This window comes from Duganella sp. Dugasp56 (assembly GCF_047304105.1).
Classification (GTDB): domain Bacteria; phylum Pseudomonadota; class Gammaproteobacteria; order Burkholderiales; family Burkholderiaceae_D; genus Rugamonas; species Rugamonas hordei.
The window spans coordinates 57,084-170,291 of sequence record NZ_JBGLYQ010000011.1; the positions used below are offsets into that span (position 1 = coordinate 57,084).

93 protein-coding genes (1 of these 93 cut by a window edge) are annotated in these 113,208 nt (G+C 65.3%); 50 read left to right on the forward strand and 43 right to left on the reverse strand.

From position 1 onward, the window contains the following. The 5 genes in view from ACCD07_RS09740 to ACCD07_RS09760 are tightly spaced (at most 45 nt apart) and all read left to right on the forward strand, a layout consistent with a single transcriptional unit that may run on beyond the window. On the forward strand, positions 1-3,048 hold the 3' portion of the coding sequence (locus ACCD07_RS09740) for an efflux RND transporter permease subunit (protein WP_413447218.1). Its footprint begins 42 nt before the window's first position; only the last 3,048 of its 3,090 coding nucleotides appear in the window; the start codon falls outside the window, past its left edge; it ends in the stop codon at positions 3,046-3,048. 45 nt (positions 3,049-3,093) lie between these two features. Beyond that, positions 3,094-3,912 carry an alpha/beta hydrolase gene (locus ACCD07_RS09745; protein WP_413447219.1) on the forward strand — a complete coding sequence of 273 codons (819 nt, stop codon included), beginning with the start codon at positions 3,094-3,096 and terminating at the stop codon, positions 3,910-3,912. Positions 3,913-3,944: 32 nt separating this feature from the next. Continuing rightward, positions 3,945-4,190, forward strand: a complete 246-nt coding sequence (locus ACCD07_RS09750; RefSeq protein WP_353403481.1) for an acyl carrier protein — start codon at positions 3,945-3,947, stop codon at positions 4,188-4,190. Beyond that, positions 4,187-5,422, forward strand: coding sequence for a beta-ketoacyl-[acyl-carrier-protein] synthase family protein (locus ACCD07_RS09755; RefSeq protein ID WP_413447220.1), 1,236 nt, complete (start codon positions 4,187-4,189; stop codon positions 5,420-5,422). Before ACCD07_RS09750 ends, ACCD07_RS09755 begins: the two co-directional genes overlap by 4 nt. 26 nt (positions 5,423-5,448) lie before the next feature. After that, positions 5,449-6,117 (forward strand): MipA/OmpV family protein, encoded by a 669-nt coding sequence (locus ACCD07_RS09760; protein ID WP_353403483.1) that lies wholly within the window; start codon positions 5,449-5,451, stop codon positions 6,115-6,117. 578 nt (positions 6,118-6,695) lie between these two features. Here the strand turns inward: ACCD07_RS09760 and ACCD07_RS09765 are convergent. Genes ACCD07_RS09765 through ACCD07_RS09775 form a run of 3 tightly spaced genes read right to left on the reverse strand, consistent with a single transcriptional unit; the run spans position 6,696 to position 7,918 of the window. Next, complete coding sequence (locus ACCD07_RS09765) at positions 6,696-6,818, reverse strand: hypothetical protein (RefSeq protein ID WP_353403484.1); 123 nt, start codon at positions 6,816-6,818, stop codon at positions 6,696-6,698. A 22-nt stretch (positions 6,819-6,840) separates the two neighbouring features. Further along, positions 6,841-7,353 (reverse strand): glycine zipper 2TM domain-containing protein, encoded by a 513-nt coding sequence (locus ACCD07_RS09770; RefSeq protein WP_413447221.1) that lies wholly within the window; start codon positions 7,351-7,353, stop codon positions 6,841-6,843. Between the two features lie 37 nt (positions 7,354-7,390). Beyond that, positions 7,391-7,918, reverse strand: coding sequence for a glycine zipper 2TM domain-containing protein (locus ACCD07_RS09775; RefSeq protein ID WP_353403486.1), 528 nt, complete (start codon positions 7,916-7,918; stop codon positions 7,391-7,393). Positions 7,919-8,076: 158 nt separating this feature from the next. On the opposite strand from ACCD07_RS09775, the gene ACCD07_RS09780 reads away from it, so the two are divergent. Then, a complete protein-coding gene (locus ACCD07_RS09780; RefSeq protein WP_413447222.1) occupies positions 8,077-8,445 on the forward strand; it encodes a LysR substrate-binding domain-containing protein in 369 nt (122 codons plus the stop codon). Positions 8,446-9,418: 973 nt separating this feature from the next. Here ACCD07_RS09780 and ACCD07_RS09785 read toward each other — a convergent pair. Then, a complete protein-coding gene (locus tag ACCD07_RS09785) occupies positions 9,419-10,771 on the reverse strand; it encodes an MFS transporter (RefSeq protein ID WP_176650956.1) in 1,353 nt (450 codons plus the stop codon). A 144-nt stretch (positions 10,772-10,915) separates the two neighbouring features. Here ACCD07_RS09785 and cyoA point away from each other — a divergent pair, with 144 nt between their 5' ends. Genes cyoA through ACCD07_RS09820 form a run of 7 tightly spaced genes read left to right on the forward strand, consistent with a single transcriptional unit; the run spans position 10,916 to position 17,616 of the window. Then, positions 10,916-11,911 (forward strand): ubiquinol oxidase subunit II, encoded by a 996-nt coding sequence (cyoA, locus tag ACCD07_RS09790; protein WP_413447223.1) that lies wholly within the window; start codon positions 10,916-10,918, stop codon positions 11,909-11,911. A gap of 2 nt (positions 11,912-11,913) precedes the next feature. Continuing rightward, a complete protein-coding gene (gene cyoB / locus ACCD07_RS09795) occupies positions 11,914-13,914 on the forward strand; it encodes a cytochrome o ubiquinol oxidase subunit I (RefSeq protein ID WP_176650954.1) in 2,001 nt (666 codons plus the stop codon). Next, positions 13,907-14,536, forward strand: a complete 630-nt coding sequence (gene cyoC / locus ACCD07_RS09800) for a cytochrome o ubiquinol oxidase subunit III (protein ID WP_176650953.1) — start codon at positions 13,907-13,909, stop codon at positions 14,534-14,536. Before cyoB ends, cyoC begins: the two co-directional genes overlap by 8 nt. Further along, positions 14,533-14,934, forward strand: a complete 402-nt coding sequence (cyoD, locus tag ACCD07_RS09805) for a cytochrome o ubiquinol oxidase subunit IV (RefSeq protein WP_353398535.1) — start codon at positions 14,533-14,535, stop codon at positions 14,932-14,934. The genes cyoC and cyoD overlap by 4 nt, the downstream gene beginning before the upstream one ends. Beyond that, positions 14,931-15,707, forward strand: a complete 777-nt coding sequence (locus tag ACCD07_RS09810) for an SURF1 family protein (protein ID WP_413447224.1) — start codon at positions 14,931-14,933, stop codon at positions 15,705-15,707. The genes cyoD and ACCD07_RS09810 overlap by 4 nt, the downstream gene beginning before the upstream one ends. Next, a complete protein-coding gene (locus ACCD07_RS09815) occupies positions 15,708-17,084 on the forward strand; it encodes an ATP-binding protein (protein WP_176650950.1) in 1,377 nt (458 codons plus the stop codon). Next, complete coding sequence (locus tag ACCD07_RS09820; protein WP_176650949.1) at positions 17,074-17,616, forward strand: response regulator transcription factor; 543 nt, start codon at positions 17,074-17,076, stop codon at positions 17,614-17,616. The genes ACCD07_RS09815 and ACCD07_RS09820 overlap by 11 nt, the downstream gene beginning before the upstream one ends. Here the strand turns inward: ACCD07_RS09820 and ACCD07_RS09825 are convergent, their stop codons facing one another. Beyond that, entirely contained in the window at positions 17,617-18,834 is a 1,218-nt protein-coding gene (locus ACCD07_RS09825) for a M56 family metallopeptidase (protein WP_413447225.1), read from the reverse strand. Continuing rightward, positions 18,821-19,201, reverse strand: coding sequence for a BlaI/MecI/CopY family transcriptional regulator (locus tag ACCD07_RS09830; protein ID WP_176650947.1), 381 nt, complete (start codon positions 19,199-19,201; stop codon positions 18,821-18,823). Before ACCD07_RS09830 ends, ACCD07_RS09825 begins: the two co-directional genes overlap by 14 nt. A 76-nt stretch (positions 19,202-19,277) precedes the next feature. Between ACCD07_RS09830 and ACCD07_RS09835 the strand changes: the two genes are divergently transcribed. After that, positions 19,278-19,868 (forward strand): 2'-5' RNA ligase family protein, encoded by a 591-nt coding sequence (locus ACCD07_RS09835; RefSeq protein ID WP_176650946.1) that lies wholly within the window; start codon positions 19,278-19,280, stop codon positions 19,866-19,868. A 52-nt stretch (positions 19,869-19,920) separates the two neighbouring features. Beyond that, complete coding sequence (locus ACCD07_RS09840) at positions 19,921-21,078, forward strand: putative peptide maturation dehydrogenase (RefSeq protein WP_413447226.1); 1,158 nt, start codon at positions 19,921-19,923, stop codon at positions 21,076-21,078. Positions 21,079-21,109: 31 nt separating this feature from the next. Here the strand turns inward: ACCD07_RS09840 and ACCD07_RS09845 are convergent, their stop codons facing one another. Together ACCD07_RS09845 and ACCD07_RS09850 are read right to left on the reverse strand one after the other, a co-directional pair. Then, positions 21,110-21,364, reverse strand: coding sequence for an NHLP-related RiPP peptide (locus ACCD07_RS09845; RefSeq protein ID WP_176650944.1), 255 nt, complete (start codon positions 21,362-21,364; stop codon positions 21,110-21,112). A gap of 106 nt (positions 21,365-21,470) precedes the next feature. After that, positions 21,471-26,537 (reverse strand): response regulator, encoded by a 5,067-nt coding sequence (locus ACCD07_RS09850; RefSeq protein WP_413447227.1) that lies wholly within the window; start codon positions 26,535-26,537, stop codon positions 21,471-21,473. A gap of 118 nt (positions 26,538-26,655) precedes the next feature. On the opposite strand from ACCD07_RS09850, the gene ACCD07_RS09855 reads away from it, so the two are divergent. Continuing rightward, a complete protein-coding gene (locus ACCD07_RS09855; protein WP_176650942.1) occupies positions 26,656-27,606 on the forward strand; it encodes a 2-hydroxyacid dehydrogenase in 951 nt (316 codons plus the stop codon). On the opposite strand, the gene ACCD07_RS09860 is transcribed toward ACCD07_RS09855, so the two are convergent. Genes ACCD07_RS09860 through ACCD07_RS09875 form a run of 4 tightly spaced genes read right to left on the reverse strand, consistent with a single transcriptional unit; the run spans position 27,590 to position 30,547 of the window. Then, positions 27,590-28,348, reverse strand: coding sequence for a GGDEF domain-containing protein (locus ACCD07_RS09860; protein ID WP_176650941.1), 759 nt, complete (start codon positions 28,346-28,348; stop codon positions 27,590-27,592). The genes ACCD07_RS09855 and ACCD07_RS09860 overlap by 17 nt on opposite strands. Beyond that, positions 28,348-28,734 (reverse strand): DUF1987 domain-containing protein, encoded by a 387-nt coding sequence (locus ACCD07_RS09865; RefSeq protein WP_176650940.1) that lies wholly within the window; start codon positions 28,732-28,734, stop codon positions 28,348-28,350. The genes ACCD07_RS09860 and ACCD07_RS09865 overlap by 1 nt, the downstream gene beginning before the upstream one ends. A gap of 17 nt (positions 28,735-28,751) precedes the next feature. Continuing rightward, positions 28,752-29,309: a SiaB family protein kinase gene (locus tag ACCD07_RS09870; RefSeq protein ID WP_176650939.1), complete on the reverse strand. Its 558-nt coding sequence runs from the start codon at positions 29,307-29,309 to the stop codon at positions 28,752-28,754. Positions 29,310-29,326: 17 nt separating this feature from the next. Further along, the gene (locus ACCD07_RS09875; protein ID WP_413447228.1) at positions 29,327-30,547 is read right to left on the reverse strand and encodes a SpoIIE family protein phosphatase; all 1,221 of its coding nucleotides are present in this window, start codon (positions 30,545-30,547) and stop codon (positions 29,327-29,329) included. Between the two features lie 196 nt (positions 30,548-30,743). Here ACCD07_RS09875 and ACCD07_RS09880 point away from each other — a divergent pair, with 196 nt between their 5' ends. The 3 genes from ACCD07_RS09880 to ACCD07_RS09890 all read left to right on the forward strand — a co-directional run bounded on the left by ACCD07_RS09880 (position 30,744) and on the right by ACCD07_RS09890 (position 34,788). After that, positions 30,744-32,390, forward strand: coding sequence for a methyl-accepting chemotaxis protein (locus ACCD07_RS09880; RefSeq protein ID WP_413447229.1), 1,647 nt, complete (start codon positions 30,744-30,746; stop codon positions 32,388-32,390). Between the two features lie 84 nt (positions 32,391-32,474). Then, entirely contained in the window at positions 32,475-33,893 is a 1,419-nt protein-coding gene (locus ACCD07_RS09885; RefSeq protein ID WP_413447230.1) for a hypothetical protein, read from the forward strand. A gap of 28 nt (positions 33,894-33,921) precedes the next feature. Next, positions 33,922-34,788 carry a type 1 glutamine amidotransferase domain-containing protein gene (locus tag ACCD07_RS09890; protein ID WP_413447231.1) on the forward strand — a complete coding sequence of 289 codons (867 nt, stop codon included), beginning with the start codon at positions 33,922-33,924 and terminating at the stop codon, positions 34,786-34,788. Positions 34,789-34,799: 11 nt separating this feature from the next. On the opposite strand, the gene ACCD07_RS09895 is transcribed toward ACCD07_RS09890, so the two are convergent. From ACCD07_RS09895 to ACCD07_RS09925, 7 genes are all read right to left on the reverse strand, one after another. Further along, entirely contained in the window at positions 34,800-36,911 is a 2,112-nt protein-coding gene (locus tag ACCD07_RS09895) for a TonB-dependent receptor plug domain-containing protein (RefSeq protein WP_353398572.1), read from the reverse strand. Between the two features lie 88 nt (positions 36,912-36,999). After that, positions 37,000-37,827, reverse strand: coding sequence for a hypothetical protein (locus tag ACCD07_RS09900; RefSeq protein ID WP_413447232.1), 828 nt, complete (start codon positions 37,825-37,827; stop codon positions 37,000-37,002). Then, the gene (locus ACCD07_RS09905) at positions 37,824-38,648 is read right to left on the reverse strand and encodes a citryl-CoA lyase (protein ID WP_413447233.1); all 825 of its coding nucleotides are present in this window, start codon (positions 38,646-38,648) and stop codon (positions 37,824-37,826) included. Before ACCD07_RS09905 ends, ACCD07_RS09900 begins: the two co-directional genes overlap by 4 nt. 10 nt (positions 38,649-38,658) lie before the next feature. Further along, a complete protein-coding gene (locus tag ACCD07_RS09910; RefSeq protein WP_413447234.1) occupies positions 38,659-40,578 on the reverse strand; it encodes a thiamine pyrophosphate-binding protein in 1,920 nt (639 codons plus the stop codon). A gap of 302 nt (positions 40,579-40,880) precedes the next feature. Continuing rightward, a complete protein-coding gene (locus ACCD07_RS09915) occupies positions 40,881-44,972 on the reverse strand; it encodes an EAL domain-containing protein (protein ID WP_413447235.1) in 4,092 nt (1,363 codons plus the stop codon). Further along, entirely contained in the window at positions 44,972-46,114 is a 1,143-nt protein-coding gene (locus tag ACCD07_RS09920; RefSeq protein ID WP_176650929.1) for an ABC transporter substrate binding protein, read from the reverse strand. Before ACCD07_RS09920 ends, ACCD07_RS09915 begins: the two co-directional genes overlap by 1 nt. Before the next feature lie 115 nt (positions 46,115-46,229). Beyond that, the gene (locus tag ACCD07_RS09925; RefSeq protein WP_413447236.1) at positions 46,230-47,159 is read right to left on the reverse strand and encodes an ABC transporter substrate binding protein; all 930 of its coding nucleotides are present in this window, start codon (positions 47,157-47,159) and stop codon (positions 46,230-46,232) included. 144 nt (positions 47,160-47,303) lie between these two features. On the opposite strand from ACCD07_RS09925, the gene ACCD07_RS09930 reads away from it, so the two are divergent. Then, entirely contained in the window at positions 47,304-48,686 is a 1,383-nt protein-coding gene (locus ACCD07_RS09930; protein ID WP_413447237.1) for an MATE family efflux transporter, read from the forward strand. On the opposite strand, the gene ACCD07_RS09935 is transcribed toward ACCD07_RS09930, so the two are convergent. Continuing rightward, entirely contained in the window at positions 48,667-49,569 is a 903-nt protein-coding gene (locus ACCD07_RS09935) for a LysR substrate-binding domain-containing protein (protein ID WP_413447238.1), read from the reverse strand. The two genes, ACCD07_RS09930 and ACCD07_RS09935, sit on opposite strands and share 20 nt — an antisense overlap. Positions 49,570-49,687: 118 nt before the next feature. Between ACCD07_RS09935 and ACCD07_RS09940 the strand changes: the two genes are divergently transcribed. Then, complete coding sequence (locus tag ACCD07_RS09940) at positions 49,688-50,431, forward strand: SDR family NAD(P)-dependent oxidoreductase (protein WP_413447239.1); 744 nt, start codon at positions 49,688-49,690, stop codon at positions 50,429-50,431. 33 nt (positions 50,432-50,464) lie between these two features. Here the strand turns inward: ACCD07_RS09940 and ACCD07_RS09945 are convergent, their stop codons facing one another. The 4 genes from ACCD07_RS09945 to ACCD07_RS09960 all read right to left on the reverse strand — a co-directional run bounded on the left by ACCD07_RS09945 (position 50,465) and on the right by ACCD07_RS09960 (position 56,561). Then, positions 50,465-50,875, reverse strand: coding sequence for a hypothetical protein (locus ACCD07_RS09945; RefSeq protein ID WP_176650756.1), 411 nt, complete (start codon positions 50,873-50,875; stop codon positions 50,465-50,467). An 11-nt stretch (positions 50,876-50,886) separates the two neighbouring features. Continuing rightward, a complete protein-coding gene (locus ACCD07_RS09950) occupies positions 50,887-52,089 on the reverse strand; it encodes a hypothetical protein (protein ID WP_413447240.1) in 1,203 nt (400 codons plus the stop codon). A gap of 247 nt (positions 52,090-52,336) precedes the next feature. Then, complete coding sequence (locus tag ACCD07_RS09955) at positions 52,337-52,777, reverse strand: carboxymuconolactone decarboxylase family protein (protein WP_353398598.1); 441 nt, start codon at positions 52,775-52,777, stop codon at positions 52,337-52,339. Positions 52,778-52,889: 112 nt separating this feature from the next. Next, positions 52,890-56,561 (reverse strand): CHASE domain-containing protein, encoded by a 3,672-nt coding sequence (locus tag ACCD07_RS09960; protein WP_413447241.1) that lies wholly within the window; start codon positions 56,559-56,561, stop codon positions 52,890-52,892. Between the two features lie 172 nt (positions 56,562-56,733). Here ACCD07_RS09960 and ACCD07_RS09965 point away from each other — a divergent pair, with 172 nt between their 5' ends. From ACCD07_RS09965 to ACCD07_RS09985, 5 genes are all read left to right on the forward strand, one after another. Continuing rightward, a complete protein-coding gene (locus ACCD07_RS09965; RefSeq protein WP_413447242.1) occupies positions 56,734-59,403 on the forward strand; it encodes an ATP-binding protein in 2,670 nt (889 codons plus the stop codon). A gap of 149 nt (positions 59,404-59,552) precedes the next feature. After that, positions 59,553-59,969 carry a DUF2141 domain-containing protein gene (locus ACCD07_RS09970; RefSeq protein WP_413447243.1) on the forward strand — a complete coding sequence of 139 codons (417 nt, stop codon included), beginning with the start codon at positions 59,553-59,555 and terminating at the stop codon, positions 59,967-59,969. A gap of 11 nt (positions 59,970-59,980) precedes the next feature. Continuing rightward, positions 59,981-61,477, forward strand: coding sequence for a carotenoid oxygenase family protein (locus tag ACCD07_RS09975; RefSeq protein WP_413447244.1), 1,497 nt, complete (start codon positions 59,981-59,983; stop codon positions 61,475-61,477). A gap of 17 nt (positions 61,478-61,494) precedes the next feature. Continuing rightward, complete coding sequence (locus tag ACCD07_RS09980; protein ID WP_413447245.1) at positions 61,495-62,658, forward strand: sensor histidine kinase; 1,164 nt, start codon at positions 61,495-61,497, stop codon at positions 62,656-62,658. A gap of 20 nt (positions 62,659-62,678) precedes the next feature. Continuing rightward, positions 62,679-63,437 (forward strand): LytR/AlgR family response regulator transcription factor, encoded by a 759-nt coding sequence (locus ACCD07_RS09985; RefSeq protein ID WP_413447277.1) that lies wholly within the window; start codon positions 62,679-62,681, stop codon positions 63,435-63,437. Positions 63,438-63,440: 3 nt separating this feature from the next. Here ACCD07_RS09985 and ACCD07_RS09990 read toward each other — a convergent pair whose 3' ends face one another. Genes ACCD07_RS09990 through ACCD07_RS10000 form a run of 3 tightly spaced genes read right to left on the reverse strand, consistent with a single transcriptional unit; the run spans position 63,441 to position 66,164 of the window. After that, complete coding sequence (locus ACCD07_RS09990) at positions 63,441-64,208, reverse strand: substrate-binding periplasmic protein (protein WP_413447246.1); 768 nt, start codon at positions 64,206-64,208, stop codon at positions 63,441-63,443. Positions 64,209-64,227: 19 nt separating this feature from the next. Continuing rightward, a complete protein-coding gene (purT, locus tag ACCD07_RS09995; RefSeq protein ID WP_413447247.1) occupies positions 64,228-65,439 on the reverse strand; it encodes a formate-dependent phosphoribosylglycinamide formyltransferase in 1,212 nt (403 codons plus the stop codon). 17 nt (positions 65,440-65,456) lie between these two features. After that, complete coding sequence (locus ACCD07_RS10000) at positions 65,457-66,164, reverse strand: YdiY family protein (RefSeq protein WP_413447248.1); 708 nt, start codon at positions 66,162-66,164, stop codon at positions 65,457-65,459. A gap of 161 nt (positions 66,165-66,325) precedes the next feature. Between ACCD07_RS10000 and ACCD07_RS10005 the strand changes: the two genes are divergently transcribed. Both ACCD07_RS10005 and ACCD07_RS10010 read left to right on the forward strand, forming a co-directional pair. Next, positions 66,326-66,730 (forward strand): DUF4124 domain-containing protein, encoded by a 405-nt coding sequence (locus tag ACCD07_RS10005; protein ID WP_413447249.1) that lies wholly within the window; start codon positions 66,326-66,328, stop codon positions 66,728-66,730. Positions 66,731-66,741: 11 nt separating this feature from the next. Continuing rightward, positions 66,742-67,356: a PEP-CTERM sorting domain-containing protein gene (locus ACCD07_RS10010; RefSeq protein ID WP_413447250.1), complete on the forward strand. Its 615-nt coding sequence runs from the start codon at positions 66,742-66,744 to the stop codon at positions 67,354-67,356. A 4-nt stretch (positions 67,357-67,360) separates the two neighbouring features. Here the strand turns inward: ACCD07_RS10010 and ACCD07_RS10015 are convergent, their stop codons facing one another. Next, positions 67,361-68,269: a LysR family transcriptional regulator gene (locus ACCD07_RS10015; RefSeq protein ID WP_413447251.1), complete on the reverse strand. Its 909-nt coding sequence runs from the start codon at positions 68,267-68,269 to the stop codon at positions 67,361-67,363. A gap of 131 nt (positions 68,270-68,400) precedes the next feature. On the opposite strand from ACCD07_RS10015, the gene gcl reads away from it, so the two are divergent. Genes gcl through ACCD07_RS10045 form a run of 6 tightly spaced genes read left to right on the forward strand, consistent with a single transcriptional unit; the run spans position 68,401 to position 75,484 of the window. Then, complete coding sequence (gcl, locus tag ACCD07_RS10020) at positions 68,401-70,176, forward strand: glyoxylate carboligase (RefSeq protein WP_176650770.1); 1,776 nt, start codon at positions 68,401-68,403, stop codon at positions 70,174-70,176. An 11-nt stretch (positions 70,177-70,187) separates the two neighbouring features. Continuing rightward, positions 70,188-70,967: a hydroxypyruvate isomerase gene (gene hyi, locus ACCD07_RS10025; RefSeq protein ID WP_413447252.1), complete on the forward strand. Its 780-nt coding sequence runs from the start codon at positions 70,188-70,190 to the stop codon at positions 70,965-70,967. Positions 70,968-71,005: 38 nt separating this feature from the next. After that, positions 71,006-71,893 carry a 2-hydroxy-3-oxopropionate reductase gene (locus ACCD07_RS10030; protein WP_176650772.1) on the forward strand — a complete coding sequence of 296 codons (888 nt, stop codon included), beginning with the start codon at positions 71,006-71,008 and terminating at the stop codon, positions 71,891-71,893. Then, positions 71,893-73,161 carry a glycerate kinase gene (locus ACCD07_RS10035; protein WP_176650773.1) on the forward strand — a complete coding sequence of 423 codons (1,269 nt, stop codon included), beginning with the start codon at positions 71,893-71,895 and terminating at the stop codon, positions 73,159-73,161. The genes ACCD07_RS10030 and ACCD07_RS10035 overlap by 1 nt, the downstream gene beginning before the upstream one ends. 14 nt (positions 73,162-73,175) lie before the next feature. Continuing rightward, complete coding sequence (gene pyk / locus ACCD07_RS10040; protein WP_176650774.1) at positions 73,176-74,618, forward strand: pyruvate kinase; 1,443 nt, start codon at positions 73,176-73,178, stop codon at positions 74,616-74,618. A gap of 32 nt (positions 74,619-74,650) precedes the next feature. After that, positions 74,651-75,484, forward strand: coding sequence for an urea transporter (locus ACCD07_RS10045; RefSeq protein ID WP_413447253.1), 834 nt, complete (start codon positions 74,651-74,653; stop codon positions 75,482-75,484). Here the strand turns inward: ACCD07_RS10045 and ACCD07_RS10050 are convergent. Beyond that, positions 75,471-76,364, reverse strand: coding sequence for a LysR family transcriptional regulator (locus ACCD07_RS10050; RefSeq protein WP_413447254.1), 894 nt, complete (start codon positions 76,362-76,364; stop codon positions 75,471-75,473). The genes ACCD07_RS10045 and ACCD07_RS10050 overlap by 14 nt on opposite strands. 95 nt (positions 76,365-76,459) lie before the next feature. Here ACCD07_RS10050 and ACCD07_RS10055 point away from each other — a divergent pair, with 95 nt between their 5' ends. Further along, positions 76,460-77,410: an SDR family oxidoreductase gene (locus ACCD07_RS10055; RefSeq protein ID WP_413447255.1), complete on the forward strand. Its 951-nt coding sequence runs from the start codon at positions 76,460-76,462 to the stop codon at positions 77,408-77,410. A gap of 3 nt (positions 77,411-77,413) precedes the next feature. Here the strand turns inward: ACCD07_RS10055 and ACCD07_RS10060 are convergent, their stop codons facing one another. The 9 genes from ACCD07_RS10060 to ACCD07_RS10100 form a co-directional block, all read right to left on the reverse strand. Beyond that, positions 77,414-78,151 carry a substrate-binding periplasmic protein gene (locus ACCD07_RS10060; protein WP_413447256.1) on the reverse strand — a complete coding sequence of 246 codons (738 nt, stop codon included), beginning with the start codon at positions 78,149-78,151 and terminating at the stop codon, positions 77,414-77,416. 19 nt (positions 78,152-78,170) lie between these two features. Further along, positions 78,171-78,359 carry a 4-oxalocrotonate tautomerase gene (locus ACCD07_RS10065; RefSeq protein WP_413447257.1) on the reverse strand — a complete coding sequence of 63 codons (189 nt, stop codon included), beginning with the start codon at positions 78,357-78,359 and terminating at the stop codon, positions 78,171-78,173. Positions 78,360-78,370: 11 nt separating this feature from the next. Further along, positions 78,371-79,099 carry a class II aldolase/adducin family protein gene (locus ACCD07_RS10070; RefSeq protein WP_413447258.1) on the reverse strand — a complete coding sequence of 243 codons (729 nt, stop codon included), beginning with the start codon at positions 79,097-79,099 and terminating at the stop codon, positions 78,371-78,373. Positions 79,100-79,103: 4 nt separating this feature from the next. Continuing rightward, on the reverse strand, positions 79,104-80,426 hold the full coding sequence (gene guaD / locus ACCD07_RS10075; RefSeq protein ID WP_413447259.1) for a guanine deaminase: 1,323 nt from the start codon (positions 80,424-80,426) through the stop codon (positions 79,104-79,106). A gap of 237 nt (positions 80,427-80,663) precedes the next feature. Then, complete coding sequence (xdhC, locus tag ACCD07_RS10080; RefSeq protein WP_413447260.1) at positions 80,664-81,758, reverse strand: xanthine dehydrogenase accessory protein XdhC; 1,095 nt, start codon at positions 81,756-81,758, stop codon at positions 80,664-80,666. A gap of 1 nt (position 81,759) precedes the next feature. Beyond that, positions 81,760-84,117 carry a xanthine dehydrogenase molybdopterin binding subunit gene (gene xdhB, locus ACCD07_RS10085; RefSeq protein ID WP_413447261.1) on the reverse strand — a complete coding sequence of 786 codons (2,358 nt, stop codon included), beginning with the start codon at positions 84,115-84,117 and terminating at the stop codon, positions 81,760-81,762. Next, positions 84,114-85,604 (reverse strand): xanthine dehydrogenase small subunit, encoded by a 1,491-nt coding sequence (xdhA, locus tag ACCD07_RS10090; RefSeq protein ID WP_413447262.1) that lies wholly within the window; start codon positions 85,602-85,604, stop codon positions 84,114-84,116. Before xdhA ends, xdhB begins: the two co-directional genes overlap by 4 nt. 13 nt (positions 85,605-85,617) lie before the next feature. Further along, positions 85,618-87,372, reverse strand: coding sequence for an allantoate amidohydrolase (locus ACCD07_RS10095; protein WP_413447263.1), 1,755 nt, complete (start codon positions 87,370-87,372; stop codon positions 85,618-85,620). Positions 87,373-87,505: 133 nt separating this feature from the next. Further along, positions 87,506-88,444 carry a LysR family transcriptional regulator gene (locus ACCD07_RS10100; RefSeq protein WP_413447264.1) on the reverse strand — a complete coding sequence of 313 codons (939 nt, stop codon included), beginning with the start codon at positions 88,442-88,444 and terminating at the stop codon, positions 87,506-87,508. 222 nt (positions 88,445-88,666) lie between these two features. On the opposite strand from ACCD07_RS10100, the gene ACCD07_RS10105 reads away from it, so the two are divergent. From ACCD07_RS10105 to ACCD07_RS10120, 4 genes are all read left to right on the forward strand, one after another. Continuing rightward, positions 88,667-89,914, forward strand: a complete 1,248-nt coding sequence (locus tag ACCD07_RS10105; RefSeq protein ID WP_413447265.1) for a urate hydroxylase PuuD — start codon at positions 88,667-88,669, stop codon at positions 89,912-89,914. Positions 89,915-89,928: 14 nt separating this feature from the next. Next, positions 89,929-91,554 (forward strand): HAL/PAL/TAL family ammonia-lyase, encoded by a 1,626-nt coding sequence (locus tag ACCD07_RS10110; protein ID WP_413447266.1) that lies wholly within the window; start codon positions 89,929-89,931, stop codon positions 91,552-91,554. 210 nt (positions 91,555-91,764) lie between these two features. Beyond that, on the forward strand, positions 91,765-93,066 hold the full coding sequence (locus ACCD07_RS10115) for an NCS2 family permease (protein ID WP_413447267.1): 1,302 nt from the start codon (positions 91,765-91,767) through the stop codon (positions 93,064-93,066). Between the two features lie 92 nt (positions 93,067-93,158). Beyond that, entirely contained in the window at positions 93,159-94,022 is an 864-nt protein-coding gene (locus ACCD07_RS10120) for an outer envelope protein (RefSeq protein ID WP_413447268.1), read from the forward strand. A gap of 6 nt (positions 94,023-94,028) precedes the next feature. Here the strand turns inward: ACCD07_RS10120 and ACCD07_RS10125 are convergent, their stop codons facing one another. Next, positions 94,029-94,841, reverse strand: a complete 813-nt coding sequence (locus ACCD07_RS10125) for a beta/gamma crystallin-related protein (RefSeq protein WP_413447269.1) — start codon at positions 94,839-94,841, stop codon at positions 94,029-94,031. Between the two features lie 160 nt (positions 94,842-95,001). Here ACCD07_RS10125 and ACCD07_RS10130 point away from each other — a divergent pair, with 160 nt between their 5' ends. Next, positions 95,002-96,504, forward strand: coding sequence for a DUF1566 domain-containing protein (locus tag ACCD07_RS10130; protein ID WP_413447270.1), 1,503 nt, complete (start codon positions 95,002-95,004; stop codon positions 96,502-96,504). 111 nt (positions 96,505-96,615) lie between these two features. After that, positions 96,616-97,458, forward strand: coding sequence for a transposase (locus ACCD07_RS10135; RefSeq protein WP_413447271.1), 843 nt, complete (start codon positions 96,616-96,618; stop codon positions 97,456-97,458). Between the two features lie 47 nt (positions 97,459-97,505). Here the strand turns inward: ACCD07_RS10135 and ACCD07_RS10140 are convergent, their stop codons facing one another. Next, entirely contained in the window at positions 97,506-97,964 is a 459-nt protein-coding gene (locus tag ACCD07_RS10140; protein WP_176650792.1) for an Lrp/AsnC family transcriptional regulator, read from the reverse strand. 126 nt (positions 97,965-98,090) lie between these two features. Here ACCD07_RS10140 and ACCD07_RS10145 point away from each other — a divergent pair, with 126 nt between their 5' ends. Next, positions 98,091-98,375 (forward strand): hypothetical protein, encoded by a 285-nt coding sequence (locus tag ACCD07_RS10145; RefSeq protein ID WP_176650793.1) that lies wholly within the window; start codon positions 98,091-98,093, stop codon positions 98,373-98,375. Here the strand turns inward: ACCD07_RS10145 and ACCD07_RS10150 are convergent. Beyond that, on the reverse strand, positions 98,365-99,663 hold the full coding sequence (locus tag ACCD07_RS10150) for an NCS2 family permease (RefSeq protein ID WP_176650794.1): 1,299 nt from the start codon (positions 99,661-99,663) through the stop codon (positions 98,365-98,367). The two genes, ACCD07_RS10145 and ACCD07_RS10150, sit on opposite strands and share 11 nt — an antisense overlap. 123 nt (positions 99,664-99,786) lie before the next feature. Between ACCD07_RS10150 and ACCD07_RS10155 the strand changes: the two genes are divergently transcribed. The 3 genes from ACCD07_RS10155 to ACCD07_RS10165 are packed head-to-tail and all read left to right on the forward strand — an operon-like array spanning position 99,787 to position 103,240. Continuing rightward, positions 99,787-100,140, forward strand: coding sequence for an STAS domain-containing protein (locus tag ACCD07_RS10155; protein ID WP_176650795.1), 354 nt, complete (start codon positions 99,787-99,789; stop codon positions 100,138-100,140). Continuing rightward, a complete protein-coding gene (locus ACCD07_RS10160) occupies positions 100,137-101,105 on the forward strand; it encodes an MBL fold metallo-hydrolase (RefSeq protein WP_176650796.1) in 969 nt (322 codons plus the stop codon). Before ACCD07_RS10155 ends, ACCD07_RS10160 begins: the two co-directional genes overlap by 4 nt. A gap of 8 nt (positions 101,106-101,113) precedes the next feature. Further along, the gene (locus ACCD07_RS10165; protein WP_413447272.1) at positions 101,114-103,240 is read left to right on the forward strand and encodes a CHASE2 domain-containing protein; all 2,127 of its coding nucleotides are present in this window, start codon (positions 101,114-101,116) and stop codon (positions 103,238-103,240) included. Here the strand turns inward: ACCD07_RS10165 and ACCD07_RS10170 are convergent. After that, complete coding sequence (locus ACCD07_RS10170) at positions 103,237-103,824, reverse strand: OmpA family protein (RefSeq protein ID WP_176650798.1); 588 nt, start codon at positions 103,822-103,824, stop codon at positions 103,237-103,239. The genes ACCD07_RS10165 and ACCD07_RS10170 overlap by 4 nt on opposite strands. A gap of 3 nt (positions 103,825-103,827) precedes the next feature. Further along, positions 103,828-104,265, reverse strand: coding sequence for a FecR domain-containing protein (locus ACCD07_RS10175; protein WP_176650799.1), 438 nt, complete (start codon positions 104,263-104,265; stop codon positions 103,828-103,830). Between the two features lie 40 nt (positions 104,266-104,305). Here ACCD07_RS10175 and ACCD07_RS10180 point away from each other — a divergent pair, with 40 nt between their 5' ends. The 5 genes from ACCD07_RS10180 to ACCD07_RS10200 form a co-directional block, all read left to right on the forward strand. Continuing rightward, complete coding sequence (locus ACCD07_RS10180; RefSeq protein ID WP_176650800.1) at positions 104,306-104,725, forward strand: ATP-binding protein; 420 nt, start codon at positions 104,306-104,308, stop codon at positions 104,723-104,725. 27 nt (positions 104,726-104,752) lie between these two features. Beyond that, positions 104,753-105,394, forward strand: coding sequence for an FABP family protein (locus ACCD07_RS10185; RefSeq protein WP_413447273.1), 642 nt, complete (start codon positions 104,753-104,755; stop codon positions 105,392-105,394). A 5-nt stretch (positions 105,395-105,399) separates the two neighbouring features. Beyond that, positions 105,400-106,056 (forward strand): HAD family hydrolase, encoded by a 657-nt coding sequence (locus ACCD07_RS10190; RefSeq protein WP_413447278.1) that lies wholly within the window; start codon positions 105,400-105,402, stop codon positions 106,054-106,056. Between the two features lie 3 nt (positions 106,057-106,059). Then, positions 106,060-107,271: a glycosyltransferase gene (locus ACCD07_RS10195; RefSeq protein ID WP_413447274.1), complete on the forward strand. Its 1,212-nt coding sequence runs from the start codon at positions 106,060-106,062 to the stop codon at positions 107,269-107,271. A gap of 105 nt (positions 107,272-107,376) precedes the next feature. Continuing rightward, positions 107,377-113,208 (forward strand): filamentous hemagglutinin N-terminal domain-containing protein (locus ACCD07_RS10200; RefSeq protein WP_413447275.1); only part of this gene is annotated, 5,832 nt, incomplete at its 3' end.

Sequence of the window (113,208 nt, forward strand, 5' to 3'; positions counted from 1 at the left end):
TTCGTGCTGATCCTGACGTTGGCCTTGCTCGGCTTCGGCTACCGCGCGTTCAGCAACCTGCCGATCGAAGCCTTCCCCGACGTTCAGGACGTGCAGGTGCAGATCGTGACCCAGTATCCGGGCCAGGCACCGGAGGAGGTCGAGCGTGCCGTTACGCTGCCGATCGAGCGCGAGATGAGCGGCGTGCCGCAGCAGACGCAGCTGCGCTCGGTGACCATCGGCGCGCTGTCGGTGGTCACGCTGACCTTTGCCGACGGCACCGACGACCACTTCGCCCGTCAGCAGGTGCTGGAAAAGCTCGGCAACGTCACGCTGCCGCCGGGGGTGCAGCCATCGCTGGCGCCGCTGACCACGGCGGTCGGTGAAATCTACCGCTACATCGTCGAGGCGCCGCCCGGCATGCCGATGAACGAAGTGCGCGCGCTGCAGGATTGGATCATCCGTCCCAGGCTGCGCATCGTCTCCGGCGTGGCCGACGTGGTCAGCTTCGGCGGCACCGTCAAGCAGTACCAGGTGCTGGTCGAGCCGGCAGCGCTGCAGCGCTACGGCGTGACAATCGACCAGGTCAGCGCGGCGTTGGCGGCCAACAGCGCCAACGTCGGCGGCGGTACCGTGCGTCGCGGCGACGAGGGCTTGAGCGTGCGCGGGATAGGCATAGTCACCAGCCTCGATGAGATCGGCCGCATCATGGTCAGCGCCCGCGGCGGCAAGACGGTGCTGGTCTCGGACCTGGGCACGGTGCAGACCGGCTCGCAACCGCGCTCGGGTGTGGTGGCCTACAACGGCAACGACAATGTGGTCGAGGGCATAGTCCAGATGAGCAAGGGGAGCAACGCCGCCAAGGTGGTCGGCGACCTCAAGCTGGAGGTCGCGCGGATCAATCAGTCGCTGCCGAAAGGCGTGCGGCTGACCATGATCTACGACCGCACCGAACTGATCGATCACACCGTGCGCACCGTTGGCGAAAATCTGCTGATTGGCGCCGCGCTGGTGATCGCCATCCTGATCGTCTTCCTCGGCAACTGGCGCGCGGCGCTGATCGTCGCCACAGTGATACCGCTGTCGCTGCTGTGCGCCTTCATCATGCTCGACATGCGCGGCATTCCGGCCAACCTGATCTCGCTCGGCGCGGTAGACTTCGGCATCATCATCGACAGCGCGGTGGTGCTGGTGGAAGCGCTGATGGTGCGCCTGGCCCTGCACGACCAGCAGGCCGCCAGCGGCCTGGCCCCGGCCGCCTGGCGCAAGCGTACGCTGAAGCAGACCGTGGTCGATCTGGGGCATCCTATCCTGTTCGCCAAGGCCATCATCATCGTCGCCTTCATTCCGATCTACACCTTCCAGCGGGTCGAAGGCAAGATTTTTTCGCCGGTGGCGTTTACGCTCAGCTTTGCGATGCTGGGCGCGATCGTGCTGACCATGACGCTGGTGCCGGCCCTGCTGGCCTGGACCATCCGCCGCCATCCGATGGAGGAGCGCCACAGCGCCTGGATGCAGCGCGCCACCGAGCGGTATCGCCAGCTACTGACGGCGCTCCAGCGCCACCAAGGCGTAACCATGGCCGCTTCCGCAGCGCTGCTGCTGGCCACGCTGGCGCTGGCGCCGTTGCTGGGCAGCGAGTTCCTGCCCAAGCTGGACGAGGGGAACATCTGGCTGACCATCAGCCTGCCCACCTCGGCCGCGCTGGAAAAGACCGAACAGGTCGAGCGCCAGGTGCGCGCCATTCTGCGCAGCTATCCGGAAGTGGGCAACGTGATCTCGCATGTGGGGCGTCCGGACGATGGTACCGATCCGAAAGGACCGAACAACATGGAAATCCTGGCCGACCTGAACCCGCGCGCGCATTGGCGCTTTGCCGACAAGGACAGCCTGATCGCCGACATTTCCGCCCACATCCGCCGCTTGCCGGGCGTGCCGACCAATTTCTCGCAGGTGATCGAGGACAACGTCGAGGAGGCGCTGTCCGGCGTCAAGGGGGAGATCGCCATCAAGATCGCCGGGCCCGACCTGGACGTGCTGACGCAGAAGAGCGAGCAGATCGCGGCCATCCTGGGCCGCATACCGGGCGCGGCCGACGTGGCGGCCGTGCGCATCGGCGGCCAAAGCGAGCTCGACGTCGTGATCGACCGCGAGCGCATCGCCCGGCTGGGCATCAACATCGCCGACGTCAACACCGCGCTGCAGGCGGCGCTGGCTGGTAATGCCGTCAACACCTTCTTTGAAGGCGACCGCCGGTTTGACATCGTCGTCGGCCTCAAACCGGAATATCGCGCCGCGGTGGACGACATCGCGGCATTGCCTGTGCCGCTGCCGGGCGGGGCCGGGACGGTGCCGCTGGGGGCGGTTGCGCATATCGGGGTGCGCCAGGGAGCCGCGCGCATCAGCCGCGAGGGCGGCTCGCGCAACGCCTCGGTCAAGGCCAACCTGCTGGGGCGCGACCAGGGAAGCTTCGTGGCCGAGGCGCAGCAACTGGTGGCGCAGCAGGTTCACCTGCCGCCCGGTTACAGCATCACATGGGGCGGGCAGTTTGAAAACCAGCAGCGGGCGGTCAAACGGCTGGCGGTGATCGTGCCGATCACAGTGCTGCTGATCTTCTCGCTGCTGTTCTGGGCCTTCCGCTCGGTGCGCCGCGCGATGCTGGTGCTGGCCATCGTACCGTTCGCGCTGATCGGCGGTATTGCCGGGTTGGCGTTGGCGGGATTGCATTTTTCGGTCTCGGCAGCGGTCGGGTTTATCGCCGTCGCTGGAATTTCCGTGCAAAACGGAGTTATCATGGTCGAGCAAATCGTCGAGATCGCGCGCAGCAATGGCTCACCGAGCCAGAGTGCGGTACTGGGCGCCCTGGCACGCCTTCGCCCGATCCTGATGACGGCGCTGATGGCGGGGTTAGGCCTGCTGCCCGCCGCTTTGTCGCACGGGATCGGTTCGGAAACCCAGCGTCCATTTGCCGTGGTGATCGTAGGTGGTATCGTATCAGCGACATTTTTCACGTTGCTGCTGCTGCCGCTGGCATTTCCGTATTTTAGCGATCGGGGCGACACCGATTGACAACCATTGCGCTGCCGGCACCGAGCGTTGTTTGAACAGGGTAGTATGAAGACTATAGAATTGGCAGGCGGTCCGCATGCCGCGCTTGCGCTGCACGGACTACTGGGCAACCCGCTGGAAATGCTGTATGTGGGCAAGCGCCTGCAGCGCGCAGGATACTCCGTGGTCATTCCGCTGATACCGGGCTACGGTTACGCGTCCGGCCAGGCGGACTCCTATGGCACGACGCGGAGCGAACGCTGGTATGAGGAAGTTGTGCGGCTGTTCGACCAACTCAGGCAAACCCACGCCAGCGTGTCGGTGGTGGGCCTGTGCATCGGCGCCGTGCTGGCGTTGCGTCTGGCCATCGAGCGCGGCGACCAGATCGCCGCGCTCGGCCTGCTGGCCACCACCTTGTCGTACGATGGCTGGAGCCTGCCCAGGTACCGTTTCCTGCTGCCGCTGGCCTACTACACGCCGGCGCGGTATTGGTATTCGTACCAGGAGCGCTATCCGTACGGTCTGAAAAATGAAAACCTGCGGCGCTGGATCGCCCGCGAAATGCAGGTGAGCGATTCGTCAGCGGCGGGCGCCTCGCGCCTGTCCGCGGAGGGCATTTTCCAGGCCCACCGTCTCATCAAACTGGTGCGCGGCCAGCTGTCCAAGGTGTGCGCGCCGGCGTTGATCATCCATGCGGAGGAGGACGACGTGGCCAGCACCAAGAGTGCCGACCTGGTCGAGCGCAGCATCAGCTCGCCGAGCCGGCGCAAGATCATTCTGCACGACAGCTACCACATCATCACATTGGATAACGAGAAGGAGCGCGTTGCCGATGAAACCGTCGCGTTCTTCAACCAGCACCTTCCGCCGAACATGTCCTGCTGAGCCGACCTTAATCTGTTATTTCGGAGACTATCATGAGCTCATTCCCCGCTGTTGCCAGACTGCTGGCCAAAAGCCTCGATGTACCGGAGAGTACCATCGAGCCGCAAACCGAACTTGAAGCGCTGGGCGCCGATTCGTTGACCGTGATCGAACTTATCTTCGACCTGGAGGAGGAATTCGGCATCCAGGTAGGCGACGAACGTCCCAAGCTGCACGTGGTGCAGGACATCGCCGACCAGATCGATCGCTACCTGGCCAACAAGGCGGCCAGCGCATGAACCCGCAACGCGTGGTGATCACCGGCCTGGGGGCCGTTTCGGCGCTGGGCGTTGGCGCCGACCATAATTTCGAGCAGGCGCTGGCGGGCCATAGCGGCATTGGCCTGTTGCGGCTGGCGGGCGAGCGCCAGCGGCCCGGAACGCCGGCGGCGCAGATACGCGACCCGTTGCCCGAGCTGGTCAAGCCGTCGGAGCTGCCGATCTTCGATCGCTTCTCGTTGCTGGGCTGGGCCGCCGCCAGCGAAGCGCTGGCGCATTCGGGTTTGGACGCCGGCGTGGAACCTGAGCGCAGCGGAGTGTTTTGGGGCAGCGGCATGGGTGGCGCGCTCACCGTGGAGTCAGGCTATGTCGACCTGTTCATCGAAGGCAAAAGCCGGGTGCGGCCCATGTCCGTCGTGGCCGGCATGACCAATGCGGCGGCGGCGCAAATCGCGCTGCATTGCGGCTTTCAGGGGAGCGTCAACAACTACAGCAGCGCGTGCGTATCGTCGGCGCAAGCCATCGGCGAAGCGTATCGCCATATCCGCCACGGCTACGCCGACCGCGTGCTGGCGGGCGGTTCGGAGGCCTTGTTGAGCTATGGCGTGGTCAGTGCCTGGGATGCCCTGCGTGTGCTGGCGCCGCTCGATGCCGACCATCCCGAACGCTCGTGCCGGCCATTCTCTGCCGGACGCGGTGGGCTGGTGCTGGGAGAGGCCGGCGCCGCCGTCATGCTGGAATCGCTGGCCTCCGCGCAGGCGCGCGGCGCCGTCATTCTTGCCGAACTGGTCGCCTACGGCACGAGCAACGATGCCACCCACATCACCAGGCCTGATGCCGAGGGCCAGGCGCGGGCCATGCGGCAGGCCTTGGCGCAGTCGGGCTTGCCGCCGTCGGCGATAGGCTACATCAATGCCCATGGTGCCGGTACCGCCGCTGGCGACTTGGCCGAGACCGCATCGATCAAGCATGTCTTTGGCCCGCTGGCGCGCAAGCTGTTGGTCAGCTCGACAAAGTCCATGCACGGCCACACGCTGGGCGCCGCCGGCGCCCTGGAATTCGTGTTGACCGCGCAGGCCGTATGCCATGGCATGGTGCCGCCGACAGCCTTCCTCGACCAGCCCGATGTCGAATGCGATCTCGACTTCGTGCCTCGCGAATGCCGGCGTGGACTGGATCTGCAGGCGGCCATGTCGAATTCGTTTGCCTTCGGTGGCAGCAACGTCGCGCTCATCGTCGGAGCCTTTCGGTGACGCTGTTTCCCGTACGATGGAGCGCGATGGCGCTGCTGTACGCGAGCTGCGCGCAGGCGCAGGAAACGCCCCCCCATGTAGTGGGCGATCTCGGGCTGGGGGTGAGCGTTGCACCTGTTGCGGTCCCGGCGCAGTCGCGCAGGGGCAGCGCTGTTCCGTACGCCAATTTCGATTACGCGCAGTTTTTCGCGCGCATCGACACCTTCGGCGTCAAACTGGCGCCGGCAGGCTATGGAAGTTTGGAGCTGTTAACCCGGGTATTGGAGGACGGCTATAGCGGCGGCACGATGCCGCTGGCGCACCGAAACTCCTCGCTGCCGTTGGGATTGGGAACCTTGCAGGTGACGCCGGTGGGCGCCCTGATGGTCAACCTTTACCGCGACCTCGGCAAATCGCGGGGCACCATGCTCGACCTGATGTATGCGGCGGAAATCGAGCTTGACCGCTTCGCTTTGTATCCGCAGGCTGGCGTCGAATATCGCTCGGACAACTACGTCCGCTACTACGACGGTGTGCCCCGTTCGGCCACCAATCCGTATGCCGCGCTGCTGATAGAAACCCACTTGAGCGGACGCTGGTATGCGATTGCCAACCTGCGCCGTACCTGGCTGGACGACGCCATTCGCAGCAATCCGTTGGTGCGACGGCGTACGCTCGACGCCGGGCTGCTTGCGCTCAGCTACCGATTCGATTGAACCCTTGTTGGTGGGTGATAGCATCGATGCAGGAAGTTGGGGGGCGAGCTGTGACGGGAAATAGACCGGACACGAGGACTACGAATCCAAGAATCGACAACGCCCACTTGCATAAGTGGGCGTTGCGTGAAGTATGTTCTTGGCGGCCCGGGGCGGAATCGAACCACCAACACAAGGATTTTCAGAACAATCCTGCGAGCAGAAACGCATCGTGCGAATCTTGGGCAGGAAACGAAAGAGCATGTGGGGCGCGCCGCTACTTCGGACCTGCTTCTCGCAGTCCTAGTTGCTAGGCCTAATAGATTCGACGTACGAGGCCAAGGAAGCAAAGTCGTCGTTGGTATCCTCGTCACTCTTGGAACGGTGTTGCGTGGCTTCGCAGGCGGGGCAAAACCGATGGCTCAGTTTAGCTTGTAAACGCACATGCCATGGAATAACCGGGATACGGCCTGTTCGCAGCTGGAGGGCATTTCATTCCGCTTGCAAGCCACTGAGCGATGTGCAGGGGCGATGAGCACCGCGCCCTGAGAACCACTCTCAGGGCATACCTACATAAATGTAGCCAGGGATGCTACTGGCTATCGTTCCCAATGGCCGCGTGACCATTCCCATTCGTTATGGTGCCAGCTCCAATGGCCCGGAATCCAATAATGCGCTGGGCTTGGTGCGACTGTAATCTGTTCAATTATTACCGCAGGCATTGGGCGCGCGGAGCCATGTCATTTAGTCGTCACGCTCGCGGTAACGATGGTCTTCGTCACGTTCATGTCGCCGTTCGTGCCACTCGTGGTCCCGGTGTTCCCGATATTCGCGGTCGACTGGACGGACGTAATAGTATTCGGCGCGTGGTACGTACACCGGCTGCTCTTCGACCCACACCTGCGCTGGTTCGTCTTCGACAGGTACTTGAACATGGTCAATGACGGTGCTGCAGCGTTGCACATTCTGAGTGTAGTAGCCCGACGGGGATGACATACGCTCGCCGACCATCGCACCTGTGATTGCACCGACGGCCGTTGCTGCTGTACGGCCGTTCCCATGTCCGACCTGGTAGCCAAGCAAGCCGCCAGCAATACCTCCGATGATTGCGCCACCGGCGTCGTCGCCGCGCTGCTGCGCCTGAACCGGCTCGTTCCAGCATTCCTGGCGAGGTCGGTCGACGGTCTGATATTCGGCGGCAAAAGCTGCAGCTGGTAGGGCGAGGGCTAACAGTGCCCATCTGGTCCTGATTTTCATGATGCTTCCTCCCGTATTTTCTGAAGTCGGGCCGGCGTTATTGCTGGCCGAAGGACTGGTTGTGCTTGGCGATTTCGTTACCGACGTAGCCGCCACCAACGGCGCCGGCAATTGCCGCCAGAGTGCGGCCGTTGCCGCCACCCACATGGCTGCCCACCAAACCGCCTACCAGAGCGCCGATACCGATGCCAAGCGGACTGTTCTGGGCAACCTGGGCTGGCTGCTGATAAGTAGATGCTGGTCGATATTCGCGAGCAGGCTCAGCTTGTGCCAGTGGGGTGCGGTCGCTGTCATAGGCGGTGTCACGGCGACGAGGATATTCATGATGTACTACGGTTCTGTATCGAACAACTTCCCGCACGATGGGTGTTGGTGCCGACTGCTGTGCCAGCGCAGAAGTGCCATTGTTCATCACTTCCATTGCCGGGCTGGTCACAACCGCGCCATGGGAGTTAGGTAAAAGCCCAGCCATCGCCGCAGCGCCGACCAAGCTGACTAAGGTCAGCGAAACAGCGGCTGCGGCCATCAGTGGGTGGATGCGATTCGAGGTAGCGGTGGTTTCCATTTTGGTTCTCCGGTATGGCGCTGACGTCGCGCCGTTATACCAATAACGGCTGAAGTCGGGAAAGGGATGTACGGAAGTCGTTTCCTGGGTAAGCATGTGTAACAGTGTTGAGTTATTGAGATGGATCCGACACCACCGATCGGATCACTAGCAGACTCGTGGCGATTCACAATACCGCTCTACGGGAGCCGTTGCGATGGAATTTCTCATTCAATGAGATTGAACGTCGCTCGGTCAGTACTTCAGCGTCCATCTTTCTGGATACCACCTTGGCTGTGCGCGAAGCCGTACGAGAGGGAGGAGGCGTGTCGGTGCTGCCCGATTATGCGATCGGGGACGATCTTGAAACGGGGTGTCTGATTCATGTTCTGCCGCAGTGGCGCCTGCCCGTTGGGGGTATCCAAGTGGTGTTTCCATCGGCACGCTTTCGGCCGGTGAAGGTACGGACTTTTGTCGAGGTCCTAGCGAACGTAGAGAAGGAACGATCCGCTACAAAACATCCGATGTCATCGCGGGACGCGGACTGAGCTAGAGCCTGTTACCCAACATGGGTTGAACATGCGGTAGAGGAGTTACGGCGGGCTGGATAGCGCTACTGAGCGTCAACCGCGACCGGTAAGTTGCTTACAGTCGAGCGGATACAGATCAGTCTGTCATATCGCTATACGTTCTGAACCAGGCGGGATCGGCGCATTTCGGCCCATTCAATCAGCGCCTTCTTTGCGAGGGTTTTTTGATCCCCCGCAGCTTTGGATTTGCATCGCCATATGACCCGCGCTGCTAAGAAAAACACTGTTCTCGTCGTATCCCGCTGGCGATGGAGCCGCCATGCGCGAGATGGAGTAACGTGATCATTGGGAGTGCAGCCGGCGATTCGTAGTGTCGAGACACCACCGACTCATCTGCTGTCCTGCCGATTTCCTTTGATGGTATCGCTGATGGTACGTCAAAATGTAGGCGCCGGAAAACCTTTGAATAGTCAGTAGCTTACAGGGCCAATTGATAATCGAGTGGGAATGACTCCGTAGCTGGTAACTGCTGGCGTTGGCTGGCAAACGGATGAGACCAAGCTCCTGATTGTCAGGGGCTTTTTTATTTCTGCGAGCATCTTCTGGCGGGCTCGGGCAGGGCCGAGCACTGATATTGATGATACTCATGAGGGTAGTGGGTTTTCAGAGAGGGGATTTTTAAACCTATGGGTGTGTGCCGAGCTTTACGAATCTGCGCGTCCTGTTTTCCTGTTCATCTCTATAGGAAGTATTTCATCTGTCCAAATTGTGCATACCAAAATACCGTCCGGTGTAAATCCGTTCCACGGAGTATCAATTCATATTGCAATAATTTTTTAGTGAGCTTTGTTGCTTAAAAAATACCACCAATTGTCGCATCTCCGGAGCCTGCTTCAGCTAGGAACATATGGTTGAAACGTGGGAGAAAAAGACGCAAGAGAGGATGCTCGGCGGACAGCGCCGCCGGGCCGGTGCTACATTGGTGGCAAATTTAGTTACGAATGTCCAGCGCGCGGTTCAGGCTCAGCGCCGCCAGCGAGCAGACCGCGCCCGACAGCAGGTACAGGCCGACATACGCCAGGCCGAACTGCGACGACACGCCCAGCGCCACCAGCGGCGCGAAGCCCGCGCCCACCAGCCACGCCAGGTCGGACGTGAAGGCCGCGCCGGTGTAGCGGTACTGCGCCGGGAAGTTGGCGGTCACCGCGCCGGCGGCCTGGCCGTACGACAAGCCCAGCAAGGCGAAGCCCAGCATGATGAAGGTGTCCTGCGCAGCCTCGCCGCCGTTGAGCAGCATCGGCACGAAGCCGCTGAACACCGCGATCAGGATGGCCAGCGAGCCCAGCGTGCGGCGGCGGCCGATGCGGTCGGCGATCAGGCCGGAGGCGACCACGCCCACCGCCATCAGCACCACGCCCACCATCTGCGTGCCGAGGAAGCCGGTGATCGAACGCGGCGAGTAGATCGTGATCCACGACAGCGGGAACACCGTCACCAGGTGGAACAGCGCATAGCTGGCCAGGGCGGCGAGGGCGCCGATGATCAAGTTGCGGCCCTGCGAGCTGGCCATCTCGACCACGCTGGTCGGCTGCAGCTCGCGCTCTTCCAGCAGCTTCGCGTATTCGCTGGTGGAGGTCAGGCGCAGGCGGGCGAACAGCGCCACCACGTTGATGGCGAAGGCCACGTAGAACGGATAGCGCCAGCCCCAGTCCATGAAGTCCAGGTCGTTCAGGTTGCCGATCAGGTACCAGAACAGGCCGGCGGCGATGAAGAAGCCGGTCGGCGCGCCCAGCTGGCCCAGCATCGCGTACCAGCCGCGCTTGTTTTCAGGCGCGTTCAGCGCCAGCAGCGACGGCAGGCCGTCCCACGAGCCGCCCAGCGCCAGGCCCTGGCCGATGCGCAACGCCGACAGGATAATGATGGAGTTGAAGCCGTTGTCGGCATATGATGGCAGGAAAGCAATCCCGGCCGTGGTCGACCCCAGCAGCAGCAACGCTCCGGTCAGCTTGGCTTCGCGCCCGTAGCGGCGCTGCACGGCCATCGAAATGACGGTGCCGATGGGCCTTGCAATAAAGGCAAATGAAAAGATGGTGAACGCGTACAAAGTGCCTTCCAGCCGCCCGTCGAACGGGAACAGCAGCGAAGGGAACACCAGTACGGAAGCAATTGCGTAGACAAAGAAATCGAAATACTCGGAAGCGCGGCCGATGACCACGCCTACCGCTATTTCGCCGGGAGAAATATGTTCGTCGTCCCGGGTATTGATGTTGCGTGCATCGTTACCGGCCTGAGATGGTTCTTGGGCGCCAACATGGACGCCGTTTGGTGTAGTCGTAGTGGCCATAATCTCTGTCTCTGTGTCTCTGTTGCGTTGATATTGTTATCACGGTCATGCCCTGGCCACCCTAGGACAAAGTGTCCAATGGCAAGAACATTCCGTGATTGGTACAGTACCATGTTATCCATATTCTGTAACGTACATTACCGCATGATTCCTCCTATCGCTCGTCGTGGACTGTTCCTCGCACCGCTGTTGTGGCTTGCCGGCTGCAATACGGTCGTGCTGAACCCGTCCGGGGATATCGCAGCCCAGCAGGCGCACCTTGTTGTTGTGTCAACCCTGCTGATGCTGTTGATTATCGTTCCCGTTATGTTCTTGATCTGTTTGTTCGCCTGGCGCTACCGCAAGTCCAATACCGCCGCCGAATACAAACCGAACTGGGATCACTCGACCAAGCTCGAACTGCTGATCTGGGGCGCGCCGCTGCTGATCGTCATCGTGCTGGGCCTGATCACCTGGATCTACACCCACCTGCTGGACCCGTACCGTCCGCTGAGCCGCATCGACGAGAACCGTCCCGTGGCCGCCGGCGTCAAGCCGCTGGAAGTGCAGGTCGTGGCGATGGACTGGAAATGGATGTTCATCTACCCGGAGCAGGGCATCGCCACCGTCAACGAGCTGGTGACCCCGATCGACGTGCCGGTGCGCTTCCACATGACGTCGTCGTCGGTGATGAACGCGTTCTACATCCCTGCGCTGGCCGGCATGGTCTACACCATGCCAGGCATGGAAACGCAGCTGAACGCGGTGATGAACAAGGTCGGCGTGTATGACGGCTTCTCGTCGAACTACAGCGGCGCCGGCTTCTCGGACATGAAGTTCAAGTACCACGGCGTCAGCCAGGCCGACTTCGACAGCTGGGTCGAGAAGACCCGCGCCGGCGGCGCGCTGACCCGCGCCGGGTTCGCGGCGCTGGACAAGCCGACCATCAAGCATCCGATCATGCACTTCGGCAGCGTCGACAAGGGCCTGTACGACCTGGTGCTGAACCGCTGCGTGGCCGAAGGCTCGGTCTGCATCAACGCGCAGATGGAGCAGGACGCCATGCGCATGCAGGCCGCCGCCGCCGCGAAAGAATTGCCGAAAGACGTGTGCACGCCGAACGTCGCCGCCGCCACGCCCCAACCACTCCGTAAAGAATGACCATGTCTGATCTCAACCTGACCAAACTGATCTTTGGGCGGCTGTCGCTGGAAGCAATTCCATACCACGAGCCCATCCTGATCGGCACCTTCGCCATGGTGGCGATCGGCGGCCTCGCGCTGCTGGCCGCCATGTTCAAATTCCGCCTGTGGGGCCCGCTGTGGCGCGACTGGATCACCTCCATCGACCACAAGAAGATCGGCATCATGTACATGGTGCTGGCCATCGTCATGCTGCTGCGCGGCTTCGCCGACGCGCTGATGATGCGCATGCAGCAGGCCATCGCCTTCGGCGACAACGCCGGCGTGCTGCCGCCGCACCACTACGACCAGATCTTCACGGCCCACGGCACGATCATGATCTTCTTCGTGGCGATGCCGCTGGTGACCGGCCTGATGAACTACGTGGTGCCGCTGCAGATCGGCGCGCGCGACGTGTCGTTCCCGTTCCTGAACAACTTCTCGTTCTGGATGACCACCTTCGGCGCGATGCTGACCATGGTGTCGCTGTTCGTCGGCGAATTCGGCCGCACCGGCTGGCTGGCGTTCCCGCCGCTGTCGGGCATCGCCGCCTCGCCGGACGTCGGGGTCGACTACTACATCTGGTCATTGCAGGTGGCCGGGGTGGGGACCACGCTATCGGGCGTCAACCTGATCGCCACCATCGTCAAGATGCGCGCGCCAGGCATGAGCATGATGAAAATGCCGGTCTTCACCTGGACCGCGCTGTGCACCAACGCGCTGATCGTCGCCACCTTCCCGATCCTGACCATCACGCTGGCGATGCTGTCGCTGGACCGCATGGTCGGCACCAACTTCTTCACCAACGACCTCGGCGGCAACCCGATGTTGTACGTCAACCTGATCTGGATCTGGGGCCACCCCGAGGTCTACATCCTGGTGCTGCCGGTGTTCGGCGTGTTCTCGGAGATCGTCTCGACGTTCTCGTCCAAGCGGCTGTTCGGCTACACCTCGATGGTGTACGCCACCATCGTGATCACCATCCTGTCCTACCTGGTCTGGCTGCACCACTTCTTCACCATGGGCTCGGGCGCGTCGGTGAACTCGTTCTTCGGCATCACGACGATGATCATCTCGATCCCGACCGGCGCCAAGATCTTCAACTGGCTGTTCACCATGTACAAGGGCCGCGTGCGTTTCGACGTGCCCATGCTGTGGACCGTCGGCTTCATGCTGACCTTCACCATCGGCGGCATGACCGGCGTGATGCTGGCAGTTCCACCGGCCGACTTCGTGCTGCACAATTCGCTGTTCCTGATCGCCCACTTCCACAACGTCATCATCGGCGGCGTGGTGTTCGGCTGCTTCGCCGGCTTGAACTACTGGTTCCCCAAGGCCTTCGGCTTCAAGCTCGACGAGTTCTGGGGCAAGGTCTCGTTCTGGTGCTGGCTGGTGGGCTTCTGGGTCGCCTTCACGCCGCTGTACGTGATGGGCTTCATGGGCGTGACCCGCCGCATGAACCACTTCGACGATCCGTCGCTGCAAAAATGGTTCGTCATCGCCGCCATCGGCGCGCTGATCATCGCCGCCGGCATCGGCGCCATGCTGGTGCAGTTCTACGTCAGCTGGAAGAACCGCGAGAAGCTGCGCGACGTCACCGGCGACCCATGGGGCGGCCGCACGCTGGAGTGGGCCACCTCGTCGCCACCGCCGGACTACAACTTCGCCTTCACGCCCGTGGTGCACGAGAGCGATACCTGGGCCGACATGAAAGCCAACCACTATCAGCGTCCGACCAGCGGCTTCGTGTCCATCCACATGCCGAAGAACACCGCCGCCGGCTTCATCATCTCGGCGCTGTCGTTCGCGCTGGGCTTCTGCATGATCTGGCAGATGTGGATCCCGGCCGGCCTGTCGTTCATCGCCATGATGGCCGCCATCATCACGCACACCTTTAACTACAAGCGCGATTACTACATCCCTGCGGAAGAAGTCGTCCGCACCGAAGAAGCGCATACTCGTTTGCTGGAAGCCCATGTCTGAAACTATCGCTAACGGCGCCGTGAGCGCCGACCCGAGCGCACGCTACTACGTGCGCGAACACCACCCGGAGAACGGCACGCTGCTGGGCTTCTGGCTCTACCTGATGAGCGACTGCCTGCTGTTCGCCGGCCTGTTCGCCGCCTACGCGGTCCTGGGCCGCAACTACGCCGGCGGCCCGACCGGCGCCGAGCTGTTCGACCTGCCGACCGTGGCGATCAACACCGGCTTCCTGCTGATGTCGTCGATCACCTACGGCTTCGCGATGATCGCCTCGCAGCGCAAGAACGTGAAGGCGACCATCGGCTGGCTGCTGGTCACCGGCCTGTTCGGCCTGGCCTTCCTGTACCTGGAGCTGGACGAATTCGTCCATCTGATCCACGAAGGCGCCGGTCCGCAGCGCAGCGCGTTCCTAACCTCGTTCTTCGCGCTGGTCGGCACCCACGGCCTGCACGTGACCTTCGGTTCGATCTGGCTGGTCACGCTGGTGTGCCAGCTGGCCAAGCACGGCCTGACGCCTGAAAACAACCGCCGCCTGATGTGCCTGTCGATGTTCTGGCACTTCCTGGACGTGATCTGGATCGGCGTGTTTACCTTTGTCTACCTGATGGGAGTCCTGCCATGAGCGCACACAATCACGACCACCACGGCCACGACGACCATGGCCATGGCCACGAACAAGGCGCCCACGGCAGCCTGAAGGACTACGCGATCGGCTTCGTGCTGTCGGTGATCCTGACCGCGATTCCGTTCTGGCTGGTGATGCACAAGGTGTTCGACAAGTCGAGCACCACCGCCGCCGTCATCCTCGGCTTCGCCGCGGTTCAAGTAGTGGTGCACATGGTGTACTTCCTGCACATGAACGGCAAGATCGAAGGCGGCTGGTCGCTGCTGGCGACGATGTTCACGCTGGTGCTGCTGGTCATCGTGCTGGCCGGTTCGATCTGGGTCATGTACCACATGAACGTCAACATGATGCCGTCCATGGGTACGGACGTGCACAACATGCGCGACATGCAATGACGGCAGGCGCACAGCGCCCACGTTCCCGCGCCCTGCGCGTCAGCCTGGCCTTTGCGGCCGGGTTGATGTTTGCAGGGTTTTTTGCTTTGGGGACGTGGCAGTTGTTCCGGCTGCAGTGGAAGCTGGCGTTGATCGAGCGCGTCGAACAGCGCGTGCACGCGGCGCCGGTGGAGGCGCCCGGCGCGGCGCTATGGCCGCAGCTGAGCGCCGAGGCGGACGATTATCGCCGCGTTAAGCTCAGCGGTTTCTACCTGCGCGGCTCGGACACGCAGGTGCTGGCGTCGCTGGACCGCGGCATCGGCTACTGGGTGCTGACGCCTTTGTGCCGCGACGACGGCGCCATCGTCATGGTCAACCGCGGCTTTATCCGCGCCGGCTCCGGCGGCTGGGCGCCGCAGCCCGCGCCGCCGGCCGCCGCGGCCAATCCGTGCGCCGCCGGCGGCGATCCCGTCACCGTCACCGGCTTGATGCGCCTGAACGAAGTCTCCGGCCGCCTGCGCCAGAACGAGCCGGCCCGCAACTACTGGTACACCCGCGACGTGCAGGCCATCGCCCGCGCGCGCGGACTGCCGGCCGTGGCGCCGTACTTCGTCGACGCCGATGCGGGTGCGGCCGCCGCCGAGGGCGGGCCGCTGGGCGGCCTGACCGTGGTTTCCTTCCCCAACAACCATTTGGTTTATGCTGTCACCTGGTACGCGCTGGCGCTGATGATCGCCGGCGCCGCCGCATGGGTCGTCCGCGACGGACGCCGATCACAGACAGCTGAAGCGTAAATGGCCAGGAAAAACGACAATCCGTACGACCGGGGGCGGCCCAACGCGCCGGTCATCGAGCCGCTGGCGGCGGTGAATGCCCACGCCAACACCATCTCCCACGCGGCCGGCCACAAGAACATGCAGCAACTGATCCAGCTGCGCTGGATCGCGGTGGTCGGCCAGATCACCACCATCTTCGCCGTGACGATGATCTTCGACGTGCGGCTGCCGCTGCCCGCCATGCTCGACGTGCTGGCCTGCCTGATCGCCTTCAACATCGCCAGCACGCTGCGCTGGCAGGAAAACCAGGTGGTCTCCAACAGCGAGTTGCTGCTGGCGCTGACGGTGGATGTCGCCAGCCTGACGGCGCAGCTGTACCTGAGCGGCGGCGCCAGCAATCCCTTTGTATTCTTATACCTGCTGCATGTGATCCTGGGTGCGGTGCTGCTGGAGGCATGGTCGACCTGGACCATCGTCGGCGTCACCGGCACCTGCATCGCCGGGCTGGCGCTGTTCTCGGAACCGCTGCCGCTGCCGCTGGACCATTCGCGCGGCATCTTCAGCCTGTACGTGCAGGGGATGCTGATCTGCTTCGTGCTTGATGCGGCGCTGCTGGTCATCTTCATCACCCGCATCACGCGCAATATGCGGGTGACGGCGACCAAGCTGGCCGATCTGCGCCAGCGCGCCGCCGAGGAGGACCACATCGTCCGTATGGGATTGCTGGCGTCGGGCGCGGCGCACGAACTGGGCACGCCGCTGGCCACGCTGGCGGTGATCCTGGGCGACTGGCAGCACATGCCTGAGTTCAAAGGCAACCCGGTGCTGCTGGAGGAGATCGGCGAGATGCAGACGCAGCTCAAGCGCTGCAAATCCATCGTCAGCGGCATTTTGCTGTCGGCCGGCGAGACGCGGGGCGAATCGTCGGCCGCCACCACCGTCAACACCTTCCTGGCCGACCTGGTGGCGGAATGGCGCGTCGGCCGGCCGGTGGTGGAATTCGAATTCGAGAACCGCATCGCGCCGGATCATCCGGTGGTATCCGATTCGACGCTGAAACAGATGATCTGCAATGTGCTCGACAACGCGTTGGAGGCGTCGCCGCACTGGCTGCGCATGGAGGCCGGCGTGGAAGAGGGCGCGCTGGTGCTGCAGGTGACGGACGCCGGTCCCGGCTTCGCGCCGGACATCCTGGCGCAGCTGGGCAAGCCATACAACTCAAGCAAGGGCCGGCCGGGCGGGGGATTGGGCCTGTTCCTGGTCGTGAACGTCGCGCGCACGCTGGGCGGCGCGGTCACGGCGTCGAACCGGCCGCAGGGCGGGGCGCAGGTGCGCCTGACGCTGCCGCTGTCCGAGATCGAAATCAAACCGGAATCGAATCAATATGACTACTGAAGAAGAACGCGTGTTGCTGCTGGTCGAGGACGACGCCGCCTTCGCGCGCACCTTGAGCCGCTCGTTCGAGCGGCGCGGCTACAGGGTGCTGCTGGCCGAGAACGTGGACGAAGCCAGCGCACTGCTGGTCGACAATGCGCCGGGCTACGCGGTGGTGGACCTGAAACTGAAGGGCAATTCCTCCGGACTGGCCTGCGTGCAGATGCTGCACCAGCACGATGCCGAGATGCTGATCGTGGTGCTGACCGGTTTCGCCAGCATCAACACGGCGGTGGAAGCGATCAAGCTGGGCGCCTGCCAGTACCTGGCCAAGCCGTCGAACACCGACGACATCGAAGCCGCCTTCGAGCACGTGGCCGGCGCGGCCGGCCTCGAGCTGAGCAACCGCACCACGTCGGTCAAGACGCTGGAGTGGGAGCACATCCACGCGGTGCTGGCCGAGACCGATTTCAACATCTCCGAAGCCGCGCGCCGCCTCGGCATGCACCGCCGCACGCTTGCGCGCAAGCTGGAAAAGCAGCGCGTCAAATAACTACTTGGCCGGTGCCTCGGTGACGACGATTTTCATCTCCAGCGCACCACCGTTGTCGGTGGCGACCTTGATCCCGGCCTGATCGCCAAGTGCGACGAGCAAGTCATGCTGGCCGACCTGTTCCCCGCCGTGGACGGTGGTTGTGGCGACGTACACCGTGCCCGGCTTCTGCGCGGTGACCAGAAAACTCGCTTTCCATTGTTGCGCGCCCTCGCCGACGGCGAGCGCCGCCTTCTCGCCTGCATGGACGAGCAGGCGGGGCGAAATGTCCAATCCGTCGGCATTCAGTTTCAGCGCGATGTTATAGAGCTGGCTTGCGGACGCTTGTTGCTGCGCGGCCCATGACGCGTAGCTGGCGCCTATCATGACGGCGGCGAGCAGAATGCGGCCAGTTGCGCGAGCGGCGAAGGTGGTGCGGCGATTCAGGTTCATGACTCTCTCTTTCAGTGGATGGTTGGACTGCCATTGACATGCCAGCGGAAAGCTGTCCGCCGCCAGCTGTGACTTCATCATCGCGCCGGCGTAGGCGCGGCGGGAGCGGGGATGGCTGCGCATTACGTCGGCATCGCACGCCAGCTCCTGGTCGATGCGCATGAGGCGTGCCCCCAGGTGTATCAGCGGATTGAACCACCAAAGGCATTGCAGCACCGCGCATGCGGCGTTGGCCAGCGGGTCGTGCCTTCGCGCGTGGGCACGCTCGTGCGCCAGGATTAATTCCCGCTCCGTCGCCGAATAGCGGTGGTCGAAATCGGCCGGCACCACCACCAGCGGGCGCAGTATGCCGACCAGCGCCGGCCCGGTGCAGCCTTGACCGGTATAGGCGCCGTCGCCGCGTAGACTCAGGCGGCCGATCCCGCGCGCAAAGCGGCGCTGCAGGCTGGCCTGGCGCATGGCGGCGGCAATGGCGCCGGATAGCCAGAGGAACAGTGTCGCCGTGCCGGCAAACGGCCGCGCGCCGGCAGCAATGACCGGCCCGGCCGCCTGGCGCAGCGCCGGCAGGATGGACACTGGCGCGTACACGGCGTCGACGGCTGGCGCCGGCATCAGCGTGGCCAGCGCGCACAAGGGCACGGCCAGCCAGAGCGCATAGGCGGCGCCGGCGCCTGTCAGACTGCGCAAAGGCCGTCGCATCGCCATGACGACAATCACGGCCAGGCTGGCCGCAACGGTGGAGCGGCCCAGCGCGGCGAGCAGCGGCGACAACTCATTTGTCGTCATCAAGCTCTCCAATCAGCCGCTTGAGTTCCGCGATATCGGCCTTGCTCAGCTTGCGATGGCGGCTGAAATGCGCAACCAGCGGCGCGACCCGCCCGTCGAACAGCCTGTCGAGGAAGCCCTTGCTTTCGCTGTGCAGCCATTGCTCGCGGGTGATGGCCGCCGAATACAGGTAACGCCGCCCGTCCTTCACAACCTTGACGGCGTGTTTGCGCAGCAGCCGGTTCAACAAGGTCTTGATGGTCGATTCCTGCCACGCGCGGTCCGGGCCGATGGCGGCCGCGACCTCGTCGGCGCCGCGTGGACTATGCGACCATAGCGCCTCCATCACGACCGATTCTGCCTCGCTGATGTGCGGTAGAGCTTTCATTGTTATTCGTTTACAGTTGTAATCGCTTAAATGATTACATGTGTAATCGATGCCGTCAAGCGTTATACTAGACCCCATGACACAACAGACTTTACTGCCGGGTTTTGAGCCGGAACCGCAGCTGACCGACCGGATCTTTTTCGCGGCGTTGCCGGATGCCGGCGCCGTCGCGCGGATCAAGACGCTGACGGCTGAGCTGACGCAGCAGCACGGCCTGCGCGGCAAGCCGATTGCCGATGGCAAGCTGCATGCCACGCTGTGCAATCTCGGCGACTTTCCGCACATGCCCGATGCGCTGGTTGCGCGGGCGGGGCAGGCCGCCGCCTCGGTGGCGTCGGCCACCGCGCCGTTCACCGTCCGCTTCGACATGGTGCAAACCTTCGTCAACCGCAGCCGCCACCGGCCGTTCGTGCTGGGCGGCGTCGACGGCGTGGTCGGCCTGGGGGCGCTGTACAAGCAGCTGGCGCAGGCGCTGCTGAAGGCCGGCCTGCCGGGCAACCCGCCCGGCTATACGGCCCACATCACGCTGCTGTACGACGATGTGACTGTCAAGCCGCAAGCGGTTGCGCCGGTCGAATGGACGGTGCGCGAACTGGTGCTGGTGCACAGCCAGATAGGCCAAAACCTTCCCTACACCACACTGGCGCGCTGGACGCTCGAAGGCTGAGGTTTTTTGTGATACTTTAACCTTGTCGATATCCACAAGGTGAGTGTCCATCATGCTGATCAGACGTTGCGCTGTGTTGTTCCTGGAGCCCCGCGAGGATCTCGATATCGACTGGACCTCGCTGTTCGCCGGCGAGGGCGCGCTGGGCGCGACGATGCGCTGGGTCGCGCTGGCGCCGCACCTGGGCGAGGAGGTCGAGGTGACCTTGCCGGAGATGGCCGCGCTGGGCGGCATCGGCTTCACGCTGTGGCAGGATCGCGCCGGCTGCGAAGAGCGCCACGGCGCGGATAACGTCGCGCGGCTGTTGCAGGCCGGCCTGCTGATCGGCGACGACGCGGACGACGCCACCGGCGCGGCCTTCCGCGAACGCGACGAGACGCTGCGCTCGCAGCACTGGCGCCCCTTGTCCGCCGCCGCCCATATGTTCAGCCGCTGGGGCGACATGCGGGTCGACAAGGGCATGCAATTCCCCAGCTTCGAAGAACTCGTGGTGTCATATGGCACGCCGCCCGGTCCGGCGATCGAGCGCTGCGCCGACGGCCAGGCCATCATGCTGCCGCCGCCCGAACGCGCGCGGCTGGACGACACGCTGTTCCAGCGCTACACCGGCCGCAATTTCGACGGCGCCGCCGTGCTGCCCATGGCCACCGCCTCGCGCCTGCTGCAGCGCGCCTTCGGCTCGCAGGGCGAACGCGAAATGGCGCCCGACGCCTTCGTGCTGAAAAAACTCAGTCCCTCGGCCGGCGGCCTGCATCCGACCGAAGTCTATGTGATGGCGCAGCGCGTCGAGGGCGTGGCGCCGGGCCTGTATCACTATCATCCGGTACGTCACGCGCTGGAGCCGCTGACGGCGATGGATACCGCGCAAACGGCGGAACTGGCGATGCGCATGGTGGCCGACCAGGACTGGTTTGTCGATGCGCCGATGATGATCGTGCTGGCCGCGCGCGTGGAGCGCAATTTCTGGAAGTACCGCAATCACGCCAAGGCCTATCGCGCCTTGCTGCTGGATGCGGGTCATCTGTCGCAGACCTTTTATCTGCTGGCGACCGAAGCGGGGATGCCGGCCTTTGTGACGGCGGCGGTGAACGAGGTGGATATCGAGCGGGCGTTTGGGCTCGATCCCCTGAAGGACATGGTGGTCGCCGTCTGCGGCTGCGGAATGGCGTCCGGGGCGCAGGATACGGTGGAGATGCGTTACGAGCCTTGACCCCGCGCTACCATGCGGGGCCGATGGCCGTTCAACGCTGACCGGACAGGAAGAAGGGAATCGCGCCGGCGGCGTTTTCCAGCTTGCCCTTGATGGCGTGGCGGCTGGCGGCGAACACTTCTTTCGACGGCAGGCTGCGCAGCGATGGAATGCTGGCGGCGTCGAGCTGGATGCCCAGCGTGCCCAGCGCCATTTGCGGATCGTTCAGGAAGCTCATTCGGAAGCCGTCGTCGCCGGACAGTTTGGAGAGCAGCAGATCGAGATCTTGCGGGGAATGCGTGGCCATGTCTAACCTTTCGTGTGGTAGTGGTTGGATACGTCGCGTTCAAAACGCAAGTTCATCGTAGGCCAAAGATTGCCGAAGCTCAAGTCTTATTGCACCTATCGTCTTGCTAGGGACTCTGCACCAATTCGGCCGCCGCCGATTCTTGTTCGGCCAGATCGATGCGCGCGCTTTCCATAACGACATCAAAAGCTTGCATGAAAGCAGCCAGTAAATCGGGATGGGCGGATGGCTGCTCTCTGAGGCAGGTCTCCAGCGTGCTTGACGCTTCGAACAACTCCGTTGCCGAAATATTACCGGCCGCGCCGCGGATTTTATGCACCAAATCGGCCGCCGCCGCAAAGTCGCCGGAGTGGATTGCATGTTGAATCTGTTGCAAACCGGTGCCGGCGTCGTGGGCGAACTGGATCAGCAGGCGTGACAACAGCATGTCGTTGCCGCCCAGCCGCGCCAATGCCGCGTCGACGTCGATGCCGGCGCGCAGCCTGGCCGGTTCTGTCGCCTCGGGCGGCGGCTGCAGCTGCGGCTCCGGCGGCGCGCGCTCGGCGTGCGGCTCGACCCAGGTGGCCAGCACCGCGTACAGGGTGTCGGGATCGATAGGCTTGGTGACGTAGTCGTTCATCCCCATCGCCAGGCAGCGTTCGCGATAGCCGGCCACCGCATGCGCGGTCATCGCGATGATCGGCAGCCGGGCATGGGCTTCGTCTTCGCGTATCAGGGCGGTGGCCTGGTAGCCGTCCATGTCCGGCATCTGGATATCCATCAGCACCGCGTCGTAGGCGCCGGCGGCGGTCATGCGCACCGCCTCGGCGCCGCTGCCGGCCAGCTCGACGCGCACGCCGGCGCGCTGCAGCACCTCGCTGGCGACCTGCTGGTTGATCGAATTGTCGTCCACCACCAGCACCAGCGAACCGCGGATGCGCTGCACCGCCAGCGACGGCGCCGCCGGTATCTTGACGGCCGGCTGGCCGGCATCGAGCCCCAGCGCGGACAGCAGCGCGGTGCGCAGCAGATAGGGATTGGCCGGCTTGTCGAGGAAGGGCATGACGCGGCTTTGTTCGGCGGCCTGCGCGTTGTGCTCGCGCGCATAGGCGGTCACCATCAGCACCGCCGGCGGTGGCTGTCCGCCGTTCTGCTCACTGTCCTGTGCGATGCGGCGCAGCGTTTCGATGCCGTCCATGTCCGGCATGTCGGCGTCCATCATCAGCAGGTCGTACTGATCGAGCTGCAGCGCCGCCAGCGCCGCCGCGCCCGACGCCACGGTGCGCGCCCTCAGTCCCAGGCTGGCCAGCTGGATCCGCATCATGTGGCGGGCCGCTTCGCTGTCGTCCACCACCAGCACGCGCTTGCCGTGCACGGCGGACGGCAGCGAGGGCAGGCGCGGACTCTGGTCTGCGGCGGGCTGCAGCCGCACGGTGAAGCTGAAGCTGCTGCCGACGCCGGGTTCGCTGTCGACCTGGATCACGCTGCCCATCTTGCGCACCAGTTGCTGCGAGATCGCCAGTCCGAGGCCGGTGCCGCCGTACAGCCGCGTGGTGCTGGCGTCGGCCTGGGCGAAGGCCTGGAACAGGCGCTCCTGCTGCTCCTGGCTGATACCGAGGCCGCTGTCCTCGACGGTGAAGCGCACGCCGATCTGGCCGTCGCCGCCGTCGATCAGGCCGAGGCCGTCGGCGTTGTCCAGCTCCACGCGCAGCTCGATGTGGCCGCGCGCGGTGAACTTGAGCGCGTTGCCGACCAGGTTGACCAGGATCTGGCTCAGGCGCAGCGGATCACCCAGCAGGTTGGACGGCACGTCCGGCGCGGCCCAGATCACCAGCTCCAGTCCGCGCTCGGCGGCGCGCCACGAGAACAGGTCGGCCAGCTGGTTGAGCGTGTCGGGCAGGTCGAAGGGCAGCGCCTCCAGTTCCAGCTTGCCCGACTCGATCTTGGAGAAGTCCAGCACGTCGTTGATGATCTCCAGCAGGCTCTGGCCGGCGCGGCCGATCTTGCGGAAGTAGTCCAGCGGCTGCGGCGGCAGGTCGAGATGGGTGCCGAGGCCGGCGAAGCCGAGGATGGCGTTCATCGGAGTGCGGATCTCGTGGCTGATATTGGCCAGGAACTCGCTCTTGGCGCGGGTGGCCGCTTCGGCGTTGGCGCGTGCCTGCTCGATCATGCGCAGCGCGCGCGCCTTCTGGTAGGCCGAGACGAAGGGTTCCTTCAGCGCCTTCAGCAGATCGAGATCGCTGGCCTCGAAGCTGGCCTGGTATTGGTAGTTTTCGAAAATCAGATAGCCTTCGACCTGGCCGTCGATCACCACGCGCACCGCCAGCAGCGCGCACACGTCTCCCGGCAGCGATTGCTTGTGATGGACTTCGAAGATGTCGGGCGCGATCATGCAGTCGGGCGGAGCGTAGCTCTGCTCGGCCTGGCGCAGGGAGATGCGGTAAGTATCAGCAGCGGATGCGGCGTCGATGCGGCCCCAGGCCGCGCGCAGGCTCAGGGTTTCGGTGCCGGCCTCGCGCACCAGCGCCAGCGCCGTATCGACGCCCTTGATGACGGTCGATTCGTGCAGGATGGTGTGCAGCAGCGCGTCGAAATCGAGCTGCTCGTTGATCGACTTGACGATGGCGTTGAGTTTTTCCAGGTGCTGCGTGCGCGAATACACCAGCGCCTGCAATGCGATGCCGGTGCGGTGCAGCTGCCGCACGCGCCAGCGCACCAGCGCCCAGGTCAGCGCGCAGGCGGCCAGGAAGTAGCCGGCATAGGCCCACCAGGTCTGGTGCCATGCCGGCAGCACCACCACCCGCAGCGACAGCTCGGCGGCGTTCCACAAGCCCTCGCGGTTGCTGCCGCGCAGGCGCAGCAGGTAGCTGCCCGGCGGCAGACGGTTGTAGCTGGCGATCCGGCGGCTGGCGTCGGTCTCCACCCATTGGCTGTCGTAGCCTTCCAGCATATAGGCGTAGCGGTTGCGCTGCGGCGCCGAGTAGTCCAGCGCCGCCAGCTCCACCTCGAAGCTCTGGTTGTGCGGATGCAGCGTCAGCGTCGGTCCCTGCTGGTTGTCCAGCTGGTCCGGCGTGAGCACGTGCTGGTCCAGCCGCACCGCGCTGATGACCAGCGGGGGACGGTAGCCCCAGTCGTTCAGGCGGCCGGGATAGACCACCGCCATGCCGGAGGTGGCGCCGAACACCAGGTCGCGTTCCGCCGTGACGGTGCTGGCGCCGATGAAGAAGGTGCGGAAGGCCAGGCCGTCGGCGCGGGTCAGCGCGCGGGCCTTGAGCGTGCCGGCGTCGATCACGGCGATGCTGTCCGAGGTGGCGGCCCAGATCCGGCCAACCGGGTCCGCCTGCAGCGACATGATGGTGCCGGCGGTCAGCCCGTCGGCCATGCCGATGCGTTCGAACTGCGGCACGCCGCGCGGATCGCGCCCCGTCATCACGCAGATGCCGCCGCCGTAGGTGCCGACCCACAGCCGGCCGCGCGTATCGAGCACCAGGGAACTGATCACCGGCTCCGACAGCGCGCCGGGCAGGCCGGGATTGGCGCGGATCTGTTCGACCTTGCCGGTGTCCGGATCGAGCCGGTTCAAGCCGTTGCGGGTGGCCACCCACAGCGTGCCGTCGGCGTCGGTGATGACGGCGTGGATGCGATTGTCGGTCAGGCCGCCGCTTTCGGCGGGGCCCTGGACGTAGCGCTGAATGGTGCCGGCGGCAGGATCGTAGCGCAGCAGCCCTTCGAAAGTGCCCAGCCACAGCTCGCCCTTGCGCAGCAGGATGGTGCCGATGCGCGGATACGGGTTGTTGGCCTGCGGCAGAGCCACGCGCCTGACGCTGTGCGCCTTGCCGGAAGTGCGGTAGAGACCAAGCTGGGTGCCGATCCACGCCTCGCCGGGGTCGGCTTCGGCCAGCGCCAGCACCATGCGGTTCGGCAGCGCCCTTTCCGGCTGGGAGGGGTCGGGCCGCAGCGCGGCGCGGCGGCTGCCGTCGGGGAGCACGATGTCGATGCCCTGGTCGGCCAGCGCGATCCAGACCTGGCCGTGCTGGTCGTTCATCAACGCGCTGACGGCCGACTCCTGCGCGCCTTCGCCGCCAAAAACGGAATCGATGCTCTCGCTGTGCGGATCGTAGATGTCGACGCCGCGCTCCGTGGTCACCCACACCATGCCGCTGCGGTCGCGCAGCAGGGCGGCGGTGCGGTCGTTACTGAGGCTGAACGACACCGCCGGCTGGTGCAGGATGCGGCCGCCCTGGCCGCTGGCGGGGATATATTCGACCACGCCGCCGCCGTAGGTGGTGGCCCACCAGGTGCCTGGCACGGTCTCCGTCACGGCCAGCACCATGTTGGCCTGGGGATCCCTGACGCCCTTGATGCCGACGATGCGGCCGCTGTCGGCATCGGCGTCGACCACGCCGATGCCGCTTTTCAGCGTGCCGAAGGCGATCTGGCCGCGGCTGTTTTCACCCAGCGACATCACGGTGTCGCTCCAGCCGCCATGACCCTCGGCGGCGATGGCGATGGTGGCGATGGTGGGGGAGAGCGGCTCGGCGCCGGCCTTCAGGCGTGACAGGCCGGTGCCGGAGCCTATCCACAGATTGCCGGCGCGGTCCATCAGCAGCGCGCGGATCTGGTTGTCGGGCAGTCCCGGAAATTCCTCGTGGGTGTAGCGCCGTACCGTGCCCTGGATCGCGTCGTAGTATTTGAGGCCGGACGACGTGCCCACCCACAGGTTGCCCCTGGCGTCGCTGGCGATCGCGCTGACGGCGCCCCGGCTCAACTCATCGTTGACGCGGACGAAGTGCTCGTTGTGCCGGTCGAACATGGCCAGGCCGGAAGCGGCGGTGCCTATCCACAGGCGGCCGCGCGCGTCGGCGTGCAGGGCCTGGATGAAATCGCCGGGGAGCGAGGTGGAGACGCCGGCATCGTGGCGGAAGCTGCGCATATGGTAACCGTCCCAGCGCGCCAGGCCGGCCTGGGTGCCGATCCAGATAAAGCCGTCGCCGTCCTGCGCCAGCGCCATGCCGACGGGATTGGGCAGGCCCTGTTCCAGGCCCAGGTGCTCGAACAGCGGCGTGGCCAGCTTGCCCCAGCGTTCCGGACTGGCGGCGGCATAACCGCAAGCGAGCAGCCAGCACGCCAGCGCGGCCGCCAGCCAGCGCCGGGCGCTTGTACAGACATGCGGTGTGAGGGCGTGAATGTTCAAATCGGGGCGCACTCCGGAAGGTAGCTTCCAGCATACGGAATCGGCGACAGAAAGTCCATGCAAAGCAACGGGATCGCCGTGGTGCTTGTACAATCGACAAATGGATAAAGATATCAATATGAAACCAGAATTGCTGGTGCTGGCGGCCAGCCCGTCGGCCGACGTCATGGCCCAGCTGGAGCGGCATTTTCACTGCCATCATCTGTGGCGCCAGCCCTGCGAGGCCCAGCCGGACTGGCTTGCCGGCGTGGCGCCCGGGGTGCGCGGGGTGCTGACCACCGGCGTGATCGGCATCGGCCCGGCGCTGCTGGAGCAGTTGCCGCGGCTGGAAATCGTCGCCGTCAACGGCATCGGCGTCGACGCGGTGGCGCTGGACGTGACCCGCGCGCGTGGTATTTTTGTTACCAATACTCCCGGTGTGCTGACCGAGGATGTGGCGGATCTGGCACTGACGCTGCTGCTGGCGGCGGCGCGGCGGCTGCCGGCGCTGGACCGCCATGTGCGCAGCGGCGCGTGGGAACGCGGCATGCCGCTGGCGCCGACGCGGGCACTGCGCGGCAAGGTATGCGGCGTGTTCGGCTTCGGCCGCATCGGGCAGGCGGTGGCGGCGCGGGCATCCGCGTTCGGCATGCGGACCATGTATTTCCAGCCGCGCGCGATCGAAGGTGCGGCGGTGGAGCGTTGCGCTTCGTTGCTGGAGCTGGCGCAGGCCAGCGACTACCTGGTGGTGTGCGCACCGGGCGGCGCGGCCACCCGGCATGCGGTGAACGCCGAAGTGCTGGCGGCGCTGGGACCGGAGGGAACGCTGGTGAACATCGCGCGTGGCTCCCTGGTCGACCAGGCGGCGCTGATCACGGCGCTGGAGGAGGGCACGCTGGGCATGGCGGCGCTGGACGTGTTCGACAACGAGCCGCATGTGCCGGCGGCGCTGCGTGAACTGGACAACACGGTGCTGGCACCGCACGTCGGCAGCCTGACCGTGGAGACGCGCCACGCGATGGGACAACTGGTGGTGGACAACCTGCGCGCCTATTTCAGCGGCCAGCCGCCGCTTACGCCGGTTCCTTAGCCGGGGCGCACGCCGGCGGCAGCTGGCAGTGCAGTTTCACGCAATTGCGGCCGGCGCGCTTGGCGGCGTACAGCGCTTCGTCGGCGCGGCCGTAGGCCAGTTCGAAGCTGGTGCCGGCGGGGTTCCAGCTGACGCCGACGCTGGCGGTGATCTGGCGGTTGATCGGGGGCGCGAACACCTGGTCGGCGATGGCGTCGCAGACCGATGCCGCCACGGCCTTCGCCTCGTCGGCGGAGCTGGTCGGCCATACCACCGAGAATTCCTCGCCGCCGACGCGGCCTATCGCCACCTCGGGACCGAGCAGCGCCTGCAGGCAGGAGACCACCGTCTGGATCACGGCGTCGCCGGCCGGGTGGCCGAAGTCGTCGTTGACCCACTTGAAATGGTCGATGTCGAGCACGATCAGCGCCATGTCGCCGCGCTGCAGGCAGCCGGTGGCCTGCTCGATGACGGCGGCGCGGTTCAGCGCGCCGGTCAGCGGATCGTGGGTGGCGCGGTATTCCAGCTGCTGCGCCAGTTCGTGCAGCTGGCGGTTCATCTGGTTCATATCCAGTTCGGCGCGGTCGCTGCGGCGTATCAGGCGGCGGCTCTCGCGCATCAGGCGCTCGTAGTGGACGATCATCTCGGACAGCGCCGCGCGCGCGTCGGCTTGCGGATCGGCGTGGGCCGCCCTGGCGTTGGCCAAGGCCGCGCTTTCCAGCGCGAACAGGTCGGCTTCTTCGCGGCCCGGGATGGTCATCATCAGTTGCTCACAGCATGATCGTGGAAATCGAGGGCGTCGAAATCGTCCCGCAGTTCCTGGCCGAATTCGAGGATGGTGTCGTCGTCCTCGTCGTGGTACCAGTTCAGCCGCACGTGGTTGCCGGCGATGGCGGCCTTGTTCAACGCATCGAAGAAGGCGAACAGCATCTTGGTGCTGGAGCTGTTGAAGTAGGCCAGCGAGACGTTGACGGTGATGCTGCTGTCCTTGCAGCCGTCCAGGAAGGCCTGCACGCGGGCGATCAGCGGGCCATAGAAGGCGGCGGCGTTTTCCGGATAGGATTCGCCCTTGATCGACAGCGTGTGCTGGTCGAAGCGGAAGTCGATTTCCGGCGAGGTTGGCGAGGCGCCGATGAATAGTGGTTCCATAACTGTTCCAGTACTTTCTAGATTATCGCTTTGATGCAGAACACCGTGGTGCCGGGGTTGTGCGCTTCCTGGACGAACTCGAACTCCAGCGGTTCGCTGGCGTCGCGCGCCATGGTCAGGAAGCCCAGGCCGGCGCCCTTGCTGTCGGCCGGCGTTTCGTCGCGCAGCGCTTTTTTATAGGCGGACTTGATCTCGTCCATGGTCATCGTGTGCAGCGGTTCGAGGCGGTCGCGGATCAGCCCCACGTTGGCGCTGGCGACCGGATTGGCGCACAGCAGGAAGAAGCTGTCGTCCTTCATGCCGATGCAGAACGAGCCGCGGCGCATCTGGTTGTCGCTCTGCTTATGCGGCGTCAAGGTGTCCGACGAGTAGTGCATGATGTTCTGCGACATTTCGACGAAGGAAGAGAAGATGCGGCGGCGCGTCGGCCCGGCCGCGCCGGCCGTGTCCAGGCGCGCCTTGATGGTTTCGGAAATGGCCGCCACCACGTGCTGCGAAAAATAGCCCACGTAGAAAAAGATGATGTGGCGCTTGCGGGCCACGTCCCAGAAATCGTTGAATTCTTCGTACAGCAAATCGTGCTCCTGATGGACTAAGGGCGGAAACAGAAAAAGGTCAGGTCGTCGCGGCGCGGCTGCTCGCCCTGCCAGGCCTGGTAGTCGTCCAGCATGGCCTGGCTGACGTGGCGTGCGCACTGGGTGCGCTGGGCCAGCAGCACGTCGCGCATGCGGCGCTTGCCGTAGGCGATCTCCTTGCTGCCGCCGATCTGGTCGATCAGGCCGTCCGTGGTCAGGAACAGCAGGCTGCCTTCGGCGATGGCGATGGTGTTGTTGGTCCAGCTGTGATCCAGCGGCGTGTCGACGTAGCCGACGCCCATGCGCTCGCCGTCCACCGTCTGCACCGCCTGCTGGTCGGGATCGAGCTGGTACAGCGCCAGTTTGGCGCCGGCGAAATGCAGCCGGCGGCTGGCGTTGTCGAACCACAGGAAGGCGGCGTCCATGCCGTCGTTGGATTCGGCGGCGCCGCTTTCGATCTGGCCCAGCATGCTCTTGACGCCGCGATTGACTTCGCCGATCAGCGCGGCCGGATCGCGGGGCCCCAGCTGTTGCAAGGCCTGCGCCAGGGTCGACGATGAAATCAGGGTCATGAAGGCGCCCGGCACGCCGTGGCCGGTGCAGTCGGCGATGGCGGCGAACCAGCCGTCCGGATAGCGGGCGAAGTGATAGAAATCGCCGCCGACGACGTCGCGCGGCTGCCATTCCAGGTGGGCGTCGTCCAGCGCCTCGTTCAGCGCCAGGTCGGAGGGGCGCAGCAGCGAGCGCTGGATCACGCTGGCGTAGTCGATGCTGTGCATGATCTGGCGGTTCTTCTCGGCCTGCATATTGGCCACCACGTTCATCAGCTGCAGGCCGAAGCCGACGCCGGCCAGGCTGCCTTCGCGGGTGACGATGAAGCCGTCGGCCAGCGCCTTCTCGCCCGATTCGACGGCGCGGAAGGTCAGCTGCTCGATGCTCATGGCGGCGTCGACGATCAGCGGTTCCTTGTCCATGAAGGCGATGCAGCTCTTCTTGCCGTACAGCTCGTGATAGAAGGGCTTGGACATCTGCGACATGAAGATGTTGCGGCTGATCAGGCCGATCGGCCGCTCGCCATCGATCACGGGCAGGCTCATCAGATCACGGCGCTCGGTGAACAATTCCAGCACCATGAAATTGCTGGTGTCGGACGGCACCGACACCGTTTCCACGCACAGGTCGGCGGCGATGGAGAGGCGGAATCGGGGCAGGTGCAAACGCGAGGCATTGAACTCCATGACCTGTAACCTTTGGATGACAACAATGCGGGCAATGCTACCGGGAAATTATTACCGCCTGATTACAGCTTAACCAAAAGAAAAGAATGTTATCAGTCTGTGCACATTTAGTTTCCGTACGGTAATGGCCCCGTAACAATTGGTGAGTATATTGAGCCTCATCTTGTGTTGTGTGCACCTCTCTTATATGAATGCCATGAAAATTCCCAATCTGAATACCGGCGCCCGCGTGGTGGCGTCGTTTGCCATCCTGCTGTTGGTGATGGCCTGCATGTCCGGCGTGTCGCTGTGGAGCCTGCAGTCGGCCAACGACACGGCGTCCAACCTGGTCAACGACAAGCTGGCCAGGCAGCAGCTGACCTCCGACCTGCTGGGCATGACCGAGCTGAACGGCTTGCGGGCGATTTCAATCGCCCGCAGCGACAGCCTGGAGGTGGCCGACATCTTCCAGGCGCAGCTGGCCGCCGGCGAGAAAGCCGCCGCGGCGATGGAAACCAGGCTGCTGGCGATGCCGGCCGACGCCGACGAGGCCGCATTGCTGCGCGCGGTGACCGGCAAGAAGTCGGCCTACCTGGGCCTGCGCGCCGAACTGTTCAAGATGAAGGACAGCGGCCGCGTGCAGGAAGTGGGCGAGCTGCTGGACAACAAGATGCCGGCCGTGTTCCAGGGCTATACCGGCGCGCTGGGCAAGCTGCTGTCCTACCAGAGCCAGGAAGCGAAGGCGCTGGCGCAGCAGTCGGCCAGCCAGTTCCAGCGCAGCCGCGCGCTGCTGATCGGCCTCGGCCTGGCGACCCTGGGACTGGGCGCGGTGCTGGCGCTGCTGCTGACGCGCAGCATCGTGCGGCCGTTGACGCAGGCGGTGACCTTGGCCGAGCAGGTGGCGGCGGGCGAATTGCACGTGGCGATCCAGCACGGCCGCAGCGACGAGATCGGCCAGCTGTTCGATGCGCTCAGCCATATGACCAGCCGCCTGGCCGACACCGTGGGCCGGGTGCGCGACGGCGCGGTGGCCATCGATTCGGCATCGCGCGAGATCGCCATCGGCAATATGGACTTGTCGCGCCGCACCGAGCACCAGGCCGGCGCGCTGGAGGAAACCGCATCGGCGATGGTGGAACTGACGTCGGCGGTGCGGCAGAACAGCGGCAACGCGCGCCAGGCCAACCAGCTGGCGCTGTCGGCCTCGGCGGTGGCGGGCAAGGGCGGCAAGGTGGTGTCGGAGGTGGTGGCGACCATGGACAGCATCAATGACTACGCGCACAAGATCGTCGACATCATCGCGGTCATCGACGGCATCGCCTTCCAGACCAATATCCTGGCGCTGAACGCGGCGGTCGAAGCGGCCCGGGCCGGCGAGCAGGGGCGCGGTTTCGCGGTGGTGGCGTCCGAGGTGCGCAACCTGGCCCAGCGCTCGGCCGGCGCGGCCAAGGAAATCAAGAAGCTGATCAACGATTCGGCCGAGCGCATCGCCAGCGGCAGCGAACTGGCGCAGGCGGCCGGCGCGACGATGGACGAGATCGTGTCCAGCGTGGAAAAGGTGACCACCATCATGTCGGCGATCAGCACGGCCAGCGCCGAGCAGGAGCACGGCATCGAGCTGGTCAACGCGGCCATCGGCGACATGGACGACGTCACCCAGCAAAACGCCGCGCTGGTGGAGGAGGCCGCCGCCGCGGCCGACGCCATGCAGGAGCAGGCCAGGGAGCTGGCCGAGCTGGTCGGTTCGTTCAAGATCGACGCCGACCAGTGGGACAGCCGCGCCAGCGTCAGCCGCTTGCCCGCCGGCCGGCAACGCCCCGCGCGGCCGGCGCTGCAACTCCAGTCGCTGCCGCGCGCAGCCTGACCCCGTCGCGCCTTGCGCCGCCGCAAGGGCGGCGCCGACCTCCTTTGATCTAATGAACGATGCGTTCAACCAAAGGAGGCCGTTATGAAAACGCCGAAATCGTTCCTCTGCGGGGCGGCCGTGATTGCGGCCGCCATCGCGATCGCGTCGTTGCCGCCGGTGCAGGCCCAGGTGGCGCAGCCGCTGCCGCCGGGCCATCCGACCAGCTACGCCAAGGTCGACATCACCGAGGACTTCGCCGTGACGATGGCGCGCATGCGGGCGGCGCGCGCGGCCATCATGCAGCGCCAGCTCGACCTGCTGGCGGCCCGCTACGACCTGGCCAACCGGCCGGCGCCGGGCGTGACCATGTTTCGCGGCAAACCGGTGCAGGAGGGCGTGCGGGTGCGCCTGCCCAGGGGCTTGAGCTGGGAGCAGCTGGCCGCGCTGAGTCCGAACGAGATCCGCGAGCGCAACCTGTTCCCGGCCGGCTTCCTGCCGCTGCCGCATCCCAACCAGGCCGAAGGCGGCATGCTGTTTCCGCAGTTCGAGATCGACGAGATCCAGCGCCAGGAGGCGCGCACCCTGAAGCGCTTCGACCTTGATTTCGACCTGCCGGACCATTTCCTGCCCGAGTTCCCGGCGCCGATCTTCCTGACCACGCATCCGGAAATGGGCGACGTCTCGCAAGGCAAGCTGCTGACCATCGACAACTTCCACCAGATGTTCAACGGCGTGCTCAATCCCAAGCAGCTGGAAGGCCTGCGCCTGCTGCTGACGCCGTTCCCTCAGCAGCAGTTCAACCAGACCGAGGACCGGCGCACCGAGCGGCCCAGCCGGGGCGTGACCTGTTTCGATTGCCACGCGAACGGCCACAGCAACGGCGCCACGCACCTGGCCGGCGATGCCAGGCCGCAGGAATTGCGCCACCGCATCGATACGCCCAGCCTGCGCGGCGTGAACGTGCAGCGGCTGTTCGGCTCGCAGCGGGCGCTGAAGACGGTGGAGGATTTCACCGAGTTCGAGCAACGCGCGGCGTATTTCGACGGCGATCCGGTGATCGCCACCAAGAAGGGCGTCAATCCGCTGGAGCGCGGCAGCCAGGTGCACTTCATGGCGGAATTCCAGGAGCTGCTGGATTTCCCGCCGGCGCCCAAGCTGACGGTGACCGGCAAGCTCGACCCCAGGCTGGCCACGGCGGCCGAGCTGCGCGGGCAGGCCGTCTTCAACGGCAAGGGGCAATGCGTCAGCTGCCATGCGCCGCCGTATTTTTCGGATAACCTGATGCACAATCTGAGGATCGAGCGCTTCTTCAAGCCGCAGACCATCAACGGCATCAAGGCGGTCGGCGACGGCCCGATCAAGACCCTCCAGCTACGCGGCATCAAGGAATCGCCGCCCTATCTGCACGACGGCAGGCTGCTGACCCTGGAGGACACGGTGGAATTCTTCAACCTGGTGCTGGAAACGCACCTGAATACGCAGGAGAAGTCCGACCTGGTGGCCTTCCTGCGCACACTGTGACGGTTGTGTCGTTGCTAGAATGGGGGCTATGAATAAATCCTCCCGCATCCTGATTCCGATTCCACTGCATGACTTTGATCCGACCGAGGTCGCGCTCAGTTGGCGCATTTTGCGCGATGCCGGCCACCGGATCGAGTTCGCCACCGTCGACGGCACGCGCGGCCATGCCGATCCGAGGATGATCAGCGGCGTGGGCCTGGATCCGTGGGGTTGGCTGCCCGGCCTGCGCAAGCTGCGCCTGATCGGCCTGATGCTGCGGGCCAACCGCGACGGCCGCCAGGCCTATGCTGCGCTGGAACAGGATGCGGAGTTCCTGCGGCCGAAGCGGTTCCGGGACGTCGGCGTGGCCGACTACGACGCGCTGCTGCTGCCGGGCGGCCATGCCAGGGGCATGCGGCCCTATCTGGAAGACCTGACTTTGCAAGCGCTGGTTGCCGGATTTTTCGACAGCGGCAAGCCGGTGGCGGCGGTTTGCCACGGAGTGCTGCTGGCGGCGCGTTCGGTGTCGCCGCTGACCCGGCGCTCGGTGCTGTACGGCCGCAAGACCACCGCGCTGACGTGGAAACTGGAGCGCAGCGCGTGGAATGTCACGCGCTTCCTGGCCCGCTTCTGGGACCCCGGCTATTACCGCACTTACGGCGAGGACAAGGGCGAGCCCGCAGGCTACTGGAGTGTTGAGCAGGAGGTGCGGCGCGCGCTGGCGTCCGCCGATGACTTCGTCGACGTCCCGCCGGGCACGCCGCATTATTTGCTGAAGACCTCCGGCATGGCGCGCGACACCCCTGGCGACGACCGCGCGTCCTGGGTGGTCCGCGACGGCAACTACCTGTCGGCGCGCTGGCCGGGCGACGTGCATGCGTTCGCCCGCCAGTTTGCGCAGCTGCTGGCGGAGTAGCGCCGCCGCGCTTACATCTTGTACGAGGCCTGGATCGAGAGCGAGCGCGGCGCCATCGGCAGGTCGTACGGCAGTTGCAGGCCTGGCGCCGGACTCGGCTCGCGCACGTCGGCGTTGAAAACGTTGCGCAGCGCGGCCGAGAAATTCCATTGGTTGCGGCCGTTGCGGGTGGCCAGCGTCAGGTCCAGCGTGGTGTAGTCGGCGATCGGCGTGCGCAGGTCGCCGAAGGCGCGCCGGCGTCCCGCCACCCAGTTCAGCTGCGAGCCTGCCTGGTAGCCGCTGGCGAACACCCAATCGGCGCGGCCGTACAGATGGTGGTGCGGCGCGTAGCCCGCATCGGCGTGGGTGGTCTGGTCAGTCGAGCGCTGCCAGGCGTAGTTGCCCGACAGGCGCAGGTCGCGCGTGACCGTCCAGTTCGATTCCAGTTCAAGGCCGTGGCCGCTCTGATTGCCGGTGTTGGCGTAGGTGCCGCCGGTGCCCGGCGTGGCGTTCGGCACCACGCGGATGATGTTCTTCATATCGTAGTGATAGAAGGTCAGGTTGACGGTGGCGTCGGTGCGCGCCTGCCAGGCGAAGGCCAGCTCGGTGGTCGCGTTGCGTTCCGGCTTCAGGTTGGGATTGCCCAGCGCGACCGGATTGGTGATGCCGTAGCTTTCCGAGAACGATGGCGCGCGGAAGGCGCGGCCATACAGCAGCTTGGCGGTCAGGTCGAAGCTGGCGTCCCACACCAGCGCCAGGCGCGGATTGGTGGTGCCGCCGAAGTCTGAATAGTGGTCGTGGCGCACGCCGGCCGTCAGGTTCCAGTCCTGGGCCAGATTCCATTCATCCTGTAGATACAGGTAATCGATTCTGCGCCGCTGCGGCCGCAGGAATGGCGTGGTGTAGGTGGTCTCTATCACCGCCGGCAGCGGAATCGGCGTGCCGTTGGCCGCGTAGTTGAAGTTGCGGTATTCGCGGGTGCGGTACAGGTCGATGTCGTCATGGCCGACGCCGATGCGCACATGATGATCGTGCAGGCCGCTGTAGTCCGCATAGCCGGACAGCCGGTAGGTGCGCTCCCAGGTTTCCGGCGCGCCGATCATGCCGTTGGGGAAGGTCCCGGTCGGGAAGGCGGCGCCGGGCGGCAGCAGCTGGTACAACACCGGCACTTCCTGCGCATACTGTTGGGTGCTGAAGCTGGCCCCCATGCCCCAGTCGCGCGTGACCAGCGGTTCGGTCCAGCTCAGGTTGCTGGTGACGCGTTCGCTGCGCTGGCGGCCGACCGGATCGAGCGCCACGGCGATGCCGGCGCCGGTGCCCATGTCGTAGCGCTTCTTGTAGCCGAAGCGGGCGCGCCACTGGCCGTAGACCAGGTCGAGGTTGCCGTCGATGGATTTGACCTGGTTGTTCAGGCCGCCGGGCGCCAGGCTGGCGTGGGTCTTGAACAGCGTATCGTTGCGGGTCTGGGCGTCGGCGCCGATTTCGCTGGAGAAACCGTCGGTCTGGCCCATGCGCACATAGGCCTCGACCTCGACCGGGCCCAGCTTGCCGCCGTGCTGCAGCCAGCCGTCGTAGGTGTGGAAGGAGCCGGCGCGCGCACCCACTTCGGTGCCCTGCGCCTCGGCCGAACCCTTGGTGATGATGTTGATGACGCCGGAGAAGGCGTCCGAACCGTACAGCGCCGAACCGGGGCCACGGATGATTTCGATGCGCGAGATATGCTCGACCGGATAGCCGCCCCAGATGTTGCCCTTGTTGCCGATGAAGGCGGTGGTGATGGGAACCCCGTTTTGCAGCATCAGCACCTGCGGCGTGTAGGAACTGACGATGCCGCGCACCACATACAAGGGGTTGTTGCCGTTCGGGCCGTGGTTGACATGGATGCCAGGCACGCTTTCCAGCACCTGGTCGAGGTCGGTGGCGCCCATGGCCGCGATATCGGCCGCCGTGATGACCGAGGCCACCGCCGGCGCGCGCCGCAAGGCCAACAAATTGCCGGTGGCGATGCTGACGCTGTCGCTGTTGCCGTAGACAAGGTTCAGTTCGTCTTCTTCGGTGGTGGGCTGGCCGGCCAGGGCCTGTACTGAAGGCAAGGCCAGCGCGGCAGCCAGGAATACATGGGACGCATAGGAAGACTTCAACATCCATTCTCCAAGGGGCTATTTTTTTTCCATTGTATCCGCAGGAAACACAGTATTGGGCAAAAATGCCACGCAAGTTGCTTGCGTGTTGCTATCTGCGCATCCAGGGCCGGGCGGCCGGGCCGTTGTAGGCCACCGCCTCGCATGGCGTGGGGAACAATGTGCCCTCGGGCTTTTCCATCGCCTCGGCCACGCAGGGAGCCATGCCGGCCAGGAAAACCGGCACCCGCAGCAGCTGGTATTCGCGCAGGGACAAGCCCATGTCGGCCACCAGCGCCGCATGCGGCGCCGCGAAATTCATGCGCAATTGCGGGTAGCGTGTCAACAACACTTTCTCGATCTCGAAGGCCAGCGTCAGGTGCGGGCCATGGCGCATGCCCAGCCGTTCGGCGACGGCCATGACCACCGGGATGCGCTCGTCGATCGAGCTGATGGGGCGGCCGTAGCCATAGATACGGCGCTGCGCCGCCTCGGCCCAGACGATATCTTCCAGCGTTTCGCCGGCCCGCACCCGTGCCAGCGTGGTTTGCAGGAAGCGCATCGAACGCAGCGCGGCGTTGCCGCCGTAGACGGTGGCCTCGGACACGGCCGCGCCGGCGATCATGCCGAGGTTGGCGCTGCTGCGGGCGTTGCCGGCCAGCGCCGCCACGCGGTTGTTCCACAGCCGCGCGTCCGGATAGCTGGTGCTGACCCACAGCGCCTGCACCATCTCCACCTGTTCCGGCGGCAGCTGGCGGCCGGTCACGCCGTAGGCGTACAGCGCCACCCATTCCAGCTGCTGCAGGTCGCGGTGCAGGTTATGGCCGCGGAACACAGCGTGGCTGCCGGGGAAGGCGCCGCCCACGCTGGTGCGCAGCACGCCGGTGTGCCGGCGCAGCGATTCCGGTCCGCTCATCGTGTCGTTCATCGTCTCTCTCATGCCGGCTCCCCCGGCGTGGCGGCGGGATCGAGTTCCAGCCGGTAGAACGGAAAGTGCTTGAAGCCGACGGCCTGTTGCTCCAGCGCGTGGGCTGCCGCGCCGGGCAGGCGCAGCAGCAGGGTCAGCATCTCGCCCTGGTCGGGGCTGAAGCCCAGGTCGTGCAGCACGCAGGCGGTCACGCCGCTGATGGACAGCGGCAGGCCGATGGACTCGGCGGCCTGGTCCAGGTTGGCATGCAGCCAGCTGGTGCCGGGGCCCGCGCCCAAGCCCGCCAGCGTGGCCGCCAGCTGGCGCACCGGCAGGGGCGTGCCGGCGCCGTGCGGGTCGAAACCCGGCACGTGGGCGCGCTCGGGGAAGATTTCCACCGGATCGTCGGCGCTGGCGGCCAGATAACCTTGCCAGGCGGCCAAGTCGGGGCCGCAGCGGCGCCACATGGTCATGGCGTCGTGCACTTCGCGCGCGCCGCCGTTGCGGCCGGCGCCGACGGCCAGCGCGGCGATCAGCGCGGACGCGGCGGGCGAGCCGCCGACGCCGGCGCACATGGCGGCATGCACCGACGGGTCGCGCGGGCCGGGATTGGCCAGCGCCACGGCCAGCGCTTCGAGCACGTCCAATGCCGCGCCGTCCGGCAGCTCGGGCCGCATCAGCAGCCACAGCATGTCCACCCAGCGCGCCCGGCCGACCATCTCGCCGTGCACGTCGTAGCCGCGGCAGCGCGCGGTGCGGGCGGCGTAGGGATTGTCGGCTTCCGGCGTTTCCTGCCAGATGCCGGTGTGGATCAAGTCCTTGGGCGAGGGCGCGGGGGCTGCGTGCGTGGACATGCCGGCCTCCTTATTCGCCGCCGTTGAGCAGCACCTTGAGGCGGCTGCCCATCGGCGGAATGGCGTCCGGATCGATCTGCACGTCCAGCAGCGTCGGGCCCGGGTAGTTGCAGATGGCCTTGATGTCGAGCGCCTGCAGGTCGGCCGCCGAGCGGATGGTGTGGCCGCGGCCGCCCAGCGCGCGCGCCAGCCCGGCGAAGTCGGTCTGCGGCAGCGCGAAGGCGATCTGCTCGCCGCCGCCGAGGCGCTGGCCGTGCTTGACCATGCCCAGCGCGGCGTCGTTCAGGATGACGAAGATCACGCACTGCTGCTCGGCCACCGCCACCGACAACTCCTGGCCGCTCATCAGCATGCTGCCGTCGCCGGTGATGCAGACCACCGGCGCGGTCGGATTGCCGGCCGCCGTGCCGACGGCCGCGCCGATGGCCCAGCCCATCGGCGCGAAGTGCGACGTCAGGCGCAGCCAGCCGCCGGTGCTCTGGCGCTTGCCCAGTTCGCGCGGACGGTCGCCGCAGCCGGTGCGGCGTTCGCCCAGGCGGCGGTCGCGAGGCTGCAGGTAGTGGATGGCCCAGGCCGCGCTGCTGCCGGCGTCGGCCAGGAAGCGGGTGCCGTGCGGGAACAGGCTGCCCAGCTCCTTCATCAGGCGCTGCGGCTTGATCGGCACGGCGTCGCTGTCGAAGGCCGTTTCGTCGGCCATGATCGACACCGGATTCCACTGCACGTTGCTTTGCTCGCGCTTGGCGATGCGGCGGGCGCGGGCGTAGCAAGCCTTGCCCAGCGTGGCGGCGTGATCCGGCGTCATCGCGGCCAGCGCCTGCTCGTCGCCGACGATGCCGTCGACCAGGCGGTTGAACACGGCCGCCAGCGCGCCGCGCACATGCAGGCCGGCCATCGGCGTGCGCGCCAGGTGTTCCTCGGTGTTGCCGATGTGGACCAGGCGGTTGTTGAGCAGGCTGTCGCTCCAGCCGCCGGTGTCCCATTCGCCCATGCTGCAGCCGGCCGCCAGGATCAGGTCGACCGATGGATCGCGCAACGCGGCGTCGGCCGTGGCGTGGCCGCCGAAGCCGAAGGTGCCGCGATACAGCGGATGGCGCGGATTGACCAGGCCCTTGCCGTCGGTGGTGGCGATGAAGGTGGCGCCTTCGAGGTCGGCGAACTGCAGGATGGAATGGATGGAATCGCCGCAACCGCCGCCGATCAGCATCACCACGTTGCGCGCCTTGGCCAGCAGCGCGCGCAGCTTGTCGATCGCCGCGTGGTCGATCAGGCCGGCCGGGCTTTGCAGCGCCGCCAGGTCGTAGCTCGGCGTGCGCTGCTTGCTCGGCGCGCGGAACACGTCCGACGGCACGCTCAGGTGGACCGGCCCCGGCGTGTTGTGGCTGGCGTGCTGCAGGGCGGTGACCAGCTTCCATTCCAGCTGGTCCGGGTGCGACACCAAGGTGTTGTAGCGGGTGCAGTGGCTGAACATGGCCAGCACGTCGACGCCGGTGCACGACGATTCCTGCAGGCCGGTCTTGCCGAACGAGGGCAGGTTGGGCTGGGCCGTGATGACCAGCACCGGGATGCCGTTGGCGTGCGAGGTGGCGACCGCGGTCAGCATATTGGTGGCGCCGGGGCCGGAGGTGGACATGCACACGCCGAGCTTGCCGGTTTCGCGCGCATAGCCGTCGGCCATGAAGGCGGCGCCGGCTTCGTTGCGGGCAACGATCTGGCTCAGGTTGCCGCCGTTGCGCTGGTTGCGGGCGATGGCGTTGTACAGCGGCTCGATGGCGCCGCCGGGCACGCCGAAGATGTAGTCCACCCCCAGCTGTTCGAGGTAGGCGACCAGCAGGTCGGCCATGTCCATGGCGATGTTAGCGTTAGCGGCGGCGGCGGTGGCAACTACAGGACGTGACTGCTCCTGTCGGTCAAATTCGACATTATCAAACATTACGGTTCCTAAAATGGGCAACGCGGCTTGTGGGCTAAGCCGATATTTTAACTAGCAGGCTGGCAACACACATTGTGATTAAACAATAATTGTTGCAGTGCGAGATCATAGCTTAAAAATATGGCAAAGTGTTATATTTGGTGAGAATTTATGAAAATATTCTGTCGGCTTTACAACGGACGAAAAAAGGCCGGAAGCGCTTGCTTCCGGCCTGGGCCCGGGGGAATGGGGAAAATTGCGCGGGAAATTGCGTAGTAAATTGACCGGAAAACGACCGGAAGCGCCGCCGCCGGCGCGGCGCCTCAGGCGCGCAGGCGGGCGGTCTCGTGCCGGCTGACCAGGGCGGCGAACTGCTCGGCAGGGACCGCCGGGCTCAGGTGGTAGCCCTGCATCAGGTCGCACTGGCGCCCGCGCAGGAAGTTCAGCTGGGCCTCGGTTTCCACGCCCTCGGCCACCACCTCCAGCCGCAGGCTGTGCGCCAGCGCGATGATAGCGCTGACAATGGCGGCATCGTCGGCGTCCTGCGGCACGTCGCGCACGAAGGAGCGGTCGATCTTGATGATGTCGACCGGGAAGCGCTTCAGGTAGGACAGCGAGGAATAGCCGGTGCCGAAGTCGTCGATCGACAGCCGCACGCCCAGCGAGTGCAGGCGGTGCAGCGCGGCCAGCGTGTCCTGCGCGTTTTCCATCAGCGTGCTCTCGGTGATCTCCAGCTCTAGCAGGTCCGGCGCCAGGCCGGTGTCGGCCAGCACCGCCTCGACCGAGGCGGCGAAGTCCTTCTGCAGCAGCTGGCGCACCGACAGGTTGACCGCCACCCGCAGCGGCGGCAGGCCGGCGCGGACGAACTGCTGCAGCTGGGCGCAGGCGGTGCGCAGCACCCAGTCGCCGAGCGGATTGATCAGGCCGGTTTCCTCGGCCAGCGGGATGAAGTCCACCGGCGCGATCATGCCGCGGGTCGGGTGGCGCCAGCGCACCAGCGCCTCCATGCCGATGATGCGGCCGGTGGTCAGGCAGGCCTGCGGCTGGTAGTGCACTTCCAGCTGGTGCTGCTGTTCCAGCGCGCGGCGCAGGTCGCTCTCCAGCCGCACGTGCTCGGAAATCGAGTGCTCCATCGACGACTCGTAGAACTGGAAGCCGGTGTTGGTGCGCTTGGCGCGGTACATGGCGCTGTCGGCGTGCTTGACCAGCGTGGCGACGTCGCCGCCGTCGTGCGGGTACATGGCGATGCCGACGCTGGCGGTGACGAAGATGTCGTGGCCGTCGATCGGGAACGGCGCCGACAAGGTGCGCACGATGTTGTGGGCCGCGGTGGCCGCCGAGGCCGGGTTGTCCAGCTCGTTGAGCACGACGGTGAATTCGTCGCCGCCGAGGCGGGCCACGGTGTCGTCGCCGCGCACGGCGGTGCGCACGCGCTTGGCGACCGCCTGCAGCAGGCGGTCGCCGACGTGGTGGCCGAGGTTGTCGTTGACGTACTTGAAACGGTCCAGGTCCATGAACAGCACGGCGACCTGGCGGCCGTCATGGCCGGCCTGCTCGATGCTCTTGCCCAGCAGCTCGAAGAACAGGGTGCGGTTGGGCAGGTTGGTCAGCACGTCGTTGTAGGCCAGGTGGCGGATGCGCTTTTCCGCCCGGTTGGCTTCGATGATGCGGCGCACCCGCTGCGACAGCACGGCGTAGTGGATAGGTTTCGGGATGTAGTCGCTGGCGCCGGCGGCGAAGGCGCGCTCGACCGACGAGTTGTCCTGCAGCGCGGTGATCATCAGCACCGGGATGTCGGCGGCGTTCGGCAGTTCCTGCATGCGGGCGCAGGCGGTGAAGCCGTCCATCACCGGCATCATCGCGTCCATCAGGATCACGTCCGGCTGGAAGCGCGCCAGCATCGCCAGCGCCTGCGCGCCGTCGGCCGCCTCCTCGACGCGGAAGCCGTCGCGCTGCAGGGTGTGGCGCAGGGTGCTGCGGGTGCTGCGGTCGTCGTCGACCACCAGCACCTGCGGGGTGTCGTCGCCGACGGCCGGCGTCTCGGGGTGGACGCCGCTGATTTCGCCGTACAGGAAGGCGGCCAGCGTGTCGTAGTGGGCGCGCAAAGGCGCCAGCAGCGGCACGATCTGCGCCGGCTCGCGCGCGGCGGCGAACTGTTCGGCCTGGAACGCCAGGCCGGCCAGCGTGTCGGCGCCGAAGTTGCTCGACGAGCCTTTCAGCGCGTGGGCGCGCATGCGCGCGGTGTCCATGTCGTTGGCGTGGACCGCGTGTTCCAGCTCGTCCAGGCAGGCCGGCGTGTCTTCCAGGTAGGGCGTGATGGCGTGGGGCAGGGTGTCGCCCAGCACCTCGCGCAGCTTGTCGAACACGGCCTGGTCGACCGGACCCGGACCGGCCGACGTTGGCGACGGGGGCGACACGGGCGCCGGCGGCAGGACCGGCGCCGGCATGGCCGCGGCGTGGCCGGGCGTGGCCAGCAGGCCGGTGTGCGGCAGCCATTTCTCCAGCTTGCGGCGCAGCTCGACCAGCGTGATCGGCTTGGCCAGGTAATCGTCCATGCCGGCGGCCAGGCATTTCTCGGCGTCGCCGACCTGGGTGTTGGCGGTCATCGCCACCAGCGGCGTGCGCCGGCCCAGCGCCAGTTCGGCCAGGCGGATGTGGGCGGTGGCTTCGTAGCCGTCCATTTCCGGCATGCTGCAATCCATCAGGATCAGGTCGAAGCGCTCGCGCTGCGCTGCGCGCACGGCCTCGACGCCGTCGGCGGCGAATTCGCAGACGCAGCCGTTCATCGCCAGCATGCCGGCGGCCACCATCTGGTTGGTGCGGTTGTCCTCGGCCACCAGCACGCGGAACTGGCGCTCCGGCAGCGAGGCCGGCGCCGGCGCCGGCAGTGCGGCCGGCGCGCCGTCCTGCTCGGGCGCCGGACGGCAGCAGATCGAGAAGGTGAAGGTGGTGCCGCTGCCCAGCACGCTGTGCACGCCGATCTGGCCGCCCAGCAGCTCGGCCAGCTGTTTGCAGATCGCCAGGCCGAGGCCGGTGCCGCCGTAGCGGCGCGTGGTGGTCGGATCCGGCTGCACATAGGCTTCGAACAGGTGGCGGCGCACTTCCTCGCTCATGCCGATGCCGGTGTCGCGCACTTCGAACGACAGGCCGAATTCCGTGTCGCCGACCGGCGCCAGCGCGACGCTGACCGCCACCTCGCCGTGCTCGGTGAACTTGACGGCGTTGCCCAGCAGGTTGATCAGGATCTGGCGCAGCCGCAGCGAGTCGCCGCAGATGCGCTCGGGCACGTCCGGCGCGATGGTCCAGCCTATGCCCACGCCTTTTTGCTGGGCCGGGCGGGCCACCAGTTCCATCACTTCGGCCATCAGCGTGCCGAGGTGGAACTCGGTTTCCTCCAGCTTCAGCTTGCCCGCTTCCATCTTGGAAAAGTCGAGGATGTTGTTGATCAGCGCGATCAGCGTGCGCGACGAGTTCCAGGCGACGTCGACGAACTCCTGCTGGCGCTGGTTCAAGCGGGTTTCCTTCAGCATGTCCAGCATGCCGACCACGCCGTTGAGCGGCGTACGCACCTCGTGGCTGACGGTGGCGGCAAACTGCGCCTTCATCTGCGCCATGTTGACGGCGGCGTCGCGCGATTCCTTCAGCTCGGCCTCGCGCTGTTCCAGCACGTTCATCATCTGGTTGAAGGCGTGCGCCATCTCGATCAGGTCGCGCGGGCCGGCGGGCGCGGCGCGCATGCCCGATTCGCCGGATTCGGCGCGGCGCATCAAGGTCGACAGCGCGTTGAGCGGATTGATCATGTGGCGCGTCAGCAAGCGGCCCAGCACCAGCAGCACCACGGCAAACGACAGCGTCAGCGCCAGGTTGCCCAGCAACAGCGACCAGGTCAGCTGCTTCAGCGTGTCCTTGCCGATCTGCACGTGCACATAGCCGAGCAGTTGCTGCTGATGCTCCTGCAACTCAAACGGCGACGCCTCGCTCTGGCCGCCGTACACCGGCGCGGCAAACATCCAGCCGTCGGCGTTCTCGCCGACCAGGCCGGCGTGCGCCGGCACCGCGATCGCCAGCGCGGCGTCGTTGAGGCGGGCGCCGTCCTGCACCTTCGACAGCAGCACCGTGCGCCTGGCGTCCATGATCTGCAGGCCGGCCACGTCGGGGAAGGACAGCGTCGAATTGACCACGTCGCGGGCGTTTTCGGACGAGTGGAACAGCAGCGCGAGCGTGCTCTGGCGCGCCAGGTTGTCGGCGATGCGCTGGCCCTGGCCGATGAAGTAGTCGCGCATGCGGGCGTTGGCTTCCCACGAGTTCATCAATGCGGAGAACACCGCCAGGCCCAGGATGGCGGCCGACACGATCATCGTCAGCTGTCGTTGGAAACCGGTACGGCGCAGGAAGTTGCGGAACATTTTCATCATCAGGGCTGCGGATAAACGAAGTCAAAGCTGCGCTGCTGCAGCGCGCCCAGGTTGAGGCCGATGTGGCTGGCCGTCCGTAAATTAATTGCCGTCTGCAGCTCGCGCAACGGCACCAGCGCGCGGCGGCGGACGTCGCCGGCGATCACGCCCATCGCCGAGCTGGCCAGCGTGCGGCCCAGCTCGACGTTGTCGGGCGCCATCGCGAACAGCGCGCCTTTCTTGACGTGCAAGGCATTGCTGGAGAACAGCGGCACGCCGCTGTTCCAGGATTCGCGCAGCACCAGCGGCAGGATCGTGCTTTCCTCGACGGTGGTGCTGTCGTGCGGCAGCCAGACGGCGTCGTGGCGGTTGTCGGCGGCGGCGATCAGCTGCGGATACAGCTGGGCCGCGCGCGACAGGTCGCCGGCCACGTGGGCCTGCAGTTCCAGTCCCTGCGCCTTGGCCGCCTCGCGCGCCAGCTTGATCAGCCATTCGGATTTCTGCGGGTTGTAGACCACGATCACGCGCTTGAGCTCGGGCAGCAGCGCGCGCAGCTTGGAAAACAGCATGGCCGGATCGGGCGTCATGCTGATGCCCATCACGTTCTCGGCCTCGGACAGCAGCAGCACGCCGCCGGCCAGCACGGCGATTTCGCGGTCCAGCCCGGCCGTGGCGTTCAAGCCCTGGCGGCCCAGCGCGATGACGACCTTGGTGCCGTTGCGCTTAAGCGTGGCGTTCAGTTCGGCGGTATCGACGCGCGGATCGACCGGATAGCTGCGCACCTTGAGCTTGGTGCGTTCCTCGATGCCCTGGATCATGGCGATGAAGGCGGAGCGGAACGGCTCCTCCGCATTCGGATAGACGACGGCGATCGTGCCCTTGCCGATCGAGGCCTGCACTTCCGGACGGCGCAACTGGTCTTCCAGCTGGGCCAGGGTGACCGTGCGCACGTCGGCCCGCGGCGCCGCCGCAAAGGCGGGGGCGGCCGCAATGGCCGGGCCTGCCGGTTCGAACAGCATGCCGCCGGCAGCCGCGCCGGCGCCAAACACGGCAACGCTGGAGGGAAGCGCCGTACCCGACGCCCACGCCGGTCCGGCCAGTGTCAAGCAGAACAGGGCGCCCGCCGATCGCAAGCGCCCGCCAAGAAATATTGTTTTTTTCATCAGACTCTTTACTGCTACTACCGCGGCGCCAAAGAAGGGCGTTGTTAAGATGCCTTCACAGTATAAGCGGAGTCTTTCCCTGAGAGAAAGAAAATTGGGTATTGCAGAGATTGCTTTACGGTTCCGGGAATATAGCATCGAAGCTTCGTTGCTGAGCAGATACAAGATTGAGCCCGAGGTGGCTGGCGGTACGCGAGTTGAGCGCGGTGCGCACCGCCCGCAGCGGCACCAGGCCGCGCCGGGTGGCGTCGCCGTTTTGCATGGCCAGCGCCAGCGCGGCCAGGTCGCGGCCCAGCTGGACATTGTTCGGGTACAGGCCGAACAGCACGCCTTTCCTGACGTGCAGCACGCTGCTGGAAAACACGGGCAGGCTGCGGCCCCACGATTCCTTCAGCACCAGCGGCAGGATGGTGGTTTCCTCGACGGTGGTGGCGTCCTGCGGCAGCCACAGCGCGTCGCGGCGGCCGTCGGCCGAGGCCAGCAGGCTTTCGTAGGCGCGCGCGGCGCCGGCCAGGTCGGTGGCCTCGATCGCCGTCAACTCCAGGCCGAGGCCGCGCGCCGCCTCGCGCGCCAGCCGTATCAGCGCGTCGTTGGCCTGCGGGTTGTAGACCACGATCACGCGGCGCACGCCCGGCAGCAGGTTCTTCAGCAGGCCGAACAGCAGGGTCGGGTCCGGCGTCAGGCTGATACCGTGCAGGCGCTCGGCGTCGGGCGCGGCGCCGCCGCCGGCCACGCCGCCGACCACCACGCCCAGCGACGGATCCAGCGTGCCGGCCGCCTTCATGCCTTGGCGCCCCAGCGCGATCACCACCTTGCCGTTCTTGAGCGTGTTGCGCAGGTCGACCAGGTCGCTGTTGGCGGCCAGCGGTATGCCGCGCGCCTTGGCCTTCGATTGCTCCTCGATGCCCTGGATGATCTCGGCGAACACCGTGCGGTAGGGATCGGCGAGCTCCGGATACAGCACCGTCAGCGCCTGGGCGAGCGCCGGCCTGCCCAGCAACAGGGCGCAGACGCAGGCTACGGTTCGGACGGTCGATCTCACCATGGCAGTGGCGGCAAAATTGGAACAGCCGCAGTGTATCCTTTGCTAACGATTCTACTGCGATAGTAAATTTCAATGATAGTGCTGAAAGCGCTTCCACATGTTATAAACTCGGGTAAACAGGCAACACTTACTTTCCATCATCCCATGCCCGCCACCAAAACGCCGATCCGCACCCCGCCCATGTTCAACCTGGCCTGGCCCCTGCTCGTCGAATTGGGGCTGGCGATCGCCTCCAGCGTCATCGGCACGGCGCTGGCCTCGCGCATCTCCGACGAGGCCGGCGGCGCGTTCGCCATCGCCAGCCAGGTGTCGGCCACGCTGTTCATCCTGTTCCGCATCATCGGCGCCGGCGTCAGCGTGGTGGTCACGCAGAACCTGGGCGGCAACCAGCGCGACGCCGCCAACCGGGTCGCCTGCGCGGTGGTCGGCGCCAGCACCTGGCTGGGCGCTGTCACCGGCCTGATGGCGCTGCTGGGCGCCCACGGCCTGCTGCATCTGCTCAACGCGCCGGCCGAGGTGCTGCCGCTGGCGGCGCCGCTGCTGCAGGCGCTGGCGCCGGCCATGCTGCTCGACGCCTGGAACGCATCGATGGCGGGCGTGATGCGCGCGCACCTGCGCACCCGCGACACGCTGGTGGTGCTGGTGATCATGCACGTCAGCCACCTGGCGCTGGCGATCCCGATGATGCACGGCTGGGGCCCGATCCCGGCCATGGGCCTGCCCGGCTACGCGGTCGCGCTGGCGATCAGCCGCGCCATCGGCCTGGCGCTGCACCTGCTGATGTGGCGCGTCCACCTCGGCATCCGCGTGGCGCGCGACGACTGGTGGCGCCTGCCGCGGCGCGAGCTGGCGGCGGTGCTGCATATCGGCCTGCCCGGCGCGGCGGAAAATATCGCCTGGCGCCTGGCCTTCATGGTCAGCGTGGCGACGGCGGCGGAGCTGGGCGCCAGGTCGCTGGCCACGCAGGCTTACGTGCTGCAGCTGATGGGCGGCGTCATGATGTTCAGCATCGCCACCGGGCTGGCGGTGGAAATCGTGGTCGGCTACCTGATCGGCGCCGGCCGGCTGCGCGAGGCGCACGGCGTGGTGCGGCGCGCGCTGGCGCGCGGGCTGGTGGTGTGCGTGCTGATCGCCGCCTGCGCCGCGCTGCTGGGGCGCTGGCTGCTGGGCTGGTTCACGCAGGACCAGGAGATCATCGCCGCCGGCGCCACGCTGCTGTGGATCACGGTGCTGCTGGAGCCGGGCCGCACCTTCAACCTGGTGGTTATCAACGCGCTGCGCGCGGCGGGCGACGCGCGCTTTCCGGTGATGGCCGGCGCCTTCTCGATGCTGTTCGTGCTGGCCGGCGGCAGCTGGCTGCTGGGCGTGGTGCTGGGCTGGGGCTTGCCCGGCGTGTGGATCGCCTACGCGGCCGACGAATGGATACGCGGCCTGATCATGTGGCGGCGCTGGCAGACCCACGCCTGGGTGCCGCACGCGCGCGCCTCGCGCAAGCGGCTGCGGCCCGTCATCGTGGTTGAAGGCTGAAGCGTTCCGCGATCCAGTCGATGAACACCCGCACGCGGTTGCTCAGGTGCCGGTTGGGCGGAAACACCACGTAAAACGGGTAGGGCGCCGGCTGCCAGGTCTTCAGTACCGGCACCAGCGCGCCGCTGTCGATGTGCGCGCGGGCGAGGTAGTCGAAGGTCTGGATAATGCCCAGTCCCGCCAGCCCCGCCTCGAAGTGCGCATTGCTCTCGTTGACGCCGACCGCGTGGCGCACCCGGATTTCCAGCTTCTCGCCGCCCCGCGAGAAATGCATGGCCATCGCGCGCCCGGTGCTGGCCGACAGATAGCTCACCACCCGGTGGTCGCCTTCCAGTTCCGACGGATGTCTCGGCGTGCCGTGCCGCGCGAGATAACCGGGCGTGGCGCAGGTGATCCAGGCCGCCTTGCCGACCTGGCGCGCCACCATCGACAGGTCCGTCACCGGGCCGCCGCGTATCACGCAATCGACGTTGTCGCTGATCAGGTTCACATGGCGGTCGCTGACACCCAGGTCCAGCTGGATGCCGGGATAGCGGGCCAGGAACTCCGGCAGCGCCGGCACGATGATGCGGGTCGCCAACGACGAACCCATGTCCACCCGCAGATGGCCGCGTGGCGAGCCGTGCGCGGCGCCGAAGCTGCTGTCGATGTCGCCCAGGTCCTTCAGCAGCCGCGTGGCCTTCTCGTAGTAGGAAGCGCCGTCCGCGGTGACCGATACGTGGCGCGTGGTGCGCTGCAGGAGCTTGACGCCGAGATGCGTCTCCAGCGACTGCACCAGCTTGGTCACGCTGGCCTTGGGCATCTGCAGCGAATCGGCGGCCTTGGTGAAGGTGCCCGCTTCCACCACGCGGGCAAAGGTGCGCATTGCGAGTAGCTGGTCCATGGTTTCTCCTGTGTTCTTAATTATACACACAGGGGAATAAAGTATTCATTTGTAGCTACTTTATCGAATAATCTGCCGGGCTTACAGTGGATGCACTCAACCACTGAAGGAGCACATCATGAAACTCGAAGGCAAAGTAGCGCTGGTCACCGGCGGCACCACCGGCATCGGCCTGGCGACCGCACTGGAATTCGCCAAACAGGGCGCCAAGGTGTACATCACCGGCCGCCGCCAGCAGGAGCTGGATGCGGCGGCGGAGGCCATCGGCCACGGCGCGGTCGGCGTGCGCGCGGATTCGGCCATGCTGGAGGATCTGGATCGGGTGTATGCGGAAATCGGCAAGCGCTCCGGCCAGCTCGACATCCTGTTCGCCAACGCCGGTGGCGGCGACATGCAGCCGTTGGGCGCGATCACCGAAGAACACTTCGACCGCGTCTTCGGCACCAACGTGCGCGGCACGCTGTTCACTGTGCAGAAGGCCCTGCCGCTGCTGAAGGACGGCGCCTCGGTCATCCTGACCGGTTCGACCACCTCGGTGCAGGGCACGGAGAATTTCAGCGTGTACAGCGCCAGCAAGGCGGCGGTGCGCAACTTCGCCCGTTCCTGGCTGCTGGACCTGAAGCCGCGCCGCATCCGCGTCAACGTCATCAGCCCCGGTCCGGTGGGCACGCCGGGCCTGGCGGGACTGGTGCCGGCCGAGCACAAGGACGGCCTGTTCGGCCATCTGGCCAGCCTGGTGCCGATGGGCCGCCTGGCCGAGCCGGACGAGATTGCCAAGGGCGTGCTGTTCCTGGCATCGGACGACAGCAGCTTTGTCAACGGCATCGAGCTGTTTGTCGACGGCGGCATCGCGCAGATTTAAAACTGAGAAGGCGCCTTGCGGCGCCTTCTTTTTCTATTGCACGGTGAGGATCACCTTGACGGTGTCATCGACCGCCGACTTTTCTATGTAGCCGATGGCGCTGACGTCGGCCGCCACCGCCTTCTTCACCTCGGCGCTGGAGCCCAGTTCCTTGGGTGCCGAGGCCTTGCCGGTAAATACCAGCTTGGACCAGATCGCCTTTACCTGCGTGCTGTCCTTGTCCAGCACCTTTTTATAGAACTCGTTGCGCAGCGGCCCGTCGGTGTGCTCGATGGGCGTGAACAGGGTCGATTTCCCGAGGAAGAACTGGCCGGCCTGTTCGCTGAACATGCGCGTGGCCGGATTCTTCGGGTTGACGATGACCACGATTTCCGTCGCGAACACGGGCGCGACGGCCAGCCAGGTGCCTGCCGCAAGCAGCAATTTACCGATAGTCGTTTTCATAATGGTTCTCCTCAGAAGACGAAATCGATGGCTGCTGCGTAGACGTTGACGGTGCTGCCCGCGAAACCCGGCTTCGGATTCAGGAAGTAGCCGGCGCCGTCGCGGGTCTTGACGCGGTCCATCTGCACTTTGAACGCGGCCGATTTGTAGAAGTCCCAGCGCACGCCGATCGCGGTGGACGATTGCAGGCCCGATTTGATGGCGCCATTGGCGCCGGCGCTCAGCGCGGCCAGCGGGCCGGTGGTCGGCAGCGTGCTGAAGCTGCGGATGCTGTCCTGCTTGACGTCGCCATACGAGGCGTACGGCACGAATTTTCCGTAGCGGTAGCCCATCATGACGTACCAGGAGCTGGTGTCCGGCACCAGCCGCGTATCCGTCTTGCGCTTGGCGTATTCGGCCTGGCCGATGATGTTGTTGTAGTCCATCGCGATGCCGGCCGAGGTGAACGTGCCCTTGACATCGGTCAGCGGCACCTGGTTGGCGACGGCGGTCAGGCCGAACTGCTTCAACGCGCCCACCAGGCCGGTCAGGCTGGGGTTGTTGTAGATGCCGAAGGTGGCTTGCGAGCGGCCCAGGCGATAGGTGAACGGACCGTTCTCCACCACCAGCTGGGTCGAGACCACCGGCTTGAATTCGACGTAGTAATTGCCGGGCGCGCGCACCTTGGAGCGGCCCACCGCCGCCTGCGCCGTCACGGTGGTGTCGCCGAAGCTGTGCTGGTACACCACGTCGCCGCCGTCCGCATTGTCGACGGTGACTTGGCGGTACACTTCATTCGGCGGCCGCAGCATGGTGTTGGCGTAGCCGACGTTGCGCACGTCGGAAATCATGTACACCGGCAGGCCGATACGCCCCAGGCGCACGGAGAAATCGTCATTCAGCTTGATCTTGGCGAAGGCCCACGCCAGCTCGGCGCCGAACTGGTCGTTGGAGCCGTTCTTGCGCACCAGCCCTTGCGCGGTAAAGGAAATCGTATCGCTCCATTTCGCCGTGGCCTGGATGCCGAAGTTCGAATCGACCCCGGCGCGCGCGTCCTTGCCGACGCCGGCGGCCTGGTTGACCCGGTTGAACTCTGCTTGATCGGAATTGGTCATGGTCAGGGCGCCGGTACCGAAGCCGCTGATGGTGATCGGCATGCCGTCCTGCGCGTGGGCGGTGGCGGCGAAGGCGCTGAGGATTGCTAAGGCTGATATCGCAAGCTTGGGTTGTTTCATCGTGTACCCTCCAGAGGTTAATGGCGTCGTCTTGTATGTGTTTTGCGCCTTATTTAGTGTGGACCGGGGAGGCGTACTTGTGTGTGTTTTATACCGGAATGTCACAATTCCGTTGTGCAGTGGCAACGATCGCGGCGCTGGAAGCGCTATCACGTGATGCAAACGGCAAGCTTGTCTAAAGGATGTCTGCCGTTTCTTGATCTGGCGCAGCCTGGCCGCGATGTCACACTTTATGCGCGACGCGCGCCTACAGCGCCGGCATTTTGCGGAAGCCGACGCCCAGCCGGTTCCAGCCGTTGATGGTGTTGATGGCCAGCGTCAGGTCGACCTGCTCCTTCGGCGAGAACTGGGCCTGCAGCAGTTCGTAGTCGGCGTCCGGCGCGTGGGTGGTGGCGAGCGAGGTCAGGGCCTCGGTCCAGGCCAACGCCGCCTGTTCGCGCGGGGTGAAGAACGGCGTCTCGCGCCAGACGCTGACGCCATGCAGGCGGCGATCCGTTTCGCCGGCCTTGCGCGCATCGGTGGTGTGCATGTCGACGCAGAAGGCGCAGCCGTTGATCTGCGAGGAGCGCAGCTTCACCAGTTCCAGCAGCGACGGCTCCAGTCCCAGTTTGCTGACCGCCACTTCCAGCGCGACCATCGCTTTCATGGCGTCGGGAGAGGCGGTGTAGAAGTCGGTACGTGCATGCATGATCTTTTCCTTCAAGGTGGTTGGTTGGTGCAACCATTTTAGGAGGCCAATCATTGACTGCGGGTGGCCAATCCGGCCTAAAACGGGTAGACCACTGATGGCGATGGAGTGCTCAGCGCCCGGCGGCGGCGCGCTGGGCGGCGGGCAGGTTGCGGGCGATGGCGCGCAGCATCTGCTCGACGTCGATCGGCTTGGCGATGAAATCGTTCATGCCGGAGGCGATGCACTGCTCGCGCTCGGACAGCATGACGCCGGCCGTCATGGCCAGCACCGGCAGCTCCAGCTTCAACTCATGGCGGATCCTGGCGGTCGCTTCGAAGCCGTCCATTTCCGGCATCTGCACATCCATCAGCACCAGGTCGTAGCGGTGCCCGTCGCTGCGCAGCCGGTCCAGCGCGGCGCGGCCGTTGTCGACGGCGTCGATGGAGGCGCCGGCGTGCGACAGCATGGCCTGGGCCACCAGCTGGTTGATCGGATTGTCCTCGACCAGCAGGATGCGTACGCCGTCGATGCGCAGGCCTGCCGGCGGGCCGCCGTCCGCCGCCGGCGCCGCGACGGCCGCTGCATCCCCGGCGCCGGCGCTGGCGGCGCGGTCGCGCGCATAGTCCAGCGCCTGCAGCACCGTTTCGCCCAGCCGCGCCGTGGTGACGGGCTTCAGCAGCACCGCGTCGGCGGCCTGCGCGCCGTTCGTGTGCAGCAGCTTGCCCTGGCCGAAGGCGCTGACCATCAGCACCACGGCCGGCCCCTCGTCCGGCATGGCGGCGCGGATCGCCTGCATGGTTTCCAGGCCGTTCAGGCCGGGCATGTTCCAGTCGACCAGCACCGCGTCGTAGCGCGCGGCGCCGCGCAGCAGCGACAGCGCCAGTTCGCCGGATCCGGCGCGGTCGGCGCTCCAGCCCCGCGCGCGGACGGTGCGGCACAGGTAGTCGGCGCTGACCTCGTCGTCGTCGACCACCAGCAGATGGCGGACGGTGGCGACGGCGCCCGGCTGCGCCGCTTCGCCGGCGCGCTGCAGCGGCACCGTCAGCGTGAAGACGCTGCCGCTGCCCGGCGTGCTTTGGACCTCGATGGCGCCGCCCATCAGCGCCGCCAGCCGGCGCGAGATCGTCAGACCGAGGCCGGTGCCGCCGAAGCGCCGCGTCATCGACGCATCGCCCTGCGAGAACGGCGCGAACAACAGCGCCAACTGGTCCGCCGGCACGCCAATGCCGCTGTCGCGCACCGTGAAGCGCAGGGTCGCTTCGCCGGTGGGCGTGGCGCCGGCCAGCTCCACCAGCACGAAGACCGAGCCCTTCTCGGTGAACTTGATGGCGTTGCCGACCAGGTTGATCAGGATCTGCTGCAGGCGGTGGCCGTCGCCGAGCAGCGACTGCGGCACGTCCGGTTCCACGCCGATCGCCAGCTCCAGGTCCTTCTCGCCCGAATTGACGGTCATGATGGTGGCGATCGCCTCCAGCACGGCGCTCAGCTGGAACGGCGCCGGCGCCAGCTCCATGCGGCCGGCCTCGATCTTGGAGAAGTCCAGCACGTCGTTGAGTATGCTGAGCAGCGAATTGCCGGACGACCGTATCATCTCCAGGTACTTCTGCTGGTCCGGCGACAGCGTGGTATTGCCCAGCAGGTGAGTCATGCCCAGCACCGCGTTGAGCGGCGTGCGGATCTCGTGGCTCATGTTGGCGACGAATTCCGACTTGGCGCGGCTGGCCGCTTCGGCCAGGTCGCGGGCGACGATCAGCGAGCTTTCCGACTCGCGCAGCGCGGCGGTCTTTTCCTCGGCCAGCGCGCTGGCATAGGCCTGGCGCGCCGTCAGCGCGCGCACCACGCCGAAGAACAGCAGGCTGATAATGGCCCCGGCCAGCAGCACGATGTGTGATTTCTGGCGGTCGATCGAGTTTTCAAACGCCGGCAGCGACGTGAAGCGCAGCGTCCAGCCGTGCTGCAGCAGCGTCAGCGGCGCCGTCTGCCGGTAGGGATTGGGGTACTTCTGCAAGTCGTCGGCGCCGCGGCGGGCGCTGGTGTACAGATGGTCGGCGGGCGCGGTGCCGGCGCCGTCGAAGATCTCCAGCCGCACCTTGCTGTCGGCGTTGCCGAGCAGGCCGGTCATCAGGTCGTCGGCGCGGATCGGGCTGTAGGCGAAGCCCTGCAGCGCCGCCATGCGCTGTTCCATGCCGGCGCTGTCCGGCAAGCGCGCCTGCGTGCGATAGACCGGGACGTACAGCAGGAAGCCGGGCTGGCCGAGCTCGGGCGCGTCCTGCACCAGCACCACCTTGGACGACAGCACCGGCGCGCCGGTGCGCGCCGCCTCCAGCAGCGCGGCGCGGCGTATCGGCTCGGACATCATGTCGTAGCCGAAGGCGCGCCGGTTGCGTCCCAGCGACGGTTCCAGATACAGCACCACGGCCGACATCGAGCGATCGTAGGGTGAGCCCGGGGCGGCCCAGATATGAAATCCGGCCCAGTTGTCCAGGCGGCGGACGCGCTCCTCCAGCGCCTCGTGCTGGCCGGTCCGCAGCCAGGCGGCGTAGCCCAGGCCCAGCACGCCGGGGAAGTTGCGCGGCAAATCCAGTGCGTCGGCGAAAGCGCGGAACTGGGCGCGGCTGGGCTCCGGCTCGGCCTTGAACAGCGCCTGCGCGCCGCGCAGTCCCGCTTCGTACAAGTCCATGCGGCGCTCGATGCGTTCGGTGATCTCGGCGCATTCGGCGTCGAACTGTTCGCGCGCGCGGCGCTCGGTGCTCAGCGCGACGAGGTGCCAGACCGCCACCGTCAGGCCGAAGCCGACCAGCAGCGTGGCCCATTGCGCGGCGCTGTGATCGCGGACGCTGGCGTTCATGCGCCGGCGCTCGCTGGCGTCGGCGCACAGCACCATGCCGATCAGGCTGCACAGCACGACGAAGCTCTCGAGCGCGATGAGGGAGTCGTTCAGCGTGCCGACGGCGAACGGACCGAGGCCGCTGACGCTGCCCAGCACCGCGCCGCCGGCCGTCAGCAGGCACGCCAGGCTGGCACCGCGCAGGCCGAAGCGGTACGAGGCCTGGGCCACGCACAGCATGAACACATAGGGCAGCCATCCGAGGCCGTCGCCGGCCGAATAGCGGCGGCCGAACACCAGCGCGATCAAGGCCGACAGCGCGGCCAGCGACAGCAAGGCCTCCGCCCAGCGCTGCCGCGGCGACTGCTGCACATCACGGGCGCCGGCGCCGGGGCGGAGCCAGGCCAGGATCGCCGGCGCCACCACCAGCACGCCGGCGGTGTCGCCGACCCACCAGGTCAGCACCACGGTGGTGTAGGCGGAAGCGGGCACCAGGCCGCCGACGACCAGCGTGATGCTGCCGATGCCGGCGCTGACCACGCACATGGCCATCGCGATCAGCGCGAATTTGTAGACGTCCTGCAGTTGGCTCAGCGGCTGCGCGGTGTCGGTGTGGCGGCGCATCAGCCAGGCGCCGGCCAGCGCCTCCAGCGTATTGCCGGTCGCGATCAGCAGCGAGGCGGTCACCAGCCCGGCGCTGAACGGCACGCCGTTGGCGGTGAAGGTGGCGAGGTTGGCGGCCAGTGCGCCCAGCAGGATGGCGGGCCAGGCGCGGTAGCCCATCGCCACCACGGCGGCGAAGGCGATGCCCGACGGCGGCCAGACCGGCGTGGCGTTGGAGGTGGCAAAGGCCAGCAGCAGGCTGGCGCGCGCGATCAGGAAGTAGCAAGCCGTCAGCAGCACCAGTGCCAGCGGAGCGGGGCCTCGGCCCGGGTGGGAGGCCGCCGTGGTAACCGGATCGTAAGCTGCGCGCATGGCAGATGATGGGGTTGTCTCGTAAGCAACCACTATACCCCGAAAACAGACCTGGGAATGTGTGTGCGGCGCCACAGCCGCATTTGTCGGGTTTATAGTGAGCGGACGTAGCCAAACAGGCCTGCGACATGTAATACTTTGATATCATCTTTCTAGCGAGTGCGCGCTGCCCATGGCGTTCAAAAAGTTTTTGCCGTCCACTCTCAGGTTCCGGCTCAGTAGCCTGGTCATGCTGCTGGTGCTGGGCGCCACCGTCACGGTGACTGTGGTGGCGCTGATGTTGGCCGAGCGCGACATGAAAGAGGTGATCGGCAGCCAGCAATACGCGCTGCTGTCCGGGGCCGCCGCCCACATCGACGAGCACCTGGCCGGCAAGAAGGCGGTGCTGGCGGCGCTGGCCGAATCGCTGCCGGCGGCGACGCTGCGCGATCCGGCGGCGCTGCGGGCCTACCTGCTGGCGCGGCCGACGGCGCGCGGCCAGTTCTCCTATCTGGAAATCTATGACGGCCAGGGCGTGCTGACCAGCGCCATGGAAGAGGCCATGCCCGAGCAGCAGTACAGCGCCGCCGGCGCCGACTGGTTCGTGCAGACGCTGAAACGGCGGCGCGGCCAGGTGTCGGCGCCATTCGCCAGCAAGCTGGCCGGCGCGCCGACGGTGCTGATCTCGGCGCCGGTCTTCGACGCCGACGGCCGCGTCGTGCTGGTGCTGGCCGGCGGCATCAACCTGCTGCACTACGCGCCGTTCGAGGCGCTCAGCGCGCTCAAGCCGGGCAGCACCGGCTTCAACTTCATCATGACGGCCGAAGGGATTTTGCTGAGCCATCCGGACAAGAAGCGCATCCTGCACAGCATCAACGAGCGCCCCGGCGTCAATCTGGCCACGCAAAAGGCGCTGGAGGGCTTCCAGGGCTGGATGGAGGCGGAGAACAAGGATCACGTCAAGGGCATTTATTCGTATCGCCGCCTGCAGCACGCGCGCTGGATCGCCGCGGCGCGCTTCCCCAGCGACGAGGCGCTGGCGCCGCTGCGCGAATTGCGCTACGAGGCGGCCATCGCATCGACGGTGTTCGCCGGGCTGGCGGGCGTGCTGGCGTGGCTGGGTATCGCGCGCTTGCTGCACCCCCTGCAGCGGCTGCGCCGCAACATCGCCGAGGTCAAGGACAGCCACGCCGGCATCCAGGTGCTGCAGCTGGACCGCAAGGATGAAATCGGCGAATTGAGCGGCGCCTTCTACCGCCTGATGGCCGAGCGGGAGGCGGCGCAGATGCGCACCTACGAAAGCGAAAAGCGCGCGCGCATCCTGGCCGACAACCTGCCGCTGCTGGTGGCCTACCTGGACCGCGACTTGCGCTACCTGTTCACCAACGAACACTATCGCACGCAGTGGGGCATCGACCCGCAATCGATGCTGGGCAAGACCGTGAGCGAGGTGTTCGGCGAGGCTTCCGCAGCCTGGCACGGCGACTTGCGGCAGGCGCTGTCCGGCCGCCGGCTGCACTATGAACGGGAACTGCTCCTCAATGGCCAGGTCCAGCATTTCATGGTCGACCTGGTGCCCGATATCGCCGGCGGCGGCGAGGTGCTGGGCACCTACCTGATGGCGATGGACATCACCGACCGCAAGAACGCGGAGCTGATGCAGGCCGCCGGCGAGCAGCGCGCCGCCGCCGCCAGCCGCGCCAAGAGCGAATTCGTGGCCAACATGAGCCACGAGATCCGCACGCCGATGAACGCGGTGCTGGGTGTGGCCTACCTGCTGGGGAACACGGAGCTGAGCGCGCCGCAAAAGGAATACGTGGACATGATACGGTCGTCGGGCAACGTCCTGCTGGGCATCCTGAACGACGTGCTGGACTTTTCCAAGATCGAGGCGGGGCGCATGGAGCTGGCGCCCACCGTCTTCCAGCTGGACGAAGTGCTGGACGCGGTGGCGCAGGTCATGATGCCGAACGCGGAGGCCAGAGGCATCAGCCTGGCCATCGGCGCCGACAGCGCCGTGCCGCAGTCGCTGGTCGGCGACGCCATGCGTCTGCAGCAGATATTGATCAACCTGGTCGGCAACGCCATCAAGTTCACCGCGCAGGGCCAGGTGGCGCTGCGGGTGGCGCGCGTCGACGGCGCCGCCGCGTACCATGCCGCGTACCAGTACGGCGCCGACGCGGTCGGCCTGCGCTTTGTGGTGCGCGACACCGGCATCGGCATGGACCTGGAGCAGCAGAGCCGTTTGTTCGAAGCCTTCAACCAGGCCGACGCTTCCACCACGCGGCGCTATGGCGGCACCGGTCTGGGGCTGGCCATTTGCCGCCAGCTGGCGGAGCTGATGGGCGGCGGCATCGCCGTCAGCAGCACGCCGGGCATGGGCAGCGAATTCGTCGTCACGCTGCCGTTCCAGCTGGCGCGGACCGAACCAGCCGCGCCGGTGGCGCCGCTGAATGAGGAGACGGGCGAGCAGTGCCTCAAGGGATTGCGCCTGCTGCTGGTCGAGGACCATCCGCTGAACCAGGTGGTGGCGCGCGGCATGCTGGAATACGCCGGCGCCAGCGTCGACGTGGCCGAGAACGGCCAGCTGGCGGTGGACCGCCTGCGCGAGCACGGCGGCGACTACGATATCGTGCTGATGGACGTGCAGATGCCGGTCATGGACGGTTTTGCCGCCACCGCCGCGATCCGCGAGGAACTGAAGCTGGACTTGCCCATCCTGGCGATGACGGCCGGCGTGATGCAGTCGGAGCAGGAGCGCTGCGTCGCCGCCGGCATGAACGACTTCATCCCCAAGCCGGTCGATGTCGAGCAGATGCTGGAGATTATCTCGCGCCATCTGCCGGCGCGCCTGCGTTCCTGAGCTGCCTGAGCTACTTTGCTGTGGCCCTCCAGCGCATTTCGCGCCGCCGGACTGCATTTCGCGCCGGGCGCGCGCATTTCGTCGCATTGGCGGCCGTAGCCGGGCGGCGCTGGCTAGAGTGGAAGCACATTCACTCACCGGAGCACATCATGCGACTTGCCATCCTTGCCGCCGCCATCCTCGCAGCCACCGCCAGCACGCCATCGCGCGCCGCCGACCTGACCATCGCCGTCACCGGCGTGGCCAGCGCCCAGGGCCAGATCATGGTGGCCTTGTACAATTCCGCCGACACCTTCCAGATCAAGCCATACCGTGCGGTCGTCGCGCCGGCCGCCGCCGGTTCCGTGCAGATCGCGGTCAAGGACCTGCCGGCCGGCGACTACGCCTTCGCGCTGTACCACGACGCCAACGGCAACGGCAAACTGGATCGCAACCTGATCGGCATGCCGACCGAGGACTACGCCTTCAGCAACAACGCCATGGGCAAGCAACGCCCACCGGCCTACGAGGCGGCGCGCTTCCAGGTGCCGGCCGCCGGCGCAGTGGCCAGCGTCAGCCTGCGCTGATCGGGGGCGACATGGACAACCGTCGTCAATTCCTCGCGCGCGGCATGGGCCTGGCCGCACTCGGCCTCACTTCCGGCACCGCGCTGGCCGACAGCGCCACCTTGCGCAGCTTCCACCAGGCCCTCGGGCGCAATCCCATGCTGTCGCTGTATGCCGGCTCTGAAGGCGACCAGTCCGGCGACGCCGTGCTCCATGGCAGCCTGCCCGACGACTTGCGCGGCGTCTTTTACCGCAACGGGCCGGGGCGCTTCGAACTGGGCGGAGAGCGTTACCATCACTGGTTCGACGGCGACGGTTTTGCCCAGCGCTGGCAGATCGGCGGCGGCAAGGTAAGCCATCGCGGACGCTTCGTGGCAACGCAAAAGTTCGCCGAGGAGAGTGCGGCGGGGCAGTTCCTGTATCCGGCCTTCGGCACCCATATCGATCGCAAGGCGGCCAGGAACAACGACACCGTCAATGCCGCCAACACCAATCTGCTGCCGCTGAACGGCCGCGTTTATGCGCTGTGGGAGGGCGGATCGGCGGTGGAGGTCGACCCGGCGACGCTGGAGACGCGGGGCATCAAGACCTGGCGCGACGACATGAAGGCGATGCCGTTTTCGGCGCATCCCAAAATGGATCCGGACGGCGGCCTGTGGAACTTCGGTAATCTGCCGGGCAGCGACCGCCTGGTGCTCTACCGCCTGAACGCAGCCGGTGAACTGACCCGCACGGCCATGATCAACGTGCCGCAACTGAATATGGTGCATGATTTCGTCGTCAGCGGGCGCCACCTGATCTTCCTGGTGCCGCCTTACGACATGCGTCCCGGCGACGATTTGAGCTTGCGCGAAAGCCTGCAGTGGAACGGCGAGCGTCCGCTGCGCGCGGTGGTCGTCGCCAAGGATACGCTGCAGCTGCGCCAGGTGTTCGAACTGCCTGGACGTTCGGTCTTCCATCTCGGGAACGCCTTCGAGGACGGCGCCTGCACCCGGTTGGACTGCGTCATGCACGAAGGCGACATGCTGCCAAGGCTGGCGTTGCCGATGCACGGCGAGGCGATTCCATACAGTGCCGGCTCCAGCAGCACGGTGCAGATCACGCTGGACTATGCCGCCGGCCAGGCGCGCGAGGCGCGGCTGTTCGGCGTCGGCGAGTTTCCACGGGTGGCGCCGCAGGTGGTGTCGGCGCGCCATCGCAAGCTGGCCGTGCTGGGCGCCAGCGCAGGCGCTGAACATATCCTCAACACCGTCAACCTGATCGACACCGACAGCGGCAAGGCCGACAGCTACCGCTTCGACGCCGGTTGGCAGGTCGAGGAGCACGTGCTGGTGCCGCGCCGAGGTGCCGGCACCGGCGCGGGCTCGGAAACCGACGGCTACCTGGTCGGCGTGGCGCAGGACGCGCGGCGCGGCCAGACGGTGCTGACGGTGTTTGATGCGCACAACATCAAGGCCGGTCCGAGGGCGTTGGCGCGCTTGCCATATCGCGCGCCGCTTTGCTTTCATGGTAACTTTCTGCCGGCTTGAATATTATGGACACCATTATGAATAACCGCAGCATGCCGCCGCTGGGCCACCCGCTGGAATTGATACCGTTTTTCCGGCGCTGGCCGCCGTCGATGCGGCGCAACCTGCTGTACACGCTGATCTGGAGCTGCGGCCTTGGCGCGTTGCTGACCGCGGTGGAGATCGCGTTCTTGCACGACCGTAAGCCGCTGCTCGGCTATCTGCTGCCGATGCTGCTGATCTCCAACCTGATCGGCTTCATGATACACGGCGGCTCGATGCTGGCCAGTTCCCTGACGGACGGCCGGTCGAGCCGCATGAGGGGCCTGCCGCGGCTGATGTTCAGCATCTGCCTGGTGGGATCCAGCGTCCTGCTGGGACTGGGGCTGGGCAACGCGCTGTTGAGCGGGAAGAATCCGTTCGAACTGCTGGCCAACCGCAGCGTGCTGCTGCAATCGCTGGTGCTGGCGGTGGCGATCGCGCTGGTGATGTACTGGGTGCGCGGCTCCGCTGAAAAGCGCCTCGAACGCGCGCTTGACGAGGCGCGGCAGAAGGAGTTGATGGCGTCGACCGCGCGGCTGCTGGCGGAGGCGCGCCTGCGCGCGCTGCAGGCGCAGATCGAGCCGCACTTCCTGTACAACACGCTGGCCAATGTGGTGAGCCTGATCGGGCCCAAGCCGGCGCAGGCCCAGCACATGCTGGAGCGCTTCATCGATTATCTGCGCGCCAGCCTGGCGTCCAGCCGCAGCGAGGAGGCCACGCTGGGCACGGAGACCAGGCTGGTCGCCGCCTACCTGGACGTGCTGGCGGTGCGCATGGGCGAACGCCTGCGCTACCGCATCGAGCTGCCGGACGAACTGCGGCAGTTCGCCATCGCGCCGATGCTGCTGCAGCCGGTGGTGGAAAACGCCATCTCTCATGGCCTGGAGCCGAAAGTGGAGGGCGGCGAGATCGTCGTCAGCGCGCGCGTCGAGGGTGCCTGGCTATGCCTGCAGATCAGCGACACCGGCGTCGGCCTGCAGGAGACGGCATCGGCCAAGCCGGGCGGCGGCGTCGGCCTGAGCAACCTGCGCGAGCGCCTGCGCAGTTTGTATGGCGGCGCGGCTCGGGTAGAATTATTGGAAAATCAACCTTGCGGCATGACGGTGCGCCTGATGCTGCCTTTGAAAGCGAGTCCGATATCAATACTCCCCGCGCCCTGATCGCAGACGACGAAGAGCATCTGCGCGACTATCTGGAAACCCAGCTGAAAACCGCGTGGCCGGAGCTGCGGGTGATCGCCAAGGCCGCCAACGGCCTCGAAGCCCTGCGCCTGATCGACGAGGAGGCGCCGGACGTAGCCTTCCTCGATATCCGCATGCCCGGCATGACGGGGCTGGACGTGGCGGCACGGCTGGTGGCCGGAGCCAGGCCGCCGCTGATCGTGTTCGTCACCGCCTTCGACCAGTATGCGGTGGAGGCGTTCGAGCATTCGGCGGTGGACTACCTGCTCAAGCCGGCCAGCGAGGAACGGCTGGCCAAGACCGTGGCCAAATTGAAGGGCAAGCTGGTGGCGCCGGCCGCATCGTCCGCTACGGCGGCGATTTCGGCGGCCACGTTGCAGGCGTTGCTGCAGCAGTTGAGCGGCGCGGCGGTGGCTGCGGCCGCCCCGGCGCCCAATCTGCAATGGATACGGGCCTCGCAGGGCGATCAAACCCGGTTGATCTCCATCGACGAAGTGATTTACTTCCAGAGCAACGACAAGTACACCAGTGTGTTCCTGGCCGACGGCGAGAGCCTGATCCGCACGCCGATCAGCAAGCTGCGAGAACAGCTCGATGAGCAGCAGTTCTGGCAGATCCACCGCAGCGTGATAGTCGCGGCGAAGCACGTGGCAGGCACCCGCCAGGACTTTCGCGGGCGCCTGATGGTTCAGCTGAAGGACCGTCCGGAGCAGCTGGTCGTCAGCCGCAACTACGTGGACCTGTTCAAACAGATGTAGAACTTATTTGATCTGGACGTTGGTGGCGGGGATGTGATACGCGTCGTAGTAGTAACGCTTGTACAGCGCGGCCAGCGTGCCGTCTCTGGCCATGTCGCGCATGGCGCGCTCCAGTACCTCAAGCCGCTGCGGTGTCACGCTTTTGCGCGAGACCGCGATGGAACGCTGAGCATCGTGATCGGGCACGCGGTACGGCGCCTTCTCCAGGCGGCCCTCCAGGTGCAGGTCGGCGATCAGCGCTTCGCCCTGGTCCTCCGGTATCAGCACCGCATCGATGCGGCCCAGCGCCAGCTTGCGGAAGTTCGCTTCCATGTCCTTCACGGCTTCCTTTTTCAGGCTCTTGTCCTGGTCGAAGCGTTCGAAGTATTCCGCGCCCAGCTTGACGCCGATGCGCAACTGCGCCAGGTCCGCATAGCCGCGGATGACGGTCTGCCGGCCGGCGGGCACGTAGAACACGCGGTCGGCGCCATGTTCGCGATACGGAGTGTGCAGGAAGCGCAGATAGGCCTTGCGTTCCGGGGTTTCGCGCAGGCCGATGATGATGTCGGCGCTGCCTTGTTCCAGCATGAGCAGGCAGCGTTTCAGCGGGCAGTTGCGGATATCCAGCGCCAGACCGCTGCGCCTGGCCAGCTCGCGGACAATCTCGGTGTAGGCGCCGCCATAGACGCCGTTGTCTTCGGTCTTCCAGGGCAGCAGTTCATCGAACGCCAGCACCAGCGGCGCTTCGGCATGCGCCGGCACTGCCGGCAGCGCTGCCAGTAGCGCCGCCAACAGTGGAGCAAAGAGTTTTTTACCTGGCCAGTACAGGATGGACTTTCGCCGCGGCTTCCTTGGCGCGTGCGCGGGCGGTGTCGACGTCGTCGGCGGTGGCCAGCGCCACGCCCATGCGGCGGCGCGCGAACGATTCCGGTTTGCCGAACAGGCGGATGTCGGAGCCCGGCACGCGCAGCGCTTCCGCCACGCCTTCAAAGGCGATGCCGGCCGCGTCGTGCTGGCCGTAGATCACCGCCGACGCACCCGGCGATTTCATCGCGACATTGACCGGCAGGCCGAGGATGGCCTTGGCGTGCAGTTCGAACTCGCTTTGCAGCTGGGTCGCCATCGTCACCATGCCGGTATCGTGCGGACGCGGGCTCACTTCCGAGAACCAGACCATGTCATCCTTGACGAACAACTCCACACCGAACAGCCCGAGGCCGCCCAGGTCGCCGGTGACTTTTTGGGCGATGTCGCGCGCGCGCGCCAACGCCAGTGGATTCATGCGGCACGGCTGCCACGATTCGACGTAGTCGCCTTGCACCTGCACGTGGCCGATCGGATCGCAGAACTGGGTTTCGACCTGGCCATCGGCGCCGATGGAGCGCACCGTCAGCAGCGTGATTTCGTAGTCGAAGTCGATGAAGCCTTCAACGATCACCCGGCCGGAATCGACGCGGCTGCCGGCAGCGGCGTAATCCCACGCGGCCTTGACTTCGGCCGCGCTGTCGATCTTGGACTGGCCCTTGCCGGACGAGGACATCACCGGCTTGATCACGCACGGGAAACCGATGGCGGCGGTGGCCGCTTCCAGTTCCGCCAGGCTGCTGGCGAAGCGGTACGGCGACGTCGCCAGGCCCAGCGTTTCGGCAGCGAGGCAGCGGATGCCTTCGCGGTTCATCGTCAACTGGGCGGCGCGCGCGGTCGGGATGCAGGTGATCTTGCCGGCTTGTTCCAGCGCGGCCAGCGTGTCGGTGGCGATGGCCTCGATTTCCGGCACGATCAGGTCGGGCTTTTCCAGTGCGATCAGGGCGGCCAGCGCGGCGCCGTCGGCCATGTTGATGACGTGGGCACGGTGTGCGACCTGATGGCCTGGCGCATTCGGATAGCGGTCGACGGCGATCACTTCAACGCCCAGACGCTGCAGCGCGATGATGACTTCCTTGCCCAGCTCACCGGAACCGAGCAGCATGACTTTGGTGGCGTTGGGGGACAGCGGCGTACCGAAAATGCGTGGAGTGTTCATGAATAGTATGGACGTGTTTAGAAAGAGTAGACCAGTGTTACCGAGGTCTGTGTATCGGTGTTCTTTTTATCTTCGGGGACGTTGGTGTCGTTGCGCACGCTGAAGGCGGCCTTCATCTGCATGGTGCTGTTGATTTTGGTGCGCAACGCCGTCTCGGCCAGCGAGTGAATATTCGAGGTGCCGCGTTCGACGCTGAGGTTCTGCGTAAACAGAGCGCTGTCGCTCAGCTTCCATTTCAGATTGGCCGCGCCGCGCACCGTCAGGCCGCTCTCGGTTTCGCCGGTGGAGCGCGCGCCGCTGAAGTAGCCCGGGCCGATTTCCACGTCCAGCGTGCTTTCCGGCGTCTTGTATGCCTCGGTGCCGTAGCCGACGCCGACGGTCGAATAGCGCGTGTAGGCGCCGAACTTGTCGTTCACATGGGTGGCCAGCGCGAACAGTTTGTCGTGGTCCTGCAGCAGCTTGTATGCGGCCTTGGCGGAGGCCGAGTAGCGCTGGGCGGAGCGCTCGCGCACCTTTTCGCCGTCGGCTTGCGTGACCTGTTCGTCCTTGAAATAGCCGGCCAGGATGTATTCGTTGCTCCAGTCGGGCCGCTCCTGCTTGGCATCGAGCTTGCCGGTGACCGAGGTGCCGACGGTGTTGCCTGAAGTGGAGATGGCGCCCAGTTCGGCGGAATTATTCCAGCCGTGATCGGGGACGGAGTCGGCGACAGCGTAGCCGTGCGCCATGAAGAGGAGTGCAGGGATAAGAAGTATAGCTTTCATCCCGACATTGTACCCGAGGCGGAAAAACCACGGCGCCAAACGGACTGATGCTCTCCGTGCGCGGCCGCACAGATTAACTTGGAAAATTGCGAGAAAATCAATTGACTTGTTAAAAAGGATAGATCATGAACACCTCCCTGCGACTGATGCAACTGTTTGCCTGCGCGGCATTGGCCGCCTCCAGCGCGTACTCCGCCGCGGCCGTCAATCGCTGCGTCGGCCCCGATGGCGTGGTTCTGTTCACCGACCAGGAATGCCCGGTCTCCAGCCGCTCCGCCAGCAGCGATGATGGCAGCGTGGGTATCGCCATCAACACCGGCGGCGTTACGGCCAGGTCGGACGATGGCGTCGAGCACGTATCACCCGGCATCGTGCGGGCATCGCTGCCGCGCAGCGTCTGGGCCGATCTGCCGCGTCCTTTGCAACGTAAAACCATCGGTCTGGATGCGGGAACGCTGCAGGCCGCCCGGGTAACCATGCAGATGCAGGACGAGATGCGCCGTCAACGCCATGTCGCCTCCCTGCGCTAATTAAGATAAATATGAAAATTTCACTAGTTGCGGCACTCGCCGCATTGACGTTCACGGCCCACGCTAGCGCCGACACCAACCTGGCCTATCTGGGCCAGGTTGCCGCCTATGGCCCAGGGATCGGCGACTCGGCCGGCGCGCAGTACGGCGGAGGTATGGCATCGCTGGACAGCGTCACCGACGGCACGTTCACGCCGCTCGGGCAGCAGTGGAATTATGGATCGGTGTACTGGTCGGGCCTCGACAGCGGCGTGACGATCACGCTGTCGCATCTCGCCTCAGTCGGCCGGCTGGTACTGGAAGCGGATAATAACGACGACTACCGCATCGAATTCCTCGACCGCGCAAGCGTCTGGCGGAGTCTGACGACGGTCGAAACCGACAAGGCCGAACAGGGCCAGAATTTGTACGGCGGCTTGCTGTCGACGTCGATCGAGGCGCGCGCCTTCCGCATATCCGCCTACGGTGACAATCATTATTCGGTGGCGGAATTCCAGGCCGGCGGCGACCGGATCGCGGATGACACGCCTCCCCAGCCGGTGCCGGAACCGACGACCTGGTTGATGCTGGGCGCCGGCCTGGCCGTGCTGGGTGCGCGGAAAAAACTCGGCTGGTTCTCCAGCTGATCATCTAGCTGATCAACCAGTAGTCCGGCCGCGCGTAAATCTCCTTCAGCATGTCGATGAAGAAGCGCACCTTGGCCGGCAAGTGGCGCTGCTGCGGATAGACGGCCATGATGTCGTACTGCGGCAGCGCGTAATCATCGAGCACGGTGATCAATTCTCCCGACGCCAGCTGCGCCTGGATTTCCCACGACGAGCGCCATGCCAGCCCCAGTCCCTCGGTGGCCCAGCGGTGCAGCAGCTCGCCGTCGTTGCAGTTCAAATTGCCGTCCGCGCGCACGGTCACCTGCTTGCCCTGAACCTGAAAGTACCAGCCACGCTGCTGCCCGCCTTGCAGGTTGAAGGCCAGGCAGTTGTGGTCGGCCAGGTCGTCCAGCGTGCGCGGTATGCCGTTGCGCTCGAAGTACTCCGGCGTGCCGCACACCACGCGGCGGTTGCTGGCCAGCTTGACGGCGACAAAACTCGGATCGATCACGCCGCCGATGCGGATGCCCACGTCATAACCGTCCCTGACCAGGTCGACCACGCGGTCGGTCAGGTTGAACGAAATCTGCACGTCCGGATGCGCGCGCACGAAGCCCGCCGCATGCGGCGCCACGTGCTTGCGGCCGAACGCCGCCGGCGCCGAGACGGTCAGGTGGCCGGTGGCGCGGTGTCGCCCCTCCGACACCATGCGGTCCGCATGGCCCAGATCCGCTAGTAATTTGCGGCAATGGTCCAGATACAGCGTGCCTTGTTCGGTCAGCGTCTGATGGCGGGTGGTGCGGTGCATCAGCTTCACACCCAGCCTTTTTTCCAGCGCATCGATACGCCTGCCCAGCATGACGGGCGTGATGTGCTGCCCCATGGCCGCGCGTACCAGGCTGCCTTTTTCGGCCACGTCGACGAAGGCCTCGATTTGCGTAAGTTTGTCCATGTCCCGATTATTCCATACTTATTCGATATTGTGGGTATCGAATAAAGCGAGAGTTTGTCTTCTTATCACAGCGCTTCTTTCCCGCTACGATGGCTCCATTGACTTCAATACTCAACTGACAGGGGACCAGCATGGCACGGATGACAGCAGCGCAGGCAGCAGCAATCGTTTTGGAAAAAGAGGGCGTGAACCAGGTATTCGGTGTTCCGGGCGCCGCGATCAATCCATTTTACGCGGCATTGAAGAAGCAGGGTAGTGCCAAGCACATCCTGGCTCGCCACGTCGAGGGCGCCTCGCACATGGCCGAAGGCTACACCCGCGCCACGGCCGGCAACATCGGCGTCTGCATCGGCACCTCCGGCCCGGCCGGCACCGACATGATCACCGGTTTGTATTCGGCCCAAGCAGATTCCATACCAATCCTCTGCATTACCGGCCAGGCGCCGCGTGCCCGCCTGTACAAGGAAGATTTCCAGGCGGTCGACATCGAATCGATCGCCAAGCCGGTCACCAAATGGGCCGTCACCGTGCGCGAGCCGGCGCTGGTGCCGATGGTGTTCCAGCAGGCTTTCCACATCATGCGCTCCGGCCGTCCCGGCCCGGTGCTGGTCGACCTGCCGTTCGACGTGCAGATGGCCGAGATTGAATTCGATCCGGACACCTACCAGCCGCTGGAGCCGTACAAGCCGAAAGCCACCCGCGCCCAGATCGAAAAAGCGCTGACGATGCTGAACGACGCCGAAGCGCCTTTGATCACCGCCGGCGGTGGCGTCATCAACGCCGACGCTGCCGACCTGCTGGTGCAGTTCGCCGAACTGACCGGCGTGCCGGTGATCCCGACGCTGATGGCGTGGGGCGCGATCCCGGACGACCACAAGCTGATGGTCGGCATGGTCGGCCTGCAAACCAGCCACCGCTACGGCAACGCCACGCTGCTGGCGTCGGACTTCGTGTTCGGCATCGGCAACCGCTGGGCCAACCGCCACACCGGCACCATCGAGGTGTACACCAAGGACCGTAAATTCGTCCACATCGATATCGAACCGACCCAGATCGGCCGCGTGTTCGGCCCGGACTTCGGCATCGTCTCCGACGCAGGCGCCGCGCTGAAGCTGATGATCGAAGTAGCGACCGAATGGAAAGCCGCCGGCAAGCTGAAAGACCGCTCGGCCTGGGTGTCCCAATGTAATGAACGCAAGCGCACCATGCAGCGCAAGACCCACTTCGAGCAGGTGCCGGTCAAGCCGCAGCGTGTGTACGAAGAGATGAACAAGGCCTTCGGCCGCGACACCTGCTACGTCAGCACCATCGGCCTGTCGCAGATCGCCGCCGCGCAGTTCCTGCACGTGTATAACGCACGCCACTGGATCAACTGCGGCCAGGCCGGTCCGCTGGGCTGGACCATCTCGGCGGCGCTGGGCGTGGCCGCGGCCGATCCGAAGCGCAAAGTGGTGGCGATCTCCGGCGACTACGACTTCCAGTTCATGATCGAAGAGCTGGCCGTCGGTGCGCAATTCAAGCTGCCTTACCTGCACGTGGTGGTGAACAACTCCTACCTCGGCCTGATCCGCCAGTCGCAGCGCGGCTTCGACATGGACTTCTGCGTACAGCTGTCGTTCGAGAACATCAACGCGCCGGAACTGAACGGCTACGGCGTCGATCACGTCGCCGTGGTGGAGGGCCTGGGCTGCAAGGCGATCCGCGTCACCAATGCCGACGACCTGCCGGCCGCCTTCGAGCAGGCCAACAAGTGGATGGAAGAGTTCCGCGTGCCGGTGGTGGTCGAGGTGATCCTGGAGCGCGTGACCAATATCGCCATGGGCACCGACATCGACAAGATCAACGAGTTCGAAGAACTGGCACTGAGCGCCGCCGACGCGCCAACCGCCGTCACGCTGATGGACTAAGGAGCAATCACATGACCAAACTTGCAGCCAATCTGACCATGCTGTTCACCGAAGTGCCGTTCCTGGAGCGCTTCGAGGCGGCGGCCCGCGCCGGATTCAAGGCGGTGGAGTTCCTGTTCCCGTATCCGTACAGCGCCGGTGAGCTGGCCGGACTGCTGAAGGCCAACAAGCTGGAACTGGTGCTGCACAACCTGCCGGCCGGGAATTGGGAAGCGGGCGAGCGTGGCATCGCCTGCCATCCGGACCGCGTGCAGGAGTTCCGCGACGGCGTCTGGACCGCGATCGCCTATGCCAAGGAGCTGGGCGTCAAGCAGCTGAACTGCCTGGTCGGCATCGTGCCGGCCGGCGTGACGCGGCAGGATGCGCAGTCGGTGCTGGTGGAGAACCTGAAGTTCGCCGCCGATGCGCTGAAGGACGAGGGCATCCGCCTGCTGGTCGAGCCGATCAACACCTTCGACATTCCAGGCTTCTTCCTGACCAATACGGCGCAGGCGGCGGCACTGATCGAGGCCACCGGTTCGGACAACCTGTTCATCCAGTACGACATCTATCACATGCAGCGCATGGAAGGCGAACTGACGAACACCATCAAGAAGCACCTGCCGCTGATCCGTCACGTGCAGCTGGCGGACAACCCGGGCCGCAACGAGCCGGGCACCGGCGAGATCGGCTACCGCTACCTGTTCGACCAGCTGAGCGTTGCCGGCTACGACGGCTGGATCGGCTGCGAGTACAAGCCGCGCACCACCACCGAAGCAGGACTGGGCTGGCGTGCGGCCCACGGCCTCTGAGGCTGGCGTTTAAACCACATCATACAAAGGAAAATATCATGTCTCGAGTTGGATTTATTGGTCTGGGCATCATGGGCGCACCAATGGCGCAGCACCTGCTGGACGGCGGCCACAAACTGTACCTGCACGACATCAAGAACCCGCCGTTCCACCTGATCGAAGCCGGCGCCACCGTGTGCACCTCGGCGGCGGAAGTGGCGGCGCGTGCCGACATCATCATCATCATGGTGCCGGACACCCCGCACGTGGCCAACGCGCTGTTCGGCGACGAAGGCGTGGCCAAGGGCCTGCGTCCGAACACCATCGTGGTCGACATGAGTTCGATCTCGCCGATCGAAACCAAGGCCTTCGCCAAGAAGATCAATGCGCTGGGTTGCGAATACCTGGACGCGCCGGTGTCCGGCGGCGAAGTGGGCGCCAAGGCGGCCTCGCTGACCATCATGGTCGGCGGTTCGGAGGCGGCGTTCGAAATCGTCAAGCCGCTGTTTGAACTGATGGGCAAGAACATTACGCTGGTCGGCGGCAACGGCGACGGCCAGACCACCAAGGTGGCCAACCAGATCATCGTCGCGCTGAACATCCAGGCCGTGGCCGAAGCGCTGCTGTTCGCCTCCAAGGCCGGCGCCGATCCAGCCAAGGTGCGCTCTGCGCTGATGGGGGGCTTCGCCAACTCGCGCATCCTGGAAGTGCACGGCGAGCGCATGGTCAAGCGCACCTTCAATCCCGGCTTCCGCATCGAGCTGCACCAGAAGGACCTGAACCTGGCGCTGCAAGGCGCCAAGGCGATGGGCGTGTCGCTGCCGAATACCGCCATGGCGCAGGAACTGATGAACGCCTGCAGCGCCAACGGCCTGGGCGGCATGGACCACTCGGCGCTGTGCCGCGCGATTGAAATCATGTCCAACCACCAGATCGCCGAGGCGTAATGAGCACCTTCAATCCACGCCAATTCCTGCTTGACCTTTACGGCTCGGCCGTGAACGCGGTCAGCGCGGAAAAATGCCTGCCCGCGTACCTGCCGGAGCCGCCGAAGAACGGCCGCACGCTGGTCATCGGCGCAGGCAAGGGCGCGGCCGCCATGGCGCGCGCCGTCGAGCAGCACTGGAAGGGCGACATTTCGGGCCTGGTCGTCACGCGCTATGAACATGGCGTGGACTGCGAGCGTATCGAAGTGGTCGAAGCGGCCCATCCGGTGCCGGACGAAGCGGGCCGCGCGGCGGCCGGCCGCATGATGGAGATGGTCAAGGGCCTCAGCGAGAACGACCTGGTGCTGTGCCTGATCTCCGGCGGCGGCTCATCGCTGCTGGCGCTGCCGGCGCCCGGCATCACGCTGGAGCAGAAGCAGGCGCTGAACAAGGCCCTGCTGCGCAGCGGCGCGGCGATCTCCGAAATGAATTGCGTGCGCAAGCACCTGTCGGCGATCAAAGGCGGGCGCCTGGCGCTGGCCTGCGCCCCCGCGCGCGTGGTCACGCTGCTGATTTCCGACGTGCCCGGCGACGATCCCGGCATCATCGCCAGCGGCCCGACCTTGCCCGACGCGACCACCTGCGCCGATGCGCTGGCGGTGTTGCGCAAGTACGACATCGCCATTCCCGACAGCGTGCGCGAGCACCTGGAATCCGGCGCAGGCGAAACGCCGAAACCCGGCGATCCGCGCTTCGCCCGCAACAGCCACCACGTCATCGCCATCGCGCAGGACGCGCTGGAAGCGGCTGCGGCCCATGCCAGCGCGGCCGGCATCACGCCTTACATCCTGTCCGACGGCATCGAGGGCGAATCGCGCGACGTCGCCATCGTGCACGCGGCGATGGCGCGGCAGGTGGCGACTCGCGGCCAGCCGTTCCAGAAGCCCTGCGTCATCATCTCCGGCGGCGAAACCACGGTGACGGTGCGCGGCTCGGGTCGCGGCGGACGCAACGCCGAGTTCCTGCTCAGTCTCGCGGTGGCGCTGGAAGGCCATCCCGGCATCCATGCGGTTGCCTGCGACACCGACGGCATCGACGGCTCGGAAGACAACGCCGGCGCCCTGTATGGACCGGATTCGCTGGAACGCGGCCTGTCGCAGAAGCTACGCGCCAAGACGCTGTTGGAAAACAACGACGGCTACGGCTACTTCAGCGCCTTGAACGACCTGGTGGTCAGCGGCCCGACCCGCACCAACGTCAACGACTTCCGTGCCGTTTTAATTCTGTAGATAAGGAATACCCAATGCGACGTCAACGTCAGGCCAAAATCGTGGCCACGCTCGGCCCGGCCAGCAGCACCAAGGAAGCCATCCTGGCGCTATTCGAGGCCGGTGCCGATGTGTTCCGCTTTAACTTCAGCCACGGCACCCATCAGGACCACCAGGCGCGATGCAACATCGTGCGCGAGATCGAACGCAGCGTTGGCCGGCCCATCGCCATCCTGGCCGATTTGCAGGGACCCAAGCTGCGCGTGGGCCAGTTCGCCGAAGGCAAGGTAAAGCTGGAGGCTGGTCAGGAATTCTCGCTGGACCGCGATCCGGCGCCGGGCGATGCGCAGCGCGTCTGCCTGCCGCACCCGGAGCTGTTCGAGGTGATCGACGCCGGCCAGTCGCTGCTGCTGGACGACGGCAAGGTGCGGCTGGCGGTGCTGGCCAACGAGGGCCGCCGCGTCATCCGTACCCGCGTCGTCAATGGCGGCGTGCTGTCGGATCGCAAGGGTGTCAATGTGCCCGACGTGGTGCTGCCGATTCCCGCGCTAACCGCCAAGGATCTGCGCGACCTGGACTTCGCGCTGGAGATGGGCGCGGACTGGATCGCGCTGTCGTTTGTGCAGAGGCCCGAGGATTTGCTGCAGGCCCGCGCCATCGTCGGCGACCGCGCTTCGCTGCTGGCGAAGCTGGAAAAACCTGCGGCGATGGATGCGCTGGACGCGATCGTGGCGGTGTCGGATGCGATCATGGTGGCGCGCGGCGACCTGGGTGTCGAGTTGCCGCCGGAGTGCGTGCCGGGCGTGCAAAAGCGCATCCTGCGCGCCTGCCGCCAGCAGGGCAAGCCCATCGTCATCGCCACGCAGATGCTGGAATCGATGATCTCCACGCCGGTGCCGACGCGCGCCGAGGCGTCCGACGTCGCCAGCGCGATCTATGACGGCGCGGACGCGGTGATGCTGTCGGCCGAATCGGCCAGCGGCGCGTATCCGGTTGAAGCGGTATCGATCATGAACCGCATCATCTGCGAAGTGGAGAAGGATCCGCTGTACCGTCAGATGATCGACGCGCAGAACCAGGCGCCGATGCCCAACAGCGGCGACGCCATCTGCTCGGCACTGCGCGACGTGACGCAGATCGTCGGCGCGGTGGCGACCGTGACCTACACCAGTTCCGGCCACACCAGCCTGCGCGCGGCGCGCGAGCGGCCGACGGCGCCTATCCTGAGCATCACGCCGAACCTGTCGACGGCGCGCCGCCTGGCGCTGGCGTGGGGCGTGCATTCGACGGTCAGTCCGGACGTGCGCAATGTCGACCGGATGGTGGCGGCGGCCTGCCAGGCGGCGTTGCGTGAAGGCTTCGGCCAGCCGGGCGACCAGATCGCGATCACGGCGGGCGTGCCGTTCGGCCAGCCGGGCAGCACCAACCTGCTGCGCATCGCGCAGATCTGGCCGACCGACGAACCTGTCGCGGCGTGATTCTATCGTCGTCTGGTGGCGCTGCGGTTCCCTTGATACTGCAGCGCCAGTTGGTCGGAATAGGGCAGATCTACTTTCAGGCTTCGCCAATATTTGGCACGGTACTGCTGCTTTGCCTGTACTTGAATGCACCGGCATTGGCGTTGGGCTGCGCGCTCGGCGTCAGTTCCGCGTCGCTTGCGGCATGGGCGATGCGGCTGCCGCCGGAAAACCGTCATAACGGTATATACAGTTTCAACGGCGCGCTGACCGGCATCGGCCTGTGCGCCGGCTATCGGCTGGACGGGGCGCTGCCGGTCTGGATCGCAGCCAGCGGCCTGCTGACCGCCGCGCTGACGCAGGTAATGCAGCGCCTGCGCATCCCGCCATTGACGCTGCCGTTTGTCCTGATGATGTGGCTGGCCATGGCAATAGGCCAAAACTTCGGCTTGCAGCCATTGACGACGCTCGTCGCCGCCAGCTGCGGCAGCGCCCCCTTGAACTATCTGTTTTGCACGTTGAGCCAGGCGACCTTTATCGGCCTTGCGCCGCTGGGCATGCTGCTGTGGGCCGCGATGTCGCGGCGCGACTGGCATCTGGCCATGTCGGCGCTTGCGGGTGCATCCATATCCTGGCTCACGTTCATTGCCACCGCGGCGGCATGGCCCGACAGCGGCATCGCGGCCCACGCCACCGGCGCCGGCATCAACAGCACACTCGTCATGCTGGCCCTGGGCAGCCGGCAGTACCGCTGGCACCTGCGACTGGCGGGCGTAGCGCTGAGCATTGTGCTATCCGTCGCCCTCGGCGGTCTCTCGCTCTCATACTTCACGCTGCCGTTCATCCTGGCGACCTGGATGATACTAAGCGGTATTAAGCGGCATTGACATACTCGGTCAATCCGTCCGCCAGCGCGGCGAAGGTGGTGGCGCAGGCGGGATTGCTGCGCAGGTTTTCGTGCATCGCCAGCCAGGTATCGAGCGGGATGGTCAGCAGGTCGGGCAGTACGCGCACCAGTTGCGGATCGCGTTCGGCCAACCGGACCTGGCAGATGCCTATGCCCAGCCCCGCGCGGATCGAGGCCAGATGTACCAGGTCGCTGTCGCTGCGCAGTGCGAAGGTGTTGCCTTTCAGGTCGCCCAGCAGATGCTGCAGCTTGCGGGTGAACGCCGTCTCGCTGTCCACGCCGATCAGCGAGTGGTTGGCCATGTCCTGCCAGCTCAGCGGCGTGCCGCGACGCTTGAGATAATCGCGCCGCGCGTGGAAGCCCAGGTCGATGTTTCCGATACGCCGCGCCACCAGCACATCCTGGTCGGGGCGTTGCATGCGAACGGCGATGTCGGCATCTCGCCGCAGCAGGTTTTCGATGCGGTTGGAGGTCGTCAGCTCGATGGTGATGCCGGGGTGGTGCCGCGTCAGCCGCGCCAATATCGCCGGCAGCACCTCGACGCCGACCACGTCGCTGGCCGTGATCCTTACCGTTCCCTTGATTTCTCCATGCCCTAGCCCCGACGCCGCCCGCAGCAGCGCGGAAGACGTGGCTTCCAGCGTTTCGGCATACGAGCGCAGCGCATGGGCGGCCTCGGTCGGAATGAACCCTGTCTGCGAACGGGTGAACAGCGACAGCGACAGTGCCTGCTCCAGGCCGTCGATGTGGCGGCCGACGGTAGGCTGCGTCAGGCCCAGCGCGCGGGCGGCGCCCGACAGCGATCCCTCGCGCAGCACGGCGAGAAAGGATCGGTATAAGTCCCAGTTCGGTTCAGTCATACGAAATTGTATAGCGTCTATGCGAATTTAGGTAATTTTCTTTTAACTCCGTTTGGCCCACACTGGCTACATCAACTCACCACACGGAGAACACCATGGAAAAGACAGCATTGGTATTGGGCGCGACGGGCGGTATCGGCGGCGAAGTGGCACGTTTGCTGCTGGCGCGCGGCTGGACGGTCAAGGCGTTGCACCGCGCTCCGCTCAGCGCGGCAAAGCAGGGCGACGGCCTGCAGTGGCTGGCCGGCGACGCGATGAATCGCCAGGACGTGATCTCCGCCGCGCAGGGCGCGCAGTTGATCGTGCACGCGGTGAATCCTCCCGGCTACCGTAACTGGGGCGCGCTGGTGCTGCCGATGATAGACAACACCATCGCCGCGGCACGCGCCAGCGGCGCGCGCATCCTGCTGCCCGGTACCGTCTACAACTACGGCCCCGATGCGTTCCCCCTCATCGACGAGGAGTCGCCGCAGAATCCCGTCACTCGCAAAGGCGCGATCCGCGTGCAGATGGAGGCACACTTGCAGGCGGCGGCCGCCGAAGGCGTGCGCACCTTGATCGTACGGGCCGGAGACTTTTTCGGGCCGAAAGCGGGCAACAGCTGGTTCGCACAGGGCCTGGTCAAACCCGGCAAGCCGCTGACGGCGATCAGTTATCCCGGCAGCGTGGGTATCGGCCATCAATGGGCCTATCTGCCTGACGTGGCGGAGACGATGGTGCGGTTGATCGAGAAGGACGATCAGTTGGAGACCTTCGCGCGCTATCAGATGGAAGGCCACTGGGATGCCGACGGTACGCAGATGGTCACGGCGATCGCGCGCGCCGCCCGCCGGCCGGAGCTGAAGGCAAGCGCTTTCCCCTGGTGGTTGCTGTCGCTGGCGTCGCCGTTTGTGACGGTGTTCCGCGAACTGCGCGAGATGCGCTATCTGTGGCGGCAGCCGGTGCAGATGTCCAACCGCCGGCTGGTCAAGATGCTGGGCGTGGAGCCGCGCACGCCGCTCGACGTCGCGGTGCGGAGCACCCTGGTTGGCCTGGGCAGCCTGTAAATACTAGGCCAGTCCGTATTTGGCAAGGATGCGCTGCGACGTACCGTCGGCATCCATCGCCACCTTCGCGCGTTGGAACTGCTGGGCGGTGGCGTCGTCGAAGTCCAGCGATCCGGCCAGCCACGCGGTGGTGCTGCGTACCGGTGGACTGACCTGGAAATCCTTTTCGGCGTTGCGGCTTCTGAGCGAACTTTGAATGATGAACCGCTCCCCGAATGCAGCATCGGCCATGCCCTGGAGGAGAAAGCGATGGACTTCCTCGATTGAGCTTGCTTCGATCAGGTTGTGGTAGCCCAGATCCTGCAGCATGAGGGCCTGGCCGGCGCCGCGCAACGTGGAGATGCGTGCGGACTTCATCAATTCCGGATGCTGGATATCGAATTTGCCGCTGCGTGGCGCGAGGAACAGATAATGTTCTTCATACATCGGCGCCAGCCAGCGGAATTTGTTCTCACGTTCCGGCAAGCGGGTAAGCGGAAAAATGACGGTGGCCGTCATGGTCGTCGCCAGGAACTGAGCGCGTTTCCAGGGGAAGAATTCCACCTTGGGCTCGAGCTTCATCCTTTTGCACAATTCCATCAGCAGCTCGTACAGCGCACCGGGCCTGTCGCCGCCGTTCTCGAGGACCAGCGGCGGCAGGTGTGCGGTGACTACACGCAGTTGCCGGCTTTCCGCCGCCAGGACGGAAGCGGGGGCGCAACCAAGTGCCAGCGCCAGGTTGAATAAGGTACGCCGTTTCATGGCGCTATCCTACCCGATTTTAGTCCTGCTCGGACCACAGCTTGCCGGCGGTGGCCCAGCTCTCCCGCTTGCACTCGTGGATGATGATGTCGACCGATTCGGCCGACGCGCCCAGCGTCTGCACGGTGGCTTCGGTGACGGCTTTGACGAATGCGCGCTTTTGCTCCAGCGTGCGGCCTTCAAAAAGTTGTACGTTAATAGTCGGCATGGAGCTTCCTTTCAGGAGCGATAGTTCGGGCTCAGTTTATCCAGTTTGCGCAGCAGCGCGGGCCATTCGAGGCGTCCGTCCGGGCTGCCGTTGCCCAGCAGCTGCAGATGCGTCTTCAGGCAGGTTTCGTGCGGCGGCATATGCAGCCTGCCGTCGCCGGATTGCGCCTTGAGCTGGATGGTGCAGGCTTTGTCCAGTGCCTCCATCAGCACGAATGCCTCGGCGATCGTCCTGCCGCAAGCCAGCGTGCCGTGATTCCGCAGCAGCATGGCCGGACGTGATCCAAGGCGTTCCAGCAGGCGCGCCTGCTCGGCATCGCTCATCTCCAGGCCTTCATAGTCGTGATATGCCAGCTGCTCATAAAAACGCAATGCGTGCGCCGACAGCGGCAGCAGGCCTTCGCGCTGGGCGCCGACGGCGATGCCGTTCACATTATGCAGATGCATGACGCAGCCGATATCGTGGCGCGCGCCGTGCACCGCCGCATGCAGCGCGAAGCCCGGGCGGTTGATGTCGTATTGCGCCGCATCGACCGGGTTGCCGTCGCCATCCACCTTTACCAGATTGGAGGCGCACACCTCGTCAAACCGCAGACCGAACGGATTGATGAGATAGCGGCAAGCCTTGCCCGGTACGGCGGCCGAGATGTGGGTGTAGATCAGATCGTCCCAGCCGTGCAGGGCGCACAGGTGGTAGCACGCGGCGAGATCGACGCGTGCCTGCCATTCGTCCTTGTTCATCCGCTTAGTCCTGGCGCTGGTGCACGACGCTGCCGGCGGCGTAGGTGGCGGAGATGGCGCGGTCGTCGCCCAGCATGGCGATGGCGAACAGCAGCTCTTCGATCGAATCGGTGCGCTCGGTGCGGCGTGCCAGCAGTGGCGTCGCCTTCGGATCGAGGACGATGAAGTCGGCCTCGGCGCCGGGCACGAAGTTACCGATCGTGCCTTCCAGCTGCATCGCGCGGGCCCCGCCCAAGGTGGCGAGGTAGAACATGCGCATCGCCTGCAGGTAGGTACCGCCCATGCGTGCCACTTTGTAGGCTTCGTTCATCGTCTGCAGCATCGAGAACGAGGTACCTCCACCGACGTCGGTCGCCAGCGACAACGGGACCCTCTTCGCAAAGGCACGCTCGAAGTCGAACAGGCCGCTGCCGAGGAACAGGTTGGAGGTAGGGCAGACGGAGATCGCCGACTGGGTCTCGCCCATGCGGGCGCGGTCGGTGTCGTCCAGCCAGATGCAATGGGCGTACATCGAGCGCGGGCGCATCATGCCGAAGTGGTCGTACACGTCCATGTAGCTGCGGGCATTGGGGAACAGCGATTTGACCCAGGCCACTTCGTCGGTGTTTTCCGCCACGTGGGTTTGCAGGAAGGTGTCCGGATAGGCCTTGGCCAGCGCGCCGGCCAGCTCCAGCTGCTGCTCGGTGGAGGTCGGGGCGAAGCGCGGCGTGATCGCGTACAGCTGGCGGCCGCGCTTGTGCCATTTCTTGATCAGGTCTTCGGTTTCGCGGGCGCCGCTTTCGGCGGTGTCCTGCAGGAAGTCGGGACAGTTGCGGTCCATTAGCACCTTGCCGGCGACCATGCGCAGGTTGCGTTTTTCGCTCTCGGTGAAGAAGGCGTCCACCGATTGCGGATGCACGGTGCAGTAGACCATGGCGGTGGTGGTGCCGCAGCGGGTCAGTTCATCGAGGAAGAAGCTGGCGACGTTGGCTGCGTGCTCCGGATCGGCGAATTTTCGCTCGGTCGGGAAGGTATATTTCTCCAGCCATGGCAGCAGGCCGGGCGCGGGCGAGGCGATCATGTCGGTCTGCGGATAGTGCACATGGGTGTCGATAAAGCCGGGCATGATGATCTTGCCGCGGTAGTCGTGCAGCGGCGTGTCCTTCGGCAGGAAGCCGATCAGCTGGCTGAAGTCTCCGGCCAGGTGGACCTTGCCGTCGTTGACGATCAACAGGCCATCTTCGTGCCACAGGCAGGCGTTGGCCTGGTAGGCCGGGTCGTCGCTGAAGTGGAGAAGGCTGGCGCGATATGCCTGGAAGTTGCCGCTTTGGGTGATGATGCTTGCCATGATTTGATTCCTCGATTTTTGCGGACGGCAGTTGACGCGCGCGCAATTGGCGGCGCGACTGACATGGTCGTCGGCGGTTAAGGCGGGCGCGTGGCGCCACACCGGCTGTACGTTTTGTGGATTTAAACTAGCGCGACGGCTAGATCAATGAGAGGCGATGACGCGCTCCCGCCCCGGCGCTGCCGGAGAGTGAGGGCGCCCAGGCTGCAGGCAATGTAGAGAGAATCAGATCGCGCATTATGTGCTGAGTTCCGATGTTTCGAGAGTAGCGGATGCGTCGATTTTAACACTAATCTCCGCCGGAGTCAGAGCCGCGGCTTCCCACACCTGCATCAACTGCGCGGCCACCGAGACGGCGATGACGGCCGGCGCCTTGTCGTGGATGCCGGGCAGACCGATGGGGCAGGTCATGTCGGCCATGCGGGCGGCTGGAATGCCGCGTTCCTGCAGGCGGCGTTCGAACGACACGCGCTTGGTCCTCGAGCCGATCAGCCCGAACCAGGTAAAGTCGGTGCGGCGCAGGATATGTTCGGACAACTGCTGGTCCAGCGCGTGACTGTGGGTCAGCACCAGGAAGGAGGCACCAGCCGGCGCTTCTTCGACCACGGCTTCCGGCGTGTCGGTCGCTTCGACCCGCACGTTAGCCGGCAGCACCGGCGGGAACATGTCGTCACGTTCATCGATCCACACCACCTGGCATGGCAGCTCGGCCAGCGCGCGCACGATGGCGGCACCGACGTGGCCGGCGCCGAACAGGTAGAGGCGAGGGCGGTAGGGCAGGCAGGAGTCGATCAGCCAGCGGTGGCCGAAATCGTCGATGCGCACCTTGCAGTCGATACCGGGGCCAGGACGGGCCAGCATCGCCGGGCCGGGTCCGGACAGGTGGACGCCGGCTGCGTCGTAGACGCTGGCCGGCTCGGCGCAGTCCAGCGGCACCAGGCGCCAGCTGTCCTGGCCGTCACGCCAGCGGCGGGCCAGCGCGCCGAAGTGTTCGCCGGCTTCCGGCATGATGCGTTCAAACGCCAGGTGCACCACGCCGCCGCAGCATTGCCCCAGGCTGGGACCGAGCGGGAAGCGTTCGAGGCGACGCTCGGCATGGACGTCGCCGGCGGGCATGGCCAGCATTTCGCGGGCGATATCGGTGGCGACCATTTCAAGATGGCCGCCGCCGATGGTGTCGAAGGCGTGATACTGAGTGATCAGCATCTTGGCGCCCGGTTCGCGCGGCGCCGAGCCGGCGACCTGCGCCACCGTCACCAGCACGCGCGGCACTGCCTTGCTGGCGGCCGCCGTCAGCGCGTTGAGGTTGAAAGGCATACTGTTGTTGGACATGTCAACCTCGTTCCTGGACCGCAGTGATGGCGTTCAGGATGGATTCGCTGGTAGCCGGGGCGCGCAGCGGCGGATTGTACTTGTGGTCGGCCACGGCGGAACAGGCGTCGCGGATCGCCAGGAACACCGAGAATGGCAGCAGCAATGGCGGCTCGCCGACCGCCTTGGAGCGGTGTATGCTGTCGGCCACGTTGCGGTTCTTGAACAGGCGCACGCTGAAGTTCTCCGGACAGTCCGACACGCCGGGGATCTTGTAGGTCGACGGCGCGTGCGTCATCAGCTTGCCGGCCGCGTTCCACCACAGTTCCTCGGTGGTCAACCAGCCCATGCCCTGTATGAAGGCGCCTTCCACCTGGCCGACGTCGATGGCCGGATTCAGCGAGTTGCCGGCGTCGTACAACGCGTCGGCCTTCAACAGCTTCCATTCGCCGGTCAGCGTGTCGACCACCACTTCCGACACCGAGGCGCCGTAAGCGTAGTACGAGAACGGGTTGCCACTCATGGTCTTCGGATCCCAGTGCAGGCCCGGCGTGGCGTAGAAGCCGTCCGACCACAACTGGACGCGCGCCAGGTAAGCCTTCTGAACCAGCTCCGAGAACGGAATCGCAAGGTCGCCGACGTGGACGAAGTTGGCTTCGAAGCGCACGGTGTCGGCATCGCCGTCGTGGCGCTTGGCGGCGAATTCGGCCAGGCGCTTGCGGATGGTGTTGGCCGCGTCCTGCGCCGCCTTGCCGTTCAAGTCCGCGCCGGTGGAGGCGGCGGTGGCCGAGGTGTTGGCAACCTTGCTGGTGTCGGTGGCGCTGGCGCGCACCATCGCCAGGTCGATGCCCAGTTCATGTGCCACAACCTGGCATACCTTGGTGTTGATGCCCTGGCCCATTTCGGTGCCGCCGTGGTTGACCAGCACCGAGCCGTCCGTGTAGATGTGCACCAGCGCGCCGGCCTGGTTGAAGTGGGTGACATTGAAGGCGATGCCGAATTTGACCGGCGTCAGCGCCAAGCCGCGTTTCAGCACCGTGCTTTTGGCATTGAACGCGTTGATTTCCTCGCGGCGCTTGCGGTAGTCCGACTCCTGCTCAAGCTGCGCGACCAGTTCGTGGATGACGTTGTCGACGACTTTCTGCTGGTACTGCGTGACGTTGCGGCCTTCCTCGTCGTTGCGGCCGTAGAAGTTGATCTTGCGGACGTCCAGGGCATCCATGCCCAGGTTGCGGGCGATTTCGTCCATGATGTATTCGATGGCGATGGCACCCTGCGGGCCGCCGAAGCCGCGAAAGGCGGTGTTCGACTGCGTGTTGGTCTTGCCGGCCATGGCGCGGATGTCGACGTCGGCCAGGTAGTAGGCGTTGTCGAAGTGGCAGACGGCGCGGGTGGCGACCGGCGCCGACAGGTCGGCCGAGAAGCCGGCGCGCGACACCATCTCCACCTTGGCGGCGACGATGCGGCCGTCGTCGCCGTAGCCCATCTCGTATTCATAGTAGAAGCAGTGGCGTTTGCCGGTGACCATCATGTCGTCGTCGCGGTCGGCGCGCAGCTTGACCGGCTTGCGCAGATGCGCTGCCGAGATGGCGGCGCAGGCCGCCCAAAGCGCCGATTGCGATTCCTTGCCGCCGAAACCGCCGCCCATGCGGCGGCACTCGACCACGATATCGTGCGAATGGCGGTGCAGGGCGTGCGCGACCACGTGCTGCATTTCGGTCGGGTGCTGGGTCGAGCAGTAGATCAGCATGCCGTTGCCTTCCTTCGGAATGGCATACGAGATCTGGCCTTCCAGGTAGAACTGTTCCTGGCCGCCGACATGCAGATCGCCTTTCAGCTTGTGTTTCGAACGCTCGAACGCCGCTTGCGCATCGCCACGCGCCAGGTGCATCGGCGGGACGACGAAGGATTTCGCGTCGCGCGCGGCTTGCGGCGTCAGAATGGCCGGTAGCTCCGCGTATTCGATGACGGCTTTCTTGACGGCGCGGCGGGCGTTGTCGTGCGAGTCCGCCACCACGATGAAGATCGGCTGGCCGATGTATTCGACCAGTCCTTCGGACAGGATAGGGTCGTCGTGAATGATAGGACCGCAATCGTTGGTACCGGGAATGTCCTTGTGCGTATAGACGGCGACCACGCCAGGCATGGCCTTGACCGCGTCGAAGTTCATCGACAGGATGTTGGCGTGCGCCTTGGACGAGATGCCCAGCGCGGCGTGCAGCGTACCTTGCGCTTCCGGGATGTCGTCGGTGTAGGTGGCTTCGCCCAGCACGTGCAGCACTGCCGATTCGTGCGGGTGCGACTGGCCGACTTCGGCCCAGGCCATTGGAACTCCGGGAACTGCGGGCTGCGTCAGGAATGCTTCGGATTTGCTGTTCATGCTGGCACGGCTCCTTCCGCGTAGTGGTAGGCGTTGATCGATTGCACCGGCTGGGCGGAGTCCGGATTGGTCTCCAGCCAGTAGCGGCGCAGCAGGTTTTGCGCGGTCTTCATGCGATAGTTGGCGGTGGCCCGCATGTCGCTCAGCGGGGTGTAGTCCCTGGCCAGTTCGGCCATCGCCAGTTTCAGCGTTTCTTCGTTCCAGCGCTTGCCGTTGACGGCCGCTTCGGCCAGTGGCGCGCGGCGCGAGGTGGCGGCCATGCCGCCGTAGGCGATGTGGGCGTCGCTGACGATGCCGTCCTTCAGCGTGAAGGCGAAGGCGGCGCAGACGGCGGAGATGTCCTGGTCGTAGCGTTTGGCCAGCTTGTAGGTGCGGAAGTGGATATCCTTGCGCGGCAGCGGAATGCGTACGGCTTCGACGAATTCGCCCGGCTGCCAATCCTTCTTCATGTAGTCGAGGTAGAACTTCTCCAGCAGCATGGTGCGCTGGCCCTTATCGCTGCGGATGACGATTTCCGCGCCGAGCACGATCATCCACGGCGCCGAGTCGCCGATCGGCGAGCCGTTGGCGACGCTGCCGCCCAGGGTGCCGGTGTTGCGGATAGGCTGCGAGGCGAAGCGCTGCCACATTTCGTGCAGCTCGTCCTTGTAATGCTTGCAGACGGCCTCGTAGGCATCGTTGAGCGAGACGGCGGCGCCGATGGTCAGCACGCCGTCGCTTTCTTCCATGTGGTGCAGTTCGCGCACCTGGCGCACGTAGATGATGTCGCCGAGGTTGCGCATCTGCTTGGTGACCCACAGGCCGACGTCGGTCGAGCCGGCGACGATGGTGGCGGTCGGTTTTTCAGCGCGCAGCGTGGCCAGTTCGGCCAGCGTGCGCGGTGCGTGGAAGGTTTGGCCGTCGTGGCTGTAGCTATACATTTCGGTTCGCTGGATGGATTGCAGCGAGGCTTTCAGCGCCTCGCGATCGAAACTGACGTGAGGCAGTTCGCCCATGCGGCGCGCGGCATCGATGATCGGACGGTAGCCGGTGCAGCGGCACAGGTTGCCGGACAGCGTTTCATCGACGGTCTTGCGGCACGGCGGCGTGGTCTGGCCGTCCTGCTTCAGGTACAGGCTCCACAAGGACATGGCGAAGCCCGGCGTGCAGAAGCCGCATTGCGAACCGTGGCATTCGACCAGTGCTTCCTGCACCGGATGCATGCTGCCGTTGGCCTGCTTCAGGTCCTCGACGGTGAAGACGGCCTTGCCGTCCAGCGTAGGGACGAACTGGATGCAGGAGTTGACCGACTTCATGGCCACTTCGCCGTCGGGCTGCAGCTCGGCCACGACCACGGTGCAGGCGCCGCAGTCGCCTTCGGCGCAGCCTTCCTTGGTGCCGGTGCAGTGCAGGTCTTCGCGCAGGTGCTGGAGCAGGGTGCGGGTTGGTGCGCCGCCCGCGACGTTGTGCACCTCACCGAGGTAGAAGAATCGAATTGGTTCAGTCATGATTGCTCCGCAATTACTTGGTTTGGAACTGGCGCAGGAAGTCCAGGAAGATCTGTGCCGACACTTCGGCGTCGTCGGCCGTCATGGTTTCCAGCGGGTTGTGGCTGATGCCGCCGTTGCCGCAACGGGTGAACAGCATGGCCACGTCGGTCATGCGGGCCAGCGCCATGGCGTCGTGACCGGCGCCGGACGGCAGTTCGAACACTTCGATGCCGGCGCGCTCGGTGGCGGCGGCCAGCTGCCTGACCAGCCATGGCGCGCACGGTGCGGCCGGAGCCTGCATGATCTTGGTGACCTTGAGGCCGATCTGGCGGCGCGCGCAGACGGCTTCGGCCTGATTCAGGATGTCGGTGACCGCGGCGTCGCGGGTCGCATCGTCGGCGGCGCGGATATCCAGCGACAGCTTGCAGGCGCCGGGAATCACGTTGACCGAGCCGTCCGGCACGTGCAACTGGCCGACGGTGCCGACCAGCGAAGGTTCGCGGCCGCAGCGGTCTTCCACGTACAGCACGATTTCCGCTGCCGCCGCTGCTGCGTCCTTGCGCATGATCATCGGCGTGGTTCCAGCGTGGCTGGCCAGGCCGGTCAGTTCGACCTGGTAGCGGCAGCTGCCGGCGATCGAGGTGACGACGCCGGTCGGCAGGCCTTTGCCCAGCAATACCGGGCCTTGTTCGATGTGGACTTCGACGAAGGCCAGCACGTCTTCCGGCTTGCGCGCCACCGAGGCGATCTTGCCGACGTCGTGGCCGGCTTCGGTCAGCGCGGTGCGCATGGTGATGCCCTGGGCATCGGCCTTGTCCAGCAGCTTCATATCGAACTGGCCGATGACGGCGTTCGAACCGAGGAAGGTGCTTTGATAGCGCACGCCTTCTTCTTCCGAGAAGCCGATGATCTCCAGGTCGAACGGCAGGCGTTCGCCGCGCTCGTTCAAGTGCTTGACCACGGCGATCGGCAGCAGGATGCCTTCGCGGCCGTCGTACTTGCCGCCGTTGCGGACGGTGTCGTAGTGGGAACCCGTCAGCAGTGCCTTGGCGCCCGGCTTGTCCGATTTGTAGCGGCCGACCACGTTGCCGACCGGGTCGATCTCAACCTCCATGCCGGCTTCCTTCATCCACGCCGCCAGCTGGGCGGCGGTCTTGCGGTGGGCGTCGGTCATGTAGGCGCAGGTCAGGTTGTCGGCGTCGTCGCTCCAGGCGCCGATCACTTCCGACCATTCCATGATGGTGGGGCCGAACTGCAGTTGCAGTTCCAGCAGTGCGTTCAGGCGCATTTCGGCGATGCGGCCGATCTGGCGCAGGCATTCGGCCAGTTCGTCGTCGCGCTGCGAACGCAGGCGGCGGCTGAAGGCGGCGATGATCTCCTGGCGCGACAGGCCGTTGCCGGTCGGGCCTTTCACCGCGAGGATGAAGGGGAAGCCGAATTTGGCGTTGTAGTCGGCGTTCAGCTTGTGCAGCGTGGCCAGTTCGTCGGCGCTGCAGTGGGTTAGGCCGGCCTGCGCCTGTTCGCCGGTCGATTCGGCGGTCAGTTCGCCGGCCAGGGCCGCCTTGCCTGCCAGTTCCGGGTGGGCGCGGACCAGGCCCAGTTGTTCGTCCTCGGTGGCCTTGCGCACGACGGCTTGCAGCGCCTGTTTCAGGGCGGACGTGGTGGCGAATGGACGCTGCGCGGCGGCGCGCTGCGGGATCCATGGCGAATGTTCGTACAGGCCGTGCAGCTGCTGGGTGAACTCTTCGGCGCTGCAGCCGTTCAGGTGATCTAGTGTGATTGTCATCGTTGTGCAGGCGGGGCCTGTCTCCTCTTGGTATAAGAGGAATGATATATGGCGGGGGAGGCTGTTATATATGCCCGGGGCCATAACCGCATTCAGCCCGGGCTTATGGGAAGTGTTGTGACCTTGCCACGGATTATTTGGAGACGAGCGCCTGCGCCGCCTGCGTGACCTGGTCGCGCAGCCATTTGTGTTCCGGGGCCTGGTGCACGCGCTCGTGCCACAGCTGGTAGAAGCGCATCGCTGGAAAGCGCACCGGCACCGTGAAGGTCTTGATCGGCAGGTTGCGCTCATAGAAGCGCAGGTACTGGCGCCCCGTGGTGAGTACCATGTCGGTCTGCGTCAGCATGTAGGGAATCAGGCTGAAATAGGCCGATTCGACGACCACGTTGCGCTGGTGGCCCTGCTGCGCCAGGAAGCTGTCGATCACGCCGTGGAAGCCTGGCAGCGTGGGCGAGGGCGCCACGTGGGGCAGGCTCAGATAATCGGCCAGCGTCATGTCGTCCGGGCCGGTGCGCTTGGCGTAGGGGGCGTCCGCGCGCATGGCGCAAATAATCGGGTCCTCGAACAGGCGTGACAGGTGCAGGTGCTCCGGCGGCTGCTCCCAGTTACCGATCAGCAGATCGAGCTCGCCGTCGGACAGCATGCGGATCGAGTCCACTTCCGCGCCCAGGCTGTGGATGATGATGCGGCTCTTGGGCGATTCGCGTCGCAAGCGCGCCACGACGTTGGGCAGGAACTGGATGTCCAGGTAGTCCGGCGCGCCGATGCGGAAGGTACGGCTTTCCTCCTTGGAGGCGAAGGGCGTCTTGTGCAGGAACAGCTGTCCCACTTCGTCGAGGATGCGCTTGGCCGGTTCCTTCAGGCTTTCGCCATGCTGGGTCGGCACCATGCCGCGGCCGCCGCGCACCAGCAGCGGATCGCCTGTGAGCTCGCGCAGCTTTTGCAGCGAGGCGGAGATAGAGGGTTGCGTCTGATCGAGCTTCATCGCCACGCGGGAGACGTTTTTCTCGCAGAGGAGCATGTACAGGATGCGGATCAGATGCAGGTCTAAGTGGTCGGGAAGTTGTGCCATATGGGTCTATCTATAACGGTGAGCCTATTTTTAATATACGGCTACTGCCATACGAAAAGCCAGAATTAGTTTTATCGTTCGTCTCACACCATGCGTGACCTGCGCGTGGTTTTCAATCGGTCGCAGCGGAGCTTTCAACAGTTCGCGGCCAAAAGGGAAATCATCCCAATCGTCTGGAGCGCCCGCGGTGGCAGACGAGCTTAATCCAATCATGGGGACAACATGGAATTGCTCGCTTACGGCGTGGACTGGCTCAATCTATTGGTGCGCTGGCTGCATCTGATCACGGGGATCGCGTGGATCGGCGCATCCTTCTACTTTGTTTGGCTGGATAACAGCATTCGTCCTCCGAAGCCGGGTTCCGACCTGGCCAGGAAGGGCGTGTCCGGCGAGTTGTGGGCCGTGCATGGTGGCGGTTTTTACAACCCGCAGAAATACCTGGTGTCGCCGGCCGAACTGCCGTCGGACCTGCACTGGTTCAAATGGGAGGCATACGCCACCTGGATCTCCGGCTTCTCGCTGCTGTTCATCGTCTACTACTTCAACGCCTCGGCGATGATGATCGATAAGTCGGTCGCGGACCTGACCCAGTTGCAGGCGATCGGCGTGGGCCTGGGCTCGCTGCTGGTGGGCTGGATCTTCTACGACACGTTGTGTCGCTCGCCGCTGGGCCGGAAGGACGGCCTGCTGGGCGTGATCATGTTCGTCTTCATCGTGGCCATGGCCTACGTGCTGACCAAGTTCCTGAGCGGCCGCGCGGCCTATATCCACGTCGGCGCCATGATCGGCACGATGATGGTCGGGAATGTGCTGATGCTGATCATCCCCGGCCAGCGCAAGCTGGTGGAAGCGATGGAGCAGGGCAAATCGCCGGATCCTATCCACGGCAAGAAGGCCAAGCAGCGCTCCGTGCACAACAACTACTTCACGCTGCCTGTGCTGCTGATCATGATCAGCAACCACTACGCGATGACCTACAGCCACGCCTACAGCTGGGCGCTGCTGGGCGCGATCATCGCAGCCGGCGTGCTGATACGTCACTTCTTCAACCTGCGCCACCATGGCAAGACGGCATGGCAGTTCCCGGCGGCGGGCGTCGCCATCCTGGCCGCTGTGGCGGTGGTGATCGCGCCGCGTCCCGCAGCGGTGCCGGCTCCTGCCGTCGCGGCAGCAACTGGTGAAAGCGCCGGCGAGGCACATGCCAGCGTCGCGGCACCGGACTTCACTCGCGTGCAGGCCATTGTTAACCAGCGCTGCGTCAGCTGCCACGCTGCGCAGCCTACGCAACCCGGCTTCGCCACTGCGCCTGCAGGCATCAAGTTCGATACGCCTGAGCTGATCCGCCAGAACGCGGCCAAGATCAACCAGCAGGCCGTCGTGCTGAAGGCCATGCCGATCGGGAATATGACCAACATCACGCCTGAAGAACGCTCCGAGCTCGGTGCGTGGTTCGCCGCCGGCGCCAACTGACAAGAAGACAGATCATGACTACTACCACCATCAATGGTTTCAACCTGACGGCCGCGCAGGTCGTCGCCGTCGCCCGCAACCCGGCCATCGAAGTCAATCTGGCCGCCTCGTCGCGCGCCGCGCTGAAGGAAAGCCGCGATTACATCGAGTCGACCTGGATGCACGACGAAGCACCGATGATGTACAGCTTTAACACCGGTGTCGGCATGCTGAAGGACACCCGCGTCAAGGTGCAGGACATCGTCCTGTTCCAGACGCAGCTGATCAAGGCCCACGCCTGCGGCATGGGCGAGCCGTTCTCCGAAGAGGTGAGCCGCGCCACGATGCTGTTGCGCGCCAACGCCTTCGCCAGCAACTACTCGGCGCCGCGCGTCGAAGTGGTGGACCGCCTGCTGGCCTTCGTCAATGCCGGCATCCACCCGATCATGCCGCAGAAGGGTTCCGTCGGCGCCTCGGGCGATCTGGCGCCGCTGGCCTACCTGGCCGCCGCCATCGCCGGCTTCGACGAGGCGGAAGTGATGTACAAGGGACAGCGCATGTCGGCTCCCGACGCGATCCGCGCTTCCAACGTCGGCCCGGTCGTCTTCGAGCTGAAGGCCAAGGATGCGTCGGCGCTGATCAACGGCTGTACCGTCTCGCTGGCCGTGGCGCTGCTGGCCGCGGAAGACGCGCGCAACATGCTGTCCGACGCCTGCCTGTCGCTGGGCCTGACGCTGGAAGCGATGCGCGCCGAGATGTCGGCCTTCGATCCACGCATCCACGAAGCGCGTCCGCACGCCGGCCAGATCAAGACCGCCGCCATCATCCGCGACCTGCTGCAAGGGTCGACCCGCACCACCCACGAAGCGCGCGCCGTGCGGTTCCCCGAAGAGCTGCGCCGCACCGATATCCCGTACACGGCCCGCATCCAGGACGTGTACTCGCTGCGCTGCGCGCCGCAGGTCTATGGCCCGGTGTTCGATGCGCTGGACTACATCGACACCATCCTCGACAAGGAAGTGAATTCCGCCACCGACAACCCGCTCATCTTCGGCAAGGACGGCGGCGGCTTCGAGATCATCTCGGGTGGTAATTTCCACGGCCAATACCTGGCGCAGGCGATGGACCTGCTCGCGATGGCCGTCGCGGACCTGGGCAGCATCGTCGAGCGCCGCGTCGCGCGTCTGATCGACCCGACCTTGTCGTGGGGCCTGCCGCGCAACCTGATGTCCGGCGTGCGCGGCGTGAACACCGGCTACCCGGTGATGCAATGCTCGCTCAGTTCCCTGGTGATGGAGAACCGCACGTTGTGCATGCCGGGCAGCGTCGACTCGATTCCGGCCAAGGGCAACAGCGAAGACCACGTATCCAACTCCACCTGGTGCGCGCGCAAGGCCGCCACTGTGGTGTCGAACACACAGTACATTGTCGGCGTTGAAATGTTGTTGGCCTCCCAGGCGCTGACGATGACGGAAAGCCTGCTGCCCGGCTTTGTGCTCGGCAAAGGCACCCAGGTGGCGTATGAGGCGGTGCGCAGCCAGATCCCGGCCTGCCTCGACGGCGACCGCTGGCTGCACAACGACCTTGAAGTGGCGCGTTCCTTCATCACCACCGGCTCGGTGCGCAAGGCGGTCGTCGCACAAATAGGTGAATTCGTCTAAACCGGAAGGACCCTGACCAGAGGAGGGTAAACATAGGGCTACGCCGTAATGAAAATACGGCGCGCCCGACTGTTATAGGCCATAGCAGATAGCAGGTATGCCACCACAGCGATTTCAAGAAGTGGCCCCTGAGATAAGGTCTATGCCGATTGTTCCCATGTTTAATCGGCGGACGACACATAAGTAGTCAAAATAGAACACGGAGACATCATGTTAATTCTAGAGAAGTTCTTTAAGCTGAAAGAGAACGGTACCGACGTGCGCACCGAATTGGTCGCAGGCCTGACTACCTTCCTGACGATGGCTTACATCATCTTCGTCAACCCCTCCATCCTCGGTGACGCCGGCATGCCCAAGGGCGCTGTCTTCGTCGCCACCTGTATCGCGGCAGCTCTGGGCTGTCTCATTATGGGTCTGTATGCAAACTATCCGATTGCCATGGCGCCGGGCATGGGGTTGAACGCCTACTTCGCTTACGTCGTCGTCAAGGGCATGGGCATGCCCTGGGAAATGGCGCTGGGAGCGGTCTTCATCTCCGGCTGCCTGTTCGTGTTCGTCAGCGTATTCAAGCTGCGCGAGATGATCGTCAACGGCATCCCCCATTCGATACGCACCGCCATCACCGTCGGCATCGGCCTGTTCCTGGGTTTGATTTCGCTGAAGAGCGCGGGCATCGTCGTCAGCAGCCCTGAGACGCTGGTGCGCGTGGGCGACCTGCACAAGGCACCCACGCTGTTGGCCATTGTCGGCTTCTTCATCATCGTCGCATTGGACCGCCTGAAGGTAAAGGGCGCGATCCTGATCGGCATCCTGGCCGTGACGGTGCTGAGTTTCTTCGTCGGCGGCAACCAGTTCAACGGCATCGTTGACATGCCCCCGTCGCTGGCGCCCACCTTGTTCAAGCTGGACCTGATGGGCGCGATCTCGGTCGGCCTGCTGAACGTGGTGCTGGTATTCTTCCTGGTCGAGCTGTTCGACGCCACCGGCACGCTGATGGGCGTGGCCAACCGCGCAGGCCTGCTGGTCAACGGCAAGATGGAACGCCTGAACAAGGCGCTGCTGGCCGACAGCTGCGCCATCGTCACCGGCTCGCTGCTGGGCACCTCCAGCACCACCGCCTACATCGAAAGCGCCGCCGGTGTGCAAGCGGGCGGCCGCACCGGCCTGACCGCCGTCGCCGTCGGTGTGCTGTTCCTGGCCTGCTTGTTCATCTCGCCGCTGGCCGGCGTGGTGCCGAGCTACGCAACGGCGCCCGCGCTGCTGTACGTGTCGTGCCTGATGCTGCGCGAATTGGTCGACATCGACTGGAGCGACACCACCGAATCCGTGCCCGCGGCAATCGCGGCACTGACCATGCCGTTCACGTACTCGATCGCGCTTGGCGTGGCTTTCGGCTTCATCTCCTACGCGGTGCTGAAGCTGTTGACCGGCCGGGTGCGCGAAGTGCGTCCAGTGATCTGGGCGATCGCTTGCGTGTTCACCTTCAAGTTCGTCTACCTCGGCGCTGGCTGAGGAGCTAACTCTTCTTCTCCCGATTGATCTCTGTCCGGCGCCCGCAATGGCGCCGGCTGGGACAGTCACGTTCAAAAATATGGAAAACTAAAATGAAAACGAGACAAATTCCACAACTGCTGTGCACCGCCTTTCTGAGCCTGGCCGGTTCGGCCCACGCCGCCGACTGGAGCGACACCTCCGTCAGCTGGCGTTACGGCACCGACTACCGCGAGCCGTTCAACAGTCAGGACATCGCCAAGAACATCGTGGCGCTGACTCACGTCAGCGGCTACAAGTACGGCACCAACTTCTTCAACGCCGACTTCCTGATGTCGGATAAAAACGATCCGGCGTCGCTGACGCAAAAGTCCGGCGCCAACGAAGCCTACATCCTGTACCGGAACACCGTGGACCTGAGCAAGGTGACCGGCACCGAATACAAATTCGGCCCGGTGCGCGGCCTGGGGATCACCGGCGGTTTCGACGTCAACACCAAGAACGACGTGGGCTACAACTCGCGTAAGCGCATGTTCGTGCTGGGACCGACCTTCATGTGGGACGTGCCGGCCGGCCATTTCAACACCAGCCTGTTGCTGATCAACGAGAGCAACGCGCCGAGCGGCGCCTTCCCTCCGATCTCCACCGTCACTGGACGTTATACCTACAAGACGCATGCAATGCTGTCGTCGGAATGGGGGATTCCGTTTGGTTCGCTGTGGGCGTTCGAAGGCTATGCGAACTTTATCGCGTCGAAGGGCAAGGACGAAGTGGGCAACGATACCGGCGCAGAGACCAATATCGACATGCAGGTGATGTTTGATGTGGGGGCCGCGATTGGCCACGCGAAGAATACCTTCCGAATCGGCGTCGAGTATCAATACTGGCGCAACAAGTTCGGCAACACCTCGGCCACCACCGGCGGTCAAGGCTATGTCGCCAAGACGCCGATGATACGGGCCGAGTACCACTTCTAGACTACATTAAGTCCGGGGTTCGCCAGTGCGGCTGTTGACGGCGATGGAGTTCCCCGGTGGCGCGGTCATTTGCACGCGGTGCTCCTGGCCGCGATAGTTGTAGGTCACGTCCCAGTATTGCGGCTTCTGGTTTTCGACGTTTTCGCAGCGGCGCACATCGCGCTCGGAGGTCTGCGTGCTATTACGGTTGGCCACATTGTTGCCGATCGCCGCGCCGGCGATCGCGCCACCCGCGGTGGCGACATCGCGTCCCGTGCCGCCGCCGACCTGGTGGCCGAGGATGCCGCCGATCAGCGCACCGGCGATGACGCCGCCGGCACTGGTGCCGCTGCGCGCGGGCTCGGTCACCTGCTGGCGCTCGACCCAGCAGCGTTGCTCAGGCGTGCCGACCACGGCGTGCACCGAGGTAATCGGCACTTCGATAATGCGCTCGCTCGGACGGCGGCGATATTCATTGGTAGGCTGCGGCAGCGGCTCCGGCGCTTCATTTTCATAGCGGTCGCGGCGGCCGAGCGGACGTACCGACGAGATGCGGTCATTCATGCCCATGCCGCTCAGCGACTCGTAGCTGCCGCGACGCAGCACCATGCAGTGGCCGCGGAAGTTGGAGTCATCGCACACTTCCCACTGGCCGCGATCGACCACCACCGACGAGGCGCGATCGTTGAAACCGTTGCGGGTAAAGTCCCGCACTTGTTTGTTGGCGGTGAAGGCGCGGCCGCGCCAGCCGTCGTGTTCGTAGAAGGTGATTTGTGCAAAGGCTTGCGTGGTCATGCCCAGCGCTGCGACGGCTATGGCGATTTTCAGTTTGTTATTCATTTTTCTTCTCCGTTGTGGATGGTCTTGAGGCGCTGCCAGCATGAGCCGTTTGTGACGTGCGTTCTGTGCGCTTGTGCACATAAAGCATATTTCCAATATAAAAATTCTATTACCCGAAGGGAAAACTGGAGGATACTTGGCGTTAAAGGGGAGAGCGGCCATGATTCGTCATCGTTATTGGATGTTTGCGCTTGTATGGGGCCTGCTGGCGGGGTGCGGTGGCGGAGGAGGCGGGGGCGCCAGTCCTGGCCCGACGGCGGTCGCGACGACGCCGAACGCGCCGCTGACGGCAAGCGTGGCCGGCAAGGTGACGGTCAAGGGCGGCGCGCCGCTGGCGGGCGTGGTGGTGACGGCCTACCAGACCAATAACCACACCTCGGTGCAGGCGACCACGGACGCCAACGGCAACTACAGCTTCAGCGGCCTGATGACGGGTACCCAGACGCGCTACGAAATCTGGGCCACCAAGGCGGGCTACGGCTTCTATCCGGTACCGGCCAACGGCAGCGCCACCGCGCTCAAATCCGATCACAACGCCTTGTACCGGATGGTGCTGTCGTACATGGCCACGTCCGGCAGCAACGTCACCGGCGGGAACTTCGACGCTTATGACGGGGGCAACCGGCTGCTGAACCTGGCCGCCAGCGGACAGCAGACCAGCTACGCCGCCGGCGACGACGGCGCGTTGAAAAACGGCCTGGCGTGGCCTACGGGGCGCTTTGTCGATCTGCAGAACGGCAGCGTCAGCGACAAGCTGACGGGATTGGTCTGGACCCGCAACGCGGCTTGCTTCAGCGCCCGCAACTGGCTGGACGCGCTGGCGGCGGTCAAGCAGATGGCCGACGGCATGTGCGGCCTGAGCGACGGCTCCAAGGCTGGCGACTGGCGCTTGCCGAATGTGATCGAGCTGGAAAGTCTGGTCGATATCTCGCGCAGCAATCCGGCGCTGGCTGGAGGGCATCCCTTCCTCAACGTGGCCGGGCCTTACTGGAGTTCGACCACTTACCGCGGCGTCACCGAAGAAGCGTGGGTGATCGATTTCAAGGACGGCCGCTATATCAACGATTTGCTGAACAATCTGAAGGCCAGCTCTCCCAATGGCGTGTGGGCGGTGAAGAGTGGCGGCAGCGGCAGCGTGAATTTGATGGCCACCGGCCAGTTCATCGTCTACGCTGCTGGCGACGACGGCGATGTTCGCAGCGGCGTGGGACAAACCTCGCTGCGCTTTGTCGACGGGGGTAACGGTACTGTCAAGGATACTGTAACGGGGCTGGTGTGGTTGAAGCAGGCCAACTGTATCCGTCAATCGTGGGCCGGTGCGCTGGCCGCTGTACGGGCGCTGTCGCAGGGACAGTGCGGGTTGACCGATGGATCGAGCGCAGGCAGCTGGCGCATGCCGAACCGCGCCGAGATGTTGAGTCTGGCCGACCGCGCGGAAACCAATATGGCTTTGCGCTTCAACTCCGTGTTCCAGAACGAGGAAAAGACGGCGATAGATCAGGCGGCGGTATTCAACAACTTCGTCGAACTGGAGTTCTACTGGACTTCCAGCACCGACTTCGCCGACCCGACGCAGGCCTGGACGGTATTCAGCTGCGACTACGGCGTCTACAGCATCCTGAAAGCCAACGCCGGCTACACGCTGGCGGTGCGCGGTCCGTAAAAAAAAAGCGGGGTCAGTTCCGGCATCGTGCCACGTACGCCAGAGGCATGATTGAATCCGCAATTGAGTTAAATCAGCGTATGTCGAGGCTGGCGGGACTAGGGTGTGTGAATGACACGTCCACTTCGCATAGAGTTCGCCGGTGCGCTGTATCACGTTACCTCACGTGGTGATCATGGCGAAGCAATTTATCGTGACGACGCCGATCGAATGGCGTGGCTCGATATTTTTGCGATCGTCTGTAAGCGATTCAATTTTGTCATCCATGCGTATTGCCAGATGACGAATCATTACCATGCGGTCGTTGAGACCGTCGAGGGTAATCTGTCGCAGGGAATGCGGCAGTTGAACGGCTTATACACTCAGCACTTCAATCGTCGGCATCGTCTGTCGGGACACCTTTTTCAAGGGCGCTACAAAGCAATTTTGGTTCAAAAGCAAAGCTATTTATTGGCGCTGTCACGGTACGTGGTGCTCAATCCGCTTCGAGCCCACCTGGTGCAGTTGCCGGAAGAGTGGGTATGGAGCAGCCATCGATATCTGATGGGGATGGGCGATCGGCCAGAGTGGCTCGACACAGAATGGTTGTTGGGGCAGTTTGGCTCGACGCGCAGCCTGGCCATAAAGCAGTATCGTCAGTTTGTGATGGATGGGGTGGGGCTGGATAGTCCATTGAAGCGAGTCTGCCATCAGCTTATGTTAGGCGACGAGTCTTTCGTCGAACACCATCGAAGCTGTTTTGGGGACGCGTCTTTGCGAGGTGTTTCCAAAGCCCACCGACGGGCGGCCGCTCGGTCACTGGACGAATATCGGCTTCAATTTTCAGACAGGGATCAGGCGATGGCGAACGCGTATTTTTCTACCGTATTCACCATGGAGCGAATTGGCGAGTTCTTCGGCGTTTCTTTGAGAACGGTGAATCGCGCGGTAAAGAAATATGACGGTAAGCTCTGAGGTGGCAGGTTGCCGGAACTGACCCCGCCTTTTTAGAGTCCGCTGTCTTATGGCTCCACCGAATGGGCGCGCTTCAGGCAGCGCAGCACGAAGGTGGAGCGGCTGTGGCGCAGGCCGGGCAGCTTGTAGAGTTTGCGGCGCAGGAATTCTTCATAGCCCGCCGTACCGGCTACCGCCACCTTGATCAGATAGTCGTATTCGCCGGTCAGCAGATACGCCTCCATCACTTCCGGCAGATCGGCCAGGGCCTGGCCGAATTTTTCGAAGATGTCGTCGTCGTGCCGGTCCAGCGTCACTTCGATGATGACCGTGTCCGGGTAGCCCAGCGCCTTCTGGCTGAGTAGCGCCGTGTAGCCTTCGATCATGCCGCCTTCCTCCAGCGCGCGCACGCGGTTCCAGCACGGCGTGGTCGACAGGCCGACCTTTTCGGCCAGCTTGGTGTTGCTCAGGCGGCCGTCCTGGCGCAGTTCACGCAAGATGCGGCGATCGAGTTCGTCAATTTCCATGGGATAGTTCCGCAAAAGATGAATATCCCATATATTCTATATTATTCGGGACATCGTCCTTTAAATTGACATAAGCGAAGCAAATTCAGGAAGCCTATTTTGACGCTTCCCGGATATTCTGGTGGCATGAATACCACACAAAAAAGCTACCGTTTTTGCATAGAGCCGGACGATCCGATCGCCACGCTGGAAGCCGTGCTGGCGATTGTGCGGCGGCTGGGGATAGAGTTGCGCAGCCTGCGCACGACGGCCACCGCGCAAGGGGTGGACGTGCAGCTGCGGCTGGCGGCGGCGGAGGAAGACCCGCTGACGCTGTGCCGCATGCGGCTGCACAACGTCATCGGCGTGCTGGCGATACGCGAGATGCCCACCTTGGTGGCATCCCGCGAGAGGACAGCAGTTAGCCAGTAAGGTAAGCGTATTTGAACAGGAACACGCCGGCGATCACCCACACCACCGGCTTGACCTCGCGCGCGCGGCCGGTCAACAACTTCAAGCCGGCGTAGGTGATGAAGCCGAACGCGATGCCATGGGCGATCGAATAGGTGAACGGGATCACCAGCGCGGTGATGGCCGCCGGCACGCTCTCGGTGGTCTCGTTCCAGTCCACGTCGACCAGGTCGCGCAGCATCAGGCAGGCGACGAACAGCAGCGCCGGGGCGGTGGCGTAGGCCGGCACCACGCCGGCGATGGGGGCGAAGAACAAGGCCGCCAGGAACAGCAGCGCGACCACCAGCGCCGTCAAACCCGTACGACCGCCGGCCTGCACGCCGGCCGCGCTTTCGAGATAGGCGGTGGTGCTGGAGGTGCCCAGCATCGAACCGGCCACGATAGCGCAGCTGTCGGCCAGCAGCGCCTTGTTCAGGCGCGCCATCCGGCCGCCGACCAGCAGCCCCGCGCGGCTGGCCACGCCCATCAAGGTGCCGGTGGCGTCGAACAGTTCAACCAGGAAGAACACCAGCACCACATTGAGCAGGCCGATGTTGGCGGCGCCCTTCAGATCCAGCTGGAGCAGCGTCGGCGCCAGCGACGGCGGCATCGACATGAAGCCGTGAAAGGTATTGCCGCCGTAGAAAAAGCTCAGCACCGTCACGGCGATGATGCCGATCAGCAGCGCGCCCGGCACCCGCAAGCGGTCCAGCGTAACGATCAGCAGGAAACCGGCCACCGCCATGATGGTCTGCGGCTTGTGCATGTCGCCCACGCGCACCAGCGTTTCGGGACTGGCGACCACCAGGCCGGCGCTCTTCATCGCGATCAGCGCCAGAAACAGACCCAGGCCGACGGTGATCGCCACCCGCAGCGAGTGCGGAATGCCGTTGACGATCTGTTCGCGCACCTTGAACAGGGTCACCAGCAGGAACAGGCAACCCGAGATGAACACGGCGCCCAGCGCCGACTGCCACGGCACGCCCATGCCCAGCACCACGGCATAGGCGAAGTAGGCGTTGAGCCCCATGCCCGGCGCCATGCCGATCGGGTAGTTGGCGTACAGGCCCATGATGATGGTGCCCAGCGCGGCGGCCAGGCAGGTGGCGACGAAGACGGCGTCCTTCGGCACGCCGGCGTCGCCCAGGATCGCGGGATTGACGAAGATGATGTAGGCCATCGTCAGGAAGGTGGTGATGCCGGCCACCACTTCGGTGCGGACATTGCTGCCGTGCTCTGCGAGCTTGAAATATTTGTCGAGCGGCCGCATACGTTCCCCCTGGGAATTGCTTCTTGCACAAAAAAGATGCGAAAATACCAAAATAACTACTGATATTTGGTACACTTTAACCCTTAATCAGTATCTCACGAGCACGGAGCACGGGTCATCAACATGGAACTTCAGCCACGACAAGAGGGGCGCACGCTGGTGCTGAGCCCAGCCGGCCGCATCGATCATACGCACGCGGATGCCTTCAAACTGGCGCTCGATCCGCATCTGCGCGACTGCACCAGGGATGGCGCGCCGATGGTGATCGATTTCGCCGGCGTCAATTACATCAGCAGCATCGGCTTGCGGGCGCTGATGGTGGCGATCAAGCAGGTCAAGGCGCAGGGCGGCCGCATGGTGCTCGCGGCGCTGCAGCCGCTGGTGCTGGAGGTGTTCACCATCAGCCGTTTCGACATGCTGTTCGAGATATTCCCGGACCGCCCCGCAGCGCTGGCCGCCGTCGGCGGCGCTTCATGAAGGCCCGCATCTGGGGTGCGCGCGGTTCGCTGCCGGTCGCGCTGAATCACAAGCAGATCCGTTCCAAGCTGGTGAAGGCGCTCGAGGGCGCCATCGGCCGCAATCTCGACACGCCGGAAAAAGTGGCGTCGTATATCGACAACGACCTGGGCTTCGACGTGCGCGGCACCTACGGCGGCAACTCCAGCTGCGTCGAGGTGGAAGTGTGGGATCCGGACACCGTGCACGAGCACATCATCCTCGACCTGGGTTCCGGCGTGCGCGCGCTGGCCGGCGCCAAGCTGGCCAAGTATGGCCCCGCCAAGCCGCAGACCTACCATGTGTTCATGTCCCATCTCCATTGGGATCACATCATGGGCTTCCCGTTCTTCACGCCGGCCTACATACCTGGCAACCGCATCATCATCTACGGCTGCCACAAGGAGCTGGAGACGGCGTTCCGCCGCCAGCAGGAGCCGATCAGCTTCCCGGTCGGCTTCCATCAACTGGGCGCCACCATCGAATTCGTCACCATGGAGCCGGGCGTGCCATTGAAACTGCACGACGTGACCGTGACGGCCAAGCTGCAACTGCATGCCGGCGACTCCTACGGCTATCGCCTTGAGCACGGCGGCAAGAGCATGATCTACAGTACCGATTCCGAGCACAAGCTGGATAACGCCGCCGAGCGCGTGGCCTTCGTCGATTTCTTCCGCGACGCCGACCTGGTGATCTTCGACGCCATGTATTCGCTGGCCGATTCCATTTCGGTCAAGGCCGACTGGGGGCATTCCAGCAATGTGGTCGGCGTCGAGCTGTGCCAGCTGGCGGGCGTTCACCAGCTTTGCTTGTTCCATCACGAGCCTATTTACGACGACGCGCAGATCGCCAGCGTGCTGGCCGAAACGCGCCGCTATGCCGAGATCACCGGCGAGGCGCCGCTGGAGATCGTCTCCGCCTACGACGGCATGGAAATCGAACTGTAAGCGCGGCCATGCTGCAACGCTTGCAAACCCGGGTCCTGGGCGGCCTGCGCGCGGGCCAGGGGCGGCCGTTGGCGCTGGTGCTGGCGGGCCTGCTGGCGTTGGCCTTGTCCATCGGCGGCGACGGTCCGTTGCCGCAGCTGCGGCTGGCCCTATTCGACGCCTATCAGGTCCATCTGCCGCGCCAGCGCGCGTCCGGACCGGTCCAGATCATCGCCATCGATGAAGCCTCGCTGAAGCAATTCGGCCAGTGGCCATGGCCTCGCACGCGCCTGACGGAACTGATAGAACGCATCGATGCGCAGCGGCCGCTGGCCATCGGGCTGGATATCCTGATGCCGGAGCCGGACACCACCTCGCCGGAAGCGCTGGCCGCCCGCCTGCCAGCGGGCGCGTTGCGCGATGGCCTGGCCGTGCTGCCGGCCTACGACGACGTGCTGGCGACGGCCATGCGGAGGGCGCCGACGGTGCTGGGCGCGGCCGGCTTCGCCCATCCCGAGCCGGGAACCAGCGATGCGCTGCGCGTCTGGCCGGTGCACGTGAACGGCATGAGTGCCGCGCCGCTGCCGGTGATGACGAATGTGATGAGATTCCCGCAGGCGATGTCCAGCCTGCCGTTGCTGCAGGCGGCGGCCAAGGGGCAGGGCTTGTTATCGGTAAACCTGGAGAAGGGCATCGTGCGGCGGGCGCCGCTGGTCGGCGCGGTCGGCGAGACGCTGGTGCCGGCTTTTTCGATGGAGTTGCTGCGCGTGGCCACAGGCGCCAAGGCACTCGAAATCGAAGCCGGTTCCGACGGCGTGCACAGCGTGTCGGTAGGCGACCTGCGGGTGCCGACCTTGCTCGACGGCGCGGTCTGGGTGAATTTTTCCTCGCCGGCGATGGACCGCTACATCTCCGCGCTGGACCTGATGCAGGACCGTCTCGACCCGGCCGCGCTGCAAGACAAGATCGTCATCGTCGCCATGACCGGGCTGGGTCTGACCGACTACAAAACCAACGCACGCGGCGACTTCATGCCCGGCGTCGACACGCACGCGCAGATGATCGAAAGCTTCTTCGACGGCGCCTTCCTGCGCCGGCCCGGCTGGATGCGCGCCGCCGAGGTGGCGTCGTTCGGCATCTTCAGCGTGCTGCTGGTGTGGCTGATGCCCGGCTTGCGGCTGCGCGTATCGGTGCCGATAGGGGCCGTCATTGCGCTGGGCATGTTCGGCGGCGGCGCGCTGCTGTTCGCGCGCGCCGGCTTGCTGTTCGACGCCGCCGTCGTGGACTGCGGCCTGGTCCTGGTCGCTCTCAGCCTGTTGACCAGCATGCTGGCGGCGGCCGTGCGCGACCGCAAGCTGAGCGAGCACGCGCTGCAGGCGGCGCGCGTGTCGGCCGCGAAGACCGCCGGCGAACTGGGCGCCGCCCGCCGCATCCAGATGGCGACGCTGCCGCGGGCCGCGCAGTCCTTCCCCGGCGAGCGCCGCTTCACGCTGGATGCCTTGCTGGAACCGGCGCGCGAAGTGGGCGGCGACCTGTATGATTTTTTCATGCTCGACCGCGACCGCGTCTTCTTCATGGTCGGCGACGTGTCGGGCAAGGGCCTGCCGGCCAGCCTGTTCATGGTGGTGGCGAAGGCGCTGTCCAAGAGCGTGGCGCTGCGCGGCACCGATGGCATGGCCGCCGTCATGAACGGCGCCAACCGGGAGCTGTCGCGCGAGAATCCGGAGATGCTGTTCGTGACCAGCGTGGCCGGCATCCTCGATGCCTCCACCGGCCAGGTCCTGCTGTGCAACGCAGGCCATGACGCGCCGCGCCGGTTGATGGCCGATGGCCGCATCGAGCTGCTGCGGCCCGCCGATGGGCCGCCGCTGTGCGTGATGGATGATTTCGAATACCCGGTCCAGGAATACCAGCTGCAGGCGGGAGAGTGCCTGTGCCTGACCACCGACGGTATCAACGAGGCGATGGACGAGGCGGGGAATTTGTATGGCAACGAGCGGCTGGACCGGCTGCTGGGCGGCATGCCGTTGGCCTCACCGCCGGCAGCGGTGGTGCAGGCGGTGCGCGACGATGTGCGCCGGCACGTGGGCCAGGCCGAAGCCTCGGACGACCTGACCTTGCTGGTGCTGCGCTGGGACGGCGCGGCGACAAGCTAACGGACGCGGATCTCGACGCGGCGGTTGCGCGGCTCGTCGACGCCGTCGGCGGTCGGCACCAGCGGTTCGCGTTCGCCCCGGCCTTGCACCACGATGCGTTCTTCGTCGATGCCGGTTTCCACCAGCATGCGCTTGACCGCGGCGGCGCGGCGCAGCGACAAGGCATCGTTGTATTCGCGCTTGGCCACGGTATCCGTATGGCCGATGACGATGATCTCGGGAGCAGGGCGCGATCCCAGTTGCGCCTTGACGTCCGCCAGCCGCGCCGCCGATTCGGGCACCAGGTCGTCGGTGTCGGTGGCGAAGTAGAGCGTGAACACGGCCGCGCGCTGCGGCATCGCCGACAGCACTGTCTCGTAGCGGCTCCTGATATCGGCCATGTCGCCGATGCTGACGGTGGCACCCTTGCTGTCGATGGAGGCGACCTGGTACGGCTTGTCTAGCACCGTATCGGCGCCCGCCGTGGAGATGATTACCGCGCTCGGCTTGCCGTCCTGGTTGGGCAGCAGCGTGATTTGTTCGGTGGGTGTGCGTTGTTGCGAGACGGCGGCGATCAGGCAGGCGATCCAGATTAACATCGCCATCGATTATTCTCCGTCCTTGACGTCGATGACGAATTCGGTGCCGCGCACTCCGAGGATGGAAGTCGGCGTGCGGAACTGCACCGCGCCCGGCGATTGCTTGGGCAGCTTGCCGGAGATGACGCCCAGCGTGCCGCGTTTGACGGTAGCGTCCAGCGTGCCCTCGTGCGAAGTCGGGTCGAAGGCGTATTTTTCCAGCCACACGTTGCTGTTCGGCCCCACCGCCAGCAGCGTCTCGTCGCGCAGCGTGATGCCGACGCTGCCGTCGGCGCCGGTGATCACGCGGTCGCTGGGCATCAGCGACGCACCGGCGCTTGCCGGCGACTGCTTGCCTTCGCGTTCGATAGTCGCTTTGCCCTTGGTGGTCTTGACCATGCCGGCGGGCGGTTCGGCGGCATGGGCGGAAGCGATGACCAGGACCGCTGCCAGTGCGGCTTTCAACATGTTTCTTCTCCTTGGATGATCAATCCGATAATATATTGATATGGAGAAAAAAGAAACCGATACCGCGCACATGCTGCAGTTTCCGGCGCGCCTGGACGCGGTGCCCAGCGCGATGGCGTTCGCCGCGCTGGCGCTGCAGCACGCCGGCCTGGCGCCCGGCGTCGTTGCCCGCGCCGAGCTGATACTGGAGGAGCTGCTGCGCAACAGCATCCTGCATGGCTACGGTGGCGACAGCGCGCATTCGGTGTGGGTCGGCGTGGACGGTGCGCGGCTGGCTTACGAGGACGAGGCGGCGCCATTCAATCCGCTGACCGAAGGACCTGCGCCGGCCGATCCGCTGCTGCCGGTCGAGCAGCAGAAGGTCGGCGGCGTCGGACTGCTGCTGATACGCCAACTGGGCGGCGCGGTGGCCTATTCCAGAAGCGGGGGGCGCAACCGCATCGAGATCGCCTTACAATAGCGTCATCACCAACCAACAGGATTTTGCATGAGCGAGTTTTCCAGCGATATTTACACCGAACCGTCCACGATCGACGTCAACACCCTCGACAACCTCGGCCCGCTGGCGCCGATGGCGGGAATCTGGAAGGGTGAGCGCGGCCTCGATATCAAGCCGAAGGCGGACGGCCCGCGCAAGCAGGCCTACGTCGAACGCATCGAGCTGCAGCCGATCGATCCCGTGACCAACGGCCCGCAGCTGTTCTACGGCCTGCGCTACCTGATCATCATCAACAAGCCGGGCCAGGCCAAGACCTACCACGAGCAGGTCGGCTACTGGCTGTGGGAGCCGGCCACCAGCACCGTGATCCAGACGCTGGCCATCCCACGCGGCCAGATCGCCATGGCGTCGGCCGTGGTGGCGCCGGACGCGAAGGAGTTCGAACTGGTGGCGCGGCTGGAGTCCGACACCTATGGCATCCGTTCCAACCCGTTCCTGGAATACGGCTTCAAGACGGTGGAGTACCGCATCAAGGTCACCATCAACGACGACGGCACCTGGGGCTACGAAGAAGATACGGTGATGATGATACGTGGCCAGGATGAGCCGTTCCATCACGTCGACCGCAACCTGCTGAGCAAGGTCGCCGAACCGCTCGCCAACCCGATGGCGAGCGGCGTTCCTGCGTGAACGAGATGAGGTTGCAGGCGATTTTATGGGACAACGACGGTGTGCTGGTGGATACCGAGCGCCTGTTTTACGAGGCGAACCGGGATCTGTTCCTGCCACTGGGGTTGGCCCTGAGCGAGCAGCACTTCTTCGACTGGTACCTGGCCGACAACTGCGGCGCGTGGCACCTGATCGAGCCGCGCCTGAGCCAGGCGCAGATCGAGGAATGGCGCAACGACCGCAATCGCCGCTATGCCGCCCGACTGGCTTCCGAGCACATTCCCGCCATCGAAGGCGTGGCCGAAGTGCTGGCCAGCCTGTCGCCGCGCCTGCGCATGGGTGTCGTGACCAGCGCCAACCGCGAGCACTTCGAGATCATCCACGACCGCCTGGCGCTGATGCCGCATTTTGAATTCGTCCTCACGCATGAATCCTACGCCTGCAGCAAGCCGTCGCCGGAGCCGTATCTGCTGGGGCTCGAGCGGCTGCAGCTGGACGCCGCCGATTGCCTGGTGGTGGAGGATTCGCCGCGCGGCCTGCAGGCGGCGACGGCGGCCGGCATCCGCTGCATCATCCTGCGCAACGCGCTGACGCGTGGACACGACTTCCCCGGCGCCTATCGCGTGGTCGATACCATGCCGCAGCTGCTGGACGAGATCGAGCAGCTGATGGCGGAAGGCTGAACCATGGCCCACCTGCACCTGTGCTGGGAGCTGGGCGGCGGACTGGGTCACGCGGGACGCCTGAAAATGCTGGCGCAGGCGCTGCTGGCGCGCGGCCATCGCGTCACCCTGAGCTTGCGCGACCTGGCGCATACGCGGGCCTTGCTGGCCGACCTGGACGTGCCGAAATTCCAGGCGCCGGTGTGGCAGCAACGCAGCAGCGGCCTGCCGCCCACGCAGGGCAACCTGGCCGAGATCCTTTTCCTGTTCGGCTATCTGGACGCGGTACCGCTGCGTGGCATGGTCGACGGCTGGCGCGCGCTGTTCGGGCAGTTGCGTCCTGACCTGGTGGTAGCCGATTTCGCGCCGACGGCGATCCTTGCCGCCCGCAGCCTGGGCTTGCGCAGCGCTTCGGTCGGCAGCGGCTTTTACAGCCCGCCGCCGGGCAAGTCGCTGCCGCCGTTGCGCGACTGGGAGCCGATCCCCGCGCAGCGCCTGTCGTCGTCCGAAGCCCGCGTGGTGGGCAACGCCAACCTGCTGCTGCCGTCGACGGCGGTGCCTTTCGAGCACGGCGCGGAGCTGTTTCTGGGTGATGTTGCCGTGCTGTGCACCTGGCCGGAGCTGGATCACTACGGCCGCGCCGAACACGAGGCCGCGCACTGGGTCGGCCCCAGCCTGTTGTCGCCGGGCGGATTGGCGCCACACTGGCCACCGGGTGAGGGGCGCAAGGTGTTTGCCTACCTGAAGGCCGGACATGCGTCGCACCGCGCGGTGCTGCAGGCGCTGGTGGATGAGGGCTGCCGCGCGGTGGTGTATCTGCCGGACGTGGCCGGCGGCGCGGCGCCGCCGGTCATCAGCCCGCAACTGCATTACGCGGACGCGCCGGTCGACCTGACGCTGGCGCTGGCCGAAGCCGACCTATGCATTTCCCACGGTGGCGTCGCCACGCTGGCGCAAGCGCTGCTGGCGGGCGTGCCGCTGCTGATGCTGCCGATGCAGAACGAGCAGTTCCTGATCGCGCGCCAGGTGGCGCGCTCCGGCGCCGGCTACAACGCGGCCTTGCTGCAGCCGGATGGCGACTGGCGCGGCGCCGTGCGGCGTATCCTTGAACAGGACAGCTATCGCTTGGCGGCACGCGCATTCGCGGCACGCCGCCGGGGCTTCGATCCAAAGCGGATGAACGACGAAATCGCGGCGCTGCTCGAGCGGCAAATGGCCTCTACGCAACAAAGCTGAGATTTCCTCGCCCTAACGCGGATGTCAGGCTGAAAAATTCCAATCAGTAACATAAACGGCGCTACACTCTCTCCAGCAGATTCATCCCGTAGTTATCAAAAACACATGATGCGACGCTGGACGCCGCGCACCGCGATTGGGGAACTGATGATGAACAGCCGCTCTTCCTGCCCGACGATCGGATCACTGCGTCCCAAATGGCTGCCCTTGCTGGTAGCCGCCTGTTTTGGCGGCGCCCAGGCCACGCCGACCCTGCCGCAAGTGGTGGCCGGCCAGGCGACATTCGGCCAACAGGGCAATGTGTACTCCATCACCAATACCCCCAACACCATCATCAACTGGCAGAGTTTTTCGGTCGGTGCCGGCGAGGTGACCCGCTTCATCCAGCAGAACAGCTCTAGCAGCGTGCTGAACCGCATCCTGGGGCAGGATCCCAGCCAGATTTTCGGCGCCCTGCAGTCGAACGGCCGCGTGTTCCTGATTAATCCCAACGGCGTCATGTTCGGCCGCGACTCGCGGGTCGACGTGGCCGGCCTGGTCGCGTCCAGCCTGAACCTGTCCAACACCGACTTCCTGGCGGGCAGGAACAACTTCACCGCTGTCGCCGGCGCGGGCGCGGTCAGCAATGCCGGCAGCATCACCACGCCGTCCGGCGGCCAGGTGTTCCTGGTGGCGCCGAACGTGGACAACAGCGGCGTCATCACCTCGCCCCAGGGGGACGTGATCCTGGCGGCCGGGCATGCCGTGCAATTGGCCGAGGAGGGCAATCCGTCGGTGCAGGTGGTGGTCAGCGCGCCGGACAACGCGGCGCTGAACCTGGGCCAGGTGATCGCGCAGGGCGGCCGCATCGGCATCTACGGCGCGCTGGTCAACCAGCGCGGGCGTTTGAACGCCAACAGCGCGGTGGTGGGCGAAAACGGCCAGATCGTGCTCAAGGCCAGTCGCGACACGCTGCTGGAAGCGGGCAGCGTGACCAGCGCCACCGGCGCCGGGCAGGGCGGGGAGGTATCCGTGCTGGGGCAGCGCGTGGCGCTGACCGGCGACGCGCGCATCGACGCCAGCGGCCAGACCGGCGGCGGCACCGTGCTGGTCGGCGGCGATTACCAAGGCAAGAACGCGGCGGTGCAGAACGCGCAGCAAACCGTGGTCGGGGCCGACGCCCGCATTGAGGCCGACGCCATCGCGCGCGGCGACGGCGGCAAGGTGGTGGTCTGGGCCGACGGCGCCACGTCGATGGCGGGACAGGTGTCGGCGCGGGGCGGGGCGGCCGGCGGCAACGGCGGCATCGCCGAGTCGTCCGGCAAGCAATTCCTCGATTTCCGCGGCACGGTCGATCTGCGCGCGGCCCGGGGCAAGATGGGCACCCTGCTGCTGGATCCGAATAATATTTCCATCACCACCGGCAGCGACACCTACATCACGCAAACCGGCGGCTCGCCTTTCGTCTACGAGGCCAACAATACGCCGGCCGTGCTGACGCCGTTGACGCTGACGAACCAGCTTGCCATATCGGACGTCAACGTCTACACCGGCACCGGCTCCATCACGGTGCTGAGCCCGGTCAGCTGGTCCAATTCCAGCGAGCTGACCTTGTCTGCCACCACCGGCATCGCGATCAATTCGCAGGTGACCAATACCGGGGGCGGCAAACTGTCGCTGTACACGACGGGCGGCAACATCACCCAGACCTCGGTGATCTCGGTGCCGACATTGGCGGCGATCGCCGATACCGGCAGCGTGACCCTGACCCACAACGGCAACACCGTCGGCACCCTGGCCGGTTCGGGCGCCACCGGCTTCTCCTATCACGACGCCGACGCGTTGACGATCGGCACGGTGGCGGGCGGCGCGATCCCGACGCAGGTCGGTGTCACCTCCAGCGGCGGCTCTGTCGAGATCATGACCGGCGTGGCCACCGTCACCGGCGGCCTGGCCATCGACTCGATCGTGTCGGCGCCGTCCGGCACCCTCAATTTGCGCGACTACAAGGGCGACATCACTCAAACCGCGGAGATCAGCGCGCCGTCGGCGCTGATCATCGCCGACCAGGGCGCGATTACGCTCAATCACACGGCCAACAACCTGAACACCCTGGCCGGTTACAGCAACGCGCCGTCGGGTTTTAGTTTCGTCAATTCCGGCGCCTTGACGGTGGGCCTGGTCAGCGGCTCGTACGGCGTGAGTAGCTTCGGCAGCGCGCCCCTGAGCCTGACGGCGCTGACGGGCGACCTGACGATATCGGACACGACTTACGGCGCCACCTCTGGAACCTCTGCGCTGACGCTGACCGCCACCAGCGGGCAGGTGCTGGGCAGCGGCATCGTCAAAGGCGGCGCCACCACCATCAACAGCGCCACCGGCATCAACCTGACGGGAACGCAAAATGAGATCGGCTCGCTGACCGCCAGCGTCACCGGCAGCGGTAACATCACGCTGGTCAACAACCATGCATTGTCGATCGCCTCGGTCAGCACCGCCGCGTCCAACGCGACGGTCGACCTCTCGACCACCGCAGCCTCCGCCTTCGGTATCGAGGTGGCCGGCACCATCAATGCCGGGGCCTCGGGCTATGTCGCGCTCAATGCCGGCGGCAGCGGCGCGATCACGCGCACCGGCGCCTCCAGTGTCATCAGCGCGGACAGCATCATGCTGCAAAACAGCAGCACCGGCGCGATCGGCACCTCGGGCCTGCCTTTGCTGACCAACGCGCTCAACAGCGACACCACCGACTTCCATATCGGCGCCTCGGGTGCCGGCCCGCAAGGCTTGTACCTGGCGCACACCGGCAGGATGAGCCTGAACTCGGCCTCGCACTACGGCAGCAACGCCGCCATCAGCATCGGCGCGACCAACGACCTGACCATCGCCGGCAACCTGAGCGCCGGCACGGCGAACTTGACGCTGGACACGTCCGGCAGCCTCGCCAGCGACACCAGCTCCATCCTCGCCGGCGGCACCGTGAACCTGCTGGCGACGCAGAATATCAACCTGGGCAGCGTGGTCTCGTCGACGGGCAGCATCAGCATGGTGGCCCAGCAGGCGTTGACGGCGCGCGGCATCAGCACGGCCGCGCTCAACGCCGGCAACGTCACGCTGACCGCCAACGGCGGCGACATCGTACTCGGGGCCGACAGCGGGCTCGACGCCCGTTCGAGCTCGGCCGGAGGCAACGGCACCGTGTCGCTGACCAGCGTCGGTACGATCCAGATGCTGAACAGCAACGTCATCAAGGCCGGCGCGCTGGACATGAAGGCCGCCACTGGTATTTACGGCGTCAGCAATTCTGTCCCGCTCGCGATCATGAGCGACAGCGTGCAGGCGCAAAACACGTCCTCAGGAGTGATACGGCTGTCCAATAGCGGCACCAATTTGTCGGTGGGCGGGGCCAGCAGCTACGGCATCGATCAGCAAGGCGCCGGCCTTGTGTATCTGGACAACGCCAGCGGCTACACAACCAGCATCAACAAATCCATCACCAGCGCTGGCGGCAGCATCGCGGTCTACGGATCGGGCGGGATTTCGCTGGTGGCATCGCAGCCTATCGTCAGCAACGGCGGCGGCATCCAGCTGTTCGCGTTCGACAACAACGCCCAGCTGACCATGCCGGCCAGCTCCAGCGTCAGCAGCGGTGGCGGCTTGATCAACCTGAAGGCCGACGCCATGTCCTTCACCGGCAGCGCCTTGCATGCGGGCAGCGGCGGCGTCGCCATCGGACCGGGCAGCGGCGATACGCTGATCCGCGCGGGCACGGGCGCCACCGATGTCAGCGGCGCCCCCGGCACGCGGGTGCTCGGCCTGACCGAAGCCGAACTGCGTACCATCGACACCACCGGCTACATTTATCTCGGCAATGGCTCGCAGACCGCCGACGTGACCATCTCGGGCGCGCTGGATCTGTATAACGGCGGCGCCCTGAACGGCATGCTCTCACTCAACGGCGGCAGCGGCAACGTGATCATCAACGACGTGCTGACGACGGGGCTGGTAACCATCGCCAACGCCAACGCGGCGAAAACAATCACTATCGGCAACGGCGGGCAACTGCAGGCCCACGGCACGACCGCGTTCAACGCGCTGGGCGGCGTGGTCATGAGCGGCAACGGCAGCATCGCCACCAATGGCAGCGTGCTGTACATGCAGGGCACGACCGGCGTCACCCTCAATGGCACCTCCAGCATAGCGACGGCGGGCGGCGGGCTGACCATCGATGCCGGCAGCGTGGACGGCGTGTTCACCACCCAGGCCGGCACTTCGATTTCCAGCGGTGGCGCGACGCCGCTGATCACGGCCGACAACATGAGCCTGGCGGGCACCATCACCAGCACCAGCGGCGTCGCCCTGGCGCCGCACACCGCCGGAGTATCGGTCAAGGTCGGAGCGCTGGCGGCCGATAGCAGCGGTGTGCTGCGTCTGACCAGCAGCGAACTTAACGGCGTGAACGCGCCCATTCTGCGCATCGGCTCGTCCACTTCCGGCGCGGTCGCCATCGAATCGGCGCTGGGCAATGGCAGCGGCGGCGCGTTCGAGCATGTCGGCTCGGCTTTGCATCTGACCTCCGGCGGCGCCATCACGCAGAGCGCCGGCGCCACCATCGGCGGCATCACCAGAGTCGCGTTCACCGGCACCGACGTCGCGCTGGACCAGGCCAACGGCACCGGCCGCATCGCCGGCTCCACCAGCGGTTCGTTCGCCTATCGCTCCGCCAACCAGATCTCGGTCGAGACGGTCGACGGCGTCAGCGGCGTCACTTCCGGGGCTGGCCAGACTATCAAGCTCAAGTCCGACGGCGCCGGCATCAGTCAGAACGTCGGCGCGCCGCTGATCGTATCCAGCGGCACGCTGGTGCTGGAGGCGGCGGGACCGGCCGAGCTGAACTTGATCACCAATAACTTCACCGCCCTGGGCGGAGCGCTGAACCAGGGCGGCGCCGGCGTCAAGGGGCCGTCGGAAATCTATGTCGCCAACAACCTGACCGTCGGCAGCGTGACCGCCATCGATGGCGTGACCACCATCAACGGACTGTCGACCAATAACCAGGACCTGGAACTGTCGACCGGCTTCATCACCCATTCGCTGATCATCAGCAAGCCGGTCGACGTCGGCACCGCCAGCGCGTCGCTGGAGACGGACAACCTGACGCTCAACGACACCGTCACCGGGAACACCGTGGTGCTGCAGCCCCACACCACGGGCCGGCCGATCACGGTGGGTTCGGCCACCTGCCAGGTGGGCGGGGTGGGCGGCTGCCTGGCGATCACCCGGCTCGACCGCGTGGTCGCGCCGAATATCGGCATCGGCCGCCGTTACGGCGACTCCGAAGCGCCGGGAGATCTCTATGTGGCCGGCATCACCACCGCCGGCACGGCCGTCGCGACCGACATCAATCCGGTCACCACGATGATCGGCCTTGGCAGCGGCGGCACCATCACCCAGGGTGGGCCTATCGTGGTCAACACGCTGGGTCTGTCGGCGGGCGGGATCGTCACGCTGGGTGACGCGGGCAATCTGATCTCGACGCTGGCGGCAGAAACCAATGGCACGGCCATCTCGTACAGCAATAGCGCGGGCTTCACGGTCGGAGTGTTGCCGGCCAATACGCTGATCGAGTCGGGTGGCGGTTCCTTGAGCGGCGTGCACACGATGGGCGGCAATGTGGCGTTGACAGCCGGCGGCGGCGCCACCAGCGAACTGACCATCTCTCAACTGATCAACGCCGGCAGCGGCGATGTCGGACTGACTTCGCACGGGGCCGTGTACGGCGGTACTGGTACCAACGATATCACCGCCGGCACCCTCAGCGTCACGGCCAACGGCACCTCCACGCGCGGCGCGGGCATCGGCGCCAACGATGGCGCCCGCGGCGTGCATACCACCCTGCCGCGCCTCGCCACGCTGACGGCGCCCGCGGCCCGCCGGCCCGTCGCCCGCCAGGCGAAA

Excerpts from the sequence above, each read along its gene's own strand:
- ACCD07_RS10095 (WP_413447263.1), bottom strand. The coding sequence starts at position 87,372 with ATGACAATCACACTAGATCACCTGAACGGCTGCAGCGCCGAAGAGTTC.
- ACCD07_RS09945 (WP_176650756.1), bottom strand. The coding sequence starts at position 50,875 with ATGAAAACGACTATCGGTAAATTGCTGCTTGCGGCAGGCACCTGGCTG.
- ACCD07_RS10160 (WP_176650796.1), top strand. The coding sequence starts at position 100,137 with ATGAAGGCCCGCATCTGGGGTGCGCGCGGTTCGCTGCCGGTCGCGCTG.
- ACCD07_RS10130 (WP_413447270.1), top strand. The coding sequence starts at position 95,002 with ATGATTCGTCATCGTTATTGGATGTTTGCGCTTGTATGGGGCCTGCTG.
- guaD (WP_413447259.1), bottom strand. The coding sequence starts at position 80,426 with ATGGCAAGCATCATCACCCAAAGCGGCAACTTCCAGGCATATCGCGCC.
- cyoD (WP_353398535.1), top strand. The coding sequence starts at position 14,533 with ATGAGCGCACACAATCACGACCACCACGGCCACGACGACCATGGCCAT.
- ACCD07_RS10125 (WP_413447269.1), bottom strand. The coding sequence starts at position 94,841 with ATGAATAACAAACTGAAAATCGCCATAGCCGTCGCAGCGCTGGGCATG.
- ACCD07_RS09955 (WP_353398598.1), bottom strand. The coding sequence starts at position 52,777 with ATGCATGCACGTACCGACTTCTACACCGCCTCTCCCGACGCCATGAAA.
- ACCD07_RS10065 (WP_413447257.1), bottom strand. The coding sequence starts at position 78,359 with ATGCCGACTATTAACGTACAACTTTTTGAAGGCCGCACGCTGGAGCAA.
- ACCD07_RS10110 (WP_413447266.1), top strand. The coding sequence starts at position 89,929 with ATGACTACTACCACCATCAATGGTTTCAACCTGACGGCCGCGCAGGTC.
- ACCD07_RS09940 (WP_413447239.1), top strand. The coding sequence starts at position 49,688 with ATGAAACTCGAAGGCAAAGTAGCGCTGGTCACCGGCGGCACCACCGGC.
- ACCD07_RS09840 (WP_413447226.1), top strand. The coding sequence starts at position 19,921 with ATGCTGATCAGACGTTGCGCTGTGTTGTTCCTGGAGCCCCGCGAGGAT.
- gcl (WP_176650770.1), top strand. The coding sequence starts at position 68,401 with ATGGCACGGATGACAGCAGCGCAGGCAGCAGCAATCGTTTTGGAAAAA.
- ACCD07_RS09890 (WP_413447231.1), top strand. The coding sequence starts at position 33,922 with ATGAATAAATCCTCCCGCATCCTGATTCCGATTCCACTGCATGACTTT.
- ACCD07_RS10175 (WP_176650799.1), bottom strand. The coding sequence starts at position 104,265 with ATGTTGAAAGCCGCACTGGCAGCGGTCCTGGTCATCGCTTCCGCCCAT.
- ACCD07_RS09745 (WP_413447219.1), top strand. The coding sequence starts at position 3,094 with ATGAAGACTATAGAATTGGCAGGCGGTCCGCATGCCGCGCTTGCGCTG.
- ACCD07_RS09845 (WP_176650944.1), bottom strand. The coding sequence starts at position 21,364 with ATGGCCACGCATTCCCCGCAAGATCTCGATCTGCTGCTCTCCAAACTG.
- ACCD07_RS10105 (WP_413447265.1), top strand. The coding sequence starts at position 88,667 with ATGGAATTGCTCGCTTACGGCGTGGACTGGCTCAATCTATTGGTGCGC.
- ACCD07_RS09830 (WP_176650947.1), bottom strand. The coding sequence starts at position 19,201 with ATGAAAGCTCTACCGCACATCAGCGAGGCAGAATCGGTCGTGATGGAG.
- ACCD07_RS09980 (WP_413447245.1), top strand. The coding sequence starts at position 61,495 with ATGAATAACCGCAGCATGCCGCCGCTGGGCCACCCGCTGGAATTGATA.
- ACCD07_RS10055 (WP_413447255.1), top strand. The coding sequence starts at position 76,460 with ATGGAAAAGACAGCATTGGTATTGGGCGCGACGGGCGGTATCGGCGGC.
- ACCD07_RS09755 (WP_413447220.1), top strand. The coding sequence starts at position 4,187 with ATGAACCCGCAACGCGTGGTGATCACCGGCCTGGGGGCCGTTTCGGCG.
- cyoB (WP_176650954.1), top strand. The coding sequence starts at position 11,914 with ATGTCTGATCTCAACCTGACCAAACTGATCTTTGGGCGGCTGTCGCTG.
- ACCD07_RS09895 (WP_353398572.1), bottom strand. The coding sequence starts at position 36,911 with ATGTTGAAGTCTTCCTATGCGTCCCATGTATTCCTGGCTGCCGCGCTG.
- ACCD07_RS10010 (WP_413447250.1), top strand. The coding sequence starts at position 66,742 with ATGAAAATTTCACTAGTTGCGGCACTCGCCGCATTGACGTTCACGGCC.
- ACCD07_RS09875 (WP_413447228.1), bottom strand. The coding sequence starts at position 30,547 with ATGGAGTTCAATGCCTCGCGTTTGCACCTGCCCCGATTCCGCCTCTCC.
- ACCD07_RS09930 (WP_413447237.1), top strand. The coding sequence starts at position 47,304 with ATGCCCGCCACCAAAACGCCGATCCGCACCCCGCCCATGTTCAACCTG.
- ACCD07_RS10120 (WP_413447268.1), top strand. The coding sequence starts at position 93,159 with ATGAAAACGAGACAAATTCCACAACTGCTGTGCACCGCCTTTCTGAGC.
- ACCD07_RS10135 (WP_413447271.1), top strand. The coding sequence starts at position 96,616 with ATGACACGTCCACTTCGCATAGAGTTCGCCGGTGCGCTGTATCACGTT.
- ACCD07_RS10165 (WP_413447272.1), top strand. The coding sequence starts at position 101,114 with ATGCTGCAACGCTTGCAAACCCGGGTCCTGGGCGGCCTGCGCGCGGGC.
- ACCD07_RS10100 (WP_413447264.1), bottom strand. The coding sequence starts at position 88,444 with ATGGCACAACTTCCCGACCACTTAGACCTGCATCTGATCCGCATCCTG.
- ACCD07_RS09765 (WP_353403484.1), bottom strand. The coding sequence starts at position 6,818 with ATGCCTGCGGTAATAATTGAACAGATTACAGTCGCACCAAGCCCAGCG.
- ACCD07_RS10145 (WP_176650793.1), top strand. The coding sequence starts at position 98,091 with ATGAATACCACACAAAAAAGCTACCGTTTTTGCATAGAGCCGGACGAT.
- ACCD07_RS09960 (WP_413447241.1), bottom strand. The coding sequence starts at position 56,561 with ATGCGCGCAGCTTACGATCCGGTTACCACGGCGGCCTCCCACCCGGGC.
- hyi (WP_413447252.1), top strand. The coding sequence starts at position 70,188 with ATGACCAAACTTGCAGCCAATCTGACCATGCTGTTCACCGAAGTGCCG.
- ACCD07_RS09750 (WP_353403481.1), top strand. The coding sequence starts at position 3,945 with ATGAGCTCATTCCCCGCTGTTGCCAGACTGCTGGCCAAAAGCCTCGAT.
- ACCD07_RS09810 (WP_413447224.1), top strand. The coding sequence starts at position 14,931 with ATGACGGCAGGCGCACAGCGCCCACGTTCCCGCGCCCTGCGCGTCAGC.
- ACCD07_RS09950 (WP_413447240.1), bottom strand. The coding sequence starts at position 52,089 with ATGAAACAACCCAAGCTTGCGATATCAGCCTTAGCAATCCTCAGCGCC.
- purT (WP_413447247.1), bottom strand. The coding sequence starts at position 65,439 with ATGAACACTCCACGCATTTTCGGTACGCCGCTGTCCCCCAACGCCACC.
- xdhC (WP_413447260.1), bottom strand. The coding sequence starts at position 81,758 with ATGTCCAACAACAGTATGCCTTTCAACCTCAACGCGCTGACGGCGGCC.
- ACCD07_RS09885 (WP_413447230.1), top strand. The coding sequence starts at position 32,475 with ATGAAAACGCCGAAATCGTTCCTCTGCGGGGCGGCCGTGATTGCGGCC.
- ACCD07_RS10060 (WP_413447256.1), bottom strand. The coding sequence starts at position 78,151 with ATGAAACGGCGTACCTTATTCAACCTGGCGCTGGCACTTGGTTGCGCC.
- ACCD07_RS09925 (WP_413447236.1), bottom strand. The coding sequence starts at position 47,159 with ATGGTGAGATCGACCGTCCGAACCGTAGCCTGCGTCTGCGCCCTGTTG.
- cyoC (WP_176650953.1), top strand. The coding sequence starts at position 13,907 with ATGTCTGAAACTATCGCTAACGGCGCCGTGAGCGCCGACCCGAGCGCA.
- ACCD07_RS10195 (WP_413447274.1), top strand. The coding sequence starts at position 106,060 with ATGGCCCACCTGCACCTGTGCTGGGAGCTGGGCGGCGGACTGGGTCAC.
- ACCD07_RS10000 (WP_413447248.1), bottom strand. The coding sequence starts at position 66,164 with ATGGCGCACGGCTACGCTGTCGCCGACTCCGTCCCCGATCACGGCTGG.
- ACCD07_RS09880 (WP_413447229.1), top strand. The coding sequence starts at position 30,744 with ATGAAAATTCCCAATCTGAATACCGGCGCCCGCGTGGTGGCGTCGTTT.
- ACCD07_RS10140 (WP_176650792.1), bottom strand. The coding sequence starts at position 97,964 with ATGGAAATTGACGAACTCGATCGCCGCATCTTGCGTGAACTGCGCCAG.
- ACCD07_RS10050 (WP_413447254.1), bottom strand. The coding sequence starts at position 76,364 with ATGACTGAACCGAACTGGGACTTATACCGATCCTTTCTCGCCGTGCTG.
- ACCD07_RS10190 (WP_413447278.1), top strand. The coding sequence starts at position 105,400 with ATGAGGTTGCAGGCGATTTTATGGGACAACGACGGTGTGCTGGTGGAT.
- xdhA (WP_413447262.1), bottom strand. The coding sequence starts at position 85,604 with ATGACTGAACCAATTCGATTCTTCTACCTCGGTGAGGTGCACAACGTC.
- ACCD07_RS09970 (WP_413447243.1), top strand. The coding sequence starts at position 59,553 with ATGCGACTTGCCATCCTTGCCGCCGCCATCCTCGCAGCCACCGCCAGC.
- ACCD07_RS09820 (WP_176650949.1), top strand. The coding sequence starts at position 17,074 with ATGACTACTGAAGAAGAACGCGTGTTGCTGCTGGTCGAGGACGACGCC.
- ACCD07_RS10035 (WP_176650773.1), top strand. The coding sequence starts at position 71,893 with ATGAGCACCTTCAATCCACGCCAATTCCTGCTTGACCTTTACGGCTCG.
- ACCD07_RS09915 (WP_413447235.1), bottom strand. The coding sequence starts at position 44,972 with ATGATGAAAATGTTCCGCAACTTCCTGCGCCGTACCGGTTTCCAACGA.
- ACCD07_RS09865 (WP_176650940.1), bottom strand. The coding sequence starts at position 28,734 with ATGGAACCACTATTCATCGGCGCCTCGCCAACCTCGCCGGAAATCGAC.
- ACCD07_RS09855 (WP_176650942.1), top strand. The coding sequence starts at position 26,656 with ATGAAACCAGAATTGCTGGTGCTGGCGGCCAGCCCGTCGGCCGACGTC.
- ACCD07_RS09900 (WP_413447232.1), bottom strand. The coding sequence starts at position 37,827 with ATGAGAGAGACGATGAACGACACGATGAGCGGACCGGAATCGCTGCGC.
- ACCD07_RS09860 (WP_176650941.1), bottom strand. The coding sequence starts at position 28,348 with ATGATGACCATCCCGGGCCGCGAAGAAGCCGACCTGTTCGCGCTGGAA.
- ACCD07_RS09770 (WP_413447221.1), bottom strand. The coding sequence starts at position 7,353 with ATGAAAATCAGGACCAGATGGGCACTGTTAGCCCTCGCCCTACCAGCT.
- ACCD07_RS10005 (WP_413447249.1), top strand. The coding sequence starts at position 66,326 with ATGAACACCTCCCTGCGACTGATGCAACTGTTTGCCTGCGCGGCATTG.
- ACCD07_RS09935 (WP_413447238.1), bottom strand. The coding sequence starts at position 49,569 with ATGGACCAGCTACTCGCAATGCGCACCTTTGCCCGCGTGGTGGAAGCG.
- ACCD07_RS09760 (WP_353403483.1), top strand. The coding sequence starts at position 5,449 with ATGGCGCTGCTGTACGCGAGCTGCGCGCAGGCGCAGGAAACGCCCCCC.
- ACCD07_RS10170 (WP_176650798.1), bottom strand. The coding sequence starts at position 103,824 with ATGGCGATGTTAATCTGGATCGCCTGCCTGATCGCCGCCGTCTCGCAA.
- cyoA (WP_413447223.1), top strand. The coding sequence starts at position 10,916 with ATGATTCCTCCTATCGCTCGTCGTGGACTGTTCCTCGCACCGCTGTTG.
- ACCD07_RS10180 (WP_176650800.1), top strand. The coding sequence starts at position 104,306 with ATGGAGAAAAAAGAAACCGATACCGCGCACATGCTGCAGTTTCCGGCG.
- ACCD07_RS09775 (WP_353403486.1), bottom strand. The coding sequence starts at position 7,918 with ATGGAAACCACCGCTACCTCGAATCGCATCCACCCACTGATGGCCGCA.
- ACCD07_RS09825 (WP_413447225.1), bottom strand. The coding sequence starts at position 18,834 with ATGACGACAAATGAGTTGTCGCCGCTGCTCGCCGCGCTGGGCCGCTCC.
- ACCD07_RS09975 (WP_413447244.1), top strand. The coding sequence starts at position 59,981 with ATGGACAACCGTCGTCAATTCCTCGCGCGCGGCATGGGCCTGGCCGCA.
- ACCD07_RS10115 (WP_413447267.1), top strand. The coding sequence starts at position 91,765 with ATGTTAATTCTAGAGAAGTTCTTTAAGCTGAAAGAGAACGGTACCGAC.
- ACCD07_RS10015 (WP_413447251.1), bottom strand. The coding sequence starts at position 68,269 with ATGGACAAACTTACGCAAATCGAGGCCTTCGTCGACGTGGCCGAAAAA.
- ACCD07_RS09785 (WP_176650956.1), bottom strand. The coding sequence starts at position 10,771 with ATGGCCACTACGACTACACCAAACGGCGTCCATGTTGGCGCCCAAGAA.
- ACCD07_RS10155 (WP_176650795.1), top strand. The coding sequence starts at position 99,787 with ATGGAACTTCAGCCACGACAAGAGGGGCGCACGCTGGTGCTGAGCCCA.
- ACCD07_RS10185 (WP_413447273.1), top strand. The coding sequence starts at position 104,753 with ATGAGCGAGTTTTCCAGCGATATTTACACCGAACCGTCCACGATCGAC.
- ACCD07_RS09920 (WP_176650929.1), bottom strand. The coding sequence starts at position 46,114 with ATGAAAAAAACAATATTTCTTGGCGGGCGCTTGCGATCGGCGGGCGCC.
- ACCD07_RS09910 (WP_413447234.1), bottom strand. The coding sequence starts at position 40,578 with ATGTTTGATAATGTCGAATTTGACCGACAGGAGCAGTCACGTCCTGTA.
- ACCD07_RS10150 (WP_176650794.1), bottom strand. The coding sequence starts at position 99,663 with ATGCGGCCGCTCGACAAATATTTCAAGCTCGCAGAGCACGGCAGCAAT.
- ACCD07_RS10030 (WP_176650772.1), top strand. The coding sequence starts at position 71,006 with ATGTCTCGAGTTGGATTTATTGGTCTGGGCATCATGGGCGCACCAATG.
- ACCD07_RS10070 (WP_413447258.1), bottom strand. The coding sequence starts at position 79,099 with ATGAACAAGGACGAATGGCAGGCACGCGTCGATCTCGCCGCGTGCTAC.
- ACCD07_RS09905 (WP_413447233.1), bottom strand. The coding sequence starts at position 38,648 with ATGTCCACGCACGCAGCCCCCGCGCCCTCGCCCAAGGACTTGATCCAC.
- pyk (WP_176650774.1), top strand. The coding sequence starts at position 73,176 with ATGCGACGTCAACGTCAGGCCAAAATCGTGGCCACGCTCGGCCCGGCC.
- ACCD07_RS09815 (WP_176650950.1), top strand. The coding sequence starts at position 15,708 with ATGGCCAGGAAAAACGACAATCCGTACGACCGGGGGCGGCCCAACGCG.
- ACCD07_RS09965 (WP_413447242.1), top strand. The coding sequence starts at position 56,734 with ATGGCGTTCAAAAAGTTTTTGCCGTCCACTCTCAGGTTCCGGCTCAGT.
- xdhB (WP_413447261.1), bottom strand. The coding sequence starts at position 84,117 with ATGAACAGCAAATCCGAAGCATTCCTGACGCAGCCCGCAGTTCCCGGA.
- ACCD07_RS09835 (WP_176650946.1), top strand. The coding sequence starts at position 19,278 with ATGACACAACAGACTTTACTGCCGGGTTTTGAGCCGGAACCGCAGCTG.